The organism is Paenibacillus sp. FSL P2-0322 (assembly GCF_037975315.1).
In the GTDB taxonomy this organism is placed as follows: Bacteria; Bacillota; Bacilli; order Paenibacillales; family Paenibacillaceae; genus Paenibacillus; species Paenibacillus polymyxa_B.
Genome location: NZ_CP150243.1, coordinates 2,642,672 through 2,758,014 on the forward strand (window position 1 = coordinate 2,642,672; position 115,343 = coordinate 2,758,014).

109 protein-coding genes and 4 pseudogenes (2 of these 113 running past the window's edge) are annotated in these 115,343 nt (G+C 43.4%); 70 read left to right on the forward strand and 43 right to left on the reverse strand.

Annotated features, from left to right (window positions below):
- The 3 genes from MKY24_RS11655 to MKY24_RS11665 all read left to right on the forward strand — a co-directional run.
- Window positions 1-4,109: the 3' end of an amino acid adenylation domain-containing protein gene (locus MKY24_RS11655; RefSeq protein WP_339202019.1), read on the forward strand. 7,105 nt of this gene lie to the left of the window's left edge; only the last 4,109 of its 11,214 coding nucleotides appear in the window; its start codon lies beyond the left edge, outside the window; it ends in the stop codon at window positions 4,107-4,109.
- Between the two features lie 265 nt (window positions 4,110-4,374).
- Entirely contained in the window at window positions 4,375-6,276 is a 1,902-nt protein-coding gene (locus tag MKY24_RS11660) for a serine hydrolase domain-containing protein (protein ID WP_339202021.1), read from the forward strand.
- 99 nt (window positions 6,277-6,375) lie between these two features.
- On the forward strand, window positions 6,376-9,411 hold the full coding sequence (locus MKY24_RS11665) for a chitinase N-terminal domain-containing protein (RefSeq protein WP_339202023.1): 3,036 nt from the start codon (window positions 6,376-6,378) through the stop codon (window positions 9,409-9,411).
- 311 nt (window positions 9,412-9,722) lie between these two features.
- Here MKY24_RS11665 and MKY24_RS11670 read toward each other — a convergent pair whose 3' ends face one another.
- Window positions 9,723-10,070, reverse strand: a complete 348-nt coding sequence (locus MKY24_RS11670; RefSeq protein WP_023988452.1) for a hypothetical protein — start codon at window positions 10,068-10,070, stop codon at window positions 9,723-9,725.
- Window positions 10,071-10,435: 365 nt separating this feature from the next.
- Between MKY24_RS11670 and greA the strand changes: the two genes are divergently transcribed.
- Window positions 10,436-10,915 carry a transcription elongation factor GreA gene (gene greA / locus MKY24_RS11675; RefSeq protein ID WP_013310174.1) on the forward strand — a complete coding sequence of 160 codons (480 nt, stop codon included), beginning with the start codon at window positions 10,436-10,438 and terminating at the stop codon, window positions 10,913-10,915.
- A 133-nt stretch (window positions 10,916-11,048) separates the two neighbouring features.
- On the opposite strand, the gene MKY24_RS11680 is transcribed toward greA, so the two are convergent.
- A complete protein-coding gene (locus MKY24_RS11680) occupies window positions 11,049-11,588 on the reverse strand; it encodes a transcription repressor NadR (RefSeq protein WP_339202024.1) in 540 nt (179 codons plus the stop codon).
- Window positions 11,585-12,739 carry an IscS subfamily cysteine desulfurase gene (locus MKY24_RS11685; RefSeq protein ID WP_028541389.1) on the reverse strand — a complete coding sequence of 385 codons (1,155 nt, stop codon included), beginning with the start codon at window positions 12,737-12,739 and terminating at the stop codon, window positions 11,585-11,587. The genes MKY24_RS11680 and MKY24_RS11685 overlap by 4 nt, the downstream gene beginning before the upstream one ends.
- A gap of 166 nt (window positions 12,740-12,905) precedes the next feature.
- Between MKY24_RS11685 and nadA the strand changes: the two genes are divergently transcribed.
- A complete protein-coding gene (nadA, locus tag MKY24_RS11690; RefSeq protein ID WP_339202026.1) occupies window positions 12,906-14,012 on the forward strand; it encodes a quinolinate synthase NadA in 1,107 nt (368 codons plus the stop codon).
- Between the two features lie 43 nt (window positions 14,013-14,055).
- Here the strand turns inward: nadA and MKY24_RS11695 are convergent, their stop codons facing one another.
- Entirely contained in the window at window positions 14,056-15,411 is a 1,356-nt protein-coding gene (locus tag MKY24_RS11695; RefSeq protein WP_023988456.1) for a PQQ-binding-like beta-propeller repeat protein, read from the reverse strand.
- 223 nt (window positions 15,412-15,634) lie between these two features.
- On the opposite strand from MKY24_RS11695, the gene MKY24_RS11700 reads away from it, so the two are divergent.
- The 3 genes from MKY24_RS11700 (at window position 15,635) to MKY24_RS11710 (ending at window position 17,924) form a co-directional block, all read left to right on the forward strand.
- The gene (locus tag MKY24_RS11700; RefSeq protein ID WP_231118746.1) at window positions 15,635-15,964 is read left to right on the forward strand and encodes a hypothetical protein; all 330 of its coding nucleotides are present in this window, start codon (window positions 15,635-15,637) and stop codon (window positions 15,962-15,964) included.
- Entirely contained in the window at window positions 15,930-16,763 is an 834-nt protein-coding gene (gene yidC / locus MKY24_RS11705) for a membrane protein insertase YidC (protein WP_023988458.1), read from the forward strand. Before MKY24_RS11700 ends, yidC begins: the two co-directional genes overlap by 35 nt.
- Before the next feature lie 486 nt (window positions 16,764-17,249).
- Window positions 17,250-17,924, forward strand: coding sequence for a phosphatase PAP2 family protein (locus tag MKY24_RS11710; RefSeq protein ID WP_339202028.1), 675 nt, complete (start codon window positions 17,250-17,252; stop codon window positions 17,922-17,924).
- Between the two features lie 42 nt (window positions 17,925-17,966).
- On the opposite strand, the gene MKY24_RS11715 is transcribed toward MKY24_RS11710, so the two are convergent.
- Window positions 17,967-18,617 (reverse strand): undecaprenyl-diphosphatase, encoded by a 651-nt coding sequence (locus tag MKY24_RS11715; protein WP_075154155.1) that lies wholly within the window; start codon window positions 18,615-18,617, stop codon window positions 17,967-17,969.
- 147 nt (window positions 18,618-18,764) lie between these two features.
- Here MKY24_RS11715 and MKY24_RS11720 point away from each other — a divergent pair, with 147 nt between their 5' ends.
- Window positions 18,765-19,475: a response regulator transcription factor gene (locus MKY24_RS11720; protein ID WP_339202029.1), complete on the forward strand. Its 711-nt coding sequence runs from the start codon at window positions 18,765-18,767 to the stop codon at window positions 19,473-19,475.
- The gene (locus tag MKY24_RS11725; RefSeq protein WP_075154157.1) at window positions 19,475-20,848 is read left to right on the forward strand and encodes an ATP-binding protein; all 1,374 of its coding nucleotides are present in this window, start codon (window positions 19,475-19,477) and stop codon (window positions 20,846-20,848) included. The genes MKY24_RS11720 and MKY24_RS11725 overlap by 1 nt, the downstream gene beginning before the upstream one ends.
- Before the next feature lie 49 nt (window positions 20,849-20,897).
- Here MKY24_RS11725 and MKY24_RS11730 read toward each other — a convergent pair whose 3' ends face one another.
- Complete coding sequence (locus MKY24_RS11730; protein ID WP_028541384.1) at window positions 20,898-21,371, reverse strand: C40 family peptidase; 474 nt, start codon at window positions 21,369-21,371, stop codon at window positions 20,898-20,900.
- A 353-nt stretch (window positions 21,372-21,724) separates the two neighbouring features.
- On the opposite strand from MKY24_RS11730, the gene MKY24_RS11735 reads away from it, so the two are divergent.
- Both MKY24_RS11735 and MKY24_RS11740 read left to right on the forward strand, forming a co-directional pair.
- Complete coding sequence (locus MKY24_RS11735) at window positions 21,725-22,759, forward strand: glycosyltransferase family 4 protein (protein ID WP_339202032.1); 1,035 nt, start codon at window positions 21,725-21,727, stop codon at window positions 22,757-22,759.
- Window positions 22,760-22,764: 5 nt separating this feature from the next.
- Window positions 22,765-23,508 (forward strand): succinylglutamate desuccinylase/aspartoacylase family protein, encoded by a 744-nt coding sequence (locus MKY24_RS11740; RefSeq protein WP_053325368.1) that lies wholly within the window; start codon window positions 22,765-22,767, stop codon window positions 23,506-23,508.
- A gap of 226 nt (window positions 23,509-23,734) precedes the next feature.
- Here the strand turns inward: MKY24_RS11740 and MKY24_RS11745 are convergent, their stop codons facing one another.
- Both MKY24_RS11745 and MKY24_RS11750 read right to left on the reverse strand, forming a co-directional pair.
- Window positions 23,735-25,078 (reverse strand): sugar phosphate nucleotidyltransferase, encoded by a 1,344-nt coding sequence (locus MKY24_RS11745; RefSeq protein ID WP_023988467.1) that lies wholly within the window; start codon window positions 25,076-25,078, stop codon window positions 23,735-23,737.
- A gap of 61 nt (window positions 25,079-25,139) precedes the next feature.
- Complete coding sequence (locus MKY24_RS11750) at window positions 25,140-25,976, reverse strand: DUF6492 family protein (RefSeq protein WP_023988468.1); 837 nt, start codon at window positions 25,974-25,976, stop codon at window positions 25,140-25,142.
- Between the two features lie 207 nt (window positions 25,977-26,183).
- Here MKY24_RS11750 and MKY24_RS11755 point away from each other — a divergent pair, with 207 nt between their 5' ends.
- Complete coding sequence (locus MKY24_RS11755; protein WP_023988469.1) at window positions 26,184-27,047, forward strand: YheC/YheD family protein; 864 nt, start codon at window positions 26,184-26,186, stop codon at window positions 27,045-27,047.
- 87 nt (window positions 27,048-27,134) lie between these two features.
- On the opposite strand, the gene MKY24_RS11760 is transcribed toward MKY24_RS11755, so the two are convergent.
- A complete protein-coding gene (locus MKY24_RS11760) occupies window positions 27,135-27,617 on the reverse strand; it encodes a DinB family protein (protein ID WP_023988470.1) in 483 nt (160 codons plus the stop codon).
- A gap of 138 nt (window positions 27,618-27,755) precedes the next feature.
- Here MKY24_RS11760 and MKY24_RS11765 point away from each other — a divergent pair, with 138 nt between their 5' ends.
- The gene (locus MKY24_RS11765; protein WP_023988471.1) at window positions 27,756-28,304 is read left to right on the forward strand and encodes a CGNR zinc finger domain-containing protein; all 549 of its coding nucleotides are present in this window, start codon (window positions 27,756-27,758) and stop codon (window positions 28,302-28,304) included.
- Between the two features lie 195 nt (window positions 28,305-28,499).
- Window positions 28,500-29,279, forward strand: coding sequence for an ABC transporter ATP-binding protein (locus MKY24_RS11770; RefSeq protein WP_023988473.1), 780 nt, complete (start codon window positions 28,500-28,502; stop codon window positions 29,277-29,279).
- Window positions 29,280-29,296: 17 nt separating this feature from the next.
- Here the strand turns inward: MKY24_RS11770 and MKY24_RS11775 are convergent, their stop codons facing one another.
- The gene (locus MKY24_RS11775) at window positions 29,297-30,223 is read right to left on the reverse strand and encodes an AEC family transporter (protein WP_023988474.1); all 927 of its coding nucleotides are present in this window, start codon (window positions 30,221-30,223) and stop codon (window positions 29,297-29,299) included.
- 209 nt (window positions 30,224-30,432) lie between these two features.
- Window positions 30,433-31,326: a rhodanese-related sulfurtransferase gene (locus tag MKY24_RS11780; protein ID WP_023988475.1), complete on the reverse strand. Its 894-nt coding sequence runs from the start codon at window positions 31,324-31,326 to the stop codon at window positions 30,433-30,435.
- 210 nt (window positions 31,327-31,536) lie between these two features.
- Here MKY24_RS11780 and MKY24_RS11785 point away from each other — a divergent pair, with 210 nt between their 5' ends.
- From MKY24_RS11785 to MKY24_RS11800, 4 genes are all read left to right on the forward strand, one after another.
- The gene (locus MKY24_RS11785) at window positions 31,537-32,826 is read left to right on the forward strand and encodes a glycoside hydrolase family 27 protein (protein ID WP_023988476.1); all 1,290 of its coding nucleotides are present in this window, start codon (window positions 31,537-31,539) and stop codon (window positions 32,824-32,826) included.
- Window positions 32,827-33,051: 225 nt separating this feature from the next.
- Window positions 33,052-34,095 (forward strand): carbohydrate kinase family protein, encoded by a 1,044-nt coding sequence (locus tag MKY24_RS11790; protein ID WP_023988477.1) that lies wholly within the window; start codon window positions 33,052-33,054, stop codon window positions 34,093-34,095.
- Window positions 34,096-34,192: 97 nt separating this feature from the next.
- The gene (locus MKY24_RS11795; RefSeq protein ID WP_028541375.1) at window positions 34,193-34,888 is read left to right on the forward strand and encodes an adenylate kinase; all 696 of its coding nucleotides are present in this window, start codon (window positions 34,193-34,195) and stop codon (window positions 34,886-34,888) included.
- Between the two features lie 321 nt (window positions 34,889-35,209).
- Complete coding sequence (locus MKY24_RS11800; protein WP_339202036.1) at window positions 35,210-36,949, forward strand: proline--tRNA ligase; 1,740 nt, start codon at window positions 35,210-35,212, stop codon at window positions 36,947-36,949.
- Here MKY24_RS11800 and MKY24_RS11805 read toward each other — a convergent pair.
- Window positions 36,946-37,710, reverse strand: a complete 765-nt coding sequence (locus tag MKY24_RS11805; RefSeq protein ID WP_028541373.1) for a fused MFS/spermidine synthase — start codon at window positions 37,708-37,710, stop codon at window positions 36,946-36,948. The genes MKY24_RS11800 and MKY24_RS11805 overlap by 4 nt on opposite strands.
- A gap of 218 nt (window positions 37,711-37,928) precedes the next feature.
- Here MKY24_RS11805 and MKY24_RS11810 point away from each other — a divergent pair, with 218 nt between their 5' ends.
- Window positions 37,929-38,648, forward strand: coding sequence for a YebC/PmpR family DNA-binding transcriptional regulator (locus MKY24_RS11810; RefSeq protein WP_013310214.1), 720 nt, complete (start codon window positions 37,929-37,931; stop codon window positions 38,646-38,648).
- Window positions 38,649-38,741: 93 nt separating this feature from the next.
- On the forward strand, window positions 38,742-38,918 hold the full coding sequence (locus tag MKY24_RS11815) for a hypothetical protein (RefSeq protein WP_226887860.1): 177 nt from the start codon (window positions 38,742-38,744) through the stop codon (window positions 38,916-38,918).
- 64 nt (window positions 38,919-38,982) lie between these two features.
- On the opposite strand, the gene MKY24_RS11820 is transcribed toward MKY24_RS11815, so the two are convergent.
- From MKY24_RS11820 to MKY24_RS11830, 3 genes are all read right to left on the reverse strand, one after another.
- Complete coding sequence (locus MKY24_RS11820; RefSeq protein ID WP_023988481.1) at window positions 38,983-40,173, reverse strand: oxalate decarboxylase family bicupin; 1,191 nt, start codon at window positions 40,171-40,173, stop codon at window positions 38,983-38,985.
- A gap of 88 nt (window positions 40,174-40,261) precedes the next feature.
- On the reverse strand, window positions 40,262-40,741 hold the full coding sequence (gene ybaK / locus MKY24_RS11825; RefSeq protein ID WP_023988482.1) for a Cys-tRNA(Pro) deacylase: 480 nt from the start codon (window positions 40,739-40,741) through the stop codon (window positions 40,262-40,264).
- Window positions 40,742-40,758: 17 nt separating this feature from the next.
- A complete protein-coding gene (locus MKY24_RS11830; protein ID WP_023988483.1) occupies window positions 40,759-41,094 on the reverse strand; it encodes a ribosomal protein L7/L12 in 336 nt (111 codons plus the stop codon).
- A gap of 313 nt (window positions 41,095-41,407) precedes the next feature.
- Between MKY24_RS11830 and MKY24_RS11835 the strand changes: the two genes are divergently transcribed.
- From MKY24_RS11835 to MKY24_RS11880, 10 genes are all read left to right on the forward strand, one after another.
- Window positions 41,408-42,316, forward strand: a complete 909-nt coding sequence (locus MKY24_RS11835) for an ROK family protein (RefSeq protein ID WP_025721092.1) — start codon at window positions 41,408-41,410, stop codon at window positions 42,314-42,316.
- Between the two features lie 35 nt (window positions 42,317-42,351).
- Window positions 42,352-42,960: a DUF1349 domain-containing protein gene (locus tag MKY24_RS11840; protein WP_013310225.1), complete on the forward strand. Its 609-nt coding sequence runs from the start codon at window positions 42,352-42,354 to the stop codon at window positions 42,958-42,960.
- Between the two features lie 211 nt (window positions 42,961-43,171).
- Window positions 43,172-44,587, forward strand: coding sequence for a glycoside hydrolase family 1 protein (locus MKY24_RS11845; RefSeq protein WP_023988485.1), 1,416 nt, complete (start codon window positions 43,172-43,174; stop codon window positions 44,585-44,587).
- A 305-nt stretch (window positions 44,588-44,892) separates the two neighbouring features.
- Complete coding sequence (locus tag MKY24_RS11850; protein WP_023988486.1) at window positions 44,893-45,273, forward strand: VOC family protein; 381 nt, start codon at window positions 44,893-44,895, stop codon at window positions 45,271-45,273.
- 99 nt (window positions 45,274-45,372) lie between these two features.
- Entirely contained in the window at window positions 45,373-45,960 is a 588-nt protein-coding gene (locus MKY24_RS11855; protein WP_023988487.1) for a sugar O-acetyltransferase, read from the forward strand.
- 154 nt (window positions 45,961-46,114) lie between these two features.
- Window positions 46,115-46,666 (forward strand): phosphodiesterase, encoded by a 552-nt coding sequence (gene yfcE, locus MKY24_RS11860; protein ID WP_023988488.1) that lies wholly within the window; start codon window positions 46,115-46,117, stop codon window positions 46,664-46,666.
- Between the two features lie 118 nt (window positions 46,667-46,784).
- Window positions 46,785-47,816: an agmatine deiminase family protein gene (locus MKY24_RS11865; protein WP_339202041.1), complete on the forward strand. Its 1,032-nt coding sequence runs from the start codon at window positions 46,785-46,787 to the stop codon at window positions 47,814-47,816.
- Window positions 47,817-47,845: 29 nt separating this feature from the next.
- Complete coding sequence (gene aguB, locus MKY24_RS11870; RefSeq protein ID WP_264453817.1) at window positions 47,846-48,721, forward strand: N-carbamoylputrescine amidase; 876 nt, start codon at window positions 47,846-47,848, stop codon at window positions 48,719-48,721.
- Between the two features lie 598 nt (window positions 48,722-49,319).
- Entirely contained in the window at window positions 49,320-51,341 is a 2,022-nt protein-coding gene (locus MKY24_RS11875; protein ID WP_339202044.1) for an NAD(P)/FAD-dependent oxidoreductase, read from the forward strand.
- Between the two features lie 190 nt (window positions 51,342-51,531).
- Window positions 51,532-52,452 (forward strand): phosphotransferase family protein, encoded by a 921-nt coding sequence (locus tag MKY24_RS11880; protein WP_339202047.1) that lies wholly within the window; start codon window positions 51,532-51,534, stop codon window positions 52,450-52,452.
- A gap of 51 nt (window positions 52,453-52,503) precedes the next feature.
- Here MKY24_RS11880 and MKY24_RS11885 read toward each other — a convergent pair whose 3' ends face one another.
- On the reverse strand, window positions 52,504-52,935 hold the full coding sequence (locus MKY24_RS11885) for a hypothetical protein (protein ID WP_028541367.1): 432 nt from the start codon (window positions 52,933-52,935) through the stop codon (window positions 52,504-52,506).
- 179 nt (window positions 52,936-53,114) lie between these two features.
- On the opposite strand from MKY24_RS11885, the gene MKY24_RS11890 reads away from it, so the two are divergent.
- From MKY24_RS11890 to MKY24_RS11905, 4 genes are all read left to right on the forward strand, one after another.
- A complete protein-coding gene (locus MKY24_RS11890) occupies window positions 53,115-53,564 on the forward strand; it encodes an Imm63 family immunity protein (protein ID WP_028541366.1) in 450 nt (149 codons plus the stop codon).
- Between the two features lie 132 nt (window positions 53,565-53,696).
- Window positions 53,697-54,680, forward strand: coding sequence for an ABC transporter substrate-binding protein (locus MKY24_RS11895; protein ID WP_339202050.1), 984 nt, complete (start codon window positions 53,697-53,699; stop codon window positions 54,678-54,680).
- A gap of 33 nt (window positions 54,681-54,713) precedes the next feature.
- On the forward strand, window positions 54,714-55,739 hold the full coding sequence (locus MKY24_RS11900) for an iron ABC transporter permease (RefSeq protein WP_339202051.1): 1,026 nt from the start codon (window positions 54,714-54,716) through the stop codon (window positions 55,737-55,739).
- Window positions 55,736-56,743 (forward strand): iron ABC transporter permease, encoded by a 1,008-nt coding sequence (locus tag MKY24_RS11905; RefSeq protein ID WP_023988496.1) that lies wholly within the window; start codon window positions 55,736-55,738, stop codon window positions 56,741-56,743. Before MKY24_RS11900 ends, MKY24_RS11905 begins: the two co-directional genes overlap by 4 nt.
- A 61-nt stretch (window positions 56,744-56,804) precedes the next feature.
- On the opposite strand, the gene MKY24_RS11910 is transcribed toward MKY24_RS11905, so the two are convergent.
- From MKY24_RS11910 to MKY24_RS11920, 3 genes are all read right to left on the reverse strand, one after another.
- On the reverse strand, window positions 56,805-57,239 hold the full coding sequence (locus tag MKY24_RS11910; protein ID WP_279835996.1) for a VOC family protein: 435 nt from the start codon (window positions 57,237-57,239) through the stop codon (window positions 56,805-56,807).
- A gap of 216 nt (window positions 57,240-57,455) precedes the next feature.
- Window positions 57,456-58,868: a hypothetical protein gene (locus tag MKY24_RS11915; protein WP_053325381.1), complete on the reverse strand. Its 1,413-nt coding sequence runs from the start codon at window positions 58,866-58,868 to the stop codon at window positions 57,456-57,458.
- 44 nt (window positions 58,869-58,912) lie between these two features.
- Complete coding sequence (locus tag MKY24_RS11920) at window positions 58,913-59,413, reverse strand: phosphoglycerate mutase family protein (RefSeq protein ID WP_264453811.1); 501 nt, start codon at window positions 59,411-59,413, stop codon at window positions 58,913-58,915.
- 218 nt (window positions 59,414-59,631) lie between these two features.
- Here MKY24_RS11920 and MKY24_RS11925 point away from each other — a divergent pair, with 218 nt between their 5' ends.
- Both MKY24_RS11925 and MKY24_RS11930 read left to right on the forward strand, forming a co-directional pair.
- Entirely contained in the window at window positions 59,632-59,829 is a 198-nt protein-coding gene (locus MKY24_RS11925) for a DUF3934 family protein (protein ID WP_023988500.1), read from the forward strand.
- 115 nt (window positions 59,830-59,944) lie between these two features.
- Window positions 59,945-60,637 carry a pseudouridine synthase gene (locus MKY24_RS11930; protein ID WP_023988501.1) on the forward strand — a complete coding sequence of 231 codons (693 nt, stop codon included), beginning with the start codon at window positions 59,945-59,947 and terminating at the stop codon, window positions 60,635-60,637.
- A gap of 107 nt (window positions 60,638-60,744) precedes the next feature.
- Here MKY24_RS11930 and MKY24_RS11935 read toward each other — a convergent pair whose 3' ends face one another.
- The 4 genes from MKY24_RS11935 to MKY24_RS11950 are packed head-to-tail and all read right to left on the reverse strand — an operon-like array spanning window position 60,745 to window position 64,745.
- Window positions 60,745-61,845 carry an endospore germination permease gene (locus MKY24_RS11935; RefSeq protein ID WP_023988502.1) on the reverse strand — a complete coding sequence of 367 codons (1,101 nt, stop codon included), beginning with the start codon at window positions 61,843-61,845 and terminating at the stop codon, window positions 60,745-60,747.
- 12 nt (window positions 61,846-61,857) lie between these two features.
- On the reverse strand, window positions 61,858-62,085 hold the full coding sequence (locus MKY24_RS11940; RefSeq protein ID WP_023988503.1) for a hypothetical protein: 228 nt from the start codon (window positions 62,083-62,085) through the stop codon (window positions 61,858-61,860).
- 6 nt (window positions 62,086-62,091) lie between these two features.
- A complete protein-coding gene (locus MKY24_RS11945) occupies window positions 62,092-63,300 on the reverse strand; it encodes a Ger(x)C family spore germination protein (protein WP_264453809.1) in 1,209 nt (402 codons plus the stop codon).
- 14 nt (window positions 63,301-63,314) lie between these two features.
- Window positions 63,315-64,745 (reverse strand): spore germination protein, encoded by a 1,431-nt coding sequence (locus MKY24_RS11950; protein ID WP_339202056.1) that lies wholly within the window; start codon window positions 64,743-64,745, stop codon window positions 63,315-63,317.
- A gap of 309 nt (window positions 64,746-65,054) precedes the next feature.
- Here MKY24_RS11950 and MKY24_RS11955 point away from each other — a divergent pair, with 309 nt between their 5' ends.
- The 4 genes and pseudogenes from MKY24_RS11955 to MKY24_RS11970 all read left to right on the forward strand — a co-directional run.
- Window positions 65,055-65,630 carry a LysE family transporter gene (locus MKY24_RS11955; protein ID WP_264453807.1) on the forward strand — a complete coding sequence of 192 codons (576 nt, stop codon included), beginning with the start codon at window positions 65,055-65,057 and terminating at the stop codon, window positions 65,628-65,630.
- Window positions 65,631-65,654: 24 nt separating this feature from the next.
- Entirely contained in the window at window positions 65,655-66,431 is a 777-nt protein-coding gene (locus MKY24_RS11960; RefSeq protein WP_023988507.1) for an AraC family transcriptional regulator, read from the forward strand.
- A gap of 15 nt (window positions 66,432-66,446) precedes the next feature.
- Window positions 66,447-67,298: a 3-methyl-2-oxobutanoate hydroxymethyltransferase gene (gene panB, locus MKY24_RS11965; protein ID WP_023988508.1), complete on the forward strand. Its 852-nt coding sequence runs from the start codon at window positions 66,447-66,449 to the stop codon at window positions 67,296-67,298.
- Window positions 67,279-67,368: pseudogene (locus MKY24_RS11970) on the forward strand (alpha/beta hydrolase); the annotation flags it as partial. The gene panB and the pseudogene MKY24_RS11970, both read left to right, overlap by 20 nt.
- Window positions 67,369-67,528: 160 nt before the next feature.
- Here MKY24_RS11970 and MKY24_RS11975 read toward each other — a convergent pair.
- Window positions 67,529-68,350, reverse strand: a complete 822-nt coding sequence (locus MKY24_RS11975) for an NAD(P)H-binding protein (RefSeq protein ID WP_279836011.1) — start codon at window positions 68,348-68,350, stop codon at window positions 67,529-67,531.
- Between the two features lie 131 nt (window positions 68,351-68,481).
- Here MKY24_RS11975 and MKY24_RS11980 point away from each other — a divergent pair, with 131 nt between their 5' ends.
- A complete protein-coding gene (locus tag MKY24_RS11980) occupies window positions 68,482-69,306 on the forward strand; it encodes a MerR family transcriptional regulator (RefSeq protein ID WP_339202060.1) in 825 nt (274 codons plus the stop codon).
- A gap of 249 nt (window positions 69,307-69,555) precedes the next feature.
- On the opposite strand, the gene MKY24_RS11985 is transcribed toward MKY24_RS11980, so the two are convergent.
- Complete coding sequence (locus MKY24_RS11985) at window positions 69,556-70,158, reverse strand: TetR/AcrR family transcriptional regulator (protein ID WP_076295890.1); 603 nt, start codon at window positions 70,156-70,158, stop codon at window positions 69,556-69,558.
- 187 nt (window positions 70,159-70,345) lie between these two features.
- Between MKY24_RS11985 and MKY24_RS11990 the strand changes: the two genes are divergently transcribed.
- A complete protein-coding gene (locus tag MKY24_RS11990) occupies window positions 70,346-71,551 on the forward strand; it encodes an MFS transporter (RefSeq protein WP_076295891.1) in 1,206 nt (401 codons plus the stop codon).
- A gap of 299 nt (window positions 71,552-71,850) precedes the next feature.
- Here MKY24_RS11990 and MKY24_RS11995 read toward each other — a convergent pair whose 3' ends face one another.
- Complete coding sequence (locus MKY24_RS11995) at window positions 71,851-72,279, reverse strand: MerR family transcriptional regulator (protein ID WP_339202064.1); 429 nt, start codon at window positions 72,277-72,279, stop codon at window positions 71,851-71,853.
- 169 nt (window positions 72,280-72,448) lie between these two features.
- On the opposite strand from MKY24_RS11995, the gene MKY24_RS12000 reads away from it, so the two are divergent.
- Complete coding sequence (locus MKY24_RS12000; protein WP_339202066.1) at window positions 72,449-73,570, forward strand: NADH-dependent flavin oxidoreductase; 1,122 nt, start codon at window positions 72,449-72,451, stop codon at window positions 73,568-73,570.
- Window positions 73,571-73,966: 396 nt separating this feature from the next.
- Window positions 73,967-75,352, forward strand: a pseudogene (locus tag MKY24_RS12005) (Tn3 family transposase); the annotation flags it as partial.
- Here MKY24_RS12005 and MKY24_RS12010 read toward each other — a convergent pair.
- Window positions 75,351-75,572 (reverse strand): helix-turn-helix transcriptional regulator, encoded by a 222-nt coding sequence (locus MKY24_RS12010; RefSeq protein ID WP_339202068.1) that lies wholly within the window; start codon window positions 75,570-75,572, stop codon window positions 75,351-75,353. The pseudogene MKY24_RS12005 and the gene MKY24_RS12010 sit on opposite strands and share 2 nt — an antisense overlap.
- Window positions 75,573-75,683: 111 nt before the next feature.
- On the opposite strand from MKY24_RS12010, the gene MKY24_RS12015 reads away from it, so the two are divergent.
- Window positions 75,684-75,962 (forward strand): DUF6809 family protein, encoded by a 279-nt coding sequence (locus tag MKY24_RS12015; protein WP_254351656.1) that lies wholly within the window; start codon window positions 75,684-75,686, stop codon window positions 75,960-75,962.
- Between the two features lie 89 nt (window positions 75,963-76,051).
- Here the strand turns inward: MKY24_RS12015 and MKY24_RS12020 are convergent, their stop codons facing one another.
- Window positions 76,052-76,270, reverse strand: coding sequence for a helix-turn-helix transcriptional regulator (locus MKY24_RS12020; protein ID WP_044645949.1), 219 nt, complete (start codon window positions 76,268-76,270; stop codon window positions 76,052-76,054).
- A gap of 670 nt (window positions 76,271-76,940) precedes the next feature.
- Between MKY24_RS12020 and MKY24_RS12025 the strand changes: the two genes are divergently transcribed.
- Window positions 76,941-77,129, forward strand: coding sequence for a hypothetical protein (locus MKY24_RS12025; RefSeq protein WP_149094206.1), 189 nt, complete (start codon window positions 76,941-76,943; stop codon window positions 77,127-77,129).
- Between the two features lie 470 nt (window positions 77,130-77,599).
- Here the strand turns inward: MKY24_RS12025 and MKY24_RS12030 are convergent, their stop codons facing one another.
- Entirely contained in the window at window positions 77,600-78,346 is a 747-nt protein-coding gene (locus tag MKY24_RS12030) for a class I SAM-dependent methyltransferase (protein ID WP_339202074.1), read from the reverse strand.
- Between the two features lie 413 nt (window positions 78,347-78,759).
- Window positions 78,760-79,872, reverse strand: a complete 1,113-nt coding sequence (locus MKY24_RS12035; RefSeq protein ID WP_339202077.1) for an alpha/beta hydrolase — start codon at window positions 79,870-79,872, stop codon at window positions 78,760-78,762.
- A 247-nt stretch (window positions 79,873-80,119) separates the two neighbouring features.
- Here MKY24_RS12035 and MKY24_RS12040 point away from each other — a divergent pair, with 247 nt between their 5' ends.
- The 4 genes from MKY24_RS12040 (at window position 80,120) to MKY24_RS12055 (ending at window position 83,915) form a co-directional block, all read left to right on the forward strand.
- Entirely contained in the window at window positions 80,120-80,215 is a 96-nt protein-coding gene (locus tag MKY24_RS12040) for a hypothetical protein (protein ID WP_233903895.1), read from the forward strand.
- A 146-nt stretch (window positions 80,216-80,361) separates the two neighbouring features.
- Entirely contained in the window at window positions 80,362-82,002 is a 1,641-nt protein-coding gene (locus MKY24_RS12045) for a helix-turn-helix domain-containing protein (protein WP_316243668.1), read from the forward strand.
- Between the two features lie 128 nt (window positions 82,003-82,130).
- The gene (locus tag MKY24_RS12050; RefSeq protein ID WP_023988518.1) at window positions 82,131-83,102 is read left to right on the forward strand and encodes an ABC transporter substrate-binding protein; all 972 of its coding nucleotides are present in this window, start codon (window positions 82,131-82,133) and stop codon (window positions 83,100-83,102) included.
- A 24-nt stretch (window positions 83,103-83,126) separates the two neighbouring features.
- On the forward strand, window positions 83,127-83,915 hold the full coding sequence (locus MKY24_RS12055; RefSeq protein WP_068940986.1) for a hypothetical protein: 789 nt from the start codon (window positions 83,127-83,129) through the stop codon (window positions 83,913-83,915).
- Between the two features lie 95 nt (window positions 83,916-84,010).
- On the opposite strand, the pseudogene MKY24_RS12060 reads toward MKY24_RS12055, so the two are convergent.
- Window positions 84,011-84,163, reverse strand: a pseudogene (locus tag MKY24_RS12060) (alpha/beta hydrolase); the annotation flags it as partial.
- A gap of 218 nt (window positions 84,164-84,381) precedes the next feature.
- Here MKY24_RS12060 and MKY24_RS12065 point away from each other — a divergent pair.
- Window positions 84,382-84,957, forward strand: a complete 576-nt coding sequence (locus MKY24_RS12065; RefSeq protein WP_068939468.1) for a TetR family transcriptional regulator — start codon at window positions 84,382-84,384, stop codon at window positions 84,955-84,957.
- A gap of 165 nt (window positions 84,958-85,122) precedes the next feature.
- Here the strand turns inward: MKY24_RS12065 and MKY24_RS12070 are convergent, their stop codons facing one another.
- Genes MKY24_RS12070 through clpP form a run of 3 tightly spaced genes read right to left on the reverse strand, consistent with a single transcriptional unit; the run spans window position 85,123 to window position 86,687 of the window.
- Window positions 85,123-85,788, reverse strand: a complete 666-nt coding sequence (locus MKY24_RS12070) for an MBL fold metallo-hydrolase (RefSeq protein WP_028541346.1) — start codon at window positions 85,786-85,788, stop codon at window positions 85,123-85,125.
- Window positions 85,789-85,836: 48 nt separating this feature from the next.
- Window positions 85,837-86,043: a hypothetical protein gene (locus MKY24_RS12075; RefSeq protein ID WP_071558774.1), complete on the reverse strand. Its 207-nt coding sequence runs from the start codon at window positions 86,041-86,043 to the stop codon at window positions 85,837-85,839.
- A 59-nt stretch (window positions 86,044-86,102) separates the two neighbouring features.
- Window positions 86,103-86,687: an ATP-dependent Clp endopeptidase proteolytic subunit ClpP gene (gene clpP / locus MKY24_RS12080; RefSeq protein ID WP_013310269.1), complete on the reverse strand. Its 585-nt coding sequence runs from the start codon at window positions 86,685-86,687 to the stop codon at window positions 86,103-86,105.
- Window positions 86,688-86,911: 224 nt separating this feature from the next.
- Here clpP and MKY24_RS12085 point away from each other — a divergent pair, with 224 nt between their 5' ends.
- Together MKY24_RS12085 and MKY24_RS12090 are read left to right on the forward strand one after the other, a co-directional pair.
- Window positions 86,912-87,613 carry an RNA polymerase sigma factor gene (locus MKY24_RS12085; protein WP_339202080.1) on the forward strand — a complete coding sequence of 234 codons (702 nt, stop codon included), beginning with the start codon at window positions 86,912-86,914 and terminating at the stop codon, window positions 87,611-87,613.
- A gap of 177 nt (window positions 87,614-87,790) precedes the next feature.
- Window positions 87,791-88,501 carry an alpha/beta hydrolase gene (locus MKY24_RS12090; protein ID WP_339202309.1) on the forward strand — a complete coding sequence of 237 codons (711 nt, stop codon included), beginning with the start codon at window positions 87,791-87,793 and terminating at the stop codon, window positions 88,499-88,501.
- Between the two features lie 153 nt (window positions 88,502-88,654).
- Here MKY24_RS12090 and MKY24_RS12095 read toward each other — a convergent pair whose 3' ends face one another.
- Window positions 88,655-89,194, reverse strand: a complete 540-nt coding sequence (locus MKY24_RS12095) for a DUF4303 domain-containing protein (protein ID WP_339202082.1) — start codon at window positions 89,192-89,194, stop codon at window positions 88,655-88,657.
- A gap of 242 nt (window positions 89,195-89,436) precedes the next feature.
- On the opposite strand from MKY24_RS12095, the gene MKY24_RS12100 reads away from it, so the two are divergent.
- On the forward strand, window positions 89,437-89,931 hold the full coding sequence (locus tag MKY24_RS12100) for a hypothetical protein (protein ID WP_053325395.1): 495 nt from the start codon (window positions 89,437-89,439) through the stop codon (window positions 89,929-89,931).
- 215 nt (window positions 89,932-90,146) lie between these two features.
- Here MKY24_RS12100 and map read toward each other — a convergent pair whose 3' ends face one another.
- Window positions 90,147-90,893: a type I methionyl aminopeptidase gene (gene map, locus MKY24_RS12105; RefSeq protein ID WP_023988527.1), complete on the reverse strand. Its 747-nt coding sequence runs from the start codon at window positions 90,891-90,893 to the stop codon at window positions 90,147-90,149.
- 26 nt (window positions 90,894-90,919) lie between these two features.
- Window positions 90,920-91,642: a TetR family transcriptional regulator gene (locus tag MKY24_RS12110; protein WP_028541339.1), complete on the reverse strand. Its 723-nt coding sequence runs from the start codon at window positions 91,640-91,642 to the stop codon at window positions 90,920-90,922.
- Between the two features lie 399 nt (window positions 91,643-92,041).
- Between MKY24_RS12110 and MKY24_RS12115 the strand changes: the two genes are divergently transcribed.
- The 3 genes from MKY24_RS12115 to MKY24_RS12125 all read left to right on the forward strand — a co-directional run bounded on the left by MKY24_RS12115 (window position 92,042) and on the right by MKY24_RS12125 (window position 94,080).
- Window positions 92,042-92,314 (forward strand): CD3324 family protein, encoded by a 273-nt coding sequence (locus tag MKY24_RS12115; protein WP_028541338.1) that lies wholly within the window; start codon window positions 92,042-92,044, stop codon window positions 92,312-92,314.
- Between the two features lie 459 nt (window positions 92,315-92,773).
- On the forward strand, window positions 92,774-93,778 hold the full coding sequence (locus tag MKY24_RS12120) for an alpha/beta hydrolase (protein WP_053325397.1): 1,005 nt from the start codon (window positions 92,774-92,776) through the stop codon (window positions 93,776-93,778).
- Between the two features lie 137 nt (window positions 93,779-93,915).
- Window positions 93,916-94,080: a DUF255 domain-containing protein gene (locus MKY24_RS12125; RefSeq protein ID WP_081047469.1), complete on the forward strand. Its 165-nt coding sequence runs from the start codon at window positions 93,916-93,918 to the stop codon at window positions 94,078-94,080.
- An 818-nt stretch (window positions 94,081-94,898) separates the two neighbouring features.
- Here MKY24_RS12125 and MKY24_RS12130 read toward each other — a convergent pair.
- Window positions 94,899-95,459 (reverse strand): recombinase family protein, encoded by a 561-nt coding sequence (locus MKY24_RS12130; protein WP_339202085.1) that lies wholly within the window; start codon window positions 95,457-95,459, stop codon window positions 94,899-94,901.
- Window positions 95,460-96,209: 750 nt separating this feature from the next.
- Here MKY24_RS12130 and MKY24_RS12135 point away from each other — a divergent pair.
- The 9 genes and pseudogenes from MKY24_RS12135 (at window position 96,210) to MKY24_RS12175 (ending at window position 106,237) form a co-directional block, all read left to right on the forward strand.
- On the forward strand, window positions 96,210-96,722 hold the full coding sequence (locus tag MKY24_RS12135; protein ID WP_053325399.1) for a hypothetical protein: 513 nt from the start codon (window positions 96,210-96,212) through the stop codon (window positions 96,720-96,722).
- A 223-nt stretch (window positions 96,723-96,945) separates the two neighbouring features.
- Window positions 96,946-97,341, forward strand: a complete 396-nt coding sequence (locus MKY24_RS12140) for a hypothetical protein (RefSeq protein ID WP_339202088.1) — start codon at window positions 96,946-96,948, stop codon at window positions 97,339-97,341.
- A gap of 103 nt (window positions 97,342-97,444) precedes the next feature.
- Entirely contained in the window at window positions 97,445-97,606 is a 162-nt protein-coding gene (locus MKY24_RS12145; protein WP_155613672.1) for a hypothetical protein, read from the forward strand.
- Between the two features lie 282 nt (window positions 97,607-97,888).
- Window positions 97,889-98,173 (forward strand): hypothetical protein, encoded by a 285-nt coding sequence (locus MKY24_RS12150; protein ID WP_076295934.1) that lies wholly within the window; start codon window positions 97,889-97,891, stop codon window positions 98,171-98,173.
- A 179-nt stretch (window positions 98,174-98,352) separates the two neighbouring features.
- Window positions 98,353-98,715, forward strand: a complete 363-nt coding sequence (locus MKY24_RS12155; RefSeq protein ID WP_245240480.1) for a hypothetical protein — start codon at window positions 98,353-98,355, stop codon at window positions 98,713-98,715.
- 27 nt (window positions 98,716-98,742) lie between these two features.
- Window positions 98,743-98,886: a hypothetical protein gene (locus MKY24_RS12160; protein ID WP_155613673.1), complete on the forward strand. Its 144-nt coding sequence runs from the start codon at window positions 98,743-98,745 to the stop codon at window positions 98,884-98,886.
- A gap of 146 nt (window positions 98,887-99,032) precedes the next feature.
- A pseudogene (locus tag MKY24_RS12165) lies at window positions 99,033-101,131 on the forward strand (thioredoxin domain-containing protein).
- A 400-nt stretch (window positions 101,132-101,531) separates the two neighbouring features.
- Window positions 101,532-103,532 carry a methyl-accepting chemotaxis protein gene (locus MKY24_RS12170; protein ID WP_053325403.1) on the forward strand — a complete coding sequence of 667 codons (2,001 nt, stop codon included), beginning with the start codon at window positions 101,532-101,534 and terminating at the stop codon, window positions 103,530-103,532.
- A 143-nt stretch (window positions 103,533-103,675) separates the two neighbouring features.
- The gene (locus MKY24_RS12175; protein WP_023988533.1) at window positions 103,676-106,237 is read left to right on the forward strand and encodes a hybrid sensor histidine kinase/response regulator; all 2,562 of its coding nucleotides are present in this window, start codon (window positions 103,676-103,678) and stop codon (window positions 106,235-106,237) included.
- Between the two features lie 5 nt (window positions 106,238-106,242).
- Here MKY24_RS12175 and MKY24_RS12180 read toward each other — a convergent pair whose 3' ends face one another.
- Window positions 106,243-106,929 carry a response regulator transcription factor gene (locus MKY24_RS12180; protein WP_023988534.1) on the reverse strand — a complete coding sequence of 229 codons (687 nt, stop codon included), beginning with the start codon at window positions 106,927-106,929 and terminating at the stop codon, window positions 106,243-106,245.
- 591 nt (window positions 106,930-107,520) lie between these two features.
- Here MKY24_RS12180 and ectB point away from each other — a divergent pair.
- Entirely contained in the window at window positions 107,521-108,783 is a 1,263-nt protein-coding gene (ectB, locus tag MKY24_RS12185; protein WP_023988535.1) for a diaminobutyrate--2-oxoglutarate transaminase, read from the forward strand.
- Window positions 108,784-108,871: 88 nt separating this feature from the next.
- On the opposite strand, the gene MKY24_RS12190 is transcribed toward ectB, so the two are convergent.
- The 3 genes from MKY24_RS12190 to MKY24_RS12200 form a co-directional block, all read right to left on the reverse strand.
- Window positions 108,872-109,390: an NAD(P)H-dependent oxidoreductase gene (locus MKY24_RS12190; protein WP_013310283.1), complete on the reverse strand. Its 519-nt coding sequence runs from the start codon at window positions 109,388-109,390 to the stop codon at window positions 108,872-108,874.
- Between the two features lie 170 nt (window positions 109,391-109,560).
- Window positions 109,561-110,685: a GGDEF domain-containing protein gene (locus MKY24_RS12195; protein ID WP_023988537.1), complete on the reverse strand. Its 1,125-nt coding sequence runs from the start codon at window positions 110,683-110,685 to the stop codon at window positions 109,561-109,563.
- Between the two features lie 95 nt (window positions 110,686-110,780).
- On the reverse strand, window positions 110,781-113,216 hold the full coding sequence (locus tag MKY24_RS12200) for a glycosyl transferase (protein WP_254349161.1): 2,436 nt from the start codon (window positions 113,214-113,216) through the stop codon (window positions 110,781-110,783).
- Window positions 113,217-113,440: 224 nt separating this feature from the next.
- On the opposite strand from MKY24_RS12200, the gene MKY24_RS12205 reads away from it, so the two are divergent.
- Entirely contained in the window at window positions 113,441-114,175 is a 735-nt protein-coding gene (locus MKY24_RS12205) for an alpha/beta fold hydrolase (RefSeq protein WP_339202095.1), read from the forward strand.
- A 19-nt stretch (window positions 114,176-114,194) separates the two neighbouring features.
- A complete protein-coding gene (locus MKY24_RS12210) occupies window positions 114,195-115,049 on the forward strand; it encodes a sugar phosphate isomerase/epimerase (protein WP_068939447.1) in 855 nt (284 codons plus the stop codon).
- Window positions 115,050-115,141: 92 nt separating this feature from the next.
- Here the strand turns inward: MKY24_RS12210 and MKY24_RS12215 are convergent, their stop codons facing one another.
- Window positions 115,142-115,343, reverse strand: the 3' portion of a protein-coding gene (locus MKY24_RS12215; protein WP_013310289.1) for a DUF423 domain-containing protein. Its footprint extends 167 nt past the window's final position; the window shows 202 of its 369 coding nt (coding positions 168-369); the start codon falls outside the window, past its right edge; the stop codon is at window positions 115,142-115,144.

Below are 115,343 nucleotides of genomic sequence, written 5' to 3' on the forward strand. Positions count from 1 at the left end.
TTGGCGGCATCATTTCGGGAGGCCAACTGGGTCTGACGATTAGCTATAGCCGTACGAGCTATAGAGCGGAGACGATCGAGCGATTGGCGAAATTTCTAGAATCGAGCCTGCGTGAAATTTTGGCGCATTGCATCCATAAAGAACACCCGGAGCTTACCCCAAGTGATATTTCCTATAAAGGAATGAGTGTGGAGGGCTTGGACAGCCTCTTATCTGAAATGGGTGCTGCGGGTGAGATTGACAATGTATATGCACTGACCCCGATGCAGAAAGGGATGCTGTTTCACAGCCAGCTAGATAGTCAAGCAGCTGCGAATGACGCGTATTTTGAGCAGGTTTCTTATGATATGCGAGGTCAGATGGACATTCGGGCTTTTGCAGAAAGCCTGAATATTCTGGTTCGGCGACATGAGGCGCTGCGTACAAATTTTTATTTTGGCAGAAATACGGAACCGTTGCAGGTGGTGTATCGAAATCGGGATTGCGGCTTTCAATATGAAGATTTACACCATCTAGATGAGGATGAAATAGATTCCTGGGTGAAAAATTTCAAGCTACAAGATAAAGCACGGGGCTTTGATCTGCGTCGGGATGTCCTGCTGCGTGTAGCGATTTTACGTACCGGAGAAGACAGCTATCATTTTGTATGGAGCTTTCATCATATCGTCATGGACGGCTGGTGTCTGTCCCTTATAAACAAAGAAGTGTTTGAAAGCTATGCAGCACTTCAGGAGGGCAGAGTACCAGAACTGGCACCGGCAGTGCCGTACAGCCGCTTTATTGAATGGCTGGAAGCACAGGATCGCAAGGCGGCAACCGACTACTGGAGCAGCTATTTATCCGGATATGAGCAGCAAACAGCGTTACCAGCTGTAAAATCCGGTCGCAAGAGTGAAGGCAACACGGCTAGTGATTGGGTGACGGTTTTGGAACGTGAGTTGACCCTCCGGGTGGAGGAGACGGCTAAGCGATATCAAGTGACCATGAATACGTTATTACAAACCGCATGGGGGATTGTGCTGCAAAAATATAACAACCACAGTGATGTCGTATTTGGCAGTGTCGTCTCAGGCCGTCCATCAGATATTATCGGGGTAGAGGATATTATCGGCTTGTTCATTAATACCATTCCCGTTCGCATTCTTAGTGAGGCAGGGGAATCTTTTGCAGAAGTTATGAAGAAAACGCAGGAGCAGGCGCTGGCTTCTCATGCATATGATACGTATCCACTGTTTGAGATTCAGGCATTGACCGATCAGAAACAGGATTTAATTAACCATATTATGGTGTTTGAAAATTATCCAGTAGATGAGCAGGTCGAGGAACTGGGAAGTGACGGGCAGGATACATTCCCGATTTCCAATGTGGTGGCTGCAGAGCAGACTAACTATGATCTGAGCTTAGTCGTTATGCCGGGAGAATGCATCAAGATTCGTTTTATGTATAACGCGTTAAGTTATGATCAAACAGGCATTGAGCGTCTGCATGGACATTTTGTGAACCTGTTGGAGCAAGTTTTGCTTAACCCGAATGTTTGCGTAGAAGAGCTGGAACTGGTTACAGCGGCGGAAAAACAACAAATTACAGGAGAGTTTAATGACACTGCCTCTGCATATCCAAGCAATCACACGATCCAAAAACTGTTTGAGGAGCAGGCAGAGCGCACGCCGGATCATATTGCCGTAGCTTTGGGTCATCAATCATTGACCTATCGGGAACTCAATGAGACAGCCAACCGTTTAGCGCATACGCTGCGTGAGGCAGGGGTGAAATCCGATGAACCTGTGGGCATTTTGACGGAGCGCTCACTGGATATGATTACGGGAACACTCGCTATTTTGAAGGCTGGTGGCGCGTATGTGCCGGTAGACTCTCAATATCCGGAGGACCGTATCCGTTATATGCTGGAGGACTCGGGAGCCAAGCTGCTGCTGGCCCAGCAGGATTTACTGGATCGTTGCTATTTTGACGGACAGATTGTCAATCTGAATGAGGATACGTCCTACAGTGCAGATGCTTCCAATCTGGGTATAGATGGAGCGGGTAATCATGCTGCTTATGTCATTTATACCTCAGGTTCAACAGGTAAGCCTAAGGGTGTCGTTGTTGAGCATCAAAGTGTCGTGCGCCTTGTCCGCAATACGGATTATGTGCCATTTGATGAATCGACCCGAATGCTGCAGACTTGCGCGTTTGTATTTGATGTATCTACGTTTGAAATTTGGGGCGCGCTGCTGAACGGCGGTCAGCTTGTTCTTGTGCATAAGGATGATCTATTGGACGCGGCCAAGCTTAAAGAGACGATACGAGATCATCGCGTCACCATGATGTGGCTGACCACTCCGTTATTTAATCAGCTTTCACAGCAGGATAGTAAACTTTTCGGCGATGTGAAGTATTTGCTGGTTGGTGGTGATGTTTTGTCTGCACCCCATATTAACCGGGTCCTGCGCGATAATCCGGACATCAACATCATTAACGGCTATGGGCCAACGGAAAATACAACCTTTTCGACGACGTATCACATTACGGAAGAACAGCTGGATTCTGTGCCGATCGGACGCCCCATCCGCAATTCGACGGCGTATGTAGTGGATTCGTCATTTAACCTGCAGCCGGTCGGAGCTTGGGGTGAGCTGGTTGTCGGCGGAGACGGAGTTGCACGTGGTTATCTGAACCGTCCTGAGCTGACGGCTGAGAGATTTCTTGCTAACCCGTGGGTGGACGGAGATCGCCTGTACTGTACGGGAGACCTTGTTCGCTGGCGTGAAGACGGCATACTGGAATACGCTGGACGGATTGATCAACAGGTTAAAATTCGCGGTTACCGGATTGAGCTGGGCGAGGTGGAGGCGCGGCTGGCAAGTGTACCGTCCGTGCGGGATAGCGTTGTTATCGCTTTGCGGGATGGAGCAGGTCAGCAGCAATTATGTGCTTACTTCACTGCCGATGAACAGCTGACCATCCGTGAGATTCGAGCTGCTATGTCGGCCAGTCTGCCGAGCTATATGATTCCATCCGCATTTGTACAGCTGGATCGGTTTCCGCTGACGACAAACGGCAAAATCGACCGCAAAGCTTTACCTGTGCCGGACAAAGGGCTGCACACGGGTATAGAATATGTCGCACCGCGAACCGATGTGGAACAGTTGCTGGCAGCCATTTGGCAGGAAGTACTTGAAATTCCACAAGTGGGTATCCACGATGACTTTTTCACGTTAGGTGGACATTCCTTAAAAGTACTGGAGCTTATACGCAAAGTTCACCTTGCTACAGATATTGAGCTTCCCATCCGTAGTGTTCTGGACTTCCCAACTATAGAAGCGCAGGCGCTCACATTATTGAAAGCCGATCTGGAGTACAAGGCCGATAGTCCAATCATTCGGTTGAATGAACACGGTCCGATCTCCATCTTCTGCTTTCCTCCTATGCTTGGATACGGGCTGTCGTTCGCGGAGCTTGCGAAACAACTGGATCAGGACGCAGTCGTGTATGGGTTGGAGTTCGTAGATGATGCTGCGGATGAGCAGGCCATGCTGGCACGTTACGTTGATTTGATCGTCAGCACGCAAGCGCAAGGTCCGTATGTGCTGCTTGGTTATTCCATAGGTGGTAATCTGGCGCATAAGGTTGCTGACACACTGGAACGTCAAGGTCATACTGTATCCGATATTTTTATGCTCGATTCGGTCAAAAGGGCGGAAGCCCTGCCCTTCACAGTTGAAGAAACAGAGCATGAAATTCATGACATGCTGGAACAAGTTCCCGACTCCTACCGTGAGCTGTTGAATGAAACGTACCAACGTAAAATGATCGCTTACGCGGTATATGGCAACCAGCTTGTGAATACAGAGAGCGTTCAGGCGAATATTCACGGCTTTGTCGCCGTTGGATCAGAAACGGTCAAGGGTACAGGAGATAATCGACTTTTATGGAAAGACGCTACACAAGGTAGCTATGAAGAGCATAGCTTGATTGGCAATCATTATGAACTGCTGGAACCCGGATTTATCGAGGAAAATGTAAAAAGTATCCGTGCCACCATACAAAAGATAACTCGGAACACGGACAAAGACATGACACAAGACTTGGCACATCATAAATCTTGAAAATCTACGGTTGATGATGTAACGAACTGAATCACTAATTTTTAATCTGTAACACATGAATCCTGATCGACAGGTAAGAAGCCTTCTGCTTACGCGACTCGATCAGGATTCGCTTTATTATGTGCACTCCCGCGATGGGAAGTGCGATGATTCCATAGCGCCATGCTGATGGCTTCCATACGGAGTATAAATATCTGCTCGCTATGCAATCACCGCACGGTTCAAATCATTAAATCAACTTCATACGTAAGGATGGTACTTCAATATGAAGAATAAAGGCTTTTGCTACCTATCCACATTTTTAGCAGCGTTGTTTCTCTGGAACCTGCTCATTGCTTCGGCATGGGCAACAGACAGCATAACACCTGATTCATTGGAAAAAACAGTGGACAATATCATGAGTACAGAATTGGAAAAATTGCATATTCCGGGGGCTGCAGTCGTCGTGACCCAGGAAAACCAAATCCTTTTTAGTAAAGGCTATGGATATGCAGATCTGGAGCGGAACGTGGCATTTGATCCAGCAAAGACCATTGTTCGTGTCGGCTCTCTAACCAAATCATTTAGTGCAAGTGCCACGATGCAGCTGGTTGAGCAAAACAAGCTTGATTTGAATGAAGACGTGAACAGCTATCTCCACAGCTATAAAGCTACACAATACCAAAATCAGCCTTTCAATTTGCATCAGCTTTTGACACATACCTCGGGATTGGATGAAGCGCTGTACAACATTAACAGCTCGACTCGGGTAGGCGTTTTGCCCACAGAGCAGTATCTCAGCACGTATTTTCAAAATCAGCCTCCCATCCGCAAACCTGGAATTCAGTATGATTACAGCAATGTCGCCTACGGTCTGATCGGTAATATCGTGGAGCAAGTAAGCGGTCAGGGACTGAATGATTACCTCCGTACACATCTGTTCCAGCCGATGAATATGCCCAGCGCGACACTGGAATTGCCGTTAAATCATCCTGCACTGGCCCAGTCGTATCAGTGGAAGGACGGAGCGTATTTGAAACAGCCTTTGTCGTATATCAATCTGCCGGGAGCAGGAGCGTTGAACGTCACACCCAACGAGTTTTCCCATTATCTGATCACTCATTTAAACCAAGGCAAGTATGAGGGCAAAGTGGTGCTCCAGCCACATACGGTAAAAGTGATACATGCGCAGCAATTTGCAGTCGATGCACGCCTGGATGGCGTGGGCTACGGATTTTTTCGTGGTCATTTGGAGACGGGAGTACCTATGCTGTGGGCTACCGGGGAAATTGATGATTTTATTTCTGAGATGGTATTGATTCCGTCCCAAAAGATTGGTATTTTTGTGATCATTAATTCAGCTGACACGGACACCCTGCTTCATGGAAAAGTCATCCATGCGATAGCCCAAATGCTGCCCTCAGAGCCGCAGGCCGTTTCGCAGTCACTAGCTCGCTCTTCCACACAAGTGAAACTTTCGCCAGAGATCGAGGGCGTATATCAGGTGGATTCTAATCCTGTTCATGGTTGGGGAAAATGGATTCGGATACTGGGAAGCATTACATACACCGTGCGGATTCAAGATGATCATACGTTAATTGTTAAAGGAAAACACCCAAATGAGAATGAAGCAACAGACAAAGTGTTTCAAGCAGCAGGTGATGGATTGTTTGTGGAAAAGGGGGGCCAGCTTAAAATTTTGCTGTATCAGGAAAACGGTACTTGGATGATGGTTGCCCCAGACAGTAAGACCATGAAGCAGACGACACTTTGGCACCGTACCTGGACTCTGCTTGTCAGCTACGCTGCCGCCTCCTTATTTTTCATCACAACCTTGCTGATTTGGATTGTAAGATATGTGATCAGAGATATCCGTAAAACGAATAATCACATTTCGTCCAACCTTGCATTCATTGCGTCACTAAATTCGATTTTTCTCGGGGTGCAGGTCATCTATGGTAACAATCAGATAGTGTATGGCTATTCCGCCTGGTATATCTGGGGAATTTGCACGTTACCGCTCATTTCAGCTCTCATTGCCGTATGGGTATTGATCGTGAATGGCGCAAAGCTGATTACAGGGGAAAGGAGACCCCGGGCTGCTGGGAAAATCCTATTTGCGGTACTCACATTGCTGCATACGGTGTATCTCTTTTATTGGAATTTACTTCCTATTCATTATTCCTAAAGATTTACAAAACAATGCATATTCGAACATAAATGAATGCTAAAATTTGTATCTGATGCCCCCCAGAGGGGCTTTAAACCAACAAACAGGAGGAGAATAATGGGAATCTTTCGTCGCTTTACATCCCGTAGCTTCAAATACGCAACTGCTATGGTTTTCACTTTATCGTTGTACGCTGGTGTTGCGGGCAGCATACAACCGGTACGGGCAGAAGGTCCGGCGGACCCAGCCCCCTTCATTGCTGCGAAAGTGGTCAATGAGAACGCTGGTAGAAAAGTGCTGTTTGATAATACACATGGACAGACAGCTGGCGCAGCAGATTGGGTGATTGATGGTGGATTTTCAGACTTCGGCCAAGCCCTCGCGAGCAATGGCTATGATGTACACGAGCTTCGCCAATCTACGCCTATTACTTACAATGATCTAAAGAATTATGATGTATTTGTTACGGCAGAGCCAAATATTCCTTTTAAACAGAGCGAACAGGCTGCAATGGAGCAGTATGTAAAAGCAGGCAATAGTATTTTTTTCATTGGAGATCATTATAACGCGGACCGCAACAAGAATCGCTGGGACGGATCGGAGAGCATTAATGGCTACCGTCGTGGTGCATGGGAAGACCCTGCGAAGGGAATGAGTGCAGAAGAAAAAAGCTCAGCAGCGATGCAGGGCGTAGTCAGCTCAGATTGGCTGGGCAGCCAGTTTGGTGTGCGCTTTCGCTACAATGCATTAGGCGATATCACGGCCAATCAGATTGTCGAGCCAGCGCAGGCGTTTGGCATTACAGCTGGAGTGAGTAATGTGGCAATGCATGCAGGATCAACACTCGCGATTATCGACCCAGCGAAAGCCAAGGGAATCGTATATCTTCCTAAAACCAATCAGGCTTGGGGCAACGCGGTAGATCAGGGCGTTTATAACGGAGGCGGAATTCCAGAAGGACCTTATGCAGCTGTATCGAAAGTAGGACTAGGCAAAGCTGCTTTCATTGGGGACTCGTCTCCTGTCGAAGATGCAACGCCAAAATATTTGCGCGAAGAGACAGGAACCAAGAAGACAACGTATGACGGCTTTAAGGAGCAGGATGACGCTGTGTTATTGGTCAATATCGTAGACTGGTTGTCCAACAAGGAGGAGTATACCAGCCTGACGGAAGTGAAAAGCTTACAGCTGGACCAGCCGACGGCATTACTGCCTTTTGAAGAGCCACAGGCTTCCACGGAACCACAAGCCGAGCCTTGGTCCGCTCCCGCAGCCGGCTACAAATGGTGGGATCAGCAAACATTCAAGGCAGGGTCCTATGGCGGATCTACAGCCAGTGCGCAACCAGTGTACAGCATCGTTCGTCAAGAGCAGCTGCCCAATGCACAGCCTTTTCAAATTCGAGTTACTGCCGACCAACTGGCTCCTAACAGCACGATTAGCGGATTTAGCACAGGTATTTATGTAGCGGGCGGCAATCAAGTAGCCCAGATTCAAAATCCGGATGGAAGCTGGCCAACCTCTTACGGCTATAGCGGAACATTTAGTTTGGAGTCCAACGGCAAAGGGCATGCCTATAAGGACTTGACGGTGCGGATCAAGCCGGGAACCAGTGGTTCAGCTAATCTTAGACTGAGGCAAAACGGCAGCAATCTGCTGACCCAATCCGTCGTGCTGGCTGATGTCCCGGCCCAGCCGTTGCCTGAGGAAGGCAATACGGTTCCAGCTCGTATCAGTGTCGCAGAAGCACGGAGTCTCCCGGCTGGCAAAGTCGTGACCTTAGAGGGTATTGTGACGACAGAACCAGGTGCATTCGGTGGTCAAGCCTTTTACATGCAGGATGAAAGTGGCGGTATTTATGTATATCAGAACCAAAGCGGCTTTCATCAAGGGGATCGAGTAAAGCTTACAGCAAGCTTGGCACTGTATAATAGTGAGCTAGAGTTAACCGATCCAGTGGCAATTGAAAAAACGGGAGAAGGACAACTTCCGGAAGCTGTACAAATCATCGAACTCAGTGATGCGAACCAAGGACAGTTGGTTGAGCTTCCTACGGCAATGATTCGTAATGTGATAGACGCGACTCCCGCAGGTTCGTTTGAATTTGATGCAGTATCTGGTGAAGTAAGTCACCATGTGCGCGTCGATGCACGTACAGGCTTAACACGGACATCTTTTCCATATCAAGAAGGACAGCAAGTGAAGCTGAAGGGAATTTCGGCGATTTTCAAAGGGAATTATCAGTTGAAACCGCGTGGACTGGATGATTTTTCAGCTCAGGCAGGCGCAGCTTTGCAGGAAGTAGAGCTTTCAATGGATCAAACGACCCTCAACATTGGGGATACGGCAGCGACACATCTCAAGGGTACGCTGACAGATGGCAGCGAAGCTGATTTAAGCCGCGCTTCTGTTCAGTATATCAGCAGTCATGAATCCGTTTCACTGGATACTTATGGAGAACTTAAGGCCCTAAAAGAGGGGAGCGCGGAGATTACAGCCAGCGTCACCTTGGACGGTCAAACAGTGGTATCCAATCCTGTAACCGTTAGAGTCGAAAAGACTGCTGTAGGTGAAGTGCCGGGAAAACCTGTGCTGTCGCATGATAACGGGCAGGACACTGGACTGAAGGATGGCAACTACAACATCACCATGAATCTGTGGTGGGGTACGAATGGTGATGAGCTCAAGTTGTATGAAAACGACAAGCTGATTGGCACCCAATCGTTGCAAGCCGCTTCCCCTGGAGCACAGCATGCAGTCATTCCTGTTACAGGCAAGACCAATGGTACCTACACGTATACTGTAGAACTGATCAACGCTTCTGGTAAAACGACCAGCGACCCGTTAACTGTTGAAGTGACCGATGCTTCGCCTGGTATTCCAGTGCTGTCTCATGACAATTGGGACGGTGACGGCACCTACACCCTTACAATGAACATGTGGTGGGGCACGAATGCGACAAAATACAACTTATATGAAAATGGAGAACTGATCGACGCCCAGGATCTTCCAAGCCAAAGCCCGCAGGCCCAAAGTGCAGTCACCAACATCCAAAATCAAAAGCCGGGTACATACGAGTATCGGGCCGAGTTAGTCAATGCTTCAGGAGAAGTTTCTAGTCAAACGATAAGTGTAGAAGTAAAGGGCCATTAAGTAGAAAGGATGGTCCGTTAAAAAGTAAGAGCATCTATTGACCTCGTGAGAGTCTATAGATGCTCTATTTTATTTTTACGATATGTCTGCCACTATGGTGTTCTGTCGAGCTGTATTTATATAAGAGAGAAGCATGAAAAAAGTACCCGCAGCGGGTACTATCATTTTAGGATTGTGTTGGTTGAGCAGACAGTCCCTCTATATCTGAGGAGCCATAGAAGAACAAGGCAACTAGTATCACAATAATGACAACCTCTGCAAAATATTCTCCATCAAACTCACTCACCACAAATATCTCCTTTCGCCACTTGTTAATTGTTTACTTTCTGTGAAAAGGCCTGTATTACTTGATCAAGTGTCATATTTCCATTATCATTTAAAAATTTTACCATATTATCGACATTGGAAGGAGTAGATGCTAATGTTTTGTATTTTCCAGTGAGGCCTAAAAATAATGTTGCTTGTCTGTATAAAGTCACGGAATCGACGTTTAGTTTTCCCGTTAGTAGGAGGGCTGCCACTAAGACCTCCACATTTTTCCCTTGAAGAGCAGAAAAGATAGCCGAATTACTGTTTAATCCATTTTTCTTTTGACCGTTGGGGGGGGATTTGGATTTACGATTCCCATTCCCATTACCATTCTTTCCTAAGGAAGCCATTGAATCTTCCTCCCGCCATATACTGCTCCTGCCTGGTTTTCACAAAATTCGGGACAAGGACAGCGGCACTGCATGTGCTCATCAATATACGTTATGATCATACGATATGCGAATAAGAGAGCATTGGTTACTATAAGAATCACCCTGGCTGAAGGTAGTTGGCTACTATTATCAGTAATTTATTTCGCATGTTGGTCCGATTTAGAGTAAACTACAATAAAGCAAGCCAAATGAGCAATTTGCATACATCCCAAGAGCGTTTCCAATCAGCAATGTTTAGACCGAAACGGTTTAGTTCGTTTATTGTATTTTTGAGCGTTGAATTGGAATTAAGCAAATGCTGAAATAGGAGTTGTAGATAAAATATGTCGAATGAAGAAGTATTGTTAACTAAAGAGGGATTGGCCAAGCTAGAGGATGAGCTTAAGGAACTGAAGACCGTAAAACGTAAGGAGCTAGCCGAACGGCTTAAGTTGGCTATCAGCTACGGTGATTTGAAGGAAAATAGTGAGTATCACTCAGCCAAGGACGACCAAGCATTTATGGAAACCCGCATTCTCATATTGGAGAAGATGCTGACCAAAGCCCGGGTCGTGGACGAGAGTAATTTAGACCTTAGAACCGTTAGTATCGGATCGACTGTCATTCTGAATGACATCGAATTTTCGGAGAAGATGGAATACAAAATTGTAAGTCCTGCTGAGGCGGATGTTCTGGATAACAAAATTTCCTATGAGAGTCCTTTAGGCAAGGCACTTTTGGGGAAAGAAGTGGGCAGTATCATTCATGTGGATGCACCCATGGCTGTAATCAAATATGAGTTGCTTGAAATTAAGCTCACATAGTTCATTCCCGATTCCCTTATATGAGGGGGCCGGGATTTTTTTATTTCTCGCTACTTACATACCGTCCATGTGGAGCACAGTTGCACTCCACATACTGGACAGGATTTTCTTTACTCCGCTATAGCGCACTAAGTTAGTCCGTCATTAGGAAGCCTGCTTGCTCCAATGCAGCGCAGGCATCGTTAATTTTATTTTCATCTGAGGCATTCAAGGTATGCAGGTGGATGCCTCCCGTCAGCTGGGACAAATAAGTGGCCTGGGTGGAACTGATTTTACGGATAAAATCGTCCACTTCCTTGCGAGTTCCAACCCGTATCGGAGCAGTTAGATCCCCGTATACCGGATGCTCAACAATAACATCCTGCACACTTACACCGTAGTCCACAATCAGCTTTAGTTCCTCTTCTGTCTGTTCAGGTCGATGTTTACACACAATAATACGTGAGGCTAAGGGGGCTGTCTGACCCGCAGGCTCCATATAAATATATCCTTGACTCGTTGCAAGGATAGGCTCTTGGCTTGCTTTTAACAGGGAAATATCCTGTACAATTACTTGTCGGGAGACGGAGGATCTGCGTGCCAGTTCGCTCCCGGTCAGCGGTGATTCGCTCTTGAGCCACAACAGCAGCTGTTCGCGGCGATCCGTACCTGACCGCTTTAAAGATTCAGTCAACGGGATAAGCTCCTTTCTTGTCGATGCGTCAGGTCTGTCAAAATATCTACCAGTACATTCAATTCCTCGATGGTGGTTGCCCTTCCGAAAGAAATACGGATAAATTGTAATGCTTCACGGTCGGATGCTCCAAGCGCTTGTAAGGCAGGCGAAGGATCGTGGTGTCCGGCGGCACATGCGCTTCCGGTTGATATACAGACACCTCTGCGATTACATTCCAGCATAACATATTGTCCCTCGTAACCGTGAAAAAAACATCCAACTATATGATGAAGCACTGCTTTATTCTCGCTTTCCTGTACGACCCAACGTAACGGAATGGATCTTTCCTGAATTTTCCTAATAAAGTGTCTTCTCAGGGTAGCATATCGCTCCTGATGCGACTCCATCTGTTCGGTCATCATTTCTGCCGCCGCGACAAAGGCTGCAATCCCGGGAACATTAACCGTTCCAGGACGAAATCCGTTTTCATGTAGCGTATCAGGGTACACGGGACGCCACGGGGTTCCGGGTTTGAGATATGCAGCACCGACACCTTTGGGGCCATACACTTTATGGCTCGATACAGAGAGTGCATCTACTCCCATGGCTTCTACATCTAAGAGAATATTCCCAAATGTCTGTACCGCATCACTGTGCAGCAAAATACCCCGTTCGTGTAGCAGGGGAGATATGGCAGCAAGGTCCTGAACCAGTCCCGTTTCCGAATTGGCGTGTTGTACAGATACAAGTCCGGTGTTTTCTCTCAGGTGAGGTAAAAGAGCTTCGCGAGTCATTCGTCCTTCCCGATCCGGTTGCACAATGGTCAGTTCATAGCCCTGACGTTCCAGCAAAGTAGCAAGGTTGTACATCGAGTGATGTTCCAAAGCGCTCATGATCCAATGCTTTTTATGCGGCGGCAACCCGTTCAGGATTGATTGCACAATCAACATATTGGATTCTGTTCCCCCGGTTGTAAAATAGATGCCTTCCTTTTGCCCGCCAATCATATTTGCTATTCGTTGCCTGCTGTAATCCAGCGTGTAGGCTGCTTGACCGCCCGCATCATGGAGGCTGCTGGCATTTCCGAACATTTCCTTATTTAATACGTTATACATATTTAAAGCTTCGTCACACATAGGTGTGGAAGCGGCATAGTCCAGATAAATCACAGTAATTCCTCCCTGCTTAAAAATAATTCCATTCAAAAACTCTTGAGATTATTGTAGGCATGTGTAAATATAAGTGTCAAGACACTTGTAAACAGTTATGTACACAAAGCGGTTATCTGTTCGTGAGAGCGGAAACGATCAGCCGCATCGATATGGAGGGATTCTAATGTCTATGCTTGACATTTTACAAGGAAATAGAGGGCTTATACCAGAGCATTATAAGACACTGACGGTTGCTGACATGGAGCAGCGAGTGGCCGAGCTGAAACAAAAATGGGGACCCAAGCTGCTTATACCGGGCCATCACTATCAGAAGGACGAGGTTATTCAGTTTGCTGATATAACAGGAGATTCTCTACAGCTTGCTCAAATGGCTGCACAAAATCAGGAAGCGGAGTTTATTGTATTTTGTGGGGTACATTTTATGGCCGAGACAGCGGATATGCTGACTACTGATCGACAGACTGTTGTCCTGCCGGATATGCGCGCAGGCTGCTCAATGGCAGATATGGCGAACATAGAGCAGACAGAACGAGCGTGGAAGCATTTACAGGAGTTGGTAGGAGATACGATCATTCCGTTAACGTATGTAAATTCCACAGCAGAGATCAAAGCCTTTGTAGGGCGACATGGCGGGGCTACCGTGACCTCTTCGAATGCCAAACAAGTGCTGGAATGGGCGCTGAAGCAAAAGGAACGTATTTTGTTTTTGCCGGATCAGCATTTGGGCCGCAATACAGCTTACGATCTTGGAATTCCGCTGGCTGAAATGGCCGTGTGGAATCCCATGACCGATCAGCTGGAGACTGAACAGGACCCGGCAACCGTAAAAATTATTTTATGGAAAGGGCACTGCTCTGTTCATGAAAAGTTTACAGTAGATCACATTCGCAATGTCCGCGAGCGTGATAAGAACATCCGGGTCATCGTGCACCCCGAATGCTCTTATGAGGTCGTACAGCTCGCAGATTGCGCGGGCTCCACAAAATTCATCATCGATACCATTCGCGCGGCAGAGCCGGGAACCCAATGGGCTGTTGGCACAGAAATGAATCTCGTGCAACGAATCAAACAGCAGTACCCTGAACAGCAGATTGAATCGCTCAATCCCGATATGTGTCCCTGTCTGACCATGAACCGGATCGATCTTCCCCATTTGCTGTGGGCAATGGAGCAGTTTGATCGGGGTGAGCCTGTGGGTGTGATTCGTGTGGATGCTCAGATCAGACAGGATGCTGTACTAGCATTGAATCGTATGCTTGCTATCCGTTAACCTTTTGCTGTTCCAGCGAGAATGCTGCTTAAAATCTTTGGTCTTATTTTAAAGAAGCAGGGAGCTTGACGCCAAGCAGACGGTTTCCGCTTTGAATAAATATCATTCCACCGGATTTGAGCGTTGGACCGAAGGAGCGTGAGCCTGTGTTGACAGCAAACACGGGCTTTAAGCTCATCAAATCATAGCCATGAAATACGCCATCTGATTGCCCGACATAGACTCCTTTACCGAATACGTCAGCTTGAACGGTCGGATTATCGCCGTCGTAATGAATGAATTGACCTGAGGACAGCTTCATAGCAGTCAGTCTGGATGTACTAAAATCTTGGTAGAACATGCGACCTTCATGAATAGACAATAAAGGAACAAGTTGATCATAGCCATTTTGCGCCCACTTGCGAGCAGGTTTGCTATCTGGTTTATAGTTCCAGAAGTCATAGGAAGCTAGTATCTTTCCCTGAAAGACATAAAGGTCTTTACCGTACAAAAAAGCAGAACCGTATATGCCTCCAGATTGGAAAGTGCCATCTTTATTTTCAGCCTCAGTCCATCGGTACTGACGATCTCCTTTGGATTCACCTGTCTTGAGGTCGTACTGTGCTATCGTAACTTTTCGATTTACCGGGTCATCATCAATCATAAACGTATTGGCAACAGAGTAGACAATCCCGTCTTTAACGGCCAGTGGAAAAGAACTTCTGAAGCTGTCCCAAAGCTTTTTGCCGGTTTTAGCGTCATAGGCATTAATCTGTTCAAAGGTCAGGCTGCCCTGTACATTATAGTTGCGGATAAGCACACCGTCAGTTTCCATTATTTCGCCCAAACCACTGTATGAGTTCTTATCCTCACTGATTTTCCACTTCACCTTGCCACTGACAGCATCAATGGCAGCCGTTTGCACCGATTGCATAATATATATAGTTGGACCAATGCGCTGAATACCATATGCTTCAGTAAATCCAAGCGGAGTGGACCACACTTTCTTGCCAGCTTCTGTAACGGCATAGATAGAACCGCTTCGTGTCATTCCGTAGATGATACCTTTGTTGTACGTTAAAACAGGGGTAAGTTGATCACCATATTGCCACAATTTCCGACCCGAACTGGCCTCAAGGGCAACCAGTCTATGGTTCGAGTCAACCGCGAATACCTTACCGTTTTCCGCTATTGCTACCGCCTTATCTGGATATCGGTTTCTATCGATTGGGATAACGGGAAAAGACCAGGAAGGTTTGATCACAGGTGCCTGGATTGTGGTGCTATAAGCGGCGTTACTCATGGAGACTGCAGATTGCTCTGCACTTGCCTTTTCAGTGAATCCATCGCTGATTAAGGGCAGCCCAATGCTGGCTAACGCCAATCCTGTAAACAATGTGCTGTGTATCGTTTTTCTCATACGCGCTGGCTCCTTTAATGGTTAATAGGGGAGTAAGGCTTTATAGAAAGTCACCTTTGATTAGACTGTAAATAAACCCAAAAGTTTCATGTTGTATTTACATTTTGGTTGTTTTGAGCATAAATACTTAAATTCAGTTGCTTGTGTCCAACCTGTATCTCTAATTAAAGATTAGTCGCTTGTCCGGTTTTCGTGCTATAATTGTAGCAACAAACCGAAGGAGGTGAATCCCTTGTTTGAGCTCCAGGACCTACTCCCTTATTTATTTACAATCGGCTTGCTGTGCACAGTGACTTATGCATATCTCGCTCATTTGCACGGCAATGTACCCGAATGCTGGGTCGAAGGCGGGCCCGTAAGGTCGCATGCTTCTCCACAGATGCCGATGTCTGCCCGTGGACAGGACATGCCTGTCCGGCTGGCCCGACATATCCGGCGTAAGGAAGCGCCGGATGAAGATGCATCCGATTGTTCTCCCTCGTTGAACGATGGCACAGCCAATCAACGAGGAGGAACATATGAAACGATTCAAGGGATTCACCTTTTGGGGTAAAAAAGAACGGATATTAGGATTAATGGTAGCGTTGGCGGTGGTTATGCTGCTGTCTGGTTGTGGTGCGAATGCTGCGGAGATAAATGCACAGACACCCGGATTTTTTAATCATTACGTGGTGTTCCCGCTTTCTTGGCTTATTCAGCAATTGGCGCAATGGTTTGGTGGAAGCTTTGGGCTGGCGATTATGACTTTGACATTCATTGTCCGGCTGGCCTTACTGCCTCTTATGATGCGTCAAACGCGTGCCCAGCAGGGGATGAAGCGTAAGATGAGCGCCATGCAGCCCGACTTGGACCGAATTAAGAAGAAGTATGAAAACAAGAAAGATACCACCAGCCAGCAGAGTATGCAGCAGGAAATGATGTCGCTTTATAAAGAGCATCAATTCAATCCGCTTAATATCGGTTGTCTGCCTATTCTCATTCAGCTCCCGATCTTGAGCGGTATGTACACTGCAATCCGCTTAACCCCGGAGCTGGCGTCTCACTCCTTCCTATGGTTCCGGCTCGGACAGCCGGACTGGATTTTGGCAATCGTCGTCGCAGTTGTATACTTGGCACAGGCCAAGCTTTCTCAGCTTCAGATGACGCCTGACCAGCGCAAGCAATTTGCGATCATGGGCTATCTTTCACCGATTATGATGGCGGTCTTTTCCTTTAATGCCCCTTCTGCCATGCCATTATATTGGACAGTAAGCGGCACCTTTTTGCTGCTTCAGTCGCTGTGGTTCCGCAGACGCTATCCAATAGAGGAAGCAGAGAGTAAGGTTAAACTTGGAGAAGTCACACCAACCTAAATAGAAGATGATATTTGTTTAACTTAAGATTTGCGCTTGTAGTATGCCACGTGTAATCATAGGATGTCATTCGAGCCGTTTATAAGGCTTAGAATGGCGTCCTTTTTTGATGCTGCTTTTTCGCTACATTCCGCTTGTGATTTTGTAGTCAATATGAAATCCTTATATTATAAAATGATTCTTAAAGTTGGGAGAGGCTATATGAGAACTCCAACCACGTCCATAGAATGATATGATCATCAAATAAAGGAGGACGGATGCTATTGCATGAGAAGCGTGCAAAAAGCACCCGGCTATATACCAACAGGGATACCTCATGGGCGCCTGATCCCACCTTTTCCAAAAAAATGGGTTTCGACATGTGGAGGATGCACCTAGTCTTTGAATGAAATGATAACAGAAAAATGGGTAAAGTAAGATATATACGAAAGCTAATGCTGGACTTTGTTTTATCACGCAATGAATGTTATGGAGGAACTATAGAAAATGAAGAAAACACCAACAAAGCTGCCCATTTCCTTAGCACTGCTCACATGTATAGTATGTGCGCTCGGTTTTGGCTTAATCGCATTATGGGTGAGCGACCATCAAATACGGTATTTTGACCAGAAAATTATTACGGCTATTCGACAGCTGGAGTCGCCCGCCATGACCCGTCTAATGAAATTTTTCACCATGATCGGCAGCGGGATTCCAGTTGTGATCATCATTTTAATTGCCATGTTCGTGCTTTATAGAGTATTGGGACACCGCAGAGAACTGCTTTTTTTGGCGGCTGCTGTGTTGGGATCGGTAATGCTGAATACGATACTGAAATTGCTTTTTCAGCGTGCGAGACCGGAGATTAACCGTATTATTGAAGAGAATGGATACAGCTTTCCGAGCGGACATTCCATGACAGCTTTCAGCATGTACGCTGCGCTGACATTTTTAGTGTGGAAGCATGTTCCTTCTAGGCTGGGGCGTATCCTTCTTATTGTGCTCAGCAGTCTGCTGATTGTAGCAATCGGAACGAGCCGCATTTATTTGGGCGTACATTATCCGAGCGACGTTGTGGGTGGCTATTTTATGAGTGGCTGCTGGATGGCGGCTTGTATTTGGTTTTATCAGCGGTACGAAGAACGACGAATGCTGCCACTTCGCTCCAAATCGACAGCATAATAGGTAGCATAAATAAATGAAGCATATAAAAAAGCAGACGCTTTAGCGTCTGCTTTTCATTTGGACAGAGGAAGTGTGTTCAGTCATCTTAGTTCTGGCCTGTTCACCAGGATTGAGCCCCAGCTTCTGCTCCCATTTTCCATAAAATATAATAGCCGCCTGCATGAAGATGCCAGGAAGCTTCCGGCTTCGAATGAATTGATGAACGCCGACGGCACAACCTGCACCAATAAGCGCACCTGCCAAAATATCCGAGGGATAATGCACTCCGGTCCACACGCGGGATACTGCGATGAGTACAGCCAAGATAACCCAGAGAACACGGAATTTTTGATGATGAAGCCATAAAATGGAAGCCAGAGCAAACGCTCCAAGTGCATGGTTACTTGGGAATGAAGCATTAGGATCATGGTGAACAAGCTGAATGACTGAATGTCCGACAAAAGGTCGATCTCTGTAAAACAAATGTCCAAGGCCCCAACTAATTACAAAACCGATACAAACCGTTATAACGGCTTCTAAAACCATCATCCGATGCGGCATTTTAAAAGTGAACCAGTAAATCAGCAAAGCCACTCCGAATAAATATGGTGCATATTGCGCCAAGAAACGCATGGTTCCATTCAAAAAGGCGAGGGAATTAGCCAGTTCATTGATCCAGTGAAATAAAGCATAATCTACATTAATTAACATGAATAAATTACTCCTTAACATCAAAAAATTGAATAACAAAGTTATATTATAGAGCGACTACACGGATAAAAGCTTAAAATCAAATAAAAAATGAATGTCATTTCCATTACTCATTTGTTTTTTCTATAGAAAATAGGTGGTTTTGCAATGGAAAAGTCGGTGCTGGTCATTGATGATGAAGAGAAGATATCCAGATTGCTTCAGTTGGAGTTATCCCATGAAGGATATGCAGTTGAAATCGCACAGACGGGCAGAGAAGGATTGGAAAAAGCTCTAGTAGGTACATGGGATATCATCATACTGGATGTAATGCTGCCGGAGATGAACGGGGTCGAGGTACTGAAGCAGATTCGAAAAGTGGACAATCATACACCAGTAATTATGGTCACTGCACGTAACACGACTCCTGATAAGGTTTCAGGTCTGGATGAAGGTGCCAATGATTACATTACGAAGCCTTTTGAGATCGAGGAGTTATTAGCGCGGATGCGGGCCAGTATGAGGCATCAAATGGAGCCAACAGCTACCGCTTTAAAAGAAGAGGACAAGCCGCCGTCTAGGCTCCAAGTGGACAGTTTGGTGTTGGAACGCAAAACCAGGTCAGTAGTGCGGGAAGGAAACCGAATCGAACTGACGCCAAAAGAATATGATCTGCTTCTTTATCTGATGGAGCACAAAAATCAGGTATTGCAGCGGGATCAAATGATTCAGGACGTGTGGGGATTTGATTTTGTCGGTGATACGAATGTCGTAGATGTGTATATCCGATATGTTCGCAAAAAAATTGATCATGGATACAAAAAGAAATTGATAAAAACCGTGCGCGGTGTTGGGTACTTCATCCGGGAGGAAGACTAGTGAAGCTTCGGACCAAAATCACCCTGCTCAGTTCTATTTTAGTGATGTCGATACTCCTGTTTGTGGATGTTACAGTTCACCTATTGTTCGTCAAAATCGCTACGCGAAATGAAAGAGAAGTGCTGCAAAATAAGTGGACTGAAATCATTGCCGAAACCGGACCCACGATGATTCTGAAGAATGCATGGGGCCCCAAACTGAAAGATGAGCTTTCTGGAGATACCATTTTGAGGGTATTTGATCAGCAATCCCGACTTTTGTATGAAGTAAGTCGCCAGTCCCGCTTTAAGCTGGGCGATATACGTTTTAACACTTCTCAAAGCTCTCAACTGACAGATGTACAGGGTCATAAAATTCTGGTTATCCATCTGCCTGTGCTTTCTCTGGAGGGCAATCAGAAGGGGACGCTGGAGATCGTGGAAAAATGGGATGCACTCGAAACCAATCTCGATATTTTAAATACGATTCTCATCACATCGACTGTAGGGGCTATGTTGCTAAGCTTGGTAGGAAGCACGATTTTGGCGAATGCCATATTGCTGCCGATTTCCAGTAGTATTCAAACGATGCAGGAAATTGAAAGAAGCTTGAAATTTAAAAAAATCCCCGCTGGCAGTCATAATCAAGATGAATTGTCCCAAATGACCGCCACTTTTAACCGAATGATGGAGAGATTAGAAGAAAGCTTTCAGAGCCAGCAGCAGTTTGTTTCAGATGCCTCACATGAGCTGAACACCACTCTTATGATTATTGAGGGCTATGCCAACATGCTGCGGCGGTGGGGCACGCGTGACGAGGACATTCGTAAGGAATCCATTGAATCGATCTATGAAGAAACTCAGCGAATGCGTACGATGACACAGCAGTTGCTGACTCTTGCCTCCTCACAGCAGAAAGATCCTGAGCCGCATGAGCGGATAGAAATGATCGGTTGTTGTCAACAGGTGGTAGCGCATCTCAAGCCTGTACATGATCGTCAAATTTCTATTTTAACAGAAGAGAACGAAATTTGGCTGGATGCCAATCTGACAAAAATAAAGCAGTTGCTAGTGATCCTGCTGGATAATGCATTAAAATACAGCTCGGATGAGATCGAAATAGGGTTATCTACAGATGAAAAGGATGTCTATATCCAGGTTAAGGATTATGGGATCGGAATACCTGAGGGCGAGATCAAGCGGGTCTTTGAACGATTTTATCGGGTAGATAGCTCCAGGCATCGTAAAACCGGAGGAACGGGGCTGGGGTTGCCAATTGCCAAGGCAATTACAGATGCCCATCAGGGTACGATACGCATGGAGAGCGTAGAAGGAGAAGGAACGGTAGTCATCGTCACGCTGCCCCAAAGACAACAGGAAAGGCTGTCCCGCTAGTAGATACATCTACTAGCGGGACAGCCCTTTTTATCATCTGAAATTTATTCTAAAGGACACGACGTGCTGTTGTGTAATTGCGACTCCACCATCCGGAATTTAGATCTGTAACCGTTACGCCGCCTTTACCATACGTATGCAGAATTTTGCCGTTCCCCATGTAAATGGCTACATGATGAATTGGTGCATAGAAAAAGACCAAATCGCCTTTTTTCAGCTGACTACGCGGTACAAAAGTGCCAACAGTTGATTGCTGTCTAGACGAACGTGGTAGCTTAATGCCATTTTGTGCAAATACATATTGAGTGAATGAAGAGCAGTCAAAAGAGCTTGTATTGCCAGCTGGGGCTCCATGCTCATAACGCACGCCCATAAACTGGGAGCCTTTAGAAATAATCCGATCAGCTTTACTTGCCGAAGCAGCATGAGTGGTGGCTGGTCCAACGACGAAGCTCCCTGCGCTCAATGCCAAAGTCATAGTAAAGCAAATACCCATCCACAATTTTTTAGAAGTATGTTTCATATATAAATTCCTCCGTTATTCGTATTGTGTTGATGTCCTGAAATGACAATAACACAAATAAAATATCCGGAATTTACCACTCATGGTTACAAACCTGTTACCCCAACGCTTTGTCCTCATTTATTAGAAAACGATGAGAATTTTCTCCTTAATTTTGGCTTGACAAATTGTATAGACTCCACTTATAGATAGGCTCGTATGACAAAAAGCGACTTGCAGACGATTGGCACAAGCAATCACGCAAAATATACATACCTATATACTACAATTTATAACTTGTACGGGAGTATGCTCTGATTCCCGTTGACATTGTAAGGATCACACCGTATTTCCGGTCAGGAAGGGGAATTCGTATGGCTTCAAAGCAGAATAAAGCACTCAAAAAACGGCGTCTAACCATTGTTCAGGTCATTTCCAACTATCCAGATGCACAGCCGGTACCCTCCAACAAGGGCGGAACGGAAAAGGTCGTGCATGAATTAACTGAGGAATTGGTGAGACGAGGGCATCATGTATCTCTTTTTGCCGCTCTTGGGAGCAGGAGCAGTGCGCGGTTGATTACCTATCCCAAGGGTTTGAAACATAGTCAGATCCCCCAATATGTACTCCGGCATATGCCTTCCGACACACATATCATTCATGATCATACCTTTCGTTCTGCTGTAGGGCGTAGGAAGCTGCCTTGTCTATCAGTATGCACCGTTCATCTTCCAGTGAAGAGACACGGTAAAAACCCGGTATATGTCAGTAAACGAGCACGTCAGCTGATGGGCAGGGGCAAAGGATTTTATATCTATAACGGCATTAACACACATGAATACGAGTTCAGCAGTGAGAAGCGTGGCTACTTGCTGTTCATGGGCAGAATTATACGAAATAAAGGTGTATTGCAGGCCATTCAGGTTGCAGAACGAACAGGAAAAAAACTGCTTATTGCAGGTCCTATCAAAGCTCCAGAATTTTTCCGCAAAGAGATTCAGAAACGAATTCAGCGTAATCCGAATATACGCTATGTGGGGGCAGTTGGAGGCGATCAGAAACAGAAATTGCTGAAACATGCAGAGTGTCTGTTGTTTCCGACACTGTGGGAAGAGCCATTTGGACTCGTTATGGTTGAGGCCATGGCTTGTGGAACACCAGTGCTGGCATTAAAAAACGGCTCCGTTCCCGAGGTGCTCTCGGGCTTTCCACAGTTGATTTGCAAATCGGTTAGCCAAATGGCACGAAAAGCACAGCAAAAAAACTACCCGTCACCAGCGAAGCTGCGTTTGTATGTGACTCAAAGATTTACCAACAAACAGATGACCAGTAACTACTTAAGACTATACCGTGAAATCATCCGTCGGAGAGAACAAAAGAGAGGACAACGACAGCCTACACGGAGGTGAGGGGAATGCAGGTTAAACGGTATATGCTCGGAAAGGGCTCTTGGGCAACTCCTTATTATATAGCCACAGGGGCACAGAAAGGTCCGTGTGTGATGGTGGTGGCGGGAATACATGGTAAAGAAATAGCAAGCATACGAGCTGCTGAGAAACTGGTAAAGCTTTTGAATCAGCAAAAACTGCGATTTAGCCAGGGTAAGCTTATAATTGTACCGATTGTAAATCAAGAGGCTTACCGCAAACGGATTAGAGGAATACCTGATCTTAATCGAACCTTTCCGCGCAAAAAAAAGCAGCTGGCAACACAACCACTTTCCGCTGCTCTATTCAAATTAACACAAAAGCATCAACCTGAATGGTATCTCGACTTGCATGAGGCTAACGGATTGTCACAAAAGGATGCCAAGGTGCTTGGTCAAACGCTAATCACCAACAAAGCCAATCCGGTGGTTCCTGCGGTTCGCCGGATTATTAAGCGAATGAATCGCTCCATCCTGGTGAGCGACCGACATTTCAACATTCGGCTGCATGAGCTCCCAGGTTCCTCCCGCACTGCTGCAGCCCGTATTTTAGGTGCACGCGCGGTTACCGTGGAAACGGGTTGGAGCCTGCCCAAGAAAGTACGCATACACTATCAGTTAGAGATCGTCCGGCATTTTTTAAAAGAAGCCGGAATAGTCAAAGGCAACGAGGTATATTTATCTGCCAAGGTTAGAACTATTATCTCAAGAAAATATGGCATCACAAAATAAAATCGCTTCTGGAGCAAGGATTTTTTCACCTTGCTCAGGAGCGATTTATTATGTGCGACCTCCGTTCAGAATCCGTAGCGTGCTATGTTATATCTGAGGATTTTGCAAAAAATCCAATAAGCGACTTCCAATGAACAATATATAGATCGAAATGCTCTAGTTCGTATATATATTGCACTTTGGAGCGACTGGAATCGAATTTTGCAAAATCCTGATCTATGTGTTGTCAGGCCTCGGATTTATAGAAGGCATTCACCAAGCTGTTCCCCAGACGTACCTCAATCAGCTCCAGTGGTGTATCCAGATCGGCACGGATCGTGTGATACGTATCAACCGGAATGCTAAATACAGAACCGCTTGCGGCAGCAAAACGTTCTCCGTTCAGCATGACCTCTCCACGACCGGACACAATCGTCCATACTTTAAGTCCACTGCCGTGAATACGGCCATTCAAGCGGTGATCTGGCAGTACCGTCAGCCGTATGGCCAGTATATCGTTCAGACTCCGATGATCAAACTCGTCCAGCACCCGGTAACTGCCCCAAGAGGTTTCACCATGCATGGGGTGAAGTTGAAGTTTACCTAGCTGCTCCTTGATTACGTGGGCATGGCTCTTGGACGCAATGAGAATGCCGTCGGGACTCGCAGCAGCAATAATATCTTCCACGCCAATGACATGAATTGGATAGGGCAGCTCATTGACGATGTGCGTACCAAGAGTCTGACCACTAATCTGTCCACGCCCGATCACTTGGCTGCTTAGCTGCTCTGTTAGGGCCTGCCAGTTGCCGATGTCGTGCCATTCGCCATCGTAGGGCAGGACGATGGCATGTTCGGCACGCTCTGCAATCTCCTCATCAAAACTGCGAACCGGGAGGCTATCATACATTGCGCATAATGCTTTATCGTTCAGCGGCAAATAACTTCGCTCCATACAGGACAGCATATACCGTAATGTAAAAGCGTAAACACCACAGTTCCACAGCGCGCCCTGATGAATAAGCTGTTGTGCCCCGGAGAGATCCGGCTTTTCTGTGAAGCGGGCAACTTGCGCATAAGAAGTTTTCCCTTCCCGTATCATTTGCAGACCCGGAACGACATAGCCGTATTGGTCGGAGGGATGAGTAGGCCTTGTCCCAAGCATAGCCAGATCGGCTCCGCTCTCAAGCAATAAGCCGGAGAGCGCTGCTATGCTATGGAAGAAATCCTCCCCTGCATACATGTCCGCTGGAGCAATGCAGAGAACTTCATCCAGCCCCGTGCCTCTGGTGTGAAAATAAGCAGCCGCCAGTGCAGCTGCGGTGAAGGTTCCACGTTTGGCAGGCTCGCCTAGAACGGGCAAACGACCTTCTGTATGGCGAAAGGCTAGATTTACCTGACTCCGATGAGCCAGAAGCAGGGCTGAGGAATCCAGCCCAGCTAAGGTGAGCTGACGGTACACCCGGCTGAGCATAGATTCCTTTCGCCCGTCAGGAGCGGACAACAACCGGAGAAACAGCTTCGACCGGATTTCGTTGGATAGTGGCCATAGCCGTTTTCCGGCACCACCGCATAACAATACGATGCGCACGGACGTTTCCTCCTTCAATGCAGATCCATTTGGACTGCATCATTTTGCAGGATTTTAAGAACTATTTTAGCGATGATTCAATCTTTGTTTTTGGAGCAAGCTGGTACACCTTGCGTTGATGAAAAGATAAGGAGCGATAGCTCTTGGCCAAGACATCCAATTGTTTTTGCGACAGGGAAGAAGCCCGACTATGAAGCGCTTTATTCAATGACTTGCGCAAAATCATCCGAGAGGGTTGATTGCTGTATAAATAGTTGGCATACGTTTCATATTCGGAAAACCCAAACTGTTTTGTCCGGTCTATACTGTGGATAATTGCGCTGTACCAAGGTTTTCCATGTCGGGCCTCGATAACTTGCTTGAGCTGGGTAAGCCGAGCTTTTTCAAAAAGCATATAGTGAGTAACAAAGGACTTTGGTGAGGGAGCTTTAACGCCTATCAGCTTGTGATAGGTGCGAAAATACTCAGGCTGGCTCCAGCTGCGGTAGTAAAAAATCGTTTTTCCGTCTTTACGGAACGTATGTGGACGAATCAAAATCGTGTCCGCGTCAATGACGAGAAAAAAAGAGGCTTTACTGATTTTGTCGCCATTCATTTTGAGCAATTGTTGATACAGCCAGCCTGAGCGGTCCCAGCGCGTTGTCCCGTAATGAATATGTTTTTTGGTGATGGGCAGCACCGTTTTTTCGTCTATAAATGTACATTTCTTGTTTACGCACAGACGGCGAATCCCGGTGCTTTGCGGTGAAACGATATAAATAGTTCCAATTCGGTGCTGCACGTGACGGCGCAGACTGTCAATCACCAGCGGTAGTGTGGCAATATCTTTATCAATTGCGGGAATCAGAATATCGATTGTAAGGGAACCCTCTCGTGGCCCATCCGATTGCGCTGACATGTTATTCACTCCCTATATGTGCAAATATACGCTCCCAGCGTCTCCCAATATCGTATGCTTGGACAGGCGTTTTCGACCGGGCAGGTCAAACGTCCATTTCTATGCAGGACAGGGCTGATGAAGCTTCGAATGGGGAGTTAGCGCATACGATAGATTGATCTTTTTTAACAGGAGCGTTCTACCTGAGAGTAGAGAGGAGAGGGGCAAGTGAATTCTTCACAAGCGCAGGCGTTGCGCAGCAAATGGCATAAAACCCAATTGTTGCTCCAGCATGGAAGCATCAAACCTTATGTACCAGAAACTCGCAAATATAACAAAGCAAATTTGAAGTCAATGCTGGAGAAATACGGTATGGTCTATGTAAAACCCGAACGAGGTACCTTTGGTAAAGGTGTAATGAGAGTAGAGCAGGAGGCCGGCCAGCGTTTCGCCTATCAATATGAGGAAACGCGTCAAGAATTCAAACATTTGGATGCACTATATACCAGCCTATCGAAACATACGGGGAAGAAAAGTTATCTCATTCAAAAGGGAATCCATTTACTACGCCATCAAATGCGTTATTTTGATATTCGGGTTATGGTGCAGCGGAATGAAAAAGGGCTATGGGAGTCTACCGGAATTATTGGACGTCTTGGTCATCCTCGTAAAATCGTGACTAACTATCATAGTGGTGGTAAGCCGATGGCCTTGGAGCAGTTACTAAAATCCCATTTATCGCAAAGCAAACAGGCGGAGCTGGTCAAGAAACTAAATGAACTGGGTCTTACCATCGCCAAACAACTGCAAAAAACATATCCGAATTTCCGGCAAATTGGTGTGGACATTGGACTGGATCATCGCTTTATCCCGTGGATTATTGAGGTGAATACGAAGCCGGACCCATATATTTTTAACCAATTAACAGATAAGTCCATGTACCGTAAAGTGTTAAGCTATTGGCGACTGGCTAATGAAAAAAGGAAAGTCTCCGTCCCAAGCAAAGATACAAATAAAGACAAGAATAAAGATAAGAGTAAAGATAAAAATAAGAATGTAATTAAAGATTCAAAAAAAGAAAAAATATCTTGACCAGTAGATTGCTTCATTGCCAGCAGCTAATACAGAAAAAAGGATGAATATTTCATAATTCATCCTTTTTAATTAGGATACTTATTTTTAAACGCGCCAAGTACCCAGTTGTTTACGTATAAGTACGATTTGTCCACTATGATATGCATCGTGCAGCGTCCACCGCGATAATTCTGCACCGAGAGTTTCGGAGCCGAAAGGCTTATCCAGATCAGCATCAGTCAAAGCAGTAATGGCGACAAGCAGTTGGTTTACAATAGCTTCTGCTTCTTTCAGTGTCTTCTGCCATCCTTCATGGTCTTCAGTATCCCCTGGCGGACCGAATGTCTCATCGTTGCTTATTCCAGTTGAGCTTACAGGTCGGTCAGTTAAACGTCTCAAAATACGCTCATTGTAATAATTAATGTGACGAACCGTTTGCCAAATCGTGTTTCCTCCACCTGGTGGTGTCCAAGTGGCTTCCTGTGTATTCACACCGTGAAGTGCTGCGGCAAGAGGAACAATCCATTCTTCCTTATCCCATGAATTTTCTCTTTGCAATACCAGCATATTTACTCTATCTCGGCTCACCTAACCCAACTCCTTTTGTAGGGATGTAACTAGCTAAATGTAGAATAAATCGTTACAATTAATAATGTAGCATGACAAAATAAGATTTGCAACCAGTTAAAATGATTTTAGTGGTTACAGGCGGTAGGGGGAACTCTTTTGAATACACTTTGGACTGATTTTGTAAACAGCGAATGGCATGACTGGAGAGGTAGCGGGCGTTCAGAAGATCGTTTGTTGAAGCCGGAATGGCAAAATGACTTTCTCATACAGTGGCAATTTTCCGCTCCGGTCCCAGCCAGTGCAGAAGATATCGAAGAAATGCAAATTCTCCGGCGGGAATTGCGTAGCTTCGCTGAGCACCTGACTTCCGGAGGACAAATGACATCTGATCTGGTGGATACGATTAACCGGAAGATGATAGAAGGGGGGCCGGTCACTCGCTTATTAAAGCAACAGGATGAGCATTTCAACATTGTGCTGGAACCTGTGGCAAACGGCTGGAAAAAAGTGCTGGCAGAGGTGGTAGCCGATTTTGCCCAGGCATTCGTCAATAGCGGCGGCTCCAGAATTCGTATTTGCGATAACACCGATTGCCGATGGGTGTTTTACGATGATACCCGAAATCGGTCAAAGCGATTTTGCGACGATAAGATGTGCGGTAATTTGATGAAGGTACGTCGATTTCGCGAACGTAAGAAACAGTAGATGAAGCGAGAGAATTTACATGAGCAGTACATGTTGAGCCCACTCCTATATGAACAATGGAGTGGGTTATTTAAAATTGAACAACCAGTGACCCTATGCTATGCTTACATGAAAGAGAAGCTAGACGTACTGACGATGATCTTTACTATGCGTATAAACATCTGATGATACGACGAATAGAAAGGATGTACAGCCATGAATTCTGTCATTGAACTTAACAATGTAAGCTGGAAGAGAGATAACCGCACCATACTGGACCAAATCAATTGGCAGGTAGCTGAGGGAGAGCACTGGGCTGTACTCGGCTTGAATGGGTCAGGTAAAACAACGATGCTCAATATGATTAACGGTTACATATGGCCAACCACAGGTAGTGTCGGTGTATTGGGCCATACCTTTGGAGATGTGGATCTGAGGGAACTGCGCAAATCTATCGGTTGGGTCAGTTCCTCTTTACAGGAAAGAATTAATGGGAGTCAGCGTACGCAGGATGTTGTCATTAGTGGCAAATTTGCCTCCATTGGACTTTATGATCAGACGACGGATACAGATTATGAACAGGCCGTTCAGCTTATGACGCAACTGGGGTGTGCTCATCTGGTGGATCGGTTGTATCAGGGATGCTCACAGGGAGAAAAGCAAAAAGTGCTTATCGCCCGTGCATTAATGGCCTCGCCCAAGCTACTGATTTTGGACGAGGCGTGTAATGGTTTGGACTTTTTCTCCCGGGAAGCATTGCTGGATAGCGTTCGCCAGTTATCGGAGTCGCCGGCTTCGCCGAATTTACTGTATGTTACACATCATATCGAAGAAATTCTACCGATGTACACGCATACGATTCTAATCCGCCGGGGCACGGTATTTGCCAAAGGTAAAACGACTGATATTCTAAGCAGTGAAACGCTTAGTGCTTTTTTTGAAACGCCTGTGCAAGTAGAATGGAGACAGAATCGCGCATGGCTCTCTATGGTGTAGAGAGTCTTTTTTGCTCGCTAACCTGCTACCAACATAATCAGAATAGGCAAAATCAGGAATGAGGCAAGCGTGCTCCACAGGATGCAGGTGGAAACCAGTTTTGGCGATGCATTAAATTTTTCTGCTAAAATGACAGCATTCACAGCAACCGGCATCGAGGCCAAAATGAAGAGAACGGAGAACAAAAGGCCTGAAATTCCCAGTATCAGCATAGCAAGACAAGCCGCAAGCGGCGAGAGCAGAAGCCGAATTGTTAGTCCGGCATAGCTGGCTTTTTTAATAGACGACTCCAGCTTGAATATTTTTACATAAGCCACCTGGGTACCAAGGATCGCAAGCACGACTGGAGAATAGGCGGCAGCAATCATCGAGACGCCTGACTGAATCCCTGAGGGAAGATGCCAGTCCAGCAACCGCAATCCCATGGCAAGTAGAGCTGCATAGATCGCAGGAAGTGAAAACACCGACTTAACAGCACTTTGAATAGAAAATTCAGAGCGGGCTGCAAAGTAAACGCCAATGGTATTGACCATAATCATCTGGATGACGACATACACGGAGGCTTTATCCAGACCGAGCTGCCCAAAGGCAAGTAAAATAAGGGGCAGGCCATAATTTGCACTATTGGTCAGCGTAGAGATTAAGGTAAGTCCAGCCGTTTCCGGAGTGCTCAGTCTAAAGATTTTCCCCGCTAATTGTGCAATTCCCCACAACAGCAGCAGGTTCAGTATTGAAAAAGCGGCAGTCTGCGCCACATCATGCCAGGAAAGCTGTGCTTTGAGTAGCGTGTCCAGAATCATTGCGGGGCTTAAAAAATATAAATACAAAGTCGAGAGCGGTTTCGTTTCCAGCTTCATGAATTTGCCGAGTAAAAATCCGGCGATCACCGGAATGGACAGCGGAACGATAACGGATAATAGAGTTGAAAGTACGATTTGAATCATGAATTCCACCCATCCTTTCTGTAATGACATTTTCCATTATAAGACGCTACTTTCGAGCCCGTCCAAGATGAAAATACAATCAAGGTCATAGGTACATACTATGAAGCTTTCGACACTTATTGTGAAAACAACAAAAGGGATGCCCACAGCCATGTTGAACGGCTAATAGGGCATCCCTCTTGTTATAATGAACCAATGATGCTGCTAATTTATGCAGTAGCCACGGTTTCCGCTTTGATTCGGCAATCGTCAGAGCAATAGTGCTGATGCTGTTCTTCGCAATCCGGACATACGATATGCTGGAGATTGCACACCGGGCAATTGATATAATGATCGCTAGGCGTTTCACAATGGAAGCACTTGCCAACAATGACGTCCTCATCCGTATGATTGATCGGAATCGAGATTCGTTCGTCAAACACGTAGCATTTACCGTCAAATAAACGTCCTTGTACTTCCGGGTCCTTGCTGTAAGTCACAATGCCGCCATCCAACTGGCCTACATCGTTAAATCCTTCTTTGATCAGAAGACCGGACAACTTTTCGCAACGGATACCTCCGGTGCAGTACGTCAAGATTTTCTTGTCCTTGAACTGAGTCATATTGTCGCGAATCCATTGTGGAAATTCACGGAACGATTCGACTTCGGGGCGAATAGCCCCACGGAAATGACCGATGTCATATTCATAGTCATTACGTCCGTCCAGAACAACTACATCTTCATCTTGAAGCTGTTCATAAAACTCCTTTGGTGACAGACGCTTACCGCTAATTTCATTAGGGTCCAGCTCATCTTCATGACGCAGCGTAACAAGCTCCTGACGATGGCGTACAAATATTTTCTTGAACGCATGACCGTCAGACTCATCTATTTTAATAACGATATCGTGGAATTTCGGATTGGCGCGCAAATCACGCATATATTGCTCAGTTTGCTCTACTGTACCAGACAGTGTTCCGTTGATTCCTTCCGCAGCAATCAAGATTCTTCCCTTGACGCCCAGCTCCTTGCAGTAAGCCAGATGCTCTGCCGTAAAGGTGGCAGGATCTTCAATGTTGACATATTTGTAAAACAACAAAATTCGATAAGCATGTTCACACACGTAAAATCACCCTCTGATTCAAGTCAAAGTTTTTTAACAAGCAATTTTAAATGTACCACATTCTTTAAGTTAGTCAACTTAAATGTATAAAAAGTGGAAATGGAAAAGATGACGAGCGACAAAAGTAAGGGTTTACATTATAATAGTAACGTAGTACTGAGGGGATTTTTAGTAGCAGGATGAGTTATACTAGATGAAAGGATGAATGAAATGAAACATCATTTGACAGCGCATACACCACCTATGGGGTGGAATAGCTGGGATTGCTACGGTGCAGCAGTACGGGAAGAGGAAGTACGGGGAAATGCTCAATATATGGCGGAGCACCTGAAGGAATATGGTTGGGAATATGTCGTTGTAGATATTCAGTGGTATGAGTCAGGAGCAGTATCTTCACAGTATCGCCCGTTTGTCCCATTGGAAATGGATTCATTTTCACGTCTTATTCCAGCGGTGAATCGTTTTCCTTCGGCAGCAGATGGACGAGGCTTCCAAGCTCTTGCGGAATATGTACACGGACTGGGATTGAAATTTGGTATACATATTATGAGAGGCATCTCCCGTCAGGCGGTGCACCAGGATACCCCGATTTTGGGAACCACAGCCACGGCGAGACAAATTGCGCATCCCAACTCTATTTGTCCTTGGAACACAGATATGTATGGGGTAGATGCATCCAAGGAGGGCGCACAGGAGTACTATAATTCATTGTTTGACCTGTATGCGGAATGGGGTGTGGATTTTGTCAAAGTAGATGACATTGCTGCATCACGTCTCTATGGTATTCATTTGGCGGAAATTGAATTGATTAGGCGAGCTATCGCCCAATGCGGACGTCCGATGGTGTTGAGTCTATCGCCTGGTCCGGCACCGCTGGAGCATGCATCCGATTTAATCGCAAACGCGAATATGTGGCGTATGACGGATGACTTCTGGGATGTATGGCCTTTACTGTATGGTATGTTTGAGCGCTGCGAAAAATGGGCGGAACATGTAGGTCCAGGTCACTGGCCGGATTGCGACATGCTACCACTGGGTCATCTGGGTATTCGTTCGGTAGATTCGGTAGATTCCGGCAGCCATGACCGATGGACACGCTTTACGAAGGATGAGCAGCTAACGATGATGACCTTGTGGAGCATTTTCCGATCTCCACTGATGTTCGGGGGGGAACTGCGGGATAATGATGCATGGACCCTTTCCTTGCTAACTAATGAAGAAGTGTTAAATGCTCATCACAACGGTTTGAATGCGCGGCAGGTGTATAGAAAGGATGAACATATCGTTTGGACTTCACATAACGAGGAAGGTCATGTATATGTAGCTTTGTTTAATGCTGGAGATGAAGCTTCAAAGGTGCGTGTATCCTTAAAAGACCTTGGCATTGAAGCGCATCCAAATGCCAGAGATTTATGGAACCATGTAGATTTAGGTGTTTTAGCACAAGAACTGTCCGCAGATTTACCTCCTCACGGAGCAGCTCTATTCATTTTGAAATAATGTAAGGAAGAACTATGCGCAGTTCCAACCCAAGCACCTTATCGTAAAAGTGGAAGGCATCTTTACGATAGGGTGTTTTTTTGCATGTGTAACTTTAGGATATTTTAACGAACTCGACATTATTCTTGGGAATATGACATTTGGAACGTGTTAATTTTATATAGTGCCTATTTCTGTACAAATTTAAATCATTCTAACGAATAGACTCGAGAAAGGAGTCAAATGATGAAATTAAAAAAAATCCACAAAAATGAACAGGACGAGCCTTGGCCCTCTAGCAAACCAATATTATGTATCGGGGGGGCCAATCTGGATCGTAAAATCATGATTAAAGGTACATTTCAGCTTCATACCTCCAATCCGAGCAGTACAAGGCTGCAATCTTGCGGTGGGGTAGCACGAAATGTAGCTGAAAATTTAGGGAGGTTGAGCCAGCGGGTCAGCCTGCTAACTGCGGTTGGAGACGATGCGGAAGGTGAATTTATTATCGAGCAGTCCAGCCGTTACATGCACGTGGTTCCTCTGCAAGTCAAAGGTGAACCGTCAACTGGAGTTTATACTGCCTTGCTGAACGAGCGTGGTGAACTGATTGTAGCGACAGCAGAAATGGAGATTTATGATCAGATTCGTCCTTCAGTAATTTTTGAAAATGCTCCTTTAATCGCCTCGTCCCGACTGGTTCTGCTGGACACTAATTTCTCTATGAACGTAATTGCGGCCACCATACATGTCTGCCATGAGCATCGGGTTCCGATTGTCGTTTCTTCGGTATCAGCCTCCAAGATGAGAAAGCTTCCCCGAAATTTGCATGGGGTGGAATGGCTGGTATGTAAACCGGTGGAGGCTGAAGCCTATTTGGGGCTAGAACTTACAGATGATCAGCATATGTTGGATGCCACCCGGATTTTTCACAAACTTGGGGTTCAAAATGTCATTTTTATCTGCGGTGCTGATCGTGTTTTGTACGCCTCTCAGGATGGAACTCATGGACAAATTCCTATGCATCCTGTTCAAGAGGTCATTGATGTCACAGGCGCAGATGATGCTTTTATTGCCGGGATGATTTATGGTATTACCCAAGGTTATCCTATGGAGCAAGTGTGCCAATTTGGAATTAGCTGTGTCGACTTGACCCTGCAAACGGATCGGACGGTTTCAGAGACCCTTTCTATGAATAAACTCCATTCTAGGTTTCAGGAGCTGTATGGCACACATTCGCAAAATTTTGTGTTTTTCAAGGGCGTGTATTTTAAAAAGAAAGATACATAAGTAATCAAGAGAACTCTACCCTACAACAACGCGTATTTGGAGCTTCACGTACGTAATGGCCTCAATTATTGAATTTGTAAAAGGAGCATGTTGTCTGATGGACAGTGTGAAATACGTAATTGTTTTTCTGCCACTGTGCCTCCTTTATTTGCTTTTAAAGGGAGGTTCTTTGGTAGTAGGTTTACTCTATCGATTGATCTATTCCATGCGGCCCTTACATGCAGGACAGGATAACGAGTTTCGTGCTGTGCAGCACGCTAAACGTATTATCGTGATCGGCTCGCCGGGAAGCGGTAAGACTTTTTTGGCCAAACGTCTTTCCATGTGGACTCAATTGCCGTATATCTCTTTGGATGATTTGTATTGGGGCCCGGAGTGGAAGCGGAGCACTGACAAACAATTTCTCAAACAGCTGGGTGAAGTGCTCCAAAGGGAAGAGTGGATCATCGAAGGGAATTATCATGAGCGTTATTTTACCGAGCGACTCCAGCGCGCCGATACGATCATTGTAATGGATGTTAGTACGCTTGAAGCAATAACAGGCGTTATCACACGTTCGCTCAACCGTTTTCTGTTTTCCAAGGAGCTACCTAAAGGAGTGAAGGAGGAAGCAGTTCGTATTTGGGATATTTCGCCTCGCTTTGTCCGTTTTGTTCTGGGTTTTCGCAGGCGTATTCGTCCTAAAATCTGGCCGCTCATTATGCAATATGGTAACCAACGGAATTTGATTATCTTGAAATCTAAATATCGTTCATGTCCCTGGACAGCTCCAGATAGACGATTATCTCCTTGACTAGAACTTACGTTTCGTGTAAAGTGGTGAAAATTGTAATATATAGGAATAGTGTAGACCAAGGATCAAAGGTTCAATACCCGCTGTACAGAGAAGAAACTCATGGGCTGAAAGGTTTCTCGCCGCGAATGAACGTTTCCCTGCCTTGCGAGCTGTAGCGGTTTGTAAGATAAACCGTTACCGGCTAGACGCCGTTATCTGATGAAGGACCGTTCCGTGTATGGTTACGGTCAAATTAAGGGTGGTACCACGACACATTCGTCCCTGACGGATGTGTCTTTTTGCGTACATTTTATCGTCCATACAAGGAGGTAGCTACACATGCGCCAAAGCCAATTATTACTGACAACCTTGCGTGAAGCACCCGCAGAGGCCGAAGTGATCAGTCATCAGCTTATGCTGCGGGGAGGATTTATCCGCCAACTGGCGGCTGGAATGTACACCTACATGCCACTGGGCAGACGGGTGCTCAGAAAAGTAGAGCAAGTCGTACGGGATGAAATGGATCGCGTAGGGGCTGGGGAACTGCTGATGCCTGTATTGCAGCCAACGGAGCTGTGGCAAGAATCAGGGAGATACGATGTTTACGGTCCTGAGCTGATGCGTTTGCAAGATCGGCATGATCGGGAGTTTGCTTTGGGGCCTACACATGAAGAGGTCATTACGTCTTTAATACGAAATGAAGTGAATTCTTATCGCAAATTGCCTGTAACCCTGTATCAAATTCAAACCAAATTTCGGGATGAACGACGTCCTCGATTTGGCCTGCTTCGCAGCAGAGAATTCTTAATGAAGGATGCCTATTCGTTTGATGCACATTGGGAAGGACTAGATCATACCTATTGGACCATGTTTCAGGCATATCATCGCATTTTCACCCGCTGTGGTCTGAATTTTCGTGCTGTAGAAGCAGATGCGGGTGCCATTGGTGGCGAAGGTGAAACCCATGAATTTATGGCTTTAGCTGATATTGGAGAGGACACAATTGTAGCATGTACCTGCTGTGAATATGCAGCTAATCTTGAAAAAGCCGTGGCGCGGTCGACGGGGGAAATAGAAATAGCCCCAGTCTCAGATGAAAATGAACATGTCAGCCATCCTTCTTTCGATACAGCTAAAATGGAAAAATTCCATACTCCAGGTCTGCGTACAATAGATCAACTGGTTGAATCGCTTCACATAGAACCTGAAGAAATCATCAAAACACTGATTTATATGGCTGACGATCAACCTGTTGCTGTAGTTGTCAGGGGTGATCATGAGGTCAACGAAGTGAAAGTTAAACATATTTTAGGTAGTGAAAAATTCGAAATAGCAAGTGCAGACACTGTGTCAAAGGCGACTGGAACCCCCTCGGGGTTCATAGGCCCATGCGGATTGACGATCCCTATGTGGGTAGATTACGCCGTTGTCCAAATGTCCAGCGGTATCGCAGGCGCCAACGAGCTGGATTATCATTATCGACATGTGAATCCAGTGCGCGATATAGATCTTCGGCATGTGGCTGACTTGCGGAATGCCATAGAAGGGGATAGATGTCCTCGATGTGACGAAGGGGAATTGAAACTTCATCGTGGGATTGAGATCGGACACGTATTTAAACTAGGCACCAAATATAGTGAGAAGCTGGGTGCGACTTTTCTGGATGCTTTCGGAACTGAGCAAGCGATGATTATGGGCTGCTATGGCATTGGCGTATCCCGGATCCTTTCCGCCATTGTAGAGCAAAATCACGATCAGAACGGAATGATATGGCCTTATGCGCTGGCCCCATTTCAAGTTCATATTATTCCGATTTCTGTGAAAGACAGGCTTCAGATGCAAATAGCCGAGAAATTATACAACCAGCTGCAGGATCGTGGCGTGGAGGTGCTGCTGGATGATCGGGAGGAACGGCCCGGGGTTAAATTCAAAGACTCCGATTTAGTAGGTATTCCCGTGCGCATCGTCGTTGGTAAAGATGCCGAACACGGGAAAGTAGAGTTAGTGGAACGAAAAAGCTGCAACAAAGAGACGATTCATATCGAAGATGTAGAGAGACGAATATTGGAACTACACTAAGCATCTGTATCCCGTAGAATATGACCTTCTCCAAGTGTAATCTCATGAAAGTCCGCCATCTGACGTGCCTGAAACCGGATGGGCTTGTCCCGACCAATCATAATGATATTTTGAATGTCGGCAGCGCCTTCCGAGGGGAGCGAGAAAGTTGTGACATAGGCGAATTCTTCACGCAACGTTGTGTGAATGGCATTGATCAGGTGGTCGTGTTCACTTTTGCCCATTAAATTCATGATCAGGGAGCCTTCGGAATCCAGCTTTTCTTTGGTCATCTTGAAAAATTCCCAGGATATTAAATGCAAGGGTGTACCCTGCTCCGTGAAGGCGTCCAAAATAATATAGTCATAAGCATCCGGCGCTTCCTTCTCCAGAATGCGTCGTCCATCGCCAACAGTCACATTATCCTGATCGTATCCAAAGAATGTTCGGCTGAACTCTACGACTTGTGCATCCAGCTCGGCAATCTTAAAGCGTTTATCTGTAAAATGACCCGCTATTGTACCTATACCGTGCCCAATAACAAATACATCTTCAAATGACGGATCGTTTAGCTCCATGAGATGGATGATTGCTCTCGGATATTCGAACACAATGCGTTGCGGATGATTCAAGTCCACCGCGCCTTGGACGGCTGTATTTGAAAACTGCATTACTCGAAATAATCCCTTTTCACCATACAGCTCAGTGGTTTCGTATACTGTGATTTCATGATTATGGCTCAACTTTTTGTACAAGACATCCAAGTGAATGATCTCCTTCAAGTCAGACTTCCTCCTCATCTTAGAGATTGATAGGGGGATTGTCCATAGATGAGGAGAATTGAAAGTTCACATTTCCAAGCATCCCTAATTAGGTAGAATTGTTTATTTTTCCATAACGGAGTTGTTTGAACTTGTTCGTATGTCCTTTAGGAGATATAATATACAAGGATATAATGAAGTTCGTTGTGTATATTCATACAGGAAGAGAGCGGGATATTATGGGACGTAAGTGGAATAACATTAAAGAAAAGAAGGCATCCAAGGATGCTAATACGAGTCGTATATATGCTAAATTTGGCGTGGAAATTTATGTGGCAGCCAAACAGGGCGAACCTGATCCTGAATCCAATCGGGTATTAAGAGTCGTTTTAGAACGTGCAAAAACGTACAATGTACCCAAAGCAATCATTGACCGTGCTATTGAAAAAGCAAAAGGTGCTGGCGATGAAAACTACGTAGAGCTTCGTTATGAAGGTTTTGGACCGAACGGTTCCATGGTCATTGTAGATGCACTGACCAATAACGTTAACCGTACAGCATCAGATGTGCGTTCTGCTTTTACTAAAAATGGCGGTAGCTTAGGCGTGAGTGGATCTGTAGCCTACATGTTTGATTCAACAGCAGTTATTGGTCTGGTGGGTAAAACCGCAGATGAAGTGCTGGAGCTGCTGATGGAGGCAGATGTAGAGGTACGTGACATCATTGAAGAAGATGAAGCCGTCATCGTATATGCAGAACCTGATCAATTCCATGCTGTGCAGGAAGCTTTCAAACAAGCAGGAGTGACTGAGTTTACCGTTGCGGAGCTCACCATGCTTGCCCAAAATGATATTTCTCTTCCAGAAGATGCACAGGTTCAATTCGATAAATTGATTGATGCATTAGAAGATTTGGAGGATGTTCAGCAGGTTTACCACAATGTAGACTCTGAGGAATAGTCTTTGTTAATTAGTTTATAAAAACACCGTATTCCGATACGGTGTTTTTTTTGTATAGTCATCACCGGACCTCAGTCGCTAATCTTTGGCGGAGTGGCTGAGATTATCGGGAAAGTAACAGGCCAACCGATTCAGCATATCTCGTTGTCTGATGAAGAGTTGGAAGTGGGAATGGTTCACGCTGGAATGCCTGAAGAGTATGCAGATATGTTGGCGGGATTGGATAGAAGGATACGTGAAAATGGAAGTAATAATGAAGGGGGCAATTGAATCAACCCGTCATATTCAAAAAGAAGGTTCACTGATCTAGTGGCGAGCGTGATACCGTTCCCGGTTATTTCTTTTTAGGGTCATAAGAATAACCAGGATATTTGACGACGGGCCATTTTACCTTTCGTAAATTAGAGATCACATCAGTACCTACATGTAAATTACTCTGAATCAGTTCTGTGGGGGTAAGAGCCATCCATTGATTTAGTGAAACATCCGCAAAACGGTCACTCTTAAACATTTCAAGAAACCATAGTGAGCTAGAGCCAGTATTTTGAATATAATGACCATAAGCAAAAGGCACATATCCGACATCTCCGGCTCTAAAATCAAATGTGCGGGCCGCGCCATTACCACCAAAGACAGTCATCCGTCCTTGCCCTGTAAGATAGTATTGCCATTCGTCATTATTGGGGTGCCAGTGCATTTCTCGCATGGCTCCGGGCTCAATCTCAACAAGGGCGGCTGCAATGGTTTTGGAAATCGGAAAATTGGAGGAGTCAACGATTCGTACGCTTCCGCCCGGCGTTTTGATTGGGGGCTGGGCTAGTAATTCATGCTTGAAGGATTGGGGCAATGTCCCGTAAGGAGAGGGAACAGCTTGGCTTTGGATTGAACCGGGAACGGAATCCTGATAGATGTATACTTGATCTTGAGGAATCGCTGCAAAATCAGCTTCTGGTACACCAAAATTTGCAGAAAGTACGTCTTTGGGAGTATGTGCGAACCAATCCGAGATGGATAGGGTGTTCAGATCGGAGAAACTGCCATCATCAAAAACCAGCAAAAATTCGCACCCATCCTCAAGCCCCTGTATAGAGTGCGGAATGCCAGGAGGAAAATACCAGAGATCCCCGGGACCCACATCAGCAATAAAATTACGTCCATTTTGGTCAACTGCCGTAATGCGAGCACTTCCCAACAGCATATATGACCATTCCGCCTGCTGATGCCAGTGAAGCTCACGTACACCACCCGGTGTTAAACTCATATTCACTCCGGCAAGGGTTGTAGCAATAGGTAATTCCCTTACTGTTACTTCTCTTGACCACCCACCATGATTAAGCTGCATATGAGCATCAGAAAAAGAAAATCTCATATTTGGAATGAGACCATTGTCCGTTACGGGGGGAACCAGCATATCAGGATTCTGTAGATCCCTCATCACATCACGTGGACCCTTGTCGATACCCCCAGCACCATCACTTCTGATGGGTTGGGGGATTCTTGCATTTTTCGGGCAATCATTATGCATCATTAGATCTTCCTCTCCAGGTTGAAGCTTGATGAAGTATGGGATAAGAGAAAATACGCATAAAGATTTTATGATCATGTGGTGAGTTTTATGCTGTATGCGTCAGATCTGTAAACTGTGCCTGAATGATTAGAGCTAAATCGTGTGGACTCAACTCCAGTTGGGTCCCAATTTTCCCACCGCTCACAACGATGGCTTCCAGTTCCAATGCAGGCTGGTCGATAAAAGTGGGGTAGAGCTTTTTCATTCCTATGGGGGAGCAGCCACCGCGAATATATCCCGTATACTTTTGCAAATCCTTAACTGGAAGCATTTCAATTTTTTTCTCTCCCGCGGATTTGGCTGCTTTTTTGAGATCAAGCTCTTTATGTACAGGAATCACAAAAACAAACAGATTTTGTTTGCCATGTGCAACCAAAGTTTTGAAAACCATTTCCGGGGCTCTCTCGATTTTCTCAGCCACATTCATCCCGTCTATTTTTCCGTCTTGATGATCATAACTCAAAATATTGTATTGTATATGTTGCCCGTCCAATATGCGCATGGCGTTTGTTTTGCTGGCACTCATCTTATTTCTTCCTTTCTTTAGAGTTTTTCCAAGTGATCCACATAATCCTTTGCATCCTTAAGGGAAAGATCCTTAGCGGTTCTCAGCTCTTTTATGGCTTGAATCTTTTTACCTTCCCTAATTAGCAGGAGCAACCTTTCATTGATATCTTCTGAAGCTCCTGCATCTAGAATATGTGGAGGAGTGGCAGCGATGGTACCTGACAGCGATGCGCCTTGTATTCCTGAACGATTTTCAAGACGCTCCACGTCGGATTTCAAGTCATTAAGCCGAGATTGAAGGCTGTAGACCTTAATTAAAAGTATGACGGAGAGGAGCAACGCGATTATTGCTATATACTCAATAGCTGACAACAGAATCCCCCCAATTTCACTTAGTTTCATCGCAAAGATGCCGCACTAAAAATTTGATTCTTATTTCTAGTATAGCATGATGATCGAAGAGAAGAGGAAAATGTGTACAAATTGACTTTTTGCAGGCAGAGCGTTATATTACAACTTATTATAAACCTTTTAATAAATACTGGAAAAGGAGTGTATTCAAATACAACCAGTCTCCAATAATACCATTCGGGTTAAACAAATTAATGTAGAGTTAGTTAAAAACACACTGAAATCCAAGGAATATGCAACCAAGTCATCCATAGCCAGTATCACAGGTCTTAGTGTGGCAACTTGCGGAAATATTCTGAATGAGCTTCTTCAAACCGGGGAAGTATTAGAGACGGAATTGGAAGAGTCGAATGGCGGACGTCCGGCTAGACGTTACAAATATAACGCTGACTATTCTTATATTATCTGTTTAAATGTGAAAACGGAAGGCGGTATACATTCTCTTACTTATGCTGTTGCCAATTTGCTTGGTGATATCATCATCGAGAATACTTCCAATGTGCCTCATATTGATTATGAGGTCATAGAAACCCAAATTGGAGAGCTGATTAATAACTATGGAAACGTCAAAGCCATTGGGATTGGCATCCCCGGGGTTGTTCATCAAGGGATTATCGATGTTTGTGATCTCGACCTGCTCATAGGAGTCCCTGTAGGTCCACGGCTTCAAGATAAATACGGATTAGAAGTTACCATTGAAAATGATATGCATTTGACAGTCTACGGATTTTATAACATGCAGAATTATGATGAGGATAAAACCTTTGCTATTGTTACGTTTCCCAAAGACAATTTCCCTGGCGCGGGTTTTATTGTCGATGGACATTTGTTAAAAGGAAATACCAAATTTGCTGGGGAGGTTTCCTTCTTACCCTTTGATTTAACAAGAGAGGAACAGCTTAAACAGTTAAATAGCACAGAGGGATTTGTTCCTTTGGCGATCAAAACGATAACTTCCATTATTGCGATTATAGATCCTGTATCTATCGCTTTGACTGGAGAGTTATCCAAGCCGACTCTGTTGGACGATATTTATAACGGCTGTCTAAAAGATGTACCCAAAGAACATATGCCCGAGATTTTTGTGAAAAACGATACACATGATGAATACATGCGTGGGTTGATTTCGGTGACCCTTGAAAGTCTGACGTACAATTTGCAATTGGTGGAGAAAAGGAAATAGGGCATCGTTCAATAAAGAATGAGAGGATGAGATTAATGACTCAAAAATCGATTGCATGGACTACAGGGACATGGACTAATCACCCTGTATCATCCATAGAAGAAGATCAGTTCCTTAAAGTTGAAACCAGAGAAGGAAGCGACTACTGGGAAAAAACTTTGTATGGATTTGAACGCAGTAGCGGACATTCCCTGCTTACAGACTGGGAAGAAGGCTCTGCCATCGAAGTCACGTTTCAATTAGGCTCATTTACGGAGCTCTACGATCAGGCAGGTATAATGCTGTATCAAGGACAGCAAAAGTGGATTAAAGCCGGAATCGAATTAAATGATGGAATTCCTCAACTGGCAGTCGTAGTCACGGATGGCTATTCCGATTGGTCATTAGCTCCTGTACCTGATTGGGTAGGGAAAAATGTGACGATTCGTGCTTCACAGCTACAGGATGCAGTTATCATTAGAGCTCGAACCGAAAATCAAAGCTGGCGCACCGTACGTGTAGCACGTTTTCCTTATGAAACGGGACAACAGGCGGGTCCTTTTGCCTGCGCGCCGACTCGAGCCGGCTTTCAGGTTATCTTTACTCGCTGGGTAAGCACTGAACCAGATAGAGATATTCATGTAGATCCGCCATTTGAAGAATAGCCATTTTACTCAATAATAGAAGAGTTATAAATATGGGAGTAATTATTGGAGATAATACAATTATAAGCTCTGGAAGTTTTTAAAATAATACTTGACATGAAACGCGTTACAAACCTTAAGATTCAATTAGAAGTACTTTATAACACATTAGCATAGAGGTAACGTATTTCTATCCTAGTTAATGAAAAACATCAGCAAAGGCGGAGAAAATATGAGTACACAGTTTCCAAAAGATTTCCTGTGGGGCGGAGCAGTTGCTGCTAATCAGCTCGAAGGCGCTTATCAAGAAGATGGAAAAGGCTGGTCCATTCAGGATGTAACTCCTCGTGGTGGCTGGGGGCCCGTTACGGATGTACCAACAGAAGATAACATGAAATTGATCGGTATTGATTTTTATCATCATTATAAAGAAGATATCAAACTTTTTGCGGAAATGGGCTTCAAAGTATTCCGTACTTCTATCGCATGGTCACGTATTTTCCCTAAAGGTGACGAACTGGAGCCTAACGAAAAAGGCTTGCAATTTTATGATGATTTGTTTGATGAACTTCACAAATATGGAATTGAGCCACTCGTTACATTATCTCACTATGAAACACCTTTACATTTGTCCAGAGAATACGATGGTTGGGTAAACCGTAAGCTTGTTGATTTTTATGAGCGCTATGCTACAACTGTATTTAATCGCTACAAAAATAAAGTTAAATACTGGTTGACTTTCAATGAAATCAACTCCATTCTTGAAGCACCATTCATGAGTGGAGGAATTAGCACACCAAAAGATCAACTTAGTGAGCAAGATCTTTATCAAGCTATTCACCATGAGCTTGTAGCGAGTGCAAGAGCAGTAAAAATCGGTCATCAGATCAACCCTGATTTCAAAATTGGCTGTATGGTGCTGAGCATGCCTACTTATCCGCTGACACCTAATCCGGACGATGTGATTGCTGCGATGGAATTTGATCACAGAAACATGGCATTTGCCGATATTCACGCAAGAGGTCAATACCCAGGTTACATGAAACGTTTCTTTAAAGAAAACGGAATTTCTATTCACTTTGAACCAGGTGATGCCGAAGATTTGAAGCATACCGTTGATTTTATCTCGTTCAGCTATTATATGAGTACTTGTGAGACAGCTGACGAAGCTAAAAAAGTCAAAGGTAAAGGTAACATCCTTGGTGGTGTCAGCAATCCGCATCTCGAGGCAAGTGAGTGGGGCTGGCAAATTGATCCGCAAGGTCTGCGTTATGTCCTGAATACGTTCTATGATCGCTTCCAAAAACCACTGTTCATCGTTGAAAATGGCCTGGGCGCCGTTGATGAACTGATCACGAATGAAAAAGGCGAAAAAACGGTTGAAGATGACTACCGGATCAACTACCTGAATGATCATTTGGTTCAAGTTGGAGAAGCTATTGAGGACGGAGTAGAGGTTTTGGGCTACACGTCTTGGGGATGTATTGACCTTGTCAGCGCATCGACCGCTCAGCTTAAAAAACGTTATGGCTACATTTACGTAGACCGTCATGATGATGGCAGCGGTACACTTGAAAGATATCCGAAGAAATCGTTCCATTGGTACAAAGAAGTTATTGCTACGAACGGTGAAAGCTTGAAACGTTAATTTATAAATAAACCAGTGATTAAGTATTAAATTTACAATGAAGGCTTATAGATAGCGACCGCTTCTTCTCTTTTACGAAGCGGTCGCTAATTTTTTAGGGGTATTAGCAACCGGGTTACAAGCTGAGGACGAAAGAGCTTTCATGAATGATTCGTAAGCGTTATTTATTGGTAATTGATGATAAATAGATTGGACAAAAATTAATTACTGAGATATATTGAGACTTATTAAAACGTTAATAATAACGATGTTAAAAATTGAGTCCAGTATAAATTAATGATGAGGGCTGCAGAAGGAGGAAAATAATGAAGATTGAGCATGTAGCGATCTGGGTGAGAGACTTAGAAAAGATGAAAAGCTTTTACGAGCAATATTTTGATGGAAAATCTAACGATAAATATTATAACGCTACAAAAGGATTTGAGTCCTATTTTATCACCTTTGAGGATGGAGCAAGGTTAGAGGTAATGCGTAAAACGGGAGTAGATCATTCACCACAGATAAATATTACGGGCTGGGCTCATGTGGCATTTTCCGTTGGAAGTAAAGCACGGGTGAATGAAAAGACAGAGCAGCTCATGCATGCAGGATATGAAGTTGTGGGTCAGCCAAGATTGACAGGTGACGGCTATTATGAAAGCGTAATTAAAGATCCAGAAGGTAATTTGGTGGAAATTTCAATGTGAGTAGCTTTCCAGTTCTGAAGAGTGAGCATGTGGAATCCTACAATGAAGCTTTAAAAGAAATCTGAATTCTGTATCTAAATAAGCAAAGCGAGGATGGACATGACAGAAAAAGAAAGATCACAACTAGGACTCCTATACAATGCTAATTATGATGAAGAGTTAATTGAAGAACGTTTACACGCTAAAGTTCTCTGCCACGAATATAATCAGCTCCATCCTAGAAATATCGAAGAACGAGAAACACTCATCAAAACTTTACTTGGGAAAACAACTGATAGATTCTTGATTGAACAACCTTTCGTATGTGACTATGGCTATAACATTGAAATCGGTGAAAATTTCTATAGTAACCATAATCTAGTTTTGCTTGATGGGGCAAAAATCGTTTTTGGTGATCATGTGTTTGTTGCTCCTAACTGCGGATTTTATACTGCGGGTCATGCTCTTGATGTAGAACAACGTAATGAGGGATTGGAGATTGCATTTCCAATTACAGTCGGCAATAATGTGTGGATCGGTGGTAATGTCAGCGTTCTGCCTGGTGTTACTATAGGCGATAACTCCATTATCGGTGCAGGAAGTGTTGTTACCAAAGATATCCCTTCTGGTGTGATTGCTGCTGGAAACCCTTGCACGGTAATCCGTAAAATCACCGAAGATGATAAGACCAAGTACAAAAGGAACTAATAATAAACTACAGCTCACTCGGAGCTGTAGTTTATTTTCTTAAAAGAGTATTATCAAACGAGAGAAAATTTTTGCACAGATTTGTTCAGGGAATAATGCAATAATGTACTTAAGTGGAATGTTTTTTAGCCTATTCAGAAAGGAAAGAACAATCATGAAATTGATGTTTATTTCAGATATTCACGGCTCGCTGCACTGGTTGCAATTGGCACTGGAAAAGTTCAGGGAGGAGAAAGCCGATCGTCTTGTCTTGCTCGGAGATTATATGTACCACGGACCACGTAATCCGTTACCAGAAGGGTATAATCCGGCAGAAGTGGCCGCTCTGCTGAATAAGTACAAGTCCCACATTGCGGTTTCTGTGCGCGGGAATTGCGATGCAGAGGTGGATCAGATGCTACTTGAGTTTCCTATGATGGGTGATTATGCTTGGCTGTATCATGAAGGACGGAGAATCTATGTCACGCACGGACATGGCTTTAGTATCGGAAATTTACCACCACTGGAAGCGGGAGATGTGTTCATCCAGGGACATACTCATATTCCGGTAGCGGATGTGGAAAATGGGGTCTTTATACTGAACCCCGGTTCGATCTCGCTGCCAAAAGATAACTATCCATCCTCTTACGGTGTGCTGGAGGGAGCACATTTCACTGTGAAGGATTTTGATGGGAATACGGTGAAAGCAATCACGTTTTCAAAGTAATTTACTCAAATGTGATTGTAAATTATTAAAACTTTTCCGCTTCGATTGAGACAAAGATCATATTATTGTATGATAGGAGCGGAGTCTACATTATGAAAAAGAAAGAGAGCTTCATTACATGCAAATTAAGGATTCACATTATAAGATGCCGCCTGAATGGGCGCCACATGAACGCACGTATATTTCTTGGCCTGTAAAATCTTCAATGGTTTACCCGAATATGCATGCTGATGTATGCAAGGGCTATGCCGGAATTGTACGCGCCATGGCGGAATTTGAACCAGTTACTGTGGTCGTAAATCCGGATGATCTGGAGAGCGTTAAGGCGCTTGAACTTGGGGAACGTGTAGAACTGCTGCCGATTGAACACAGCGATGCGTGGCTGCGTGACAATGGCCCTACTTTTCTCACAGACGAGCATGGTCAGCTGGCAGGTGTAAACTGGAAGTTTAACGCCTGGGGTGGTAAATACGCTCCATGGGACCTGGATGATCAGGTTGCGTCGCGAATTTTGGACAAACTTGGAGTTCCACGGTTTGATGCACCGCTTGTGATGGAAGGCGGCTCACTGCACGTAGATGGCGAAGGCACACTGATTACAACCGAAGAGTGTTTGCTCAATTCCAACCGAAATCCGGAATTAAGCAGAGAAGAAATTGAACGGTATGTATGTGAGTATACAGGTGTAGAGAAAATAATTTGGCTAAAACGTGGTCTTAGTGGCGACGAAACAGATGGCCATGTGGACAATATTGCTTGCTTTGCAGCTCCTGGCAAGGTCATTATGCAAGTATGTGATGATCCTGAGGATGAAAATTACGAAATCACGCAGGAAAATCTGCGTATTCTGGAACAAGCAACGGATGCCCAAGGCCGTAAGCTGGAAGTGATTCGGATCGGTCAGCCGCCGCGTGTGGATTATGAAGACAGCCGATTGACACTGAGCTATATTAACTTCTACTTTGTGAATGGCGGTATCATTTTGCCAGTGTTTGGCGGCACTGCCGCTGAGAGCGATCTTGCAGCTGAGCAAGTGCTGGAAAATGTATTTCCAGATCGCACCATTCGGACTGTAGACGGTATGGCGGTCATCCGTGAAGGCGGTAACGTACACTGTACGACCCAGCAGATGCCTGCTTTAAAGCGTTGAACGATACAACATCTAAAAGGAGGACTAAAGTGAGAAAAGTAAAAGTGGCAGCGACTCAAATGAGCTGCTCTACCAATATCGAAGAAAATATAAGCAAAGCAGAGAAGCTAGTACGTGGAGCGGCTGCGCAGGGCGCACAAATTATTTTGCTGCAGGAGTTGTTCGAGACTCCATATTTCTGTCAGAAGGAAAAGTCTGATTATTATTCATATGCAACTGAGCTGGAGCACAACAAGGCGGTTAACCATTTTAAGAAGATCGCCAAAGAATTACAGGTTGTACTGCCCATCAGTTTTTATGAAAAGAAAAACTACGCGCGCTACAACAGTCTTGCTGTCATTGACGCAGACGGTGAAGTGTTGGGTAAATACCGCAAAAGCCATATTCCGGACGGTCCTGGGTATGAGGAAAAATTTTATTTTAATCCGGGCGATACCGGTTTTAAAGTATGGAATACACGTTATGCCAAAATTGGGGTAGGCGTGTGCTGGGATCAATGGTACCCTGAGGCGGCCCGCTGTATGGCGCTTATGGGCGCAGAACTTTTGTTCTATCCGACAGCTATTGGCTCGGAACCGCAGGATTCTGCCATTGATTCCAAAGATCACTGGCAGACTTGCATGCTGGGTCATGCTGCTTCCAATCTGATTCCAGTCATTGCTTCCAATCGGATCGGAACTGAAACAGACGAGGACTCCAGTATTACATTCTACGGTTCATCCTTTATTGCCGGGCATCAAGGGAACAAGATCGCAGAAGCGGGTCGTACTGATGAGGAAGTGCTTACTGCTGAATTTGACCTGGATGAGCTGGAAGTAGGACGGATTGAATGGGGCATTTTCCGTGACCGTCGTCCTGAACTGTACAATATGATTGCCACCTATGATGGTGATTTAAAAGTATAATCTAGACAAGTCTCCCTTGACGTCAAGCTGAGGTGTTTCCTTTCATTGGACTCTCACCCGGCTTTTCGGGCAGGGGATTTTTGGTTTCTGAATGGAATACTTCTAGTGATGGAGAGGAGGAAGGGAAATAGAAATGAGGCGTAAGGGTATAGACCAATCGCTCGCACAGTTCACAACTTGGAATCTCTCCTAAAGCCACAGCCTACGTACCTTTATTCAGAAAAAATGGATATGCCGCAATGTGTGGGCTGCTGGACAAATATGTTAGGGAAGGGATTTTGGAGCGTGTACCCAACGGTTTCAAAAGAACGGATCGGTAGATGGTCCGGAATATAAGCATGATTTTTCACACTAAAGGAACATTTCTCATAGGATTGTTCCTTTTTATGTCTAAATCCAGTTAATCTATAGACTGAAACTATGATTTGATACATAAAATAGCATTAGAATTTATGGATTAGATGATATAAAATCAAGTCATAAGGAATGATCGTACTCAATAACATCTCGATATTCCCAAAAGTGAAAAAAATCACATATGAGAATGCTTTATGGAAGCTTGAACATGAAATTTGTAAACTCGCAAGGAGGAAGAACAATGAACCACTATCCTGCTATCTTTGAACCTCTAACCATACGACGCATGACCTTGAAAAATCGGATTGTTATGCCCCCGATGGGAACTAACTTTGCTGCCATGGACGGAAGCTTTGTTCAGGATCATATTGACTATTACGTGCAACGGGCCAAAGGTGGTACCGGCTTGATAACAGTAGAAAATGTTTGTCTGGATTTCCCGATGGGTACAAACGGAACAACCCAGTTGCGTATGGATAACGACCAGTTTATTCCCGGACTGTTTAGATTAACAGAAGCCCTGCATTCTTATGGAGCCTGTGTTTCTGTACAAATTAACCATGCGGGTGCTTCGGCTTATGCGGGACGACTGAACGGAGTTCAGCCTGTATCTTCTTCGAATATTCCTTCTAAAAAGGGCGGAGCTATTCCAAGACCTCTGCAAAAAGAAGAAATTTACGCCATTGTGCGCAAATACGGAGAAGCAGCGGGAAGAGCGCAACGAGCAGGATTTGACTGTGTTGAAATTCATGCGGGACACTCCTACTTGCTGAGTCAGTTTCTTTCACCGATGTATAATAAACGCACGGATGAATTTGGCGGAAGCGCAGAAAACCGTACTCGTTTTGCCAGATTAGTCATTGATGAAATTCGTTCAGTGGTCGGCCCATTTTTCCCTATTTGCTTACGTTTTAGCGCGGAAGAGTTCACAGAAGGTGGGAACACACTGGAAGATACACTCGAGTTATTGGAGTATCTTAATGATGAGGTAGATATTCTGAACGTTTCTGCTGCTCTGAATGATTCGATCCAGTTCCAGATTGACGGGATGAACCTGCCGGATGGTTGGCGCTCATATATGGCTAAAGCGGTAAAAGAAAAATTCGGGAAGGTCACGATGACCTCAGGTAATATTCGGAGCCCACAGGCTGCGCAGGATATTTTGGAGAGAGGTGACGCTGATCTGCTGGCTATGGGTAGAGGGTTGATTGCAGAACCGAACTGGGTGCTTAAAGTGCAAAACGGCTACGAACATTTGCTTAGAAAATGTATCTCTTGCAACATTGGTTGTGCCGATCATCGTATCTCCAAAAGTAAACCGATTTGCTGTACGGTAAATCCGGATCTGTTCAAGGAAGCAGAATACCGGAAACAACGTGTTAAAAACAATGTTCAGGTTGTTGTTATTGGTGGGGGCACTGCCGGCATGGAAGCAGCATGTACGGCAGCCGAAGTAGGCTGCAAAGTAACCCTCTTTGAGGAGAAACCAGAGTTGGGCGGCTTGGCTCGTGATATTGCCCGCTTGCCAGACAAAACACGTATCAATGATTTCCCTGATTATCTGATTCAACGCACCAAACAGTTAACCAATCTGAACATTGTAACAGGGACCCGAGCCGATTTGGCGATGATTAGTGCCCTGAATCCTGATATTATTGTCAATGCGACGGGGTCCACACCACTTCTTCCGCCAATTGCAGGTTTGCATGAACAACTGGGCAAACCGGGCACAAAAGTGTTCTCCATCTTTGATCTTTTGCACAACATGGAGAAATTCCAGGAGTTTGAAGGTAAACGCATTGCTGTAGTTGGTGGCGGAGCTGTGGGACTGGATGTCGTCGAATATTACGCAGAGCGTGGGGCACAAGAGGTTTCCATCATTGAGATGATGCCGCTACTGGGTAAAGACCTGGATATGATTACTCGCATTTCCATGATGAAAATGGTAGAGGAGCAGGAAGTGAACGTCCATACGGAAACAGCTTTGACAGAAGTGTGTAGCGACCGCTTCAAAGTAAAGCATGGAGAACAGGAGTTTGAGATTCCTTTTGACCTTGGATTCGTATGCTTGGGTATGCGTTCATACAGTCCGCTGATGGACAGCTTGCTCGAATATGGTAAAGAACATCAAGTAGAAGTTATTAATATCGGGGATAGTAAACAAGCTCGTCGTATTATTGATGGCACACGTGAAGGTCGCAATATTCTGAAAACCATTCAACGGGTTGACGAATTTAAACATGAGTTTTCTTATTCTTACTGATTTGACAATACAAGTGATGGGTGTTCACGATGGCAACTCAGTGAATATTGAGGTTGAAGAGACGACTTGTCTTTTCAGCCTTTTTTATTTGAGTTTTTCCTGGAAGAAGATTGATTCCTCTGTCATTTCAAAGGTAAACTATGGAAAGCAAATATAGTAAGTAAGGCTATCTTAACGTGGGGGGATGAGCGTGAATCGACTCTTTAGTGAAATACCGGGTGCCAGCATGTGGAGCAGCGTGGAAGAGATTCATAAAGGCTGGTCTAGTGACAAAAAATATTATATTCAAACCACTGACGGTAGGGACTTGCTGCTAAGAATGTCGGATATGGTTCATTATGATAAAAAGAAACGCGAGTTTGAAGCTGTAACAAAGTTGAATCACGTGGAGAATCTGTTCATGTCCCGGCCGCTTGAATTTGGGATTTGTCATGATGGTCAATCTGTGTATTCTCTGTTCACCTGGATCGAAGGGAAAGATGCTGAAGAGATTATCCTCACGTTAACCTCAGCACAACAGTATCAACTCGGAGTTCAGGCAGGAGATGCACTAAAAAAAATGCATGAGATTCATGCGGAGCAAGATCGAGTCCCACGGGCTGAACATTATAATGCCAAAATCAACAGATATATTACAAACTATAAGTCATGCGGTATTCCCCTAAAGGGAGCAGATCAAGCCATAAGCTTTATTGAGAAAAACCGCCATCTATTAGAAAATCGTCCCCAGACTTTTCAGCATGGGGATTATCATGTAGGCAATATGGTGGTTAACCCATCTGGTGAACTGGGTATCATTGATTTTAATAGAATGGATTATGGTGATCCTTGGGAGGAATTCAATAGAATTACCTGGTGTGCAGCATTAAGTCCTTTATTCGCTTCGGGCCGTATCCACAGTTATTTTAATAACCATGTACCTGATTTATTTTTTAGATTAATGGCTCTGTATATTGCAAGCAATCAGCTTTCATCGATTCACTGGGCCATTCCATTTGGCAAAGAAGAGGTAGACGATATGGTGCAACGAGCTGAAGAGGTTTTGGAGGCGTATAATTACTTTCAAACCTATATACCGAAATGGTACGTGCCCAGTTACAGCGACTTGTAAAAGCGAAGACCGCCGCTCCTGGGGAGTGACGGTCTTTTTTTTAGCATTCTATTATTGTTTCTTAATCTTGTACGTAAATTCCCAAACGGCTTGATGACCTGAATAACGTCCACGGTTTTCAGTAACCGTCACTCTTAACTTAACGGTAGAACCTTTAGCAGAAACCGAGGAGACCTTTACATTCTTGGTGGCTTCGCCTTCATCAGGAATTTTGTCTTGTTCCTCAGCGTACGCATACAGCTTTATGCTACCATTCGATTTGACCTTCACCTTCACGCTGTTACCTTCACTAATGGATTGATCTGCCACCTGGGCAGCAATGGCCCATTCGTTGCCTACGTGATCGTTGGATACCAAGGTTGCTTGTTGAAACGTAACGATATACGTTGATGTTGCCGAAGCTGCGAGTGCGTACGTTCCGTTGAATATTAAGGATACCACTACCAATAGAATAGCTGATGCTTTCGTCCATACTCTATTCATTCGCCTGTCTCCTTCAGTTGGATATATTGAGGAAATTCCCTCTATTCTAATTATCGTTTGCATCAAACAGAATTGTTAATGGTTGGTAAAAAAAGAATTTGACTTCTTATTGCATCACTTGTGATCTAACATGATTATGACTTGAATTTATTTAGTAGAGAAAGGGAAGGGAAAATCTGATGAAAAAAATATATAGCGAACAAGAACTCATAGATATGACTATTAAACAGCTTGAACAAACTTCAATATATGAAGACCAGTATGAGCAATATGTAAGACGACCTTTCCGTACGGATTTTTATGATGATCTGAGCCCGTATGTGCAAGTGGGCAAGCGGGGTTATACGCTCCAGATGTATGAAAGAGGCATACAGATGCTGAACAAGCTTACGAAAGAGGAAGAGGATGTGATTTATTGGATCATCGAAGATACAATTCACATCATTGCTCATCTAAATTTGCTTCGCAAATATAAAGTGGATAACATAAATACTCATTTAAAATATACCAAGGAAATCACGAAGGAGCTGACAACTGCAATGAACAAAGCATTTTATGAAATTGGAGGAATCTATCAGGAATGGCATGAAGCGAATAGAAGGGGAGCACTGGAGAACCCATTAAAGTAAAACAAAAAAATAAAGAAACAGTTGACAATCACTAATATAAAATTTACACTTTTATATTAGTGATAATGATTATCAATATCACTAATTTTAAGTATGTTTTGCACTTACTATATTTCAAAGGAGATTTACAACATGCATCGTATGATGAACAAGAAATTTCACATGATTTTATGTGCACTATTCGTAGTGATTTTTGTTATTTCAGGTTGTGGGAATGCTGGCAGTTCCTCTGATTCATCTGCTAAACCCGCGTCGCCCACGAAGGAAGAGGTAAGCAGTGATTCTGATACGCGTACAGTCTTTACGGTAAAAGGAGATGTGAAGGTGCCCGCTAATCCTCAACGGGTAGTAGTGAACTGGTATGTTGGCGATGTATTTACACTAGGGATTAAGCCGGCCGCAGTAATGGGGTGGAAACAAGAAACGATGCCTTTTTACGATAAGTTTAACGACATCCCCAATATCGAAAAGTGGGAAACTGAGGAAATTATGAAGTATGATCCTGATCTCATCATTACATATGATACAAAGGATTATGATAAGCTCTCTAAAATTGCGCCTGTTCTTGTGATACCTGAGGACAAAATGACCTCCCTAGAACGTTTGAAATTTCTTGGTCAGGCCACAGGACATGAAGCAGAAGCAGACAAAGTGATTTCACTGTTTGAAAGCAAGCTGAGTCAGGCCAAAGAAAAACTAAATTCCGACATATTCAAGGACAAAACGTTTAGCATTTTCGAGGACTGGGGCAGTGGCTCCTATGGAATTTATTATGAAACAGGCTCACGTGGAGGAACGTTGCTTTACAATTATCTTGGACTTCACAAACCGGAAAAGCTCAACACATTGGTTAAAAGCTCCGGAGAGCGTCGAGGTTCTTTATCCTACGAGGTAGCTGCTGAATACTTTGGAGATTATGTCCTTTGGTTTAAGCAGGAAGGCAAGGAATCCGAATATGCGAAGACAAAAATCTGGAGCAGTATTCCAGCCGTTAAAAACGGACATATCATCGAAATTCCAGCGAAATATGCAGGACTGTTCTATTATTCGGACGTTGCTAGTATGACGGGGCAGCTAGATTATATTATTAGCAAATTGCTGGAACAGACTAAGTAACGTTGCATAATTGACCAACTAAGGGTGTAATCGATGTCTACTCACAAAGAACCAAATAAAAAAGGAATATTTCATTTTATAGGCTATATGATCATGGGCGTGTTCCTGCTCCTGGTGGTTACCGCAGCATCTATTACCTTTGGTGCTGCGGAAATGAGCTTGAAGCTGGCGTGGGGGGCTATATTTCAGTTTGATCCCAACATTACGGAACATCAGATTATTCACACCTTGCGTTTTCCACGTACCGTGGCAGATATCATAGTAGGGTGCAGCTTGGCTGTGTGTGGGGCAATTATGCAGGGAACCACTCGTAATCCACTAGCGGATTCGGGACTCATTGGCATAAGTTCAGGCTCGACATTTGCTATTGCGTTATGTATGGCCTTTTTGCCTGGTCGTACCTACGGAGAAACTATGCTGTATTCTTGCCTAGGTGCAGCAATCACTACTGGCATCACGTATTACATCGCTTCTATAGGCAAGCGAGGAATGACGCCTCAGCGACTGGTGTTAGCAGGAATGTCCATCTCCATGCTTTTTGGTGCGTTTAGTACGTTTATCGCTATTAAGTATGAGATTGGCCAAGCCCTTGATTACTGGTCTGCTGGTGGTACAGCCAGTGCCAAGTGGGGCGAATTAGCTTTCATTGCGCCACTGTTTGTAGTGGGTTTGGTCTGTGCCATCGCGCTTTCTCCCTCGATTACGATTTTGAGCTTCGGGGAGGATGTGGCATCAGGCTTGGGTATTCGTGCGAATAGGATTAAGCTGTTTTCAACCTTAATTGTATTAATTTTAACAGGGTTATCGGTTACTGTGGTCGGCCCTGTTGGCTTCGTTGGTTTGATCGTGCCACACATTATGCGCCATCTGGTCGGAACGGATTATCGGTATATTATCCCGGCCTCAGCTTTGTATGGAGCAGTCTTTCTGTTGGCGGCGGATTTACTCGGACGACTGATCAATCGCCCTCACGAAACACCCCTTGGCATTATTTTTGCCTTGGTGGGCGTACCCTATTTTCTCTACCTTGTGCGCAAGCAGAGGAGGGAGTTTAGTTGAAACTGTCCCGTAATACCAGGGGGATTAGCATTATTTTACTGTTAGTAGTGCTGACGCTGCTAGTGGCTGTACTCAGTATGAATGTTGGGAAAATGAACCTTTCTCCACTCGAAGTTTTCAAGGTCATCATTGGCGAAGGAACGAGCAAACAGAACCTGATCGTGTTTGACTTTCGACTGCCACGTATTGTGCTTTCTATATTGGTAGGTATTGGCATGGGGATATCAGGCTGTATTATGCAAAGCTTGCTCAAAAACGACATGGCCAGCCCGGGGACACTCGGCATCAGCTCAGGCTCAGGGTTATTTGTACTTATGTATATTACGTTGTTCGCTAGTGAAGGATTGCTATCGCCTATTCTTCTTCCTGGGCTGGCTTTTGCAGGCGGCCTTACGGCAGCATTTTTGATTTTTATGTTTGCTTTCAGGCGGGGAAGAGACATCTCGCCTACAGGCTTAATTTTAACCGGTGTCGCTATGGGCAGTGGCTACAGCGCATTATCTCTGATGTTGACACTCCGGCTAGACAAGCAACAGTATGACTTTGCTCTGAGATGGCAGGCTGGAGACCTGTGGGGGGACGACTGGAGCTATATTATGGTGCTGCTCCCGTGGGTGCTTATCATTTGCTTTTACGTTTTTTACAGGTCGAACACACTCAATACGTTGAATTTGGGGAATCAGACAGCATCGGGGCTCGGCGTAGCAATTAAAAGGGAGTTTATCGGCTTGACGATTGCTGCCGTTGCGCTCGCTTCTGGTAGCGTGGCACTTGGCGGAAATTTCTTTTTTGTAGGCATGGTCAGTCCCCATCTAGCACGCAAGCTAGTAGGACCCAATCATAAGCTATTGCTACCTACGACGGCATTAGTTGGTGCACTCGTCATTTTGATTGCTGACACACTTACTCGGACGATTAGTTTTGGAGCTGATATTCCAACCGGAATTATTATCACCATACTGGTTACCCCTTATTTCCTTTACTTGCTGTCGAAAGCCAGTTAAATGCATAATGAAAAGACGCTAACCCATGTCCATGCAAAATATGGCTGGGTTAACGTCTTTTTTATTGTTCTTTGGGCGATTCTTCATTGTCATAACTCAATTGCCATTCAATTCCAAACTTATCTTTAAGGCTACCGTAGCATTTGCTCCAGAATGTTTCTTGAAGCTCCATGTTTACGGTCCCCCCTTCTTTTAACTTATGAAAGTACGATCGAATTTTCTCTTCGTCCTTATTGACGATGGCGAGGCTGATGTTGTTTCCGGCTACGAAAGGCATACCAGGAAAAACGTCTGAAAACATGACATTACTACCATCAATTTGAAGCCGCGTGTGCATGACCAAATTTTTGGCTTCTTCTGGTAGAGGATAATCGGGATTGGGTGGTGCTTCACCGAACGTCATGATATGTGGTTTCTCAGTCCCAAATGCCTCTGCGTAATACTCCGCTGCTTCGCGACAGTTTCCATTAAAGTTAAGATAAACATCAACAGACATGTGTTTCACTCCTTTATGGCTGATTTTTTACTTGCAAATTCTCACCTATCATTATTAGCCTGTGCAGAAGCAAAAATACTAAGTGTTCATTGACTTTCTAACGTGTAGCCGTTAAGGGGGATGTTAGCGTCTTTTTAAGGGATTGGAATTAAAGTAACCCGCAAAAAGACTGCTTGCTCTTAAGCAAACTATTTTGCGGGTTATTATATGGCTTGTTTAGAGGGAAATCAGGTTTGGAGTGGCAGGGTGATAGAGCAGATGACGTGAAATATCGCCGGGATGCTGTACGAAAAGTGGTCCCCAAGCAGGATTGGTATCGTGCATCAGCTTTAACAGGGACAGCATCCGATTAAATATAACCTGCAGATCCGCTTCCCGGGAAAGTCCCTCAGTAACAGCAGCAGCTACCACATGCGCGGCGTAGAAACCAGAGCGGTGCTCGTCGGTAAGAGAACCGGTGGTTTGCAGCAAGGTACGTAAAAGTGCGGCGACGCTCTCATCCTCGTTTCTCCAGTTTTGGATTTCATCCAGACTGTGATTTTCAAGGCTTGCAAGTTTAGTCTTCATAATGGCTTCAGCTACAATTCGTGCAGAACGTTTTGCTGTATTAGCGTCGATGGCTCTGCCGTTAAGCTTAATATTTGATAGATCCTTGTCGACTTCCGATTCAATGACTTCTGCCCATGCTCCAGCTTGGTCGAATTCCAAAAGTGCAGTGGCGTAGGCACCCAAATATCCCCGTAAAATATCTGCAGCATGTGGATCACGGGTAGGTCCTTCATTTCGAAGTTGAGCTCTTCCCGAAAAGGCGGCATTCATACCCCGGAAATAACCGATTAAGCCAATGGCAGCTGCTGGTCCCAGATTAAGGACACCCAATACATCCGAGGCGGTTTCATCGATGCGGGAAGCCCAGTAGTCCGGTAGTCCTTGTCCGATGTTTTCGCTGTTTAATCTGTTTCTAACGACATTGGCCAACTCTTGAATTAGACCCAGATCAGCATGCAAAATGTCATGACCACATACTTCATGCGGGATACTGGACCAAGCCAGCAGTCCATTTGTCGCATGCGCAGGAGGAAGACTGACAATCGCTGCTTGCACTTTAAATACTGCTGTGGCATCAGCGGGCCATGTGTACGGGCCATTTTCCGGCTCTCCCCATTTAACAAGTGCTGGAATAATACTGAGATCCGGTTCTTTTATTCCTTCACGATCTTCTGCGCTAAGAAAACCGTCATACAGGTCACTCACAATCTCCTGAAAAGCATCGGTCGCAAGTGCATTGTAGCCTTCTCCGTTTTGCAGAATGCTCTGAGCGATATCCAGCATGAGTCCGGCAGCTCTAGTTCTACTTGGGTCCTGAATCAAAATTTCAGTGAAGCCCTGTTGCCCAAGCTTGTCCAATTCCTTAATAAACGGAATCGCGACCGTTTCCTGATATATTTTCGGTAGTTTGGCTTTTGCCGCATGGAGTCTTCCCATCAATTGGTGATAATCCGTAGGGGCTGCCGGCCCCTGAAGATTGGAGAGAACCGCCTTTTTCACATTTTCGATACAAACAGACATGTTGGATACGTCGGGTTTGGTAACAGCGGTGATGCGATTTCTTTCGAGCATTCCTTGCATAATTAGATGACCTCCCAGTTTTTTTTGAATTAAACTACAACAGTTTACTCTGTACTCCACAAATGCTTCGCCTGACATTTTCCATCACTAAAAGTTAAAAGATAGAGATCCGGATTCGTGATTTCCTCCAGAATAAAATCTGGAGCATAATGATGCAGCAGGAGTGTTATGATCAAGCGATGGGTGACTAACAGAAAGGTGTGTCGACCGCTCTCCAGCAATTCTTCCGTTAAGGCAGTGACCCGGGTGTTAACCATTTTTTCAGACTCTTCAGCCGTAACTTCGGGCACCCCTCGTTCTCTAAGACGATCTTCAGGTGGATCAAGTTTGATGTTTAATCGTTCTTCAATGATTTCCGCTGTCTGCCAAGCTCGTTTATACGGACTGGAAATCAAACGGTCTACATGCAAACCATCCATATGCAGTAGAAAATCCGCCAACTGCTTGGCTTGCTCGAAGCCCTCTGGAACTCTGAGCGGAGCATCCGGCTCATTACCAGTCCCAATACCGTGACGAACCACAAACAGCCTTACGTCATTATTCATCCTGTATCCTTCTTTTCTAGAGAAAATTAGCCATTTAAGTGGGGGAAAAGAAAGCTTTTTTCGCGGCCTACAATAACATGTGTGAGCTTTCACATGATTATGTGCTCCTTTATTTGGCACAGTTTATGCTTCAATTTTTTAAAACAAATGGGCATTATGATCAAAGTAATGGTATGATAGCTTAGTTAAATCTGAACGACTAGTAATGGAGTGATCATATGGGTGGAAAAAGCAAGGGCGGCGGGACCGGCAGAGGTACAGGTAGTAAGGGCTGGACACGCTGGAACAAAACTGCGAAGCCAGTAAGGACAAAAAGCGCTTCTACAAGCGCACCGGGAAGCAAAGCGGCAGGTGGCACAAAAGGCGGCACTGCCAAACCAACAAGGAATAAAAGCGGCGGCAGCAGTAGCAAATAAGCCGGGAAAGTATAAGTTGTCGTAAACGGCGAACATCTGATTAAGCAAGAACAATCAGGTGTTTTTTTAATTATTTTACTTATACTCGCATATTATAATCAGAAGCAGGTGAATCGTGAGAATTAACAAGTACATAAGTGAGACAGGATTTTGCTCACGTCGGGAAACCAATAGGTTGATTGCAGCAGGACGAATTACGATTAATGGAAATGTTTGTGAAGCGGGCGCAGAAGTAGAGCCACAGGATATCGTGCTGATTGATGGAAAAGCTATTCCGCTTAATTCCATTGAACCTGTATATTTGGCTCTGAATAAGCCTATAGGCATTGTTTGTACCGCAGCGGAGCAAGTGGCTGGCAATATTATTAGTTATGTCAATTATCCTTCACGTATCTTTGCCATTGGCAGGCTGGATAAAGCGTCAGAGGGACTCATTCTATTAACCAACGATGGAAGCATTGTCAATCAAATGATGCGTTCCGAGCATGGTCATGAGAAGGAATATATAGTGACTGTAGACAAACCTGTTACAAACGAGTTTACGCAGGCCATGTCTCGTGGCGTTGAAATATTGAACGTCATTACCAAACCGTGCAAAGTTGATCGTACGAGCGAATACGAGTTCCGCATTATTTTGACGCAGGGTCTGAACTTGCAAATTCGCAGAATGTGCAAGGCCTTGGGCTACAGGGTGCTAAAGTTGGAACGTATTCGAATTATGAATATTACCTTGGATCATCTGGAACGTGGGCAATGGAGACATCTGGAGAGGGAGGAACTGGAGTTACTTCTTGCTAAATTGCAATAATGATTACAACAAGAGCAAGTCCCCTAGCCCAATAGGCGTCTTCCATGTCCTTTGGACGTGGTGGAGAGGCTGGAATTGGACAGTATGTTCATACGGTCAATGCAACTTTAGTGATACTTTTTACGGAATTTCAACGAGCCGCCTACCTTACCCACCAGCCATAGCACAATAGGAAACACGATACCGAAAATCATGGCGTAAAAAGGCCATACTGAAAAAAACTTGATTAAAAATTGCATATTTGGCCAAATAGAATGAACCATTGCCATTGCGATTAGGATCAGAGGAACTAAGAGAGAGTTAGCGCTTCGAAGACGAAAAGCATCTGCAAGCCCTTGCGCTGAAACATATAAAAGCAATGCGAGTCGAAAAAAAATGGTAACAAACCAGAACACTGCAACGACAATTTCAAACCGTTGAAGAAACTCCCCGTTACTGATTGTTCGGCTAATAAAATAAGTAGGAAACGTCAAATTAGATACAACACCTTCACTCATCACGGCGATTATTTGTAGAACCATGAAAAAATACATGCCGCCGCTAATCAAAGCACATGTAATCACTGTCTTTCTCCACTTCTTTGGATCGGGAATGTACTGTGCAAAAAAAAGATACAGAATTGCTTCAAGGTAGGGAAAGGCAAACAAATTGAACGAAGCGAGAACGATAGGGTTCAAACCATACTCAAAAATAGGGAGCACATTATTTATGTTGGTCTCAGGAAGAAGGGTAATCCTGACCAAAAGATATAGAACCAGAAGGAAAAAAAACAGGATTTCCGCACAACGGCCAATTACAGCAGGGCCTGATCGAACGGCGAAATAAATGACTATAAGCATGATGAAATATATCGCGTCGGAGGGAGTTTCCGGCATAATATCTATTGTGATAAAGTCACCTAGATTTCGAAGCGTCATGATGAACACAAGAAAGGGAAAGAAAAAAATGAAAACGATGCTAATCGTCCCGCCCAAGGGACCGAAGAGGCAACGGAGATGCTCTACGAAAGATTTCCCCTGTATTTGCCTAGCGATGGAGGCATATAAAGGTATCAATAACAGATGGAAACCTAAGGAGACTGGGATGGAGAGCCAGGCATCTTGTTTAGCGGCAGCAGTAATTGCCGCTGGGAGCACCAGATATGCGCTTCCTATTTGATATAATGTAAACCACATAATAGCTTGTCGAACGGTCAAGTTGGAATTCATTCCAATGCCCCCTTAAGATAACATTTCTATAAGTAACCGGCTTACCGGTTGGAATAGGATTCGAATGCCCGTCAGTGGAGTCGGCAGTTCAATGTTGGCGATCCGTAGGATAATCAATATAACGCCTATAGTCAACAATACCGAGCTGAATACAATTTCACGCACATATTGTTTCTTCTTGAATTTTTTAAACTCATACAGCGATGTTAAAATGGAACTTACGAGAATCACATAAAGCATATGTATTCACTCCTGATTGTGTAGTCCCATATCGATTGGACTGGTGATTTCTCCGAACCGGATCAAACGATAATTGAGCTGAATATCCACTTTAAGCGTTTGGAATTTTTGTGGCCAATCCTCTTTCCATTTATGCCATTCACGTGGGTACTTGCGGTGAAGAGCTTCTCCAAACCCGAATATATCGGAACCGATTTGTTGTGCGTACGAAATGCCTTCCTTCAAAGACTGTTCCAGATGCTCTTTAGCTGATTTTTGAAGATCTCTAAATGTCTCTTCATTCTTAAGGTTGACATTGCACGAGACCGTTCCGATATTGGATTCTGTATCCACAATAAGAGAAATGTGCGGCTCATGGTCTATTATTTCTGGACGCATCTTTACTTTGGAACGGATTACTTCAACAACAAATTTTCCTTTGGAATTCGGACAATCGATGGAAGCTACGGTGCTGGAAACACGGTTGGATATATAGGTAAAGGCTTTACTTTGTGAATCATCCATCCAATCGATAAGTCGGTCGCCCTTGAAAACACCAATTCCAGTGAAAAAATATTTAACATGTTGGGGCGACTTTGTCACATTATCAATAGTTAGACCTTTTTCTAGGTTTGTCAGTCGAATACCGGTGAGAACCGGTTCAATGCCATCCTCTGTAAATTTTTGTAAAATATCTTTCACATTGACCGCGGAAGTTGGAGCCCATGCTTTTTCAGAAAGCCTTAATGCCTTATACATATCCATTGCAGGCAAGACCTCGGTCGGAGCTACAAAAGTAACGGCCTCCTTTGCCGTGTTTCCTCTGACAACGGCCAAATAGAAATCAGGCCGAACTTCATGATCACGGAACAGAAAGTCCAGCGGCTCCTTGATTCCTTTTTTGGCCGTTTTTTCATCAAAAATAACAAACTTTAAGTGAGACATATACATTTTTCGGGACGATTCCGTTGTTAATTTTCGAATAGCTTCAAATATGGTATCGGCGCGTTTGGAAAAAACGATCGTTGGCGTCCGTTCCATGGGGGAATTCTGAGACATTTGCGATGGGTCAACCACTTGTAAACTGACTTCATATTGGTCATCAACTGCATCAATGCCCATAGCCATCACGACGGAAATTGCGCTCAATTCCTTACTGTTCCAGCAACCCGTAAGAAACACCATTAGCCAGATGCACATAAACAGTAATAAAATGGTGGATCGATACGAGTTCATGATGGTCTACTCCTTTAGTTTTTGCGATGTTTTTTTTTAGTTCTATATGGAAAACGTAATATGGCGTCCCTCTGCTCCGACGATTTGTAATTGGCAAAGGGGCTCAAATACGGTACACCGAACGAATGAAGCCCATTCAGATGCACAAAGAGCATGAGGATACCAACAGTCAATCCGTACACACCAAACATAGCGGCTATGCCTATGAAAGCGAAACGTAATATCCGGATTGGAATGGCAAAGGTGTACGAGGGAATGACAAAGCTCGAAATGGCAGTTATTGCAACAACAATGACCATAACAGCCGAAACGATGTTTGCTTCTACAGCTGCCTGGCCGATCACTATTGACCCAACAATTGAAACGGCTTGACCGACCGTCCGTGGCATACGAAGACCTGCCTCCCTCAGAATTTCAAAAACCACTTCCATGATCATCGCCTCAATAAATGCTGGAAACGGTACTCCTTCACGTTGCGCGGATAAGCTTAATAACAAAACTGTTGGAATCATATCCTGATGGAATGTCGTTAATGCGACATAAATGGCCGGAGCCAACATACAGATTGCTAGACAGATGTACCTTAATATTCGAATGATACTACTGTAAATAAAGGATTGATAATAATCTTCTGCGGATTGAAGGAAATCTGCAAACACCGCAGGTGCAAGGATGGCGAAGGGAGATCCATCCACAAATATCGCAATTTTCCCCTCCATAATTCCTGCTGCAATAGAGTCTGGGCGATCAGAATTATAAAAGAGCGGAAATATCGTGAGTTGCTTATCTTCATGGAGACATTCTTCCAAATATTCGCTTTCAAGCACGCCTTCTACATGCATGTTCTTTAACTTGGATATCATGTCCTGCACCTTTTTTGGGTCAGCGACCCCATGTAAATACATGACAGATACATCGGTCTTGGTTTTTTCGCCAACTTTTACCGTAGTTAGACGTACTCTTGTATCCTTCACCCTTCGACGAACCATAGTCGTATTCGTACGTAAAGTTTCTGTAAACGCTTCTTGCGGACCTCTGACCACAGGCTGCGTCTTCGAGTCCGTAATGCTGCGTTCTTCCCATCCAGGCAAAGAAATGACCAATCCTTCATCCGTATCGTTCAGTAGTAGGAGAAGACTACCTGAGAGGATCTGTTCCAAGGCATCTTCAAAGTTTTGAGTAAAGCTTGCTTCACCAATGTCCAAAATTGCGTTTTTCAATAACGGTAAAGTGATCTCGTCAGAGGAAACACGATCATGCAACGGACGGATCACGTTGTCCTGTACCTTTTGCATGTCAGTCATTCCATCCAAATAAAAAAGAGCGGCGTGTTTATGGCCAGTCGTGATCTCACGAACAATAAAATCCGAACTGTTTCCCATGAAGTCACAAATGAGATCGATATTCTGGCATAATTGTCTTGAAAATTTGGTATGTAACTTCATTTTCACCCTCCTCAGATACGTAGTATTAACAATAATCCGAAATAATACCACAATAATCCATGATTATGTTTGTTGTCGGTAAGGTTAAAAACATCTTTAACGGTAGAGGATTCGGGCTAAGTAATTTTTGAAGACAGCTACGGACAACAAGGAACTGACGATGCAACTCTTGGATAAAGGAAATTTTGATATAGCAAACAGCGTAGCAGAAGGGTGACTACGAAGGGTACAATACCTGCAATAATATACTATATGCCATTTATCTTAAGATGTATTATTTCATGAGAATACGTTAAAGGAGTTTTCCTCATGAATATTACATCTGTTTTAATTTACTGCTTTATTGCCACTTTTACACCAGGTCCAACTAATATCGTTATACTATCTACAGTCCATAATTTTGGGGCAAAAAAAGCAATGAAATATACGTATGGAGCAACTCTAGCTTTTGGTTTATTACTTGTTATTTCTGCTATATTGAATACAATGCTTATAACGATCATACCGAAAATTTTAATTGTTATGCAGATAATCGGAAGCTGTTATATGTTCTATCTCGCCTATCAAGTTTACAAAATGGATACATCCAATCCAACCGTAAACCAATCAGCTACCTTTATGTCAGGCTTCTTTATGCAGTTTCTAAATCCAAAGGTAGTACTATTTACAATGACTGTAATTCCTAGTTTTATTATGCCCCACTATATCGCAATACCTGCGGTGACGATAAGTATTGTCGCTATAACGCTTATTGGTTTTTTAGCATTTGTGACATGGGTTCTTTTCGGTGCAATCTTCAAGGAGTTTTTACAGAAGCATAAAAAGACTGTTAATATAATGATGGCCTTGTTTTTAGCCTATGCGGCCATAATGATATGGATGTAGGTAAGCTTGTTAGGGGTGATTGAATTGGACAAATTTATCTATAAGAAATCAGCAGGTATTACTGCGCTATCAGCAAGTCTTTCTGAATTTAAGTATAAGAAGCACTCTCACATGGAATATGCAATAGGCGTAACATTGCGTGGAATTCAAGAGTATACCTTGGATGGCAGCTTACAGTTATCCTATCAAAATGGTGTGATGCTTTTTAATCCAGAACAGGCGCATGACGGAATGGCACATAATAAGGTGGGGCTTGATTATGTCATGCTATATATTGAGCCACAATTGCTTTTAGAGATTATTGAGCACAAGGATATCGTACGGTTTTCAACGCCAATTGTGTATGACTATAGCCTTGAACAAAAAATATTAAGTCTTTCTAAGGCTATCTTAAGCGAAAAAGATGAGGCTTTGTGTAGCGAATTACTTTTATCCTTGACGGATAGCCTTTTTCAAACCAATCTTTCTACAGACAATAAGAAAGAGAACGTTTTAATTCGAATAGCGAAGGATATGATTCATACCAACTTAGAACATGTACTTAAACTTGACGAGATATGTAAAGAGCTTAATTTATCGAAATTTCAGTTTATCCGATTATTCAATGCTCATACTGGAATTTCACCATACCAATACTTTCTTAACTGCAAGATCGAACGTGCAAAGCAGTTAATAGAAAAAAATAGAGATATTTATTCAGCAGTAGCAGAATGTGGTTTTGTTGATTTAACCCATTTAAATAAACACTTTAAAAGTGTATATGGAACAACAGCATTTGAATATATGTCACATTTAAATTGAGGAGGAGGGAATACGTTGAAACAAACTACAGATTTGCTGAAAATGAAGCAAAACAATGAAAAGATTGTCATGTTAACAGCCTATGACTATCCTTCTGCAAAGCTTGCAGAACAAGGGGGCGTTGACGTCATATTGGTTGGTGATTCGCTTGGAATGGTTGTTCTGGGTTACGATTCAACAATTCCAGTTACAATCGAAGACATGATTCACCACACGAAAGCTGTTAAACGAGGAGCGAAGGATACATTTATCATTACGGATATGCCGTTTTTAACCTATCATTTGTCTGTTAGAGATACATTAATCAATGCTGGGGAATTAGTTCAAGATGCCGGTGCCCATGCGGTGAAGCTGGAAGGTGCCGATGAAGTCGTCGAACATATCGCCGCCCTGACAAGAGCAGGAATTCCTGTCTGCTCCCACCTGGGACTGACTCCGCAAACTGTTGGAGTTTTAGGCGGATATAAGGTGCAGGGAAAAGATGCATTAGCCGCTAAAAAATTGCTGGAAGATGCTAAGAAATGTGAAGCGGCTGGAGCATTTGCTCTTCTTTTGGAATGTGTTCCAAGACAACTTGCAGAAGAAGTAACCAAAGCCCTTTCGATTCCGGTGATTGGAATTGGTGCTGGATTGGATGTGGATGCCCAGGTTCTCGTATATCATGATATTTTAGGCTATGGTGTTGAACGTGTTCCTAAGTTTGTAAAACAATACCATTCGCTGAATCCGTTTATATTGGAGTCCATTCAAGCTTATACTGCTGATGTGAAGAATAAACGGTTTCCTGAAGAAAAACATACTTTTACGATGAAGGAAGAGGAACTGAAAGTACTTTATGGAGGTAAGGCTGGTGATTCACGGTACTGAAGATGCGATTATCCCTTATGAACATGGAAAAAATTTGGCTAACGAAATTACAGGTGCGGTTTTACTGAGTTCAATAAAACAGCGGCAGTCTAGGACTTTATTTTTCCGTCCATGGCTGCCGCTGTTTCTATTACTTGGATCATCAGTCTAATGTAGTATCGTTTTACTCTTTGCCATTCCTCGTTCAGCTAACGTTTTCCGTTAGGTAATTAGTAAAAGTACATAAGGGGTTATACAAAATAATGCTTGTTTTCATTAACCCATTGAGTAAATGTTCTGGCTGGCTTGCCTGTAACTTGTTCTACTGTCGGTAGAACGGTATAGGCTCCTTTAGGAGGGTTTTTCCCAATCCCTATAATAAAGTATTCAATAAATTCATTGTCATAGCCTTTGCTTTTCCAATCTTGTTTTACTTGTTCTTCTGTAATTTCAACAAGATCAATGTATTTATCTATAACTACAGAAATTTGTTTAATCATACTTTTTGGAGACAATGCTTCTGGTCCTGTCAAATCATATGTCCGCTTATCATGGCCTTCTTCTGTTAGTGCCTTTACTGCGACATCAGCGATATCAGCTTCATGAATTCTAGCGCTTAAACTATCAGGGAAAGCCGTACGAATAAGTCCTTCTTTTTGGATTGATTCTGTCCAACCACTGTAAAGTGCATTTTTCATAAATTCCACTGGCTTTAGTAAAGTCCATTCCATTCCGCTATTTTTAATAACGTCCTCAATTGGGTTCCCTTCAAAATCTAACAGGGCTACAATTCTTGCAACATTAGCTTGTTTTGCCATCTGAATAATTCTTTTGTTTTTTATAAATTTTTCGTCCGTTTGTTCACTCTGAGTGATCAGAAACAAGCTATCTATAGTATGGAGATGTGCTTGTATAGTTTCGGGAATATCAAGATCACCTAGAACTACTTGTGCGCCTTTAGGCAAGTTGCTTTCCTTCCTTGATAATGCCTTTACTTCTATATCTTTTGCAAGTAGTTGTTCAACAATATGACTTCCCACACTTCCTGTTGCTCCTGTAACTAGAACTTTCATTCCTTATATCCTCCCAAGATTAATTATTTAGGTATTACTTTCGATTAGATACTCCTCATGGTCTACTGCTATTTGAAGGTTACTTGGTTATAATAAAGTGTGGTGTAACACCATAGTCAAGGAGGGTTTTCATGGAGAATAATGTTCAAACTCATTTAACGTCAGGACAATTTGCAAAAGTGATGGGTATTAGCAAGGATACTTTATTTCACTATGATCGACTTGGAATTCTTTCTCCTGAATTTAAAGCTGAAAATGGGTATAGATATTATTCAATTAATCAAATCGATGTTTTTAAAGTGATTTCAATACTTAAAGAATTAGAAATGCCATTAAAAGAGATAAAAGAGTATTTAAATAAAAGGTCACCTCAGGAGCTCATTGTCCTACTTGGGAAAGAAGAGGCAATGCTGAATTCAAAAATTAAACAACTGCAAAAAATGAAAAGTATAATATCAGAGAAGAAACGAATTACCCAAGCAGCAACTGAGATCATTTCAACTGATATTATTATTGAGGAAAAAAAGGAGGAGTTTTTGGTAGTAACAGAGGCTGATCCTTACACAAATGATAAAAGCATTTACGATTCTATGATAAAACACGAAAAGTACTTGAACATTTATAGTATTGATGCTTCCCATACAGTAGGCTGGATGAGAGATACTAAAAGAGTCTTAACAAATGAAACATTCAATTATGATTATCTTTTTACTAGAGTTAGTAAAAAATCAAATTATTCAAATTTCAAGCGAGAAAAAGGAACATATTTAATCGCGTACCATACAGAGGGATACTCAAGCGTATGTGACACTTATGATCAAATAATAAGTTATGCTAAAGATAAGAGCATAGAATTACAGGGATTTTTTTATGAGGATGTTTTGTTAGATGATCTTTCAGTTAGAGGTTATGAAGAGTATTTAATTAAGATCTCTGTTCAAATCTTAAAGATGTAGAATAGCAAACAAAGAGAACCCATTTCTCTACTTACTGTATATAATACTCACGGCAAATCAAACTTTCTTGCTGGTTAAACATCCATGCATCCCAATAAAACATTTTCCTGTACAGACGGAATTCTGCATAAAAATAGATACAGGTTTGTTAGTCGTTGTTGAAGAGGTGGGTAGAGAGGCAATCTCCTTTTTCGGAGATTGCCTTTTTCTATTGGCATGCCCTTATGGGTTATGAAAACTGAGCCATTCTCAGGCACAAGTATCCCAAAGCTCCATCAATTTAGTTATGGCTGCATCAATGTTGTCTAGGGACACACCATCTCTGGCTTCCGTAGATATACCTTCCAGAAAGGTAACGAATAGTGTGGTTAACATGCTAACATTTGTGGATTCTTGAAGTTCTCCGTTCTTGGTAGCTCGCTCAATACGAGCATAGAACTTGTTCCTAGTCACTGCTCTTTGCCTGATCAATAGTTCTCGAATATGAGTGTTTTCTGGCGAACAAGTATTTGCAGAGAATATGACTAAACAACCCAAGGGATGGGTCTGCTCAGTCTGCATGATTGCTGAACTTCTTAAGGCTAATTCAATAGCTGTGCGCGATGAAAGGGAATAGTTTGTAAGGCTTGTCGATACTTGTCCGTATGTAGCCAAATACTGGTCCAGCGCTTCTTTGAATAATGCGTCTTTTGATTCAAAAGCTGCATAAAAGCTGGCTGAGGAGATGCCGCCCATCGCCTTTTTGAGTTGAGCCAAAGAGGTTGATTCAAATCCATGCTCCCAAAACAACATCATAGCTTGGGAGATCGCTTCGTCGCGACTGAATTTACGTGGTCTTCCGGTTCTAACCATGGAGTAGCCTCCTTTTACCTTGTACTTATATACTAATCGATCCAAAAGTGATTGACAAGAGCGGGAGGTCTCTTTAAAATATGGAATGATCGATCCATAAATAAATGTAAGGAGGTCAAATCACTGGCACATTTGCTTGGTCTTCCGCTTGAACTTGTTTTCAAATCGATATTAAGGAGCTGCGCTAATGTCCAGCAATAATTCTTCTACTACTGCAAAGATCGCGTCTTCCGCTTCCTCTAGGTCCTTTCCCTGGCTTGGCCTGCTCGCTTTGGCTATGACAGGATTCATCTGTATTATGACAGAAACGATTCCGGCTGGTTTGCTTCCGCAAATAAGTAAGGGGCTTCATATTTCAGAGGCAATGGCCGGTCAATTGGTCACCGTGTATGCTATCGGTTCCTTAGTGGCTGCCATCCCTGTAGCTATAGTTACCCGCCAATGGCGGAGGCGTCCGCTGTTACTTCTGGCTATCTGCGGATTCCTGGTTTTTAACAGTGTCACCGCAATTTCTTCCAGCTACATACTGACGCTGGCTGCCCGTCTACTGGCAGGAGTTTCGGCTGGAGTTCTATGGGGAATGATCGGCGGTTACGCTCTCCGCATGGTCTCTGCTACATTGAAGGGGAGGGGGATGGCGGTTGCCATGGTTGGAACGCCCATCGCCTTGGCTATTGGTGTCCCTGCGGGAACGTTTCTGGGGAACCTTATGGGTTGGCGTTCTGTTTTTGGAATCATGTCGCTACTGACTGTTATACTGATCGCGTGGGTGCTTTGGAAGGTGCCGGACTATCCGGGACAGTCCTCCGATAAGCAAACTTCGATCTATGCAGTCTTCCTTACACCGGGGATTCGGCCCATACTATTGGTTGTACTGACCTGGATGACAGCCCATAATATTCTTTACACTTATATTGCTCCATTTCTTGCGGCCAATGGGATGGGGGAGAGAGTGGGTCTGGCGCTGGCTTTCTTTGGCATTGCTGCTCTCGTAGGTATATGGATAACGGGCGTATTCATCGACCGTTGGCTGCGTAAGCTTGTCCTTATTAGTCTTATTTCCTTCGTCTTTATTTCTATTGCTATGAGCTTTAGCAACTCCAATGTCCTTATGATCTATATCATTGTTACGGTATGGGGGTTAACTTTCGGCGGCGCAGCAACGCTATTGCAAACGGCGCTTGCTCAGGCTGCAGGGGAGAGCAAAGTGGATATGGTCATGCCGATTAACACGACCGTATGGAATCTGGCTATCGCTGGCGGCGGGATGGCTGGGGGTATTTTACTTGATACTTTTGGTGCGGGATCATTTTCATGGGCATTATTCATACTCTTATTCCTTGCGCTTCTCGTGGCTTGGGGTGGCAAAAAGTATTCGTTCCCTCCACAGTAATCTGGTAATTAGTGAGAATTTGTTTAAAAAATTCGCTTGTTATGACTTCTAGGGGTAGTACCAGCGTCGCTGTCACCAGGGGCAAAGTAGATGGATAAATATGTTAAATATAAGTTCTGGGAATTTCGCTATGATTGGAGAAATTCCTGCGTCTCAAACGTATGGAATAAACCTACATTTATCTTGTTGGGTTGTTTACGTTAATGTGCAAAGACAGAGCTAGGCTGCCGACATTGATCGGCAGCCTAGTCTTAGTTGGAGATTGAACTATCGTTTCCCGTTAGCGCAAGTACATTACATTAATTCACCATCTTAATCTCCAGGCCGTGACCGTGACATTTAAAGTTATAGTTGGGGTTTTTCATAACCTCTTCTTTCTGAAGTTCATACATGGCTAGTTTATAGTTTATTTCTTCCAAGTGTTTTTGACTTTTGTCAATTTTCTTCTGAACTTCCAATTTATGCTGCATCAACATTTCTTCTCTTTGCAAATAGGTGCTATTTCCCAATTCATAAAGTTCCTTGTAATCCTTGATTTTTGAAAGAGGCATTCCTGTCTCTTTGAGACAACGAATAAAAGAAATCCAATCTATTTGTTGTTGGTTATAAACTCTACGACCTTTTTCGTCACGAGATATATTTGGTAATATCCCCTGCTCTTCATAAAACCTAAGTGTCTTTGCAGATACATTTAAATTCTCCACTACATATGTCATTGAATATAACATCTATTTGTCCCACCTTTAGTTACAGTTACTGTAACTAAATATATATCATGAAAAGATCGAAAACACAATAATTCTACATGTAATCATATAAAAATAAATCCTTGACCTACTGTAACGGTAACCAATTACACTGAAACAGAAAATAAAATATGATAGCGAGGTTAAGGAAATGAATCAAAAATACAGTAGGTTATTTGAACCCTTCACATTCAGAAGTGGAATAACAATGAAGAATAGTATCGTTATGGCACCTATGACCACCTGGTCAAGCAATGACGATCTTACCATTTCGGATGACGAAGTAAAGTATTACAAACAAAGAGTGAATGGAGTAGGACTCGTCATTACAGGGTGTACTCATGTTACACCTAATGGGCAGGGTTTTACGAATGAATTCGCTGGGTACAATGATGAATTTACTCCAAGTTTACGAAAATTAGCTGAAGCAGCGAAAAGTGGAGGCTCTCCAGCGATCCTACAGATTTTTCATGCTGGCAATAAAGCTTTGCCCGATTTGGATGCAGTTAGTGCGAGTGCATTGCAACCCGAAATTACTAATTTAGGTTCAACGCCAGAAACAAGAGAACTATCACATGAGGAGATTTTGTCGATTGTACGTGCTTTTGGAGATACAACAAGACGAGCGATTGAAGCCGGATTTGATGGCGTCGAAATTCATGGGGCACATGGATTTTTAATTCAAAACTTCTGGTCGCCAGCAACGAATCAACGGACGGACCAATGGGGAGGATCACTTGAAAATCGCTTGCGTTTTCCATTGGCGATTATTAACGAAATCAAAAATGTCATTGAAAAACATGCTGCAAAACCATTTATGATTGGTTTCCGGCTTTCCCCTGAAGAATCCCACAAAGTGGACGGATTACGTATGAAAGACACGTATGAATTAATTGATTTCCTTGTTGAACAGGATTTAGATTATATTCATGCTTCATTAGATAATGTGTCTTCAAAGCCAGTAGATAGTCAAGATGAAAAAACACGGCTTGAATTAATTCTTGAAAGAGCAAACGGTAAGATACCTGTGATGGCTGCTGGTTCCATACTAACACCGGATGATGCTCTTCAAGCTGCGGAATTAGGATTGCCGCTAGTCGCCATTGGGCATGCGTTAATTATGGATCCTAACTGGGTTGAAAAGGTCGCAAATGGACGTGAAGCCGAGGTAGATTCTGAGTTGAACGTTTCGAAACTCAACCAGCTTAATATTCCAGAAAAACTTTGGAATGTAATTCAAGCAATGCCCGGTTGGTTTAATATTGGGAAATAAAAAGTAGTCCTAAAGGCTACTCAGATTGACGAGAAACCCACGTCTTTTATGAGACTTCGGGTTTCTTTTGCTAATTCTCCGTCCATCCGTAGTTCGGTAGGGCAATTCTTACTGTTGCGGACACACATACTGCGAATGTTTCGATCTTGAAGGCCTTTGCAAATCGGGGTCGTTAAATAACCTGAATCTAAGGCTACTGCTCCAGAATATTGTTGCGTTAAACTGTCCGTTAGCTTAGTCCCCATGAATAAATAAAAGTTCCGAATTAATTTTTGTATATGGAACTTCGAGTTGTTTGAGACTCATATTGTCTAAAATATACAGCTTGGATATACTTATTTCAAGCGCTAAGTTCCGATACTCACAGTAATAGGAACTTTATTCGGAGGGGATTACATGAAGCGAAATTGGGAACTGGACGAGCTGATTGAGCATTTTACCTATCTCCCGAACGAAATGCAGCAAATAGGGAATAAGAGCAGTGAGACGAGGATCGGTTTCGCAGTCATGTTTAAGTTCTTCCAATACGAGGCGCGATTTCCGTTCCATAAATTTGAAGTTCCTAAGGCCGTCATTTCATACATCGCCAAGCAAATCGAAGTGCCGGCAGAACTGTATGCACAATACGATTGGAACGGTCGGATGATCAAATATCACCGCGCTCAAATCCGAGAATTTTTTGGTTTTCGAGAAAATACCGTTCAAGATTCACAAGAGATGTCGGAATGGCTATGCCAGCATGTCCTTCATCGTAGCCAGGAGTGGTAACATATAAAGGAATCGGTTTACGGTCGGTTCCCGGGAACTGAATGTAGAACCACCGTCACCTGAACGTATTGAACGTCTGATCCGTTCCGCCATTCATACCCACGAAGAAAATTTTTTCCAAGCGACAATCCTGAAACTGCCTATTTCATCACCAGCGAAATTGGATGCCCTCATTGAAAGCATCGCTATGCTCGATGATACTGGTGAAGATATGCCTTTGAAGACAACGGCCAAGTTTCGTTTCATGAGCTAACGCTGCAAAAAAGATTGATTCTCTCACTCTATGGACTTGGCACCAACACTGGACTGAAACGTGTGAGTGCCGGGGATCATGGCGAGTCATATAAGGACCTGCTCTATGTGCGAAGGAAGTTCATTCATAAAGACAATTTGCGAAATGCCATAGCTGATGTCGTCAACCACATTTTCAAGGTGAGGATGCAAGAGGTTTGGGGCGAGGGTACCACGTCCTGCGCGTCAGACTCCAAGAAATTCGGCGCATGGGATCAGAATCTCATGACGGAATGGCACATCCGGTACCGAGGCCGCGGCGTGATGATTTACTGGCATGTCGAGAAAAATTCAACGTGCATTTACTCGCAGCTCAAATCATGTTCCTCGTCGGAAGTCGCCGCCATGATGGAGGGATTGCTTCGTCACTGTACCGATATGGAAGTCGAGAAGAACTATGTCGATTCACATGGACAGAGCGAAGTCGCGTTTGCCTTCTGCTATTTGCTAGGCTACCAGCTCATGCCGCGTCTTAAGGCGATCCATTCACAGAAACTGTATCGGCCCGAACCCGGCATGGCCGATGCTTATTCCAACCTGCAACTGGTTCTTACGAGGCCGATCAACTGGGAGCTGATCCGCTAGCAATACGATCAAATGATGAAGTACGCTACTGCGTTGCGTCTCGGTACCGCCGAGACGGAAGCGATCTTGAAATGGTTTATACGAAACAATTTGAAGCATCCGACTTATCAAGCCTTGGGGGAACTCGGTAAAGCTGTTATCCTGCCGGGTAGGGCTTTATTTGGTTTGTTCTATTTAGTAAATAGTCTGTGCTTGTATGGTGGAAATTAGCTAGTCTAATTAAGATCTCCGTTGGAATGTCTATTTCCCCACGTTCATAATTGCTGTATATCCGCTGGCTACAATTCAGATAACCGGCCATTTGAGTTTGAGTCAAATCTTTATCTTCACGTAAATCTCGAATCCGTTGATACATCATATTCACCTCGAACTAAGAATATCTTAGCGAAATAATCGCTATTGATTTTTAGCGAATAATTCGCTAAAATTAGTCGGAGGGTTAATAATACATATCAAGAAGGAGTAGATCATGAGTATCTTGGAGAACTTTTATTACGGAAAATGTAACCCAAGTGAACGAATCAAATCGAAAGACACTGAGTTTGAACTGGTCTCTCAGAGAATAGCTGATGCTGAGGAAGCCCTCAAAACAAAATTGCCAGAACAGGATTACAAATTAATTGAAGAACTTTCTGATTTACAAGATGTTTTAATTTCCTTATTGTCCGCTTCGGCTTATATTGAGGGTTATAAAATGGGGGCACTAATAATGATTGAAGTATTTGACGGGAAAGAAGGGTTAAAATAGGTAGTTCAGAAGATTGGAGGGGGCGATTATAAAAATTTTTGAAAGGTAGCTCCTTCATGAGGAGTTACCTTTTTTATTTCTAAAAGTAGCTAGCCTGCCGGATAAGGTTTTTTTTGTTTCGTTCTGTTTAACAAGTAGTCTGTGCTTGTGTTATGGAAATCAGCTAGTTTGATTAGAATCCTTGTAGGAATATCAACATCGCCGCGTTCGTAATTGCTATAAATTCGTTGACTACAATTCAAATATTCAGCCATTTGGGTTTGAGTCAAATCTCTATCTTCACGCAAATCTCGGATTCTTTGGTACATCTTCTCACCTCCAAACCAAGAATATCCCAGCGAAATAATCGCTATTTATTTTTAGCGAATATTTCGCTATTTAGTCGAAGGATTTCATTTAGGTTTAGAGCAAGAAGGGAACAGACGTATGCGCATCCATTTATTGTTTGAAGTATATGATTTTGAGACTCAATATATTTACCAAATATGCGTACGCACCGTTTCTTACTGCACTTGCTTCTGTAGACATGATTTATGTTCTCCTAATATGGTTTTGTTGAAAAATCAAAAGGCCGGCACATTGGCCGACCTGGTTCACCGAGGCTCGAAAGCTGTGGATGTGATCCTTATTTGATTTTCCATGATACAAATATATCACGCTGAAAGTCTAACGAACGGCCATCATTCGGTCAAAAATCATTCAATAAACAGTCTCTTTTCACAGGTTATAATAACCATTTATTATCCAAATCCTATGAATAGATATTATTACAGGAAAAATCATCTACTATATCTCCCTATTTTACAAGTATATATAATTCATGTTATTATATTGATTAAAATACCAAATATATGAAGAGAGGATTGATTTTATGCAAAAGTTTAAGAAATTGCGTTAGAATTAATTTCTAAACTAAAGAATATTGGATCACGTGCTTGGAATGAACAGATAAAAATTTATGTAGATAAGATACCACTTTTGACCGACGGTGCAAAAGAAACTTTGAAATATTATCTTGGCTATCAAGTAATAATGCAAGCTTTGGATATCATGGTAGATTTCACAGGCACAGCAGAGGACGGTCTTGCTTACGCCTTAAAATATGTTGGGTTGCCTGCATGGTTGGCCGAACCCGCATCCAGAGCTATTGTCTTCTTCCTGCTGTAAAACCGAACAAAAGGGGGACTAAACGTGTACATACTCGCATTGATTATACTTATTACTACAGGTTTGGTATCCATAGCTGATATTCTGTTTGATATAAAAGATTCAGGTGAAGGAATCCGGTTGATGGTTAAAACTTCACAGGCTCTATTCTTCTTATCATTGTTGTTTTTCACAGTAAAAAGCGGTACCAAGAAAAGAGACTGAACTCGTCACACAAAAAAAGGGTGGAATTGATATAGTTTATCAATTCCACCCTTTTTAGTTATTGCTGCTTCCCGACGTACAAAGCCAATCTGACGATTCTGCCGAACTGTTTCCAAATATTCCTCCACCGCAAGGGATGACTCGGCGATTTTTCTTTCCGGGAATCACTGGAATAGCCTGTTGTTCCTTCAAAAACATGCGAATGACATAGATATCTTACGCGCGGTCGTCAAACACTTGGGATGAACATTCCGGGATTATTCGTTTTAGGCTCCATGTTTTCGACAAACAGTAATGATGGAAGGAGATAAAGGGGTAAACGGTGTTTTATCCCAGTCCGAATATTGATTTTCGATACAAAAGCCGCGGCTCGTTAATAAACGCTGAAGCGTGTCATTATCAGTAAAGCGACATGCAATTCGAGAAATTGTTTTCTCCGATCCCCAATCACGGAACGTGACCCAGTGCATGATCTGGTTACTTGAATCATACGACTGTGTCCCAGATATCTTGACTTTAATTCCATCTTTATCGATAAAATTTCCCCAGATGCTTTCCTCTTGGTTGGATAAATCGGTTCCCAAGGAATTTCGTGTTTCAAAAACAAATATCCCATTTGATTCTAGGTGCTTGTAGACGGTTTCGAGTAAGGCTCGTTGATCGTCATCGCTCAAAAATGCCTGGAATGCATTTCCTGTCAAATAAATCATGGAAAAACGCTTTTCGGAATCGAATGTACGAGCATCAGCTTCAATAAAATCCACAGGCAAACCTTGAGCTTTAACCCACGCATATTCAAGCATCGATGAAGAAATGTCAACACCTGTTATATGTATCCCCGATTTTGATAAATGAATGGTTGTCAATCCTGTACCACATGCAAGTTCCAGAACCTCGCCTGGGTTCAATCTAGCCATATCAAGATAGAAATTGTATTTATTAGTCTCACCGCCAAATTCAAGATCATAATTAATCGGGTCTCGATACTCTTCAAGATTATCGTGATTTATCAATATGAATCATCCCTTCACTACACTACAGATTCCTTTAAATCATCCTTCATTATACCATCCATTCTCGGTTTTGCGATATATGGAAACCACGTTGATGTTTTATAAAAAAAGGACTGACGCGCCAGCACTTTTAAAACAAAAAAGCCGCTAATTTAGCGGATCTGATGATGAAGGTATAATTATTGTAGGAACAAATAAAGGATTAGATCATTTAACCTACCCAGAAATAAAAAAAATCATAGGGGATAAAATTCTTATTAAATACGCAGATCAAAATGAGACGTAAAAAAGGCGGTTTCCCCTTTTGGGGAAACCATTCGTTATACATAATTCTTTTAAATATTTACTTAATATCCGCATTAACAATACTCTGAATTTTTTATGCGAGAAATTATAGTATTTATATCTCTTTGTTATAGGAACTTCTTCATTTCATTAAATGCTAACTCCCTGTGGCCTGCTTGGCAGTGTTGCTCACCACCTGTTTCTTTAGTAAATACTTTGGTTGTAATGGACGCAGCATTGATTAATTCTTGTTGGATTTGTGCGAGTCGGCTAATAGGTACGTATTGATCATCTTCTCCAGCTAATAAAAGAACATCTTGATTAATGAATGCTCCAAAGCCTTGCATCGTGTGCTTTTCGAAATTTTTAATGAGATCAAAAGGCGTTGCTACACCGGTGTTTTCCATCCCTTTGGTAATCTTCCAATGCAAATCAATATTGTGAGTCATCATCTGTTCGAATAATGAATTCACTTGATCTACTTCATTACGATCGACTAGCTGCACTATGCTCTGGTAAGTCTCTTCTGACATTCCCATTTTTAAGACATCTAAACCACAATAGAAAATGTTAAAAGCAACTACTTTATCGATTCTCTTTTCGAAGGCTGCCGCACGCATTGCTAAATATCCTCCCCAAGAAGCACCTACGAGACTAACACGATCTAATTTGAAATAATCAATCACCGTTGATATGGGCTTTTCCCAGTTATGAATGAATTTTAGGCCGTTTTTTAAAGCAGTTCCTTGGCCAGGGCCATCGAATACAATAATATTGTAATCAATTCCCTTCATAAATCTCATCATTTTAAGCATCTCTTCCATGTAAGAATCATAGCCACCAAAGACAAGTAATGTCTTCGTAGCTCCAGGTGTCAATAATTTTACAGCAGGAAGATACGAGTCTTCATAGGGAATCTTGTAGGATTCATAATCAAAATCATGAAAGCCTTTATAGAACATTTCTCTATATTTTCGATACATTTTTTCTTTATTGGGGTCTGTGGTTGCAAGATAAAATTCTGCAGCTTGATAGTAGACTGAGGCTAAGTCAAAGTCCTTGCTGTCTTCGCGTTTCTTTGCAAAATTGAGCCAAGCTTCATACCAGCTATGGGTGTCTTTTAATTTCGGAATCATCTTTTCCAAGTCAGCTTGTGCTCGATCATCTTCTTGATAATAATCATTGATAAAACGATTAATTTGAAGATTGAACTGTTCGTTATTGACATAGGATTTAAACATATATTGTCCTCCTTCAATTTGGGTATGTGCTTACTATAGAGTATAGTTACTACATAAAAAATAATTAGTATCGCATAATCTGTAAGATATCTTACATGTTATATATGAATTGTTCGAAAACTTACACATAAGGAGCAAGTGGTTAAATGAATGAAGATATCAGAATTTATAAACAAAAATAGCTATTGAGCGAGCTTTAATAGAATTACTCCAACAACATGATTTTAAAGATATTACGATCAAAAAAATCTGTGATCAATCTCTTATCGGACGTTCTACCTTTTATAGTCATTATTTAGATAAGTACGACTTGCTAGAAAAAATAGTTAAACAGTATGCTTGATGTCTATTCAGTGGGTTTTGAAAAATGGCAAAGATGCGAACATCATTTTTCTTTTAGATCAAATGCAAGAATATATTATTAATCAGTTAAAGTCTGACTTGTATCAAGGTTAAATGTTTTAGCTAGTATGAGGGCGGTGAGATTACTTGGTTGATATAGAAAAGAACTTTAAACATAAAGAATATGCACCCCTCGAAGGGATGTGTTTCAAGCTACGAGAAATTGAGCATATCAAGAATCAAGCAAATGATTGGGAGCTAAGACTTCAGTTTATCGAATCCCACACGATTCTTGTTGCGGCAAGCGGTCAAGGCTGGCTAACGATTGATGGGCAATTCACCGAACTTCGACAGGGCAGCGTTTACGTGTGTACGCCAGGAGAACTCATCGAAGCAGCCGCGCACTCCTTTGATGAACGAGGGTTTTATTATCTTCGATTTGATGTTATGGACGATGAGGTATCTTCAGCCCATTCGATGCAGATTATTAAGAAGAACAGCCCGTTTCCGGCTAAAGGGGAAGTTATCGTTACGTCGCCTGTTTCTGTTAATACGTTGTGCGATACCATTAACCAATACTTGCAGGATGAGGATCATTTAAAACGATTTCGCGGGCAAATTCTCTTTCAAGAACTGCTGCATACCATCTTGCAAGATGCCCATCTTGAACAAGGAAACGATTCGGAAACAGCCCTAGACTATATCAAAGGCTATATAGAGCAGCATTACCAGAAAGAACTGACAATCGATCACTTGGCCAAGGTGGGGGGAATGAGTACCCGTCATTTTATGCGATTATTCAAAAAAAGGTATGGCTGCAGCGCGATCGACTATTTGGCAGTGTTCCGAATCGAGCAGGCACAACAGCTGATGAGGTCGGGTGGGCAAAATCGTCTTCGAGATATTGCACGACATGTAGGTTACCATGACGATACTTATTTTCGGCGCAAATTTAAACAGGTATCGGGCGTGCCTCCAGCGGCATTTATGCAGAACAGCAGAAAAAAAATAGTCGCCTACGATTTCCCCAACATTGGACAATTGATTGCGCTTCAAATTAATCCTTTCGCCGCACCAGCCGATCACCCATGGACTGGTTATTACAAGCGAAAGTATCACATGGATGCCGTGCTTCCTCTAAGTTCAAATCAATGGATCAAGAGAGAAGAAATTCGACTTGCTGAACCCGATTTTATTGTTGGTATCGACACTCTGGTATCTCCTGAGGAACAGGAAATGCTGAGGAAAATTGCACCTGCATTTTTTGTACCCTGGGTGAAGAACGATTGGCGTACGCATTTGCGCTTAATTGGGAAATTTCTGGACAAGACCGTAGCAGCCGAGACTTGGCTTGAAAAATATGATCGAAGGGCTCTTTTTGTAAGAGAGCAAGTGAAACATGTATTCAAGGATGATCGTCTCCTCATTCTGAGAATCACCGGTGATCGTTACAATGTTTTGGGCAGTAGAAGCCTAGGCACAGTATTTTACGATGATCTGCATGTTCTGCCTGTGCAAGGCGTCGATCTTTTGAGTCAAAATCAGCAGATAACGCCTGACCAACTAGCGAATTTTGATCCAGATCGTTTATTGCTCATCGTAGACGAGGACATTCAGTCACAATTAAGTTGGCAAACACTCATGAATTCTAAGCTATGGAGTGATTTGAAAGCTGTCAGGAACAGCCGGGTGGACTTCCTTCCCTCATATCCTTGGGTAGAATATACGGCTTTCACTCATGAGCTTATGCTGGATGAAGTTTTAAAGATTTGGCGGGATCGTGCATGAAAAAAAGTCGCTATCGTCAATATTCCGAAATTATAAATTCATCTATACTCCTAATATATGATAATGATAATCAATTTTAATTAGAGGTTGTCATAAATAAATCAAATGATCAGGAGGACCACCGAAGAATGAAGCAACAACGACATATAATCGCAGGTTTAATTATCGTATTGTTCGTCATTGTAAGTACTGCTTGTGGAGCCAATAATGCAGGAAACACAGCTAGCAATTCTGAAAAAGCGAATAAAGGAGCCACTGCTGAGCAGCACGTTATTTCAACTTTAAAAGGGGACCTTAGTATTCCAACGGAGCCCAAAAGGGTCATTGGACTCTCTGTTGTTTACCCAGAGTTGTTATATGCACTTGGCGTTACGCCTGTTGCGGTACAAAACTATCATCCGGATTTCCCATCCTATTTAAAGGAACCGTTTAAAGATACACTGAAGATGGGAATTGCCCAAACTCCTAATTTTGAAGCTATTCTGGCCTCTAAGCCGGATTTAATTATTGCCCCTACGTGGTGGTCCGATAAGGATTATGCTCAGCTTTCCAAAATTGCACCAACGGTGCTTTTACCGCAGCGGGATGATTGGCGTGATGAGTTACGGGATATTGGCAAGGTTCTAGGCAAAGTGGAACAGGCTGAAAAGGTCATTCAGGATTTGCAAACGAAAGAAACTGAAGCGAAGGAGAAACTTCATTCTCTAGTTGGTGACGAGACAGTCATGTACATGATGATTATGGCGAAGGAGATCGTTATTTACGGAGAAAATAGTGATCGGGGAATCTTCATCCATAAGACATTAGGTCTAAAGCCGATTAAAGAATATCCACAGGGTGAGCTAAGTCTATCCATTTCATTGGAAAAAATACCGGAATATAATCCTGACCATATCATTTTGCAGTTAGATGATGACTCCAGTCAAGAAGTTCGGAATAGATATGAGGAAATGCTGAACAGCTCTTTATGGAAAAACATGACAGCCGTGAAAAAAAAACAGGTTCACATGATGGGAGGCAAGGAATGGTTTAGTCTTGGCATGTCTCCATTGGCAGATCTTCATGCTATTAACGATGTCGTTCATGCTTTTGAAAAATAGAGAACAATAATGGGAGTGTATGCTATGGGCACGGTTGATTTTCAACATTTGGAAGAAAAATTTTTCCTTACTTTGAATGAGCTCGATAAAACCGTGCTTACCATCCCTGCATTTGATCTATTAAAAGTTGAAAATATGAATCACTTAATCGACACATACGGCACGCTCATCAAAGCTAAAGAACGTTCAGCAGCAGCAGCTTTTTTTATTAGCTGGTACGCCGGGGTATGCGGTGCGATGCAGCACATGCTGTATCAAGGCAACGTGTTGCTGTTGGATTTATCATTATCTAATTTATCCGTACAATTATATGTAGTTGACGGCTATCCGCTTTTTTCATTTAAAATCAACGAAGTGCGATTTAACCAAATTTCGATAATGGACTGGGATGAGGGGGAGAAGAAATCGCTTGATTCCTTTTACAGGGAACAGGTAACGCCTATAATCCAACTTTTGTCCCAACTGGCCCCCATAAACGCTATTCCATTATGGGGACAAATCGTTAATGCGTTGTATGCTCAAATGGAAGAAGAGTTGGCCGAAGCGTCTGATGAAGAAAGTAGAACCAGGATCATTTCTTTTTTCAAATTGCTCACACACGATGTCGATGCTAGTGCGTTCGGACTCCGTAATAACCCGTTTAATATTAAACCAAATTTCATTGAACACCCAAATATCCCTGATCAAAAAATGTTAGTGAAAACAGCTTGTTGCCTGGCTTATTGCTTGGATCGTGAATTTGGTTACTGTTACGCATGTCCGCGATTAAAAGAAAAGGATCGGGCATTAATGAGAGCGAATGGACGTTGTTGAAAAAACATCTGCTTTGATTGGATAATAACGATTGAAGCTATGGAACTACGATTTTGATGGGCATGTTGCGTACGAACAATATATTTTTACAGTTGTTATATGAATTTCTTCATTTCATTAAATGCTAACTCCCTGTGACCTGCTACCACCTGTTTCTTTAGTAAATACTTTGGTGTAATGGACGCAGCATTGATTAATTCTTGTTGGATTTGTGCGAGTCGGCTAATAGGTACGTATTGATCATCTTCTTGATAATAATCATTGATAAAACGATTAATTTGAAGATTGAATTGTTCATTATTGACATAGGATTTAAACATATATTTTCCTCCTTCAATTTGGGTATGTGCTTACTATAGAGTATAGTTACTACATAAAAAATAATTAGTATCGCATAATCTGTAAGATGTCTTACATGTTATATATGAAGTGTTCGAAAACTTACACATAAGGAGCAAGTGGTTGAATGAATGAAGATATCAGAATTTATAAAACAAAAATAGCTATTGAGCGAGCTTTAATAGAATTACTCCAACAACATGATTTTAAAGATATTACGATCAAAAAAATCTGTGATCAATCTCTTATCGGACGTTCTACCTTTTATAGTCATTATTTGGATAAGTACGACTTGCTAGAAAAAATAGTTAAACAGTATGCTTCTGATTTTAAAGTTGAAATTAAGCAGCGTTTTGATTCCACGGAAGATGGCAAGGTGGCAAACGCCATAGAACTTGTAACCGATAATATGATTAAGAATAAGCTCGAAATTTCAACATTGTTAGCCGTTCATGAAGTGACAGCAGATCTACGTAAGGAATTTGAACAAATTTTGTTTAGGACTTGCTTAGATTATTTAAAGCAACAGAATTCTTCAACTTCGATCGCATTAGAGTATTTAGCAGAACTATATGCTGCTAACTCAATGATGTCTATTCAGTGGGTCTTGAAAAATGGCAAAGATGCTAACATCATTCTTCTTTTAGATCAAATGCAAGAATATATTTTTAATCAGTTAAAGTCTGATCTATATACAAGTTAGCACACGGGGAGTATGGGTTGCAGGAATAAACAATGAAGATCTATTTTGTGAAATGCAAAATAACACTTTGTTAAAGTTCAATCACGAATTAACAAAGTGTTATTTTAAATAATCTTCTCGTTCACAACATTGTTTCACCAAAGGTAACTTACCGGAACTTTAACTTTATAATCCTTGGGTAAGTCCTAATATCTGATCATTCACATGTACATTACTTAATCCCCCGTGATAACAAACTACGGATGCAATGTCGAGATCCAAATACTTTTTTAATGAGAGATGAGCTACTTTTATATCGGGTGTGGTCGGGACATGAATTCCCGCGAGAATCCCGTTTACACTGTACATCGAATCCCCGGCAATAAGAGTTTTACTTTGCCTTAAATAAAGGCTGATATGACCCGGAGTATGCCCAGGCGTATGGATGACGCGAATCCTGCCGCAAAACGGCAGTTCCTGACCATCTATTAAGGTATCGTCCACTTTGCCCTTCGGGGGATTCACAAGGTGACCATCTTTTAAAAGAGGGATCTCCCCCTGAATATACGGCTTATCCAGTTCGTGTGCATAGACTTTAATATGACTGCCACACTCCTGCAAAATCTCAGGAAGACTTCCTATATGATCCACATCTTGATGCGTCAAAATCACAGCTTTTAGTTGGTCAAACGACACGCCTACCTTTTCCATAGCCACGCGTAAATCTTCCATTTGCCCAGGGAGTCCTGTGTCTATTAAAACAGCCATTTCTTGATCCCACAAAAGAATAGGGTGAATCATATTCCCATGAAAATCTAGCTGAAGCATTTCTACCCCCTGTGAAATTTCCATAATATCGGGCCTCCGTACAATGTAATTGCCACCCATGCTAGAATAGGTTCATGGGGCGAATCCAACTCTATAGCGTTGCCGTTCCTTAATGTCAATGGATACGGTGCGAATGGATGTAATAGGAACAACAAGCGTCTGATATTGCGTAACGTATTTAACGAACTTGTCGTCAATCTGATCCAATATCCCGTCGCATACATTTGTCCCATCTATAAAATGAATAGTTACTTCCTTGCCTTGTAAGCTTGCTAACATGATATCACCTCGTATTATTTCTTGAAGTTTCTTGCAGATCATTAGGTTTTGAGCATACTTTACAAAGAAGTTATCACTTGATCAATAACACCATATTCCAGTGCCTCCTGAGCGGACATGTAAAAATCCCGGTCCATATCTTTTTCGACTTTTTCAAAAGATTGCCCGGTCCGTTCAGCTGTGATACGGGTTGCCTTTTCACGCGTCCATAAAATTCGTTTTGCGCTGATCGCAATATCGCTGGCCTGACCTTGTGCGCCGCCGTGCGGCTGATGGATCATGATTTCACTGTTCGGCAACGCCGAACGTTTCCCTTTGGCGCCCGCCAGCAAAAGGATCGCGCCAAACGAAGCAGCAAATCCCGTACATATCGTGTGCACATCGGGTTTGATGTACTGCATCGTATCATAAATGGCAAATCCTGCGGAAGTAGAGCCACCCGGGCTGTTGATATACATGTAAATTTCTTTTTCCGGATCTTCTGCCGCCAGGAACAATAATTGAGCAATAATACTGTTAGCCAAATGGTCATCAATGGCTGCCCCGACAAACACAATACGATCCTTTAATAGTCTGGAATAGATATCGTACGATCTTTCACCTTGAGCAGTTTGCTCGACAACATAAGGCACATAAACACTCATTTTTTATACCCCCAATTTCCTGTTTCCAGTTGATTTCTCCTTGTAAACGAACCGAGGCCATAAAAAGATACGGAGGTTTCAATGGGAAAACGATTTACGTAAATGGTGTAACTTTTACAACCACTTGTTCGTTTACATTGGAGGTAGCAAATGGCTTTGCTCTAGGAAAGGGCAGAATAAGACCGTGGAGGAGAGGACCTATGCGCATAGATGATTCTATACAAATGACAGATAATATAATAAACATCGAGAACTTGGAGGAATTACAGGCGGTCCTGAAACGTTACTGTCTGTCGCTTACGAAATCAAATTGGGATGCGGAAGAACTGGCTCAGGACACTTGGATCAAAGCATTAGGTAAGTTAAATAGCTTCGAGCATACAAATCCCGAAGCGCTTTTGCTACGGATTGCTAAGAACACCTGGATTGATGACATACGGAGAAAAGCAGTCTACACTCGGATATTGAATAGGGAACAAGCGAAAGTAACTGTACCCGATCATGGATCTTTTGAAATCGAGATAGCGTTGCATTCCTTAATGAATCATTTATCTCCGCTTCAGAGAACTGTTTTTTTGCTGCGAGATGTGTTTGGATATTCGATTCGTGAGACATCCGACATGCTTGAAACAACGGAGGGAGCGGTAAAAGTTGCACTCCACCGGGCACGAAAATCGCTTGGAGCAGTCAGGGAGGATCTTCTCAAAGGAGAGTTATCCTTACCGGAAAGTGAAAACTCGAAAACTTTTCTGAGAGCGTTGACGGCGGCATATCAGATGGGAGATATTGCAGCAATGGTTATGCTCTCCCATCAGGATGAAATGGAGCCGGACGTGGTGATCGGAATCGTCAATCATAAGCTGCACCGGAGTCTCGCTACAATAAAACAAACGCATTCCCATACCATGAGTATGATAGCGGCGTAGTTTGTTTTTCTTACCATCGTAGTATCATAGGATATAGCACTCAATTTTTCTGAATCGGGTGAAAGTAGGGTACTGATCATGAATTCTAACAAAATAAATTTGGAGCAGTGGAATCGCAAAGAACATTTTGATCAGGAAGACAACGTACCATTGGCTGTTTTAAGCGAGGATAAAGTAATGATAAAGCAAGAATTGAAAATCGAGGGCATTCCGGCAATTTTGTGGGGTGGTGAATCAGATAAGATATTTATAGCTATCCACGGTAATATGTCAAACAAGGCAGATGATGTGATCATTATATTTGCAGAAGAAGCAACGGCACAAGGGTATCAAGTCATTAGTTTTGATTTGCCTGAACATGGTGATCGCAAAGAAGAAGCGTACGTCTGTAAAGTTCAAAATTGTGTTCATGATCTTGACATAATCATGCGTTACACACAAAAGCAATGGGATGACATTAGTATTTTCGCTTGTAGCATGGGTGCGTATTTTAGTTTGCTTGCTTATAATCATCTCCCACTAAAACAATGTCTGTTTCTTTCTCCAGTGCTAGATATGGAGAGAATAATCAAAAATATGATGACATGGTTCAGTGTAAGTGAGGATAGATTAAAAGTTGAAAGAGAAGTATCTACACCCATTGGGCAAACACTTTATTGGGATTATTACTGTTATGTAAAATCACATCCGGTTGATACATGGAATAAGCCAACTGCCATTCTTTATGGTACTGAAGATGACTTGTGTGAATATGATGTCATATCTACGTTTGCAAGCCGATTTCATTGCCATCTAAAAGTGATGGAACATGGAAAACATTATTTTCACACCAAAGAGCAACTACAGTTTTATAGGCAGTGGTTGAAAGAACAATTATTCGCAAAATAAGTAAATGGGAAGCAAGGGGTTAATCTCACTGCTTCCCATTTAACGTACCTTCCAGCGCCGTATTTATCTTCAAAAGGTTACAAATAAGTAGCTGGTAAGTGAGTGTTTGAGATTGGAAAAAAGTTGAACCATGTGAAAGAGAATGATTTAGTATTATTGATAACGATGCAAGAAGTCATCAACTAATTTGGCGTTTGTCATCTGAATTACGGACTGATTTTCCAGTTCCTCGGCCATATCATCATCCGTCATGGACACGAAAAAAATAATATCTTCTTTGGATTGGCCGAATTGATTAAAAAGTACATCGTCTGTTTCCTTAACTACTTTGGCCATAATTTTTATCATTTCATCTTTATAGTCAAACACATTTTCGGTTGCATACAGAAATTTGCTAATATGATTGAGATGTGTTGTATCGCCATATTGATATTCGCTTAATGCCCATCTATAATAATTTTCATCTTCCTTGCTGTTGCACAGGTCTTGGGCTTTCATGTTTGTGATATGTCTAACAAGTGATTCCTCCGTATTAACAGCAAGAAACAAGGTGATAAAATCGCTGTCTGTGCCAAAAGCACAAGCGTAAACCTGCTCATTCTTCACTTCTTCCAATATGCTTTTAAGATCATCCAAAAATCCTGCCCTAAATCTTTCCTCAAATTCACTTAGAAAGTTGCTCATCTGATTCATATACTCCTTAATGTCTCTTTTGGTAAACTTAGATTATCAGATTTCTCTAATTAAAGTTAGTTGGAGTTTGTTCAATTAACTGGCAAAAAAAATTTTTAGAAACCCGTTCATTTGTTTAAAAAAAAGTTGTTATAATTGTTAGATCAGTGTGTAGAGATATTGGTACTAGTTTTAATGACCAAAAATATATGTCGCATGATACGTCTACCATCTGAAATATTTTTATTTCGGAGGGAAACAATATGTATAAGGAAGAAAGACTGCCTCAAAACGCAAAAGAAGGTATATTATTTTTATTGATTATTTCAATTATTTCAGTAAACACGATCGCCCCGATTATTATGGGATTGGAGCGCGGCTTTAGTAAAGAAAATTATTTAGAAACGCTAAAGATTATTCCGTTTATGTGGATTATCGTTGTTTTGTTAGTAAGATTGGTTGCGGGACCGTTAGTGGGTAAAGTGATACCCAAATTCGTAGGACAAACAGATGGATTTAATGCTAGAGTTTTATTGAATACTTTATTGAATGTTACGGTCTTATCTGTTCTTCTAACCATTATAGGAACTTGGGTTGGTACGAAACAAATAAGCCTAGAACCTTTTCAGAACTTCTTTCATAGTTGGTTTAGAAATTTTGGTGTAGCATTTTGGATTGAGCTATTGATTGCTCAGCCAATAGCAAGATTTGCAATGAAAAAAATACACGCAAGACAGGCTATCCAAGAAAGAGTGTAAATCCGTAACACGATACCAAAGTCATAATAAAAAACCGCATAACAACGTGGTTTTTCGTAAATCGGTAAAGTTACAAACCATGTAGAAAAAGCGCTGGTCCCAGGCTGGAACCAGCGCTTTTTCGCGTTTCGGATTACGAACTTTCATCAGGCCAAGCAGGCCGGGTTGGCGACTTATTTCCTAAATGACGCTTTGCCGTCCGTTCGCCTCTATACTTACTGGGCCGTTAAAATCAGTGGTCCGTCCGACGTAACTGCGATCGTATGCTCATATTGCGCTGACAACTTGCCGTCGGCCGTTCTCGCCGTCCACTGATCATCGTCGATCGTGATACGGAACGTACCTTGGTTGATCATCGGTTCAATCGTAAACACCATGCCTTCCTTTAACCGAATGCCTTTGCCGGCTACGCCGATATGCTCGTAGCTTGGCTCCTCGTGCAGGCTCCGCCCGATCCCATGCGCCAGCAGATCGCGTACGACCGAAAACCCGTTTGATTCCGCATGCTGTTGAATCGCCGACGTTATGTCGCCGAGCCGGCCCCCCGGGAGTGCCCGGGCGATCCCCAGATCCAAGCATTCCTTTGTCACCTTCATTAATTTTTGCGCTTCCGGCCGGATATTGCCCACCGCATAGCACCAGCACGAATCGCCAAACCATCCGCCGTATTCCACGACGATGTCGAGCTTCAGCAAGTCGCCGTCCATAAGCGCCTGGTTCGAAGGAATGCCGTGGGCCACCACATCGTTGACCGAAATGCAGGTTTCGGCGGGGAAACCGTTGTACCCTTTCGTAAACTGCTTGCCGCCCAGCTTGGTGATGTGTCTGGCAACAAAGTCATTGATTTCCCGGGTGGTGATCCCAGGCTCGATCAGTTTGGCCACCTCGCGGTAGCAGTCCGCAACGATTTGGCTCGCCGGCTTCATTTCTTCGATTTCCCTAGGTGATTTTAGAATGATCATCTTTGTCTATTCGCTCCTTATCAATTCTATAATTTTAAAAACCGGGCGATATCCATGGCCTCCTCGTGCAGCTTTCCGCGGCGAAGCGAAAGCGAGGCGCAGCCGACCAAGGCGGCCAGCAGCATTTCCGCGCGCTGTAGCGGATACGGCGGCTCCGCCGCGTTTCCGCCGGAAGCGGCAGTCCCGTCCACCGCATGACCGGTTTCCAGCAGCGCGGCAAGCGGCGCGAGCACCTCCCGGCGAAAGGCGGCCGAGAGCGGGGCCGAGCGCGCTTCAGGCAGCGAGGCAAAGCCCTCACCGGCCAGCTTATGCAGCAGGTACAGGGCGTGGTCCTCCGCCCAAAGCTGCAGCAGCCGAATGCCGGCGACGGCGACGGGGCCAAGCTCTGCGGCAGCGGCCGGTTCGCGGCTTTCGCTTTGGGAATCCGCGGCAGCCGAGTTCCCGGTGTCCGCCGCAGCAGCCAAGCCGAAATGCCAGCCCGTTGGCGCCTCCCCCGAAGCCGAAGCGCGCGGGGCCTCCAGCCATCCCCCGGCCCGCTCCAACGCGTCCCATAGCAGATCGTGGAGCAAATTGCCCTTATTGCTGTAATAATGGTATACCGTGCCATAGCCGAGTCCCGCCTGCACAGCCACATCGCGGATTTCCAGTAAAGGCCCTTTATTCAAAAACACATCGGCAGCGGCTTTCCGGATTTGCGCCAGACGCCGCAGCCGGATCTCTTCGTTTTGTTCCTTCGTGCGTGGAGACATCTCGTCCGTCACCTCTTTTATTTTTGACCTTCTCTTATGTCAATATAAAACATCGGCTTGCAAATAACAAGAGTCGGGCAAACAAAAGTCCCGGCAACACCTCATAAACGAATGAAGATCAGTTATATATCAGCTCAATTTTAATGGTTGGATTGTACTGATATCATTTAGCTGGTCCCAGGTGAGCAGAAGTTATGCTATACTTGCGAAGTAAAAGGGGGTGCCTACTGATGGAGAATCTATTGGGATTGTCTGTGACTTCTTACACTCATGCAAAGCCAATTATTAGGAAAGCGTTACTTTGTATGGGGCGAAACAATTTTTAACGCTGAACAAGCTTTTTTAATATTTTTGGCTTTGCACCTTATTTTAAAGAATCAAAATAAGGGGCGAGCAAAATTGAAATATACGAATGCTACAAAAGTTTTACCTCAAAAACTAATTATGGAAATTCAAAAATATGTTCAAGGAGAGACTCTGTATATTCCCAAGCCAAAAACGGAATATATGAATTGGGGCAGTTTGAGTGGCGGGAGAAGGTTGCTTGAACAGCGAAATGCCGCAATCAGAAATGCTTTTCAAAATAGCAGCAGTATCGAGCAATTAGCTAAGGAGTTTTTCCTCTCTACCGAAACCATTAAGAAAATAGTTTATTCACATAAAAATACCTAGTTTGTAAAGTGGCGTGGTACTCTACCCGCATAAATGAATTTAATTTTGGCCTCATAACGTGGTGAGCTTAGGGCGTGATCGGATGATCGCTGTGAACGACCAATCCGGTCACGTCTTTTTTATTTGGTAAAAGGTTTGATGTGTGTTCTCGCATTATCTCCCACATCCAGATTCCGAAATACGTTTTTGGCATTTCATTTTCTCTCTTGAACTTTTTACATACCGTTCTTGATCCCAAAATTCCGCTCACCCTCCCTCAATGATCCAACAGACCCATTCTATTTCAAAGGCTGTACTTCATTTTTTTATTATTGTTTTTATGCCAAAAATGATTCTAAATCGTTGTTTTCATTTATAAAGCTTATTTTAATCTTTAAAATATGAATATAAACGACAGCAACAATTGAAATATGTATTGATTCATTGTCTTTAAAACAAGAAAGCGGGGAAACGATTACTATGGGGGAGCAAAGAAGTAGAAGTAGACATCTGATTGATCCAGAAATTATCAGTGCAGTTGATTTAATACCAATAACCGACCTTACCGAATCTACACTAATGGAAGCACGTAAAAATCAATCTCAAATGATGCAACAAATAGATGTAACGCAGATGTTCCCTATTACATTAGAAAAAAAGGTTGTGCCAAGCTATTTTAGGGGTCCAGATATTCAAATAGAAATCATTAAGCCCTCACAATCAAAGCATCATAAGATGCCTCTATATTATTCGATACACGGAGGCGGGATGGTCTTAGGAAGTCCAGTCGTGGATCGTCCTGCTAATGCATCTCTTGCTTCACAACATGGTTTTTGTTGTGTATCTGTGTACTATCGCCTAGCACCAGAGCATGTACAGCCAAGTCAGTTACAGGATTGTTATTCGGGCCTAAAATGGTGTATTGAACATGCGGAAGAGTTAGGGATAGATACTCAGAAAGTTGCCGTAGGGGGCAGCAGCGCTGGCGGCGGATTGGCGGCTGGCCTAGCCTTGTACATTCGTGATCAGAAGGAATTCGAAATCCATCATCTAAGATTAATGAGGCCAATGCTAGATGATCGCACAAGCACCGCACCAGAGCATCCATACTCAGGAGAGTTTATTTGGACAAAACAAAGCAACTATTTTGGCTGGAAATCTGTATTGGGGGATGAACCGGGTCAGGAGGAGGTAAGTGAGTATTATGTGCCGGCCCGTGCTAAGTCATTGGCCGGATTACCACCGACTTATATAAATATAGGTACCCTTGATTTATTCATTGATGAGGCCTTAGTTTTTGCAAAACAACTGGCCTTTGATGGTGTCTTAGTGGAATTACATGTCTATCCCGGGTACCATCATATGTCTCCCGCGTTTCCGGATGCGCATTTTTCAAAAGAAGGGGCTAGAACAAGTGAATACGCCTTACTGAAAGCTCTGGAGATATTTGATATAAATTCTAATGAGTATAATGCTAAACTCTAATAAGGTACGATTACAGTAAATAAAGCACTGATGGAGAATATCCATCAGTGCTTTTTCATACCTACAACTACGGAAGTGGTGATGTCCCATGACAACGAGCAGCAAACCGAATAGACTAGCCAAGGAAAAATCACTTTTTGCTACAGCATGCTCACAATCCAGTAAATTGGTTCCCTTGGTCAGATGAGGCTTTTGAAATTGCTAAGCGTAATAACAAGCCCATTTTCCTATCTGTCGGCTATTCCACTTGCCATTGGTGTCACGTTTGCTTAAGCTTCAAAAGAAAAACCCTTACTGAATAAGGGTTTAGTTAAATTGAATAGATACATTCAGATTGTTCGTACCTTTATCGTAGATATACTCTATTCTAGAGATGATCATTTTTGCAATCATATTCTTATCATTTTCAGTTGCAGATTCAGAAGACCAAATGTCTTTAAATGACTTTATTAATTTCATCCGTTCTTTATTCTTCTCTCTGCTGTCGTAGTTTACCTCATAACGATGGACCGCTAATTCGGATTCGAGAGCAGATACTTCTTGTTGCCGTTTAACTTTACGCTCCTCATACTCTTCTCGTGTATATTCTCTAACTTTTCGATTACATCAGTGTTTATGTAATTATCACTATCAATAATTCTCTGTTCGTAATCGGCTATCTCCCAATCTATAAAGTCAGTAAGGACATTAACCTTCACGCCACTGTTGTTACAATAGTTGCCCAAGTGGTCGTATTTATTACAGGCCTTAAGTGAGTTAGTGGTATAACCATCAGATTATAACGCATCATTTTCTTTCATTTCCCACAAAACACTAGGCCAGACAGGGCATATGTCCCTGCCTTTATTTTTCTCTAACATGGCTAATAATTTCATGTGTTCTTCCTCAGTTTTTACAGCGGCATGACAGTTTTCTACAATGCCCCATTCTTCTCGTGGGTTGATAACCAGTGGTTGAGATTTCTTTTTTGTGACCAGATCCTTTTGTTTTGTTCGAATTTATTTTCCCTGTATCGTATTTGAGTGCCATAATCCATTTTTAGGTCCGGGACCGGGAATGCTACGTCTATTAAAATCCCAGCCAATTGTTTCTAAGCTTTTACCTCCAAAAATCCTGGATTTCATTTCTTGGTAGATAACATTTTTTTAGGAACGACATCAAGCCCTTTTATTGCTGCAACATAAACAAAAGGGAGAGGAGCCGGTCCATTTGTCCATTTGCCAAGCCTTGCTCCGACTTTCTTTCCGCGTTGCAAATTTTTCGTAGTTATCTTATATTCCTGACGAGCAAGTAGTCCTCTTACATCCACAAGCAGATCGTCAGTATCATCAACGAGGTTATATATTTTTTCAGGTGTGACTATGTACGTCTCACTATCACGGAAGATACGTTTTATCTTTCCTTGATCCTCAAGTTCCCCTCTGCCAAGACGCTGATAATCAACTACAAGAACAGCATCATAAATACCTTCCTCGACGTCAGACAGCAAACTCTTAAATTTAGGTCTGTACTCTATTGTTTCAGAACTGGCTATTTCAACGTATTCAACATACTTCCATCCATGCTTCACACATATCTTTCTCAAGACGAAGCGGTGCTTTTCAAGATCTGTATCTTCTTCTCCGCGGTTTTTTCGAAGATAAAGAGCGACGTATTTTATTATGTATGAAGTATTATCCATAACAAGACACCTTACCAATTGTAATGACACAATATAACGTTTAGAAAAATAATTAATAATTTTTTGTTAATTATTCGAAGTAACTATAAATCATTAGATTTTCAATAGTGTATTCTTATAACATGGAAAACAAAGAGAGAGCAGCACCCGACACGCCAATATACCTGTTTGACGGTGGTAGGCGTAAGACGAGCGACACCAGTTAGCCCCTTGCTATAAGACCAAGGGTAGGACAAGCGGGCATTCTATTCCTTGTGGGGCAATACATAAGGCAGGAGGGAGCCGAAAGGCGCTAGGCGTGCTATATATCCCTTGACCACATAAACATTACTCCATTCTTGCTAATGTGCGTCTGACGAGCGCATTCCTCATGCATGGTGATCCTAGCCGCTAAAGAGTGGATCAGGAGCGCAGCCGGGCGCGTAAGCAAGTACCGGATTCCAACAAAGCTTATATCATTACCTGTAAGCCCAGGCTGTACGAAACGCGTTCGTGCGGTCTGGCGGGGTTTGATGCAGAATGCGAGGTGCACTGCGGGGGTCAGATCCCCACGTCCTGGTTCAAATCCGGGCTTCTGCTAACATGGAATCAAAACCCATTTTTTTGTTGAATAATTACAATAAAAGACTTATAATGTAAATGTCATTATTACCTGTAAAAACTTTATCGATCATGAATACTCTAATAGTTTCTATACATACTAGTTGATTGATAAAGTACACAGGATAAAAAATCAAAGAAAGTGGGCTTATGAGTATGAAGAACATTAAAAAAGCTTCTGTAGTATCTGTTTTGTCTCTAGCTCTTGCAATTCCATTATCTGCTTCAGCAGCAGCTACGGATGTTGCACCAGCTGCAACTGACTCAACAGCAGTTTCCCAATCTGCAAACACATCGACCGATGTGAATACACCAAAGGCGGGAGATCATGTTATTACTCCTTATGCCACTAAATCGGTGGTTGATAGAACTCTCCGCAACACAGAACTTACAGAAAATTTCGATATACCCTCAGGTTATGGCTATGTTAAAGTATGGATACGTAATGACGGTAAGCAGCCAATTAAATTTTCGGTAAACAGAGGCTCAGAAACAGGTACACAAATGTTGTCTGGAACTGTAGAACCTGGTCGCACTTACAGTGAAATTAGCTCAAGCGCTTGGCCTGGTGCTAATAAGTATTATGTATCTCTTTCCTCGGGTAAAGCATACATGGAGGGCGAGCTTTCAGTTCGTATAGGCACTTCACGAGGAGAACTGTAATAATCACATTATAGTTATTTAAATGCAGTGAGGAGGTCGGCTATCGTGCCGACCTTTTTAGTTTCTTCAATATCAGTATTATGCACGGTTAGCTTAATGGTAGAGCACAGGCGGGCCCGATTGTAAGTTGATGTGTATGACCGATAACTTGACCGTGGTTAATGAATAAGCAGCCCCAAACTCCACATACTTACTAAATAACATACGAAGGAGTTGTTTTATCATGGCAGATGTTTTCCCCCACACTATTCATGACTTGGAGAGAGGTAAGTACAGTATAATTACTATACCAAAAGATAAAAAAGCGGAATTCGAATATACTGTAAATGCAGACCGGCCACAAGGACTCGCCATCTATGATTTTAATCACATCAACATAAAAGAATATCTCAGTACCGATAATTTTCCAAGTAATGAGAGTATTCAACGAACTGATCATGATGCAACGTACTACCTCGCGGGTTTCTCTTTTTATCCTGCTCCGATTCCTAATGGGGAATGGATTCAGAGTAAAATGAAAATAGAAAGTTCAGACGGACATGATTTGCATATCGGATTTGATGATTATATGAATGATGGAGATTATAATGACATAGTTGTAGTTGTAAAAATAAATTGATAATTTTCCACGTGGTTGATTTTAAATAAACGGAATCGTCCGAGCACCTCAAAAATATGAGGGGCTTTTTTTGTTGTCTGAAGACAAAAAGGAGATCTGAGTCATGAGCGAGTTCACTGGCATCATTGACGAGCACAGTGAATGGCTAATGCAACATTACAAGATCGCACCAAACATTATAAGCAGATCAGTGCAAGTTCGACTCATTGTTGATGGTAAGGAGTATGCAGGCGGTCTTGATTACGCTCGTAAAAAAGGAGAGTGAGTGACTGTGAACGAGACTGTTAGGTATTACTTGAGATGTCCACGGGCGTGGTTAGGTGCAGTCATTGGTGTCGTGATACCTGCCATCGCTTTGAGATGAAGAAGGTCGATCCTTTCCACAAGTCTAAAAGTCTAAGGAGTGGTGCAAGTGTCGTGAAGCAATCCTAAAGGGCGTGGGTTCAATTCCCACACCGTGCACCTAAATTAAGGATGAATGAGAGTGGCGTATATGCGCTGCTCTTATTGTTTTCACAATATAAATAAGAAGAGGAAGTGTTTTGTAATGAGTACAGAGGCAAGCGCAGTACGTAATGGCGGATATGGGTATCTTGGTTCGGATAATATTTTTAAGGTGTTAAATACCGAGGCTGAGGCCCTTAAATATAGCCCCACTGGTAGAGTAGTTAGCTTTGATGATCCACACGCATACGGCAACCCTGTCGTGCCCACAGGCACGGGTGAATACGACCAGTTGGCTATTAAGTTGGATGCGGATGGTACGCTGACTGAGAGTGAAGGTTTGACGGCTCCGGCCCATATCGGCAAGCTAGTCAAAGAACTACAGTAATGAAGTGTAAAGCGAAGGGGTGAAATAGTTTTATTCTCGACCTAATTGTTTAAAAACGATAGAATCTTGATGATCAATAAATTACATCAAGGGAGATGTCTTCATGAATAATAGGGCACGAGATATTTTAACTCCTGCAGAAGTACTATCAGCGGACGCAGGCTGCTGTTGAAGCCGCGTTGGAGAAATACAGGATATACAAGTACCTCAGTGTTGAAGAACGAGAAGCTGGCACGACAGCCGCATATAGCGACATACCGCGTAGTAGCCCGACGAATGTTACTAGCGATCAGACAGCTAATATAGCTATATATAATGTAGATTCTCAAGCGTATCGCGAGGAATATTGTAAACGGGTGGGAAGAGCTGTGAAGCGTATGCCCAAGATGGAAAGTTTTCTGATTGAGTCGCGGTACATGACAAAGGAATATGATTACATTACAGATCAAAGGGGTACAGTTTTGTGTTTCAGCCACCGATCAGTGAGCCAACATACAGGAAAATCAGATGGGGAGCATTTTATAAACTTGCACTTGATTTGAAAATTATAGTAGAAGGAGGAGGGGCGTGTGGGAGCTAAAGAAATAGTACATCATGAGAACGAAGACAATCCCCCTCCAGAAATAAGTTTCAATGATGAAGGGCAAAAGATTTTGAAGTACCGGAGTCATGGAAATAACATAACAGCAACCGTTCTGAACCAGCCCTCATAAGAAGCGATTAAAGCAGCCAACAAGGTATACAATGAGTTATTCTATAAATTCAATCCACAAGACCTCGTTTGAGGTCTTTTAGTTTTGTTATGAAATGGTTATATTGAAAGTGTAAGAATGAATACAAGCCTTTGGGAGGTTTAACGATGAGAGAGTTTATTGAAGGCAAGGAACGGAAGGCTAACCGCTTAATAAATGAAAAGTCTCCATATCTACTGCAGCATGCTTATAACCCAGTTGATTGGATGGCTTGGGGGCCCGAAGCCTTTCAAAAAGCCTCTCGGGAGGGTAAACCTGTATTTTTGTCAGTAGGCTATTCCTAGTGAGGCTTAAATCAACTTGCCATTGGTGCCATGTAATGGGGAGAGAATCTTTCGAGGATGAAGAAGTAGCTGAGGTATTAAACAGGGATTACGTATCCATTAAGGTGGATCGTGAAGAACGTCCGGATGTGGATCATATCTATATGTCCATCTGCCAGACGATGACGGGGCATGGAGGCTGGCCACTGACGATATTGATGACGCCGGATCAGAAGCCTTTTTTTGCGGGGACGTATTTGCCCAAGGAGCAGAAATTTGGCCGTGTCGGACTGTTGGAGCTGCTGGACAAGGTGGGTACCCGGTGGAAAGAACAGCCCGAAGAGCTGGTGGAGCTGAGTGAGCAGGTGCTTACCGAGCATGAGCGGCAGGACTTGCTTGCAGGTTATCGCGGTGAACTGGATGAACAGAGCTTGAATAAAGCTTTCCATGAATACAGCCACACCTTCGATAAGGAATATGGCGGCTTCGGGGAAGCTCCTAAGTTTCCTTCTCCGCATAACCTGTCTTTTTTGCTGCGATATGCACAGCATACGGGAAATCAACAGGCACTGGAAATGGCAGAGAAGACGCTGGATGCGATGTCCCGGGGCGGAATCTACGACCATATAGGCATGGGGTTCTCACGATACTCCGTGGACGAGAAATGGTTGGTGCCGCATTTTGAAAAAATGCTGTATGACAATGCTCTGTTGGCCATCGCGTATACAGAGGCTTGGCAGGTGACAGGCAAGGAACTGTACCGACGGATTACAGAACAAATCTTTACATATATCGCAAGAGACATGACGGATGCAGATGGTGCCTTTTATTCGGCGGAGGATGCGGATTCCGAAGGAGAAGAGGGGAGATTCTACGTCTGGGACGACTCTGAGGTAAGGGCTGTACTAGGCGATGAGGATGCCGCCTTTTTCAACGATTTGTATGGAATTACACCTTACGGAAATTTTGAAGGCCACAACATTCCAAACCTGATTGATATCAATCTGGAAGCCTATGGGATCAAGCATGACTTGACTGAGCAGGAACTGGAGCAGCGGGTTAGTGAGCTACGCGCCAAGCTGTTTGCTGCCAGAGAGCAACGTGTTCATCCTCACAAGGATGACAAGATTTTGACCTCGTGGAACGGGTTGATGATTGCTGCTCTGGCGAAGGCGGGACAAGCTTTTGGAGACACGAGATATACAGAGCAAGCTCGGAAGGCTGAGACGTTTTTGTGGAACCATTTGAGACAGGAGAACGGACGGCTGTTGGCACGTTATCGGGACGGAGAAGCAGCTTATCCCGGTTATGTAGATGATTATGCTTTTTATGTGTGGGGCTTGATCGAGTTATACCAGGCGACCTTCGATATAGAGTATCTGCAACGGGCGTTGACGCTCAATCAAAATATGATCGATTTGTTCTGGGATGAGGAACGGGACGGATTATTCTTTTATGGGTCAGATAGTGAGCAGCTAATTGCCAAGCCTAAAGAAATCTATGACGGTGCGATTCCGTCGGGTAACAGCATCGCGGCCTATAATTTTGTGAGGCTTGCGCGGCTAACGGGTGAATCTCAATTAGAGAACTATGCAGCCAAGCAGTTTAAGGCTTTTGGCGGTATGGTTGCTCATTACCCGTCAGGCCACTCCGCGTTACTCAGCGCGTTGTTGTATGCGACGGGAACGACGAAGGAGATTGTGATTGTAGGTCATAGGGACGATCTGCAGACCGTACAGTTCATTCAGGCAGTTCGAGCTGGGTTCAGGCCGAATACGGTCGTTATTTTGAAGGATGAAGGACAGTCGGAGATTGCAGAGACGGTTTCTTATATCCGTGATTACGATCTTGTGGAAGGCAAACCAGCCGTATATGTGTGTGAGCATTTTACCTGTCAGGCACCTGTTACCAGGCTTGAAGATCTGAAGGTGTTGTTGGATTGAACTGAATAAAGCGATCAAACCTAATCCCCTTGGGGGTAGTAAGCATATGGTGATTATCGAAAATGACCCTATGTTTGCTACCTTCAAGGGGATTATTTTCATGTTAAGAGGTAGGTATAGTGAAATGAAACTAATATTTTCTTAACATGTGCTACGCATTTTTTTTAATATTTTTTAGGTATATTATATCAAAGAACCGGTTCCGACCAGCCTTGCTGTTTTCGAAAATAAGTACATATACCTATTTAACTAGCGTGTTTATATCTTTTATGTCCAAGCGTTTTAGCAGCAGATGTGAAAAATGTGAAAGAGAGTCTGTCGGGTGATTGTCATCATCGGCAAGACGAAGAGGTTCACCATAGGTTAGGAAATCTAGGTAATGAAATGGAGATGTTTATTAATGAAGAAGTTATCAGGAAAAAAGTGGCTAGTCGCAAGGATGCTCAGCAAAAATTTTAAAACGAAGCTAATGGTCGCCTTTATTGCCTTTCTGATTTTACCGTCCATGATCGTGGGGGCTTTGTCGTTTGTGAGCGCCAGTCAGCAGATTCGAAACCAGATTGAAGAAAGTGCCGAGCAGGCTATCATCCGCACTAATTTTATTATTGATAGTACTATCGAACCCAAGGTACATGACGCAGAATATTTTGCAGAAAGACTAAAAGGCAATCGGGTAGAGACGGAGGAACAAGCGGCCAAACTGGAAGAGTTTTTTAAGCAATATGCTGCACTTCATCCTGAAGCAGAATCCATCTCTTATGGTACGAAGGATGGTAAATTTATAACCTATCCACAGAAGCAATTACCGGACAATTATGATCCACGGGTCAGACCTTGGTACGATGAAGCGATAAAAGAGCAAGCAAAGACAGCGATTAGTTCTCCCTATCTTTCGGCAAGCTCGAAGCAAATGACGGTTACGGTGTCCCGGGCAACGTCAGATGGATCGGGTGTTATTGGCATTGACCTGAAAATTAGTGGTATTAAAGAGACGTTGAACAATATTAAAGTAGGTCATGAAGGTTATGCCATATTGCTGGACAGCAACCATACCTACATTGTACATCCGACGAAGGAAGCAGGCACCAAAATTACAGATATTGAATCACGCATGTTTCAGAGCGATACTGGTGAATACGAGTATAAGTATGAAGGCCAGTCCAAATATATGAACTATGCAACTAACAAGCTGACTGGCTGGAAGATAGGCGGAACGCTGTATTTGTCTGAAGTCGATGAAGCAGCAGGCCCGATTTTGATCAGCACTTTACTAACCATCGTCGGTTGTCTTGTGATTGGTATTATCATTGTTTATTTCCTGATTCGTTCCATCATCAAACCGATTTTAAAGTTAAAAGAACAAGCGGTAAATGTGAGCGCCGGAGATCTAACACAGGACATTCAAGTAAAGAGCGAGGACGAGATCGGAGAATTAGGAGTGGCTTTTCAAAATATGCAGAATAACCTGCGATCTGTCATTCAGAACGTAGGGAACAGTGCAGATCATGTCGCAATTTCTTCGAATGAACTCACAATAAGCGCGGAACAAACCAGTGCTGCAAGTGAGCAGGTGTCCCAGGCTGTGCAAGAAATTGCCAGTGGTGCAGAGAAGCAGACTACAGGGCTGGAAAATAATTCGGTGGCCCTGGATGAAATTGCACAAGGGATCACCCAAATTGCTGAACGATCGATTTTGGTAGCTGATTTGGCCAAACGATCTGCCTTGCAAGCCGAGGAAGGACGAAAGTCTGTTGAGCAGACAGGCGAGCAAATGAATTCCATTCATCAATCAGTAGAGCGTTCCAACCAGATGATTCAAACCTTGCAAGCCCGCTCTCATGAAATCGGTGAAATTACGAAAGTTATCGGTGATATCTCCAATCAGACAAACCTGCTGGCATTGAATGCAGCTATTGAGGCAGCCAGAGCGGGTGATCATGGAAAAGGCTTTGCCGTCGTTGCTGATGAGGTGCGTAAGCTGGCAGAGCAGTCTCAGACATCCGCCACACAGATTGCCACCTTGATTGCCGAAATTCAGCATGAAACCGAAACAACAGTGAAGACGATGGACAGGGTCACGACTGAGGTGCAGGATGGACTGCAGATTTCCAAAGCAACCATTGTCAAGCTGGGTCATGCGATGGAAGGCATTCGAGAGACAACGCCTCAGGTAGAGGAGGTCGCTGCGATTGCACAGCAAATATCAGCCAGTGTACAAGAAATTGCAGCGACAGCCAACGAGCTGGCGACGATTGCAACTGGTAATGCCGCCACATCTGAGGAAGTTGCTGCCTCCTCACAAGAGCAACTGGCTTCCATGGAGGAAATATCAGCTTCTGCACAGTTGCTTTCAACGATGGCTGCTGATTTGAAGGTAATGATCAGTCGTTTCAAATATTAAAATGAACTTGAACCCTATGGAATGTATAGTACAATGAATGCTCGGGACAGTTCTTTAAGCCTTATGGCATAAGGAATCTGTCCTGAGTTTTTTTATATTTTCGATATCTCACAAAACATGGAAGATTATAAGGGGGCGAACACTTGGTTCGAGATTTAGTGCTATATGCTATCTTGATATTATTGTTAGTTTTGATTTTTCAGCGGCAGCTTGTTCGTCAGGCGATTACAGGTGTTTTTTATGGAGTGGCAGGAATTCTGTTCTTATATTTTGGCATAAGTGATAAAACACTGCTGACCTGCGTGCTGGAGCTGGGGATGGGTCTAATGTTCATGACGCTGTTTGTGCACGCTTTAACCACCGCTAAGTATTCATATGGACAACGTTTGTTAGACAAAGATCGTGACCTGCTGAATTTACTTCGGGTTCAACCTGGCTTTACCTTTAGGCTGGAGAAAAGTGGTGATGAATTTTATTATAGGCTGCTTGAAGGTGAATTGCTGGAGCGCGTGGGTCTGAATCTACAAGTCAACTACAATAAAAGGGAGCATGTGAAGCGTCTCGGGGACATTTTGGAGCTTTCCTCTGAAACGATGGAGCAGCTAAGTCAATACTACAAACAGGCCTGGTTCGGTGATCGGACCGTATTTGAATTGGAGTTTTGGGAATATTCGGCTCTCATTACCTTACATCCGGTTAGGGAGGACGGGAATACCAGGCATGTTATCGGTCACGTGTTGGATATTACAGAGTATAAAGCCTCTGAGCAGAAGCGAAAGGAGATGGACGAGGCTAACCGTGCGAAAAGCACTTTTTTGGCTCATATGAGTCACGAAATTCGCACCCCGCTGAATGGAATCATCGGTCTGTCAAAGCTGTTAAATAAGACTGAACTGACTGCCGTTCAAAGAGATTACCTCCACAAGCTTCTCGCTTCCTCTCGTACCCTTTCATCCATGCTCAGTAACGTATTGGACTTTTCCAAAATGGAAGCCGGCAGTCTGGAACTGGAAAAGGTAGAATTCGAGCCGGAAAAAATGCTTCGGCATCTCGCAGATACCGTTGGAACTTTACTTGAAGATAAGGAAATAGAGGTCGTATTTATAACGGACCCGGCGTTACCGAAAAGCTTTAAGGGAGACCCGCTTCGAATGGAGCAGGTGCTTTCAAATCTTCTGACCAACGCCATCAAGTTTACGGATCAGGGACATGTATTGTTACAGGTAAAAATGCTAAGTCAGCAGGAAGGGCGAGTAGGCGTTTCTTTTATGGTAGAAGATACGGGCATAGGAATTTCCGAGACGTGTATAGACAAGCTATTCGTCCCTTTTATCCAGGCGAGTACATCAACCAGCCGCAGATATGGGGGCTCTGGGCTGGGTTTGGCCATTAGCAAGCATTTGGCTGAAGCTATGGGCGGGAAAGTAGAGGTGAAAAGTCGATTAGGAGAGTACAGTCAATTTTACTTTAATGTCGAGCTGGAAAATGGGGAATTGAATGCAGGAAGCACACGAATAGAAAAACAAATCAAAGGCAAAGCCTTAATTGTTGCGCAGCATGAACTGGTGAGATACAGCTTGAACGAACTACTGCAAGACTTGGGATTAAAAACATTCACTAATTCATCCTTCCAAGAAAGTGTGGACGCTTTTCAAAAGGGTGAGCATTTTGATTATGTTATCATCGATATGGGGATGGAAGGTTTGAGAGAACTGGACTCCCGGAGGCAGTGGCTTCAAATGCTGGATAGGCAGATAACTCAGATTATTGGACTTACAACCGTGTTTCAGATGGAAACAATAGCTGCAGGGGACATGAATCATAGTGTGGATGCCTTTTTGTCCAAGCCCGTTACCCGAAACGCTCTGCTGGAGGTTCTCTGCTGGAAGAAGGAACAGTCAGTGCCAGCAGATGGTAATACTCTGGAGACTCATGCGACGATGAGTTCCCACAATGAGATAGGGGATACAACACAGAAGTATCAAATTCTCATAGCAGAGGATAACGAAATTAACCAGGTGGTGATTACCGAGTTTTTAGCAGAGCGTAACTTTGAGGTAACGATGGTCACGAACGGAAGAGAACTAATAGCGTTACTGGAACTGCGTTACTGGGATATGGTGCTGCTTGATTTGCATATGCCAGAGATGGATGGTTTTGAGACGGCGAGGCATATTCGGAGAAACAAAGCTTTTAACAGGCTTCCCATTATCGCTTTTACCGCTGATGCTGTGCAGCATGAACAGGAAGTTTGTCTTCGTGCTGGTATTAATGCCGTGTTGTTCAAGCCTGTCCATGAACTGACCGCTGCTAGAGTATTAACTAGCTGGATTAATTTAGCGTGGCTGCAAGATTTACATGGTATTCACGCTGAGCAGTCGATAGCAGGCATGGATGGCAAGGTGTATATTTTTCAATTTGCCCTTTATAAATGGATACAGGAATACCAGTATCTCGATAAAAGAGTTGTGAGAAAAATGGACAATGGGCAGTTATCTTCTGCTCTTCGATTAATCCACTCACTTAAGGGAGGAACGGGGAACCTGTGCGCGCCTGAGTTGCTGGCAAAGGTAATAGAGCTGGAAAAGGCATTGAAGCGCAGCAATGAAACCTCAACAGGAGCACTGTATCCAGACTGGAAAAAGCATCTGAGCACGGTTCAGAAGGATATTAACCAAATCAAGTCATCACTTCCCTGGAGCTGACCGTGTTATTGCATAAATTTGTAGCCGATTCCCCAGATGGTCTTGATTAATTGCGGTTTCTTAGGGTCTTTTTCGATTTTTCTGCGTAAATGGTTAATATGTACGTCCACAGCCCTTTCATTAATAAAGGAGTCTGTGCCACGGAGAGCCTGAATCAAAGCATACCTGCTGAATACAATTCCCCGGTTCAAATAAAAAAGCTTCATGAGCTCAAATTCTGAATATGTTGTCTCCACATTCTGTCCGTTAACGGTAATCATTCTTCTCGCTAGATCCAAAGTAATGCCGGTTTCAGGTTCAGGTGCTCTGCCTCTTCCTTGCAAGCGCGTGATTTCAATACGACGGAAAAGAGCCTCCATCCGTGCTTTTAGCTCTTGCATACTAAAAGGCTTGCAAATATAATCATCTGCTCCCAACGTAAGTGTACGAATACGCTCTGATATGTTGTTTTCTGTAGAAATCACGATGATGGGCACGTCCGTATGCTTGCGTATGAGTGGGCAGGGATTTACCCCATCCAAATCTGGAAGCAGCAGATCCAGCAAAATAATATCGGGCTGTACGATCTCAAGCCGGGCAATACCCTCAGACGCTTGTTCCACTCGAGTAACGTTGTAGTCTTCTCCTGTTAAATACAAGGAAAGGGTCTCTCCCAACATATTGTCATCTTCAATAATTAAAACATTAGACATGATCATATTTCCTTATCTTTCTATCAAATTCGAGCCAAATAGTTAGGATAACTGCAATGTTTACAACAAGTTTTTGGCAGGTCCTGTTGATAGAGTAAACTCCTTTGGACAGTCTGTCAAAAGATCAGGTTTGTTGTGACAATCCTGTGGACAATTAGTCCAGATGTATATCTATTTGATATGGAAATGTACTATTTTTGAGATTTATTACTATAATACGACATTTTTCGTTTTCTTTTAACAATATACTACAAGCCATTGATGATAAATTACAAAAATTTAACAAAACACATCAGAAACATGCATTGACTTAAATGAAAATTATGGTATTTTATTACATAGGAGTTGACATCCTCTGATAGGCCTCTTAGAAAAACCCACTATTTAATCTTCTACTAACATACTCTCATGTGCTATCTCTGTATTTAATTTTCGTACTTTAATTGTTCTTGTGATCATACTTATGATTCTTTGGTGTGGATATCCCAGTGTGAATTCAGACTGTCTACTCATTTAGATTACATATTTACATTTTTTTTGCTTTCCATGCTTGTATTTTTTAAAATCAGGTCAGCGGGAGGACGAGAGATCATGAACACATTCGAAGCGCTGGAGTCCAATGTAAGATCCTATTGCAGAAGTTTTCCAGTTGTTTTCAACAAAGCTAAAAACGATGTACTGTACACGGAGGCAGGCAAGGGTTATATTGACTTTTTTGCTGGGGCAGGGGCTTTGAACTATGGGCATAATAATGATTTTATGAAAAACCGGATATTGGATTATTTAAGTTCCGATCGGATTATGCATGGTCTGGATATGTACACGACAGCTAAGCAAGAGTTTATTGAGTCTTTTTCAGAGCGTATTCTCCAGCCCAAGGGCTTGAATTATAAGCTGCAATTTTGCGGACCGACCGGAACCAATGCGGTGGAAGCAGCACTGAAACTTGCACGCAAGGTGAAAAACAGAAATGGTATTTTCGCTTTTATGGGCGCGTTCCACGGAATGTCGCTGGGTAGTTTATCTATTACCAGCAACAACTCCATGCGAGAGAGCGCAGGGGTTCCCCTGAACAATGTTACCTTCATACCTTATAACAGCACATTTAACGGAATGGATACCATTTTGTATATGGAGCAGCTTTTAACAGACACTCACTCGGGTGTGGAAAAGCCTGCCGCGATCATTTTGGAAACGGTACAGGCTGAAGGCGGTATTCATATTGCAGATACCGAATGGCTGCGTGATTTGCGACAGCTGTGCGATGACCATGATATTTTGCTCATTGTTGACGATATTCAAGTCGGTTGCGGTCGAGTTGGTTCGTTCTTCTCATTCGAGCGGGCGGGAATTGTTCCTGATATGGTTGTTTTGTCCAAATCGATCAGTGGATACGGTTTGCCAATGTCTCTGTTGCTACTCAAGCCAGAATTGGATATATGGAGTCCAGGTGAGCATAACGGCACCTTCCGTGGAAATCAGCTTGCTTTTGTCGGGGCAAAGGCTGCGCTGGAGTTCAGAGATACGGTAGAGCTGGAAGCACAAGTGAAGGAAAAAGAGGCTTTTGTTCAGCAGTTCTTGCGTGAACATATCCAATCGATAGATCCTCTAATTGAAATTCGCGGCATGGGACTAATCTGGGGAATTGATGTATCCCATCTGGGAGAAGCGTTCGCCAAGGAGGTAGCGACTCTCTGCTTTAGTAGGGGACTCATTATTGAACGTGCTGGGCGTAACGATACGGTAATTAAAATCATGCCAGCGTTAACGATAAGCTTGGAAAACTTGCGTAAGGGCTGCGACATTATTAAAGAAAGTATGGCACAGGTAACCAGTACGTTGGTTACGATGTAAATCGATCAGTAAAGCCCCTTGGCTGGAGCTGCCGTCTGCTGTAAAGCAGGTATGGCAGGCGCCGTCCAAGGGGCTTTCTAGTAAAAAATTAAGAAATAACCGTTTGCGCGTATTTTTGTGCGGATTGCTCTAGTTGCTCATCGGTCAAAACTGCAGCACCATATTGTACGAAATAAGGGAGCAATTTGACACCAATCATATGGCCTGTAGCTTCCAGAGGTCTCAACAGCTCTTCGATCGTATACCTGTTCCGTCCGTCATGTTGGTAATTTTCCTCAACGCTGGCAGCAGACAAGGCGATCAACAACTCTTTGCCCTGTAGCTTGCCACCTTCGCTTCCATATGCCCAGCCGTAGGTTAGAACCTTATCCAGCCATTTTTTCAGTAGGGAAGGAGTGCTGTACCAGTAAAAAGGGAATTGCAGAACGATACGGTCATGCTGCTCTAGCAGTTCCTGCTCCTGGGCGACATTGATTTGCTCATCAGGATATACTTCATACAGGTTGTGAACGGTCACGTCAGATTGTTTCTTGAGTTCTTGCACCCATCTTTTGTTAATGCGAGATTCCGCAAGATCAGGGTGAACGACAATAACGAGGGTTGACATTTAAAAAACCATCTCCTTCGAACTTATTTATTGTAAGTAAATAACCAATACATATGTAACAATTTTAGTTTCAACTTATGGAATTGTCAACTCTATTAAATTTTAAGCTCTATATTCAAAAGACTCCGGCAAGCTCATGCCGGAGTCTCATCAAATGAAGTGTTTTTACATTAAGCGATATGATTAAGAGCAACAATTTTGTTTTTCCCGGAGCGCTTAGCTTGATACAGATAGTCATCTGCTTGCTGAAAAAATACATCTTTATCTTTGTTCATTTCCTCTGTATAGCTTTTCAGTCCAATGCTTACGGTTACAGAAACGAGTTGCAATTTCTCCTGAAAGGTCATTTTCTCCACTTCACGACGGATGTTTTCGACGATCTGATAAGCTTCTTCGAAAGTATGCTCGAACATCAAAATAGCAAATTCCTCACCGCCATAGCGAGCCGGAATGTCATTTGCGGTAATCTGTTCTGTAATGATTTGCGAGATGCCTTCCAAAATTTTATCTCCGAACTGGTGTCCGTAAGTATCATTGATCTTCTTGAAATTATCAATATCCACTAACGCCAGATGGATGATCGCGCCTTGTTCGGCATATTCGAGTGCTTTTTCATAAAAGTTTTGAAAGGACAAATGATTGTACAGCTTTGTCAAACCATCAGTCATTGACATTTTGCTGATAATCGCGTTACTGATCATTAATTCCTGTTGCGCGCGCTTTGTTTTATACAAATCCACTAACAAATCGCGGCCGCTGGCCTGAATAATGAGAGCAATAAAGGTGGACATAATCAAAAAGGTTGGAATCGCCACGATATCAAAGTCTGACAAATAGGTACGAAATGATGCATCCACTGCCAGCAACAGAAAAAAGACGACTACTTGTAATACAAAGGAAAGCCATATTAAGCGGCGATTGAAGAACAGGATAGAAGAAAAAATAGGCAACAAGCACAACGCTGTAATAATCCGGATATCATAGTTTAGGCGAATAATCATCCAGCAAATGACGGTACTTGCCATAAACAGGATCACAAAAGAATACCTGTTAAATTTAAAATGAGCCAACTCTGCCAGTAAGTTGGAACCACTCATGATTAGCGTGGGAACAATAAGGGTTCCGACGTAAAATTCATAAGGCGAAGCGGAGTAATCAAGAAATAAGTAGCTGCCCAGCTGGACGATAAAATGTACAGCTATAATCATCCAATACAGTAATAACATTTTGCGTACCCAGCGGGCTTGCTTTGTTTTGTAATCCATGGTTTGAGTAAGCCGTTTTGTCTTGTTCATGATGTCACCACACTTAATGTATCTTTAGCCATTCTCGTATTATAAGATACTATGTGATGAAGTTGAAGCTAATTTTTTTGAAGGCCATGAACTTGTTAGCCTAGCAACACTTTTACTTGGTGGATAGCCCCGTCCCCTGCAACCGGCAGAATATTATTCGTAAGGACGGTGCCATCTAAGGTAACAGTAACTACACCCTTGGAGACATGCTGTGGATTCGTGATATGAATCACGTAGGTATCACCGCGGAAGACGCGGGTGACTGTGAATTCGTCCCAGGCTGTAGGAATGCACGGATCAATACGCAGACCATCCCATTCGGGCTGAATACCGAGAATGGATTGAGTAATAGCTATAAAGTTCCATGCCGCTGTACCCGTCAGCCAGGAATTTTTGGCTTCGCCTGCACGAACAGCATCTTTGCCCGCAATCATTTGAGCGTACACATACGGCTCAGTGCGGTGAATGTCGCTAATGTCCTCTAGATAGGCGGGGGCAATTTTGCTATATAGCTCGAAAGCGCGATCCCCACGTCCTATTACGGCTTCCGCCATCATAATCCAAGGGTTATTGTGACAGAAAATACCGGCATTTTCCTTATACCCGGGAGGGTAAGATGAGATTTCGCCCAGATTGATGTAATAGCGAGAATACGGTGGATTTTGCAGCACAATGCCGTAGGGAGTTTCTAAACGATCACGTGTAGAATCGAGAGCTTTTTGAGCTAGACCTTCTTCAACGCCAATTCCTGCCATGACACAGAAGCCTTGAGGTTCAATGAAAATTTGGCCTTCCTCACAATCCTTGCTCCCTATTTTGTCTCCATAATGGTCATAAGCACGTAAGAACCATTCCCCGTCAAAACCATGCTCCAATGTGGCTGTTCGCATACGATCCACATATGCCTGAGCGGTTGCTGCTTCTTCATCCAGTCCTCTGCGCTTGCAAAGCTCAATAAAATCCGGTCCCGTATATACAAATAGTCCGGCGATGAACACGGATTCGGCTATTCGACCCTCCAGATTCTGAGTTGTCTGATAGGACTCATCTGGTGTAGCAGAAAAACAGTTGAGATTCAGACAGTCGTTCCAGTCAGCCCGGCCAATGAGTGGAAGACCATGCGGGCCCAGATTACCCACAACGTGGTAAAAAGAACGCTTCAAATGTTCAAACAGCGTAGCCGTACGCTCTACATTTCCGTCAAAGGGCACTTGTTCATCCAGTATGCCAAAGTCTCCCGTTTCTTTGATGTACGCTGCGGTACCGACAATAAGCCACAACGGATCGTCGTTAAAGCCACCGCCAACCTCGTGATTTCCTTTTTTGGTTAACGGTTGGTACTGATGATAAGCTCCGCCGTTTTCAAATTGAGTAGAGGCGATGTCGATAATCCGTTCTCTTGCCCGCTCCGGTATTTGGTGGACGAAGCCGAGCAAGTCCTGATTCGAATCCCGGAAGCCCATTCCACGCCCGATACCAGATTCAAAATACGAGGCGGAACGCGACATATTGAACGTAACCATACACTGATAAGGGTTCCATATGTTTACCATTCGGTTCAGCTTGTCGTCGTGGCTTTGAAGGGTATACTTGGACAGCAGATTATTCCAATAGGTCCGCAGCTCACTCAACGCTCGTTCTACATCAGCTTCATCCGCAAACTGCTTAATCATGGCATGTGCTTGTTTTTTATTAATAACACCGGGCGACTCCCATTTTTCTTCCTCGGGATTTTCCACATAACCGAGTATAAAGTTACAGCTTGTTTCTTCGCCTGGCTCCAGCGTTACCTCAATGCAATGTGATCCGACAGGGGACCATCCGCTGGCAATAGAGTTCGAGGCTTGCCCAGCGGCGACCGATTGAGGCTGATCTAATCCGTTGTAGAGCCCCAGAAAAGCTTCACGGTCTGTATCATAACCCGCTAGCGGACGATTAGCAGAGAAAAAAGCATAGTGATTGCGACGTTCACGGTATTCCGTTTTGTGATAAATGACAGAGTCTTGTATTTCAACCTCGCCGGTGTTCAAGTTGCGCTGGTAGTTGGTCATATCGTCATAGGCGTTCCACAGACAAAATTCCACGAATGAAAAGAGTTTGATCTTTTTGGTTTGTAACGATGTGTTCTGAAGCTTAACCTGATGGACCTCGCCGTCAAAGGAAAGGGGCACAAAAGCCAGCTGGGTGGCCCGAATACCGCTGCGTTCTCCCATAATTGAGGTATAGCCAAGTCCATGGCGGCATTCATACTGCTCCAGCTCCCGTTTGACTGGCATCCAACCTGGAGTCCAATAATCCCCATCATCATAAATATAAAAATAACGACCACCGTTATCGACAGGAATATTGTTGTACCGGTAACGTGTTAAGCGACGTAAGCGAGCATCCCGGTAAAATGCATAGCCGCCACTTGTATTGGAGATCAGTCCAAAAAATCGTTCATTACCTAAATAATTAATCCAGGGATAAGGGGTTTGAGGGGTGTGGATGACATATTCTTGATTGACATCATCGAAAAAACCGTACTTCATGGCGCAGAACTCCTTTCGATTTGAAAAAATAAAAGACCCAACACATGATTATATTCAAACATAGAGCCGTTCTTTCTTTAGAAAGACATTTCCTGCCTTATATAAAATGTGCTTGATTTTCTCAACCTTTCTTCTGGAATTTGCAAAATATTTGAAATGGGTAAATATACCTTTTTATGCTAAAATGAAAAAGTTAGAACTTAGCAAGGCAGGAGGTTGCAAGAATGGCACCTATCACATTATTTTTCATCCCGTATGCAGGCGGATCGGCGTCGGTCAGCTTCAAATGGAAAAAGTTGCTGCTTCCGCAGATTAAGCTTGTTCCACTGGAATTAGCGGGCAGAGGTATTCGTTCTGGGGAACCACTAAAGGAAAGCATTGAGGAGATGAGCGAGGATCTGTTGCAGAAGATCAGCGAAGAGATAGCCCCCGGCGATCCTTATGCCATATACGGCCACAGTATGGGGACGATGATCTCATTCGAGCTGTACTACAAGCTGGTGGACGGTGGATATGGCAAGCCTGCTCATCTGTTCGTTTCGGGTGGACGGGCACCGCATGTCCCAAGAAATTCCCCGTGGTTACACGATCTGCCCGCAGATCAGTTCAGGACGCATTTGCAGCGGTACGGTCAGCTTTCGGAAGCGATTTTTGACAATCGGGAATTATACGACTATTTTATGCCGGTGTTAAGAGCGGATTTCAAAGCTGTCGAGTTGTATAGGTACATGGCTAAAGCCGCACCTTTACATTGTCCTATCACCGCTTTGACAGGAATGACCGATAACACGGTGACCTTACAAGATGCGGAGGCATGGGCACACCATACGGATCAGCAATTTCGTATGTTTACCTTTGAGGGAGGACACTTTTTTATTCATGATGAAGTGGAACGGATTACGTACATCATCAATGAGACCTTGGAGCAGAGTACGGTAACAAGTAGCATACAACAATAATAATAAGAGGTGATTTTTAGTGACAGTAGGTGTATTGGCACATTTGTTTGGCAAGTTGCCTTATCGTGAATTGGCTGCAAAGGTAGGCGCAGCGGGCTTTACTCATGTTCAGCTGGCTCCGTGGAGAGCGATCAGTGATGTGGATTTTAATAAACCGGGTAAGTTCAATCCGGGATTGGCACTGTCTATCGCAGAAGAATTTCGTAAGCATGGTGTATCCATATCGGTGCTCGGGTGCTATTTACATTTTTTTATACAGGATGAGGAATTGCTGCGTGAAAATGTAGAGCGCTTCAAAGAGCTGATACGATATGCGGGTCTGTTAGGAGCACCAATGGTTGCAGCCGAAGTCGGACGTAATGAGGATGGTACCGCCTATACGGAACGTGACTGGAGAGTTGTAAGGGAAGTAGTGCGTGAATTAGCAGATGAAGCGGAGAAGTGGGGCGTATTCGTAGGATTGGAAGCTGCAAACGATCACTTGGTCGGAACTGCCGTAGAGTTGGCTGCCTTTCTGGAGGAAGTACCTTCTTCACACATCGGTGTTGTGATTGATCCGGGTAATCTGCTGAAAACGGAAAATCTGGCGCAGCAGGATGAGATCATCCGCGAAGCTTTCCAACTGCTGGGCCCTCGGATTATCGCAGCGCATGCCAAAGACCGGCGGTTGTCATCGTCAGGTGAAATTGAGACGGTGCCGCCAGGTTTTGGTGACATGAACTATGCCCTCTACATGGAACTGCTGGAGCAGTACAAGCCGGGGGTTCATATTATTATGGAAGCTGCTCAGGAGCATGAGATGGCAGAATCGAGACGTTATATCGAAGGTCATCGGATAGCCGCTCAGAAGGCGCAACAAGTGCAGACGAAATAATGTATTCTTTCATATACTCAGGAATGCTATGTCAATAATTCGAGAGACTTGGAAGCGCCTCCTTTTCCAAGTCTCTGTTCCTTTATCCTTGTTTAACCTTGCACAACCGCCACGATCACAATGACCCAGCTTGCCAAAAAAGCCAACCCGCCAATGGGGGTGATTGCCCCAAGCTTTTTCACACCAGATATACTAAGGGCATACAGACTGCCGGAGAACAGGAGAATACCCACCAGCATAACCCAGCCTGCGGTAACGATGAGAGAAGAATGGACAAGGCTGTCAGCAAGAACT

Excerpts from the sequence above, each read along its gene's own strand:
- MKY24_RS11660 (WP_339202021.1), top strand. The coding sequence starts at position 4,375 with ATGAAGAATAAAGGCTTTTGCTACCTATCCACATTTTTAGCAGCGTTG.
- MKY24_RS11665 (WP_339202023.1), top strand. The coding sequence starts at position 6,376 with ATGGGAATCTTTCGTCGCTTTACATCCCGTAGCTTCAAATACGCAACT.
- MKY24_RS11670 (WP_023988452.1), bottom strand. The coding sequence starts at position 10,070 with ATGGCTTCCTTAGGAAAGAATGGTAATGGGAATGGGAATCGTAAATCC.
- greA (WP_013310174.1), top strand. The coding sequence starts at position 10,436 with ATGTCGAATGAAGAAGTATTGTTAACTAAAGAGGGATTGGCCAAGCTA.
- nadA (WP_339202026.1), top strand. The coding sequence starts at position 12,906 with ATGTCTATGCTTGACATTTTACAAGGAAATAGAGGGCTTATACCAGAG.
- MKY24_RS11695 (WP_023988456.1), bottom strand. The coding sequence starts at position 15,411 with ATGAGAAAAACGATACACAGCACATTGTTTACAGGATTGGCGTTAGCC.
- yidC (WP_023988458.1), top strand. The coding sequence starts at position 15,930 with ATGAAACGATTCAAGGGATTCACCTTTTGGGGTAAAAAAGAACGGATA.
- MKY24_RS11710 (WP_339202028.1), top strand. The coding sequence starts at position 17,250 with ATGAAGAAAACACCAACAAAGCTGCCCATTTCCTTAGCACTGCTCACA.
- MKY24_RS11715 (WP_075154155.1), bottom strand. The coding sequence starts at position 18,617 with ATGTTAATTAATGTAGATTATGCTTTATTTCACTGGATCAATGAACTG.
- MKY24_RS11720 (WP_339202029.1), top strand. The coding sequence starts at position 18,765 with ATGGAAAAGTCGGTGCTGGTCATTGATGATGAAGAGAAGATATCCAGA.
- MKY24_RS11730 (WP_028541384.1), bottom strand. The coding sequence starts at position 21,371 with ATGAAACATACTTCTAAAAAATTGTGGATGGGTATTTGCTTTACTATG.
- MKY24_RS11735 (WP_339202032.1), top strand. The coding sequence starts at position 21,725 with ATGGCTTCAAAGCAGAATAAAGCACTCAAAAAACGGCGTCTAACCATT.
- MKY24_RS11740 (WP_053325368.1), top strand. The coding sequence starts at position 22,765 with ATGCAGGTTAAACGGTATATGCTCGGAAAGGGCTCTTGGGCAACTCCT.
- MKY24_RS11750 (WP_023988468.1), bottom strand. The coding sequence starts at position 25,976 with ATGTCAGCGCAATCGGATGGGCCACGAGAGGGTTCCCTTACAATCGAT.
- MKY24_RS11770 (WP_023988473.1), top strand. The coding sequence starts at position 28,500 with ATGAATTCTGTCATTGAACTTAACAATGTAAGCTGGAAGAGAGATAAC.
- MKY24_RS11775 (WP_023988474.1), bottom strand. The coding sequence starts at position 30,223 with ATGATTCAAATCGTACTTTCAACTCTATTATCCGTTATCGTTCCGCTG.
- MKY24_RS11785 (WP_023988476.1), top strand. The coding sequence starts at position 31,537 with ATGAAACATCATTTGACAGCGCATACACCACCTATGGGGTGGAATAGC.
- MKY24_RS11790 (WP_023988477.1), top strand. The coding sequence starts at position 33,052 with ATGAAATTAAAAAAAATCCACAAAAATGAACAGGACGAGCCTTGGCCC.
- MKY24_RS11795 (WP_028541375.1), top strand. The coding sequence starts at position 34,193 with ATGGACAGTGTGAAATACGTAATTGTTTTTCTGCCACTGTGCCTCCTT.
- MKY24_RS11800 (WP_339202036.1), top strand. The coding sequence starts at position 35,210 with ATGCGCCAAAGCCAATTATTACTGACAACCTTGCGTGAAGCACCCGCA.
- MKY24_RS11810 (WP_013310214.1), top strand. The coding sequence starts at position 37,929 with ATGGGACGTAAGTGGAATAACATTAAAGAAAAGAAGGCATCCAAGGAT.
- MKY24_RS11820 (WP_023988481.1), bottom strand. The coding sequence starts at position 40,173 with ATGCATAATGATTGCCCGAAAAATGCAAGAATCCCCCAACCCATCAGA.
- ybaK (WP_023988482.1), bottom strand. The coding sequence starts at position 40,741 with ATGAGTGCCAGCAAAACAAACGCCATGCGCATATTGGACGGGCAACAT.
- MKY24_RS11840 (WP_013310225.1), top strand. The coding sequence starts at position 42,352 with ATGACTCAAAAATCGATTGCATGGACTACAGGGACATGGACTAATCAC.
- MKY24_RS11845 (WP_023988485.1), top strand. The coding sequence starts at position 43,172 with ATGAGTACACAGTTTCCAAAAGATTTCCTGTGGGGCGGAGCAGTTGCT.
- MKY24_RS11850 (WP_023988486.1), top strand. The coding sequence starts at position 44,893 with ATGAAGATTGAGCATGTAGCGATCTGGGTGAGAGACTTAGAAAAGATG.
- MKY24_RS11855 (WP_023988487.1), top strand. The coding sequence starts at position 45,373 with ATGACAGAAAAAGAAAGATCACAACTAGGACTCCTATACAATGCTAAT.
- yfcE (WP_023988488.1), top strand. The coding sequence starts at position 46,115 with ATGAAATTGATGTTTATTTCAGATATTCACGGCTCGCTGCACTGGTTG.
- MKY24_RS11865 (WP_339202041.1), top strand. The coding sequence starts at position 46,785 with ATGCAAATTAAGGATTCACATTATAAGATGCCGCCTGAATGGGCGCCA.
- MKY24_RS11875 (WP_339202044.1), top strand. The coding sequence starts at position 49,320 with ATGAACCACTATCCTGCTATCTTTGAACCTCTAACCATACGACGCATG.
- MKY24_RS11885 (WP_028541367.1), bottom strand. The coding sequence starts at position 52,935 with ATGAATAGAGTATGGACGAAAGCATCAGCTATTCTATTGGTAGTGGTA.
- MKY24_RS11890 (WP_028541366.1), top strand. The coding sequence starts at position 53,115 with ATGAAAAAAATATATAGCGAACAAGAACTCATAGATATGACTATTAAA.
- MKY24_RS11895 (WP_339202050.1), top strand. The coding sequence starts at position 53,697 with ATGCATCGTATGATGAACAAGAAATTTCACATGATTTTATGTGCACTA.
- MKY24_RS11900 (WP_339202051.1), top strand. The coding sequence starts at position 54,714 with ATGTCTACTCACAAAGAACCAAATAAAAAAGGAATATTTCATTTTATA.
- MKY24_RS11910 (WP_279835996.1), bottom strand. The coding sequence starts at position 57,239 with ATGTCTGTTGATGTTTATCTTAACTTTAATGGAAACTGTCGCGAAGCA.
- MKY24_RS11915 (WP_053325381.1), bottom strand. The coding sequence starts at position 58,868 with ATGCAAGGAATGCTCGAAAGAAATCGCATCACCGCTGTTACCAAACCC.
- MKY24_RS11920 (WP_264453811.1), bottom strand. The coding sequence starts at position 59,413 with ATGAATAATGACGTAAGGCTGTTTGTGGTTCGTCACGGTATTGGGACT.
- MKY24_RS11925 (WP_023988500.1), top strand. The coding sequence starts at position 59,632 with ATGGGTGGAAAAAGCAAGGGCGGCGGGACCGGCAGAGGTACAGGTAGT.
- MKY24_RS11935 (WP_023988502.1), bottom strand. The coding sequence starts at position 61,845 with ATGAATTCCAACTTGACCGTTCGACAAGCTATTATGTGGTTTACATTA.
- MKY24_RS11940 (WP_023988503.1), bottom strand. The coding sequence starts at position 62,085 with ATGCTTTATGTGATTCTCGTAAGTTCCATTTTAACATCGCTGTATGAG.
- MKY24_RS11945 (WP_264453809.1), bottom strand. The coding sequence starts at position 63,300 with ATGAACTCGTATCGATCCACCATTTTATTACTGTTTATGTGCATCTGG.
- MKY24_RS11950 (WP_339202056.1), bottom strand. The coding sequence starts at position 64,745 with ATGAAGTTACATACCAAATTTTCAAGACAATTATGCCAGAATATCGAT.
- MKY24_RS11955 (WP_264453807.1), top strand. The coding sequence starts at position 65,055 with ATGAATATTACATCTGTTTTAATTTACTGCTTTATTGCCACTTTTACA.
- MKY24_RS11975 (WP_279836011.1), bottom strand. The coding sequence starts at position 68,350 with ATGAAAGTTCTAGTTACAGGAGCAACAGGAAGTGTGGGAAGTCATATT.
- MKY24_RS11980 (WP_339202060.1), top strand. The coding sequence starts at position 68,482 with ATGGAGAATAATGTTCAAACTCATTTAACGTCAGGACAATTTGCAAAA.
- MKY24_RS11985 (WP_076295890.1), bottom strand. The coding sequence starts at position 70,158 with ATGGTTAGAACCGGAAGACCACGTAAATTCAGTCGCGACGAAGCGATC.
- MKY24_RS11990 (WP_076295891.1), top strand. The coding sequence starts at position 70,346 with ATGTCCAGCAATAATTCTTCTACTACTGCAAAGATCGCGTCTTCCGCT.
- MKY24_RS11995 (WP_339202064.1), bottom strand. The coding sequence starts at position 72,279 with ATGTTATATTCAATGACATATGTAGTGGAGAATTTAAATGTATCTGCA.
- MKY24_RS12000 (WP_339202066.1), top strand. The coding sequence starts at position 72,449 with ATGAATCAAAAATACAGTAGGTTATTTGAACCCTTCACATTCAGAAGT.
- MKY24_RS12010 (WP_339202068.1), bottom strand. The coding sequence starts at position 75,572 with ATGATGTATCAACGGATTCGAGATTTACGTGAAGATAAAGATTTGACT.
- MKY24_RS12015 (WP_254351656.1), top strand. The coding sequence starts at position 75,684 with ATGAGTATCTTGGAGAACTTTTATTACGGAAAATGTAACCCAAGTGAA.
- MKY24_RS12020 (WP_044645949.1), bottom strand. The coding sequence starts at position 76,270 with ATGTACCAAAGAATCCGAGATTTGCGTGAAGATAGAGATTTGACTCAA.
- MKY24_RS12035 (WP_339202077.1), bottom strand. The coding sequence starts at position 79,872 with ATGTTTAAATCCTATGTCAATAACGAACAGTTCAATCTTCAAATTAAT.
- MKY24_RS12050 (WP_023988518.1), top strand. The coding sequence starts at position 82,131 with ATGAAGCAACAACGACATATAATCGCAGGTTTAATTATCGTATTGTTC.
- MKY24_RS12055 (WP_068940986.1), top strand. The coding sequence starts at position 83,127 with ATGGGCACGGTTGATTTTCAACATTTGGAAGAAAAATTTTTCCTTACT.
- MKY24_RS12065 (WP_068939468.1), top strand. The coding sequence starts at position 84,382 with ATGAATGAAGATATCAGAATTTATAAAACAAAAATAGCTATTGAGCGA.
- MKY24_RS12070 (WP_028541346.1), bottom strand. The coding sequence starts at position 85,788 with ATGGAAATTTCACAGGGGGTAGAAATGCTTCAGCTAGATTTTCATGGG.
- MKY24_RS12075 (WP_071558774.1), bottom strand. The coding sequence starts at position 86,043 with ATGTTAGCAAGCTTACAAGGCAAGGAAGTAACTATTCATTTTATAGAT.
- clpP (WP_013310269.1), bottom strand. The coding sequence starts at position 86,687 with ATGAGTGTTTATGTGCCTTATGTTGTCGAGCAAACTGCTCAAGGTGAA.
- MKY24_RS12085 (WP_339202080.1), top strand. The coding sequence starts at position 86,912 with ATGACAGATAATATAATAAACATCGAGAACTTGGAGGAATTACAGGCG.
- MKY24_RS12090 (WP_339202309.1), top strand. The coding sequence starts at position 87,791 with ATGATAAAGCAAGAATTGAAAATCGAGGGCATTCCGGCAATTTTGTGG.
- MKY24_RS12095 (WP_339202082.1), bottom strand. The coding sequence starts at position 89,194 with ATGAATCAGATGAGCAACTTTCTAAGTGAATTTGAGGAAAGATTTAGG.
- MKY24_RS12100 (WP_053325395.1), top strand. The coding sequence starts at position 89,437 with ATGTATAAGGAAGAAAGACTGCCTCAAAACGCAAAAGAAGGTATATTA.
- map (WP_023988527.1), bottom strand. The coding sequence starts at position 90,893 with ATGATCATTCTAAAATCACCTAGGGAAATCGAAGAAATGAAGCCGGCG.
- MKY24_RS12110 (WP_028541339.1), bottom strand. The coding sequence starts at position 91,642 with ATGTCTCCACGCACGAAGGAACAAAACGAAGAGATCCGGCTGCGGCGT.
- MKY24_RS12120 (WP_053325397.1), top strand. The coding sequence starts at position 92,774 with ATGGGGGAGCAAAGAAGTAGAAGTAGACATCTGATTGATCCAGAAATT.
- MKY24_RS12130 (WP_339202085.1), bottom strand. The coding sequence starts at position 95,459 with ATGGATAATACTTCATACATAATAAAATACGTCGCTCTTTATCTTCGA.
- MKY24_RS12135 (WP_053325399.1), top strand. The coding sequence starts at position 96,210 with ATGAGTATGAAGAACATTAAAAAAGCTTCTGTAGTATCTGTTTTGTCT.
- MKY24_RS12140 (WP_339202088.1), top strand. The coding sequence starts at position 96,946 with ATGGCAGATGTTTTCCCCCACACTATTCATGACTTGGAGAGAGGTAAG.
- MKY24_RS12145 (WP_155613672.1), top strand. The coding sequence starts at position 97,445 with ATGAGCGAGTTCACTGGCATCATTGACGAGCACAGTGAATGGCTAATG.
- MKY24_RS12150 (WP_076295934.1), top strand. The coding sequence starts at position 97,889 with ATGAGTACAGAGGCAAGCGCAGTACGTAATGGCGGATATGGGTATCTT.
- MKY24_RS12170 (WP_053325403.1), top strand. The coding sequence starts at position 101,532 with ATGAAGAAGTTATCAGGAAAAAAGTGGCTAGTCGCAAGGATGCTCAGC.
- MKY24_RS12180 (WP_023988534.1), bottom strand. The coding sequence starts at position 106,929 with ATGTCTAATGTTTTAATTATTGAAGATGACAATATGTTGGGAGAGACC.
- ectB (WP_023988535.1), top strand. The coding sequence starts at position 107,521 with ATGAACACATTCGAAGCGCTGGAGTCCAATGTAAGATCCTATTGCAGA.
- MKY24_RS12190 (WP_013310283.1), bottom strand. The coding sequence starts at position 109,390 with ATGTCAACCCTCGTTATTGTCGTTCACCCTGATCTTGCGGAATCTCGC.
- MKY24_RS12195 (WP_023988537.1), bottom strand. The coding sequence starts at position 110,685 with ATGAACAAGACAAAACGGCTTACTCAAACCATGGATTACAAAACAAAG.
- MKY24_RS12200 (WP_254349161.1), bottom strand. The coding sequence starts at position 113,216 with ATGAAGTACGGTTTTTTCGATGATGTCAATCAAGAATATGTCATCCAC.
- MKY24_RS12205 (WP_339202095.1), top strand. The coding sequence starts at position 113,441 with ATGGCACCTATCACATTATTTTTCATCCCGTATGCAGGCGGATCGGCG.